At 47.2% G+C, this 112558-nt stretch carries 111 protein-coding genes (2 of these 111 only partly in view); 59 read left to right on the top strand and 52 right to left on the bottom strand.

Annotated features, from left to right (window positions below; genetic code table 11):
* The 4 genes from argF to MTBPR1_RS17385 all read left to right on the top strand — a co-directional run.
* Positions 1-634, top strand: the 3' portion of a protein-coding gene (gene argF / locus MTBPR1_RS17400; RefSeq protein ID WP_069190317.1) for an ornithine carbamoyltransferase. The gene continues 275 nt to the left of window position 1, outside the view; 634 of the gene's 909 nt are visible here — the last part of the coding sequence; the start codon falls outside the window, past its left edge; the stop codon is at positions 632-634.
* A 79-nt stretch (positions 635-713) separates the two neighbouring features.
* Positions 714-1637 (top strand): Hsp33 family molecular chaperone HslO, encoded by a 924-nt coding sequence (gene hslO / locus MTBPR1_RS17395; RefSeq protein WP_069190316.1) that lies wholly within the window; start codon positions 714-716, stop codon positions 1635-1637.
* Between the two features lie 56 nt (positions 1638-1693).
* The gene (locus MTBPR1_RS17390; protein ID WP_126465345.1) at positions 1694-2260 is read left to right on the top strand and encodes a hypothetical protein; all 567 of its coding nucleotides are present in this window, start codon (positions 1694-1696) and stop codon (positions 2258-2260) included.
* Between the two features lie 86 nt (positions 2261-2346).
* Complete coding sequence (locus MTBPR1_RS17385) at positions 2347-4620, top strand: ATP-binding protein (protein ID WP_069190314.1); 2274 nt, start codon at positions 2347-2349, stop codon at positions 4618-4620.
* Here the strand turns inward: MTBPR1_RS17385 and MTBPR1_RS17380 are convergent.
* Together MTBPR1_RS17380 and MTBPR1_RS17375 are read right to left on the bottom strand one after the other, a co-directional pair.
* Complete coding sequence (locus MTBPR1_RS17380; protein WP_069190313.1) at positions 4617-6071, bottom strand: TrkH family potassium uptake protein; 1455 nt, start codon at positions 6069-6071, stop codon at positions 4617-4619. The genes MTBPR1_RS17385 and MTBPR1_RS17380 overlap by 4 nt on opposite strands.
* 102 nt (positions 6072-6173) lie before the next feature.
* Positions 6174-6635 carry a hypothetical protein gene (locus MTBPR1_RS17375; protein WP_069190312.1) on the bottom strand — a complete coding sequence of 154 codons (462 nt, stop codon included), beginning with the start codon at positions 6633-6635 and terminating at the stop codon, positions 6174-6176.
* A 178-nt stretch (positions 6636-6813) separates the two neighbouring features.
* On the opposite strand from MTBPR1_RS17375, the gene MTBPR1_RS17370 reads away from it, so the two are divergent.
* Positions 6814-7815, top strand: a complete 1002-nt coding sequence (locus MTBPR1_RS17370; protein WP_069190311.1) for a YeiH family protein — start codon at positions 6814-6816, stop codon at positions 7813-7815.
* A 4-nt stretch (positions 7816-7819) separates the two neighbouring features.
* On the opposite strand, the gene MTBPR1_RS17365 is transcribed toward MTBPR1_RS17370, so the two are convergent.
* Entirely contained in the window at positions 7820-8329 is a 510-nt protein-coding gene (locus MTBPR1_RS17365) for an SH3 domain-containing protein (protein WP_069190334.1), read from the bottom strand.
* A gap of 156 nt (positions 8330-8485) precedes the next feature.
* Here MTBPR1_RS17365 and MTBPR1_RS17360 point away from each other — a divergent pair, with 156 nt between their 5' ends.
* Entirely contained in the window at positions 8486-9472 is a 987-nt protein-coding gene (locus tag MTBPR1_RS17360; protein WP_069190310.1) for a 2-hydroxyacid dehydrogenase, read from the top strand.
* 106 nt (positions 9473-9578) lie between these two features.
* Positions 9579-9938 (top strand): hypothetical protein, encoded by a 360-nt coding sequence (locus MTBPR1_RS17355; protein ID WP_069190309.1) that lies wholly within the window; start codon positions 9579-9581, stop codon positions 9936-9938.
* On the opposite strand, the gene MTBPR1_RS17350 is transcribed toward MTBPR1_RS17355, so the two are convergent.
* The gene (locus MTBPR1_RS17350; protein ID WP_069190308.1) at positions 9935-10495 is read right to left on the bottom strand and encodes a gamma-glutamylcyclotransferase; all 561 of its coding nucleotides are present in this window, start codon (positions 10493-10495) and stop codon (positions 9935-9937) included. The genes MTBPR1_RS17355 and MTBPR1_RS17350 overlap by 4 nt on opposite strands.
* Before the next feature lie 176 nt (positions 10496-10671).
* On the opposite strand from MTBPR1_RS17350, the gene MTBPR1_RS17345 reads away from it, so the two are divergent.
* Both MTBPR1_RS17345 and MTBPR1_RS17340 read left to right on the top strand, forming a co-directional pair.
* Positions 10672-12627: an acetoacetate--CoA ligase gene (locus MTBPR1_RS17345; RefSeq protein WP_069190307.1), complete on the top strand. Its 1956-nt coding sequence runs from the start codon at positions 10672-10674 to the stop codon at positions 12625-12627.
* A gap of 165 nt (positions 12628-12792) precedes the next feature.
* Positions 12793-13938 carry an HD-GYP domain-containing protein gene (locus MTBPR1_RS17340; RefSeq protein WP_069190306.1) on the top strand — a complete coding sequence of 382 codons (1146 nt, stop codon included), beginning with the start codon at positions 12793-12795 and terminating at the stop codon, positions 13936-13938.
* Positions 13939-13947: 9 nt separating this feature from the next.
* Here MTBPR1_RS17340 and MTBPR1_RS17335 read toward each other — a convergent pair whose 3' ends face one another.
* Both MTBPR1_RS17335 and MTBPR1_RS17330 read right to left on the bottom strand, forming a co-directional pair.
* A complete protein-coding gene (locus tag MTBPR1_RS17335) occupies positions 13948-14616 on the bottom strand; it encodes a Fe2+-dependent dioxygenase (RefSeq protein WP_069190305.1) in 669 nt (222 codons plus the stop codon).
* Positions 14617-14653: 37 nt separating this feature from the next.
* Positions 14654-15409, bottom strand: coding sequence for a substrate-binding periplasmic protein (locus MTBPR1_RS17330; RefSeq protein WP_069190304.1), 756 nt, complete (start codon positions 15407-15409; stop codon positions 14654-14656).
* A 175-nt stretch (positions 15410-15584) separates the two neighbouring features.
* Between MTBPR1_RS17330 and purC the strand changes: the two genes are divergently transcribed.
* From purC to MTBPR1_RS17305, 5 genes are all read left to right on the top strand, one after another.
* The gene (purC, locus tag MTBPR1_RS17325; protein WP_069190333.1) at positions 15585-16352 is read left to right on the top strand and encodes a phosphoribosylaminoimidazolesuccinocarboxamide synthase; all 768 of its coding nucleotides are present in this window, start codon (positions 15585-15587) and stop codon (positions 16350-16352) included.
* A 68-nt stretch (positions 16353-16420) separates the two neighbouring features.
* Entirely contained in the window at positions 16421-16660 is a 240-nt protein-coding gene (purS, locus tag MTBPR1_RS17320) for a phosphoribosylformylglycinamidine synthase subunit PurS (RefSeq protein WP_069190303.1), read from the top strand.
* Between the two features lie 78 nt (positions 16661-16738).
* Positions 16739-17428 (top strand): phosphoribosylformylglycinamidine synthase subunit PurQ, encoded by a 690-nt coding sequence (gene purQ / locus MTBPR1_RS17315; protein WP_069190302.1) that lies wholly within the window; start codon positions 16739-16741, stop codon positions 17426-17428.
* Complete coding sequence (gene purL, locus MTBPR1_RS17310; RefSeq protein WP_069190301.1) at positions 17425-19617, top strand: phosphoribosylformylglycinamidine synthase subunit PurL; 2193 nt, start codon at positions 17425-17427, stop codon at positions 19615-19617. The genes purQ and purL overlap by 4 nt, the downstream gene beginning before the upstream one ends.
* A 190-nt stretch (positions 19618-19807) precedes the next feature.
* Positions 19808-21238, top strand: a complete 1431-nt coding sequence (locus MTBPR1_RS17305) for a globin-coupled sensor protein (protein WP_069190300.1) — start codon at positions 19808-19810, stop codon at positions 21236-21238.
* Positions 21239-21260: 22 nt separating this feature from the next.
* On the opposite strand, the gene gor is transcribed toward MTBPR1_RS17305, so the two are convergent.
* The 3 genes from gor to MTBPR1_RS17290 form a co-directional block, all read right to left on the bottom strand.
* The gene (gene gor / locus MTBPR1_RS17300) at positions 21261-22622 is read right to left on the bottom strand and encodes a glutathione-disulfide reductase (RefSeq protein ID WP_069190299.1); all 1362 of its coding nucleotides are present in this window, start codon (positions 22620-22622) and stop codon (positions 21261-21263) included.
* Positions 22623-22683: 61 nt separating this feature from the next.
* Positions 22684-22950: a glutaredoxin domain-containing protein gene (locus MTBPR1_RS17295; protein WP_069190298.1), complete on the bottom strand. Its 267-nt coding sequence runs from the start codon at positions 22948-22950 to the stop codon at positions 22684-22686.
* Positions 22951-23040: 90 nt separating this feature from the next.
* A complete protein-coding gene (locus tag MTBPR1_RS17290) occupies positions 23041-23565 on the bottom strand; it encodes a peroxiredoxin (protein WP_069190297.1) in 525 nt (174 codons plus the stop codon).
* A gap of 458 nt (positions 23566-24023) precedes the next feature.
* Here MTBPR1_RS17290 and dgt point away from each other — a divergent pair, with 458 nt between their 5' ends.
* From dgt to MTBPR1_RS17275, 3 genes are read left to right on the top strand one after another with little or no spacing between them, the layout of a single operon-like run.
* Positions 24024-25397, top strand: a complete 1374-nt coding sequence (gene dgt / locus MTBPR1_RS17285; RefSeq protein WP_069190296.1) for a dGTP triphosphohydrolase — start codon at positions 24024-24026, stop codon at positions 25395-25397.
* A 19-nt stretch (positions 25398-25416) separates the two neighbouring features.
* Complete coding sequence (locus MTBPR1_RS17280; protein WP_126465343.1) at positions 25417-26160, top strand: substrate-binding periplasmic protein; 744 nt, start codon at positions 25417-25419, stop codon at positions 26158-26160.
* Positions 26160-26609 (top strand): c-type cytochrome, encoded by a 450-nt coding sequence (locus tag MTBPR1_RS17275; protein ID WP_069190294.1) that lies wholly within the window; start codon positions 26160-26162, stop codon positions 26607-26609. Before MTBPR1_RS17280 ends, MTBPR1_RS17275 begins: the two co-directional genes overlap by 1 nt.
* A 5-nt stretch (positions 26610-26614) precedes the next feature.
* Here the strand turns inward: MTBPR1_RS17275 and MTBPR1_RS17270 are convergent, their stop codons facing one another.
* Both MTBPR1_RS17270 and MTBPR1_RS17265 read right to left on the bottom strand, forming a co-directional pair.
* Entirely contained in the window at positions 26615-26890 is a 276-nt protein-coding gene (locus MTBPR1_RS17270; RefSeq protein WP_069190293.1) for a hypothetical protein, read from the bottom strand.
* A gap of 102 nt (positions 26891-26992) precedes the next feature.
* Positions 26993-27322: a hypothetical protein gene (locus tag MTBPR1_RS17265; protein ID WP_126465341.1), complete on the bottom strand. Its 330-nt coding sequence runs from the start codon at positions 27320-27322 to the stop codon at positions 26993-26995.
* A gap of 184 nt (positions 27323-27506) precedes the next feature.
* Here MTBPR1_RS17265 and MTBPR1_RS17260 point away from each other — a divergent pair, with 184 nt between their 5' ends.
* The gene (locus tag MTBPR1_RS17260; RefSeq protein ID WP_126465339.1) at positions 27507-28022 is read left to right on the top strand and encodes a bacteriohemerythrin; all 516 of its coding nucleotides are present in this window, start codon (positions 27507-27509) and stop codon (positions 28020-28022) included.
* Between the two features lie 10 nt (positions 28023-28032).
* Here the strand turns inward: MTBPR1_RS17260 and MTBPR1_RS17255 are convergent, their stop codons facing one another.
* On the bottom strand, positions 28033-28725 hold the full coding sequence (locus MTBPR1_RS17255; protein ID WP_069190290.1) for a type 2 periplasmic-binding domain-containing protein: 693 nt from the start codon (positions 28723-28725) through the stop codon (positions 28033-28035).
* A gap of 327 nt (positions 28726-29052) precedes the next feature.
* Here MTBPR1_RS17255 and MTBPR1_RS17250 point away from each other — a divergent pair, with 327 nt between their 5' ends.
* The gene (locus MTBPR1_RS17250; RefSeq protein ID WP_069190289.1) at positions 29053-29328 is read left to right on the top strand and encodes an HU family DNA-binding protein; all 276 of its coding nucleotides are present in this window, start codon (positions 29053-29055) and stop codon (positions 29326-29328) included.
* 55 nt (positions 29329-29383) lie between these two features.
* On the opposite strand, the gene MTBPR1_RS17245 is transcribed toward MTBPR1_RS17250, so the two are convergent.
* The 5 genes from MTBPR1_RS17245 to ercA all read right to left on the bottom strand — a co-directional run bounded on the left by MTBPR1_RS17245 (position 29384) and on the right by ercA (position 35832).
* On the bottom strand, positions 29384-29671 hold the full coding sequence (locus MTBPR1_RS17245) for a YciI family protein (RefSeq protein WP_069190288.1): 288 nt from the start codon (positions 29669-29671) through the stop codon (positions 29384-29386).
* 4 nt (positions 29672-29675) lie between these two features.
* Positions 29676-31499, bottom strand: coding sequence for a glutamine--fructose-6-phosphate transaminase (isomerizing) (gene glmS, locus MTBPR1_RS17240; RefSeq protein WP_069190287.1), 1824 nt, complete (start codon positions 31497-31499; stop codon positions 29676-29678).
* 12 nt (positions 31500-31511) lie between these two features.
* Positions 31512-32852 carry a bifunctional UDP-N-acetylglucosamine diphosphorylase/glucosamine-1-phosphate N-acetyltransferase GlmU gene (gene glmU, locus MTBPR1_RS17235; RefSeq protein WP_069190286.1) on the bottom strand — a complete coding sequence of 447 codons (1341 nt, stop codon included), beginning with the start codon at positions 32850-32852 and terminating at the stop codon, positions 31512-31514.
* Positions 32853-32960: 108 nt separating this feature from the next.
* The gene (locus tag MTBPR1_RS17230) at positions 32961-34688 is read right to left on the bottom strand and encodes a PAS domain-containing hybrid sensor histidine kinase/response regulator (protein WP_069190285.1); all 1728 of its coding nucleotides are present in this window, start codon (positions 34686-34688) and stop codon (positions 32961-32963) included.
* Positions 34672-35832, bottom strand: a complete 1161-nt coding sequence (ercA, locus tag MTBPR1_RS17225) for an alcohol dehydrogenase-like regulatory protein ErcA (protein ID WP_069190284.1) — start codon at positions 35830-35832, stop codon at positions 34672-34674. Before ercA ends, MTBPR1_RS17230 begins: the two co-directional genes overlap by 17 nt.
* A 101-nt stretch (positions 35833-35933) precedes the next feature.
* Here ercA and gph point away from each other — a divergent pair, with 101 nt between their 5' ends.
* On the top strand, positions 35934-36590 hold the full coding sequence (gph, locus tag MTBPR1_RS17220; RefSeq protein ID WP_069190283.1) for a phosphoglycolate phosphatase: 657 nt from the start codon (positions 35934-35936) through the stop codon (positions 36588-36590).
* Positions 36591-36593: 3 nt separating this feature from the next.
* Here the strand turns inward: gph and MTBPR1_RS17215 are convergent, their stop codons facing one another.
* A complete protein-coding gene (locus MTBPR1_RS17215) occupies positions 36594-38684 on the bottom strand; it encodes a YgiQ family radical SAM protein (RefSeq protein WP_069190282.1) in 2091 nt (696 codons plus the stop codon).
* 142 nt (positions 38685-38826) lie between these two features.
* Between MTBPR1_RS17215 and MTBPR1_RS17210 the strand changes: the two genes are divergently transcribed.
* On the top strand, positions 38827-40053 hold the full coding sequence (locus MTBPR1_RS17210) for an HD-GYP domain-containing protein (RefSeq protein WP_069190281.1): 1227 nt from the start codon (positions 38827-38829) through the stop codon (positions 40051-40053).
* On the opposite strand, the gene MTBPR1_RS17205 is transcribed toward MTBPR1_RS17210, so the two are convergent.
* The 4 genes from MTBPR1_RS17205 to queC all read right to left on the bottom strand — a co-directional run bounded on the left by MTBPR1_RS17205 (position 40054) and on the right by queC (position 43533).
* Positions 40054-41613, bottom strand: a complete 1560-nt coding sequence (locus MTBPR1_RS17205; protein WP_069190280.1) for a sensor histidine kinase — start codon at positions 41611-41613, stop codon at positions 40054-40056.
* A 139-nt stretch (positions 41614-41752) separates the two neighbouring features.
* Positions 41753-42466 carry a 7-carboxy-7-deazaguanine synthase QueE gene (gene queE, locus MTBPR1_RS17200; protein WP_083223187.1) on the bottom strand — a complete coding sequence of 238 codons (714 nt, stop codon included), beginning with the start codon at positions 42464-42466 and terminating at the stop codon, positions 41753-41755.
* Positions 42463-42819 carry a 6-pyruvoyl trahydropterin synthase family protein gene (locus tag MTBPR1_RS17195; RefSeq protein ID WP_069190278.1) on the bottom strand — a complete coding sequence of 119 codons (357 nt, stop codon included), beginning with the start codon at positions 42817-42819 and terminating at the stop codon, positions 42463-42465. Before MTBPR1_RS17195 ends, queE begins: the two co-directional genes overlap by 4 nt.
* A gap of 6 nt (positions 42820-42825) precedes the next feature.
* Complete coding sequence (queC, locus tag MTBPR1_RS17190) at positions 42826-43533, bottom strand: 7-cyano-7-deazaguanine synthase QueC (RefSeq protein WP_069190277.1); 708 nt, start codon at positions 43531-43533, stop codon at positions 42826-42828.
* 165 nt (positions 43534-43698) lie between these two features.
* On the opposite strand from queC, the gene MTBPR1_RS17185 reads away from it, so the two are divergent.
* Entirely contained in the window at positions 43699-44523 is an 825-nt protein-coding gene (locus tag MTBPR1_RS17185; protein ID WP_069190276.1) for a hypothetical protein, read from the top strand.
* 10 nt (positions 44524-44533) lie between these two features.
* On the opposite strand, the gene MTBPR1_RS17180 is transcribed toward MTBPR1_RS17185, so the two are convergent.
* Positions 44534-44917, bottom strand: a complete 384-nt coding sequence (locus MTBPR1_RS17180) for a hypothetical protein (protein ID WP_069190275.1) — start codon at positions 44915-44917, stop codon at positions 44534-44536.
* A 125-nt stretch (positions 44918-45042) separates the two neighbouring features.
* Between MTBPR1_RS17180 and MTBPR1_RS17175 the strand changes: the two genes are divergently transcribed.
* Complete coding sequence (locus MTBPR1_RS17175; RefSeq protein ID WP_069190274.1) at positions 45043-46629, top strand: peptide chain release factor 3; 1587 nt, start codon at positions 45043-45045, stop codon at positions 46627-46629.
* 112 nt (positions 46630-46741) lie between these two features.
* Positions 46742-48601 carry an ATP-binding protein gene (locus MTBPR1_RS17170; RefSeq protein WP_069190273.1) on the top strand — a complete coding sequence of 620 codons (1860 nt, stop codon included), beginning with the start codon at positions 46742-46744 and terminating at the stop codon, positions 48599-48601.
* A gap of 10 nt (positions 48602-48611) precedes the next feature.
* On the opposite strand, the gene MTBPR1_RS17165 is transcribed toward MTBPR1_RS17170, so the two are convergent.
* Positions 48612-50471, bottom strand: coding sequence for a caspase family protein (locus MTBPR1_RS17165; RefSeq protein WP_069190272.1), 1860 nt, complete (start codon positions 50469-50471; stop codon positions 48612-48614).
* Positions 50472-50511: 40 nt separating this feature from the next.
* Entirely contained in the window at positions 50512-50898 is a 387-nt protein-coding gene (locus MTBPR1_RS17160; RefSeq protein ID WP_069190271.1) for a glycine zipper 2TM domain-containing protein, read from the bottom strand.
* Positions 50899-51044: 146 nt separating this feature from the next.
* On the opposite strand from MTBPR1_RS17160, the gene MTBPR1_RS17155 reads away from it, so the two are divergent.
* From MTBPR1_RS17155 to MTBPR1_RS17075, 17 genes are all read left to right on the top strand, one after another.
* Positions 51045-51890 (top strand): hypothetical protein, encoded by an 846-nt coding sequence (locus tag MTBPR1_RS17155; protein WP_069190270.1) that lies wholly within the window; start codon positions 51045-51047, stop codon positions 51888-51890.
* A 15-nt stretch (positions 51891-51905) separates the two neighbouring features.
* Positions 51906-52349 carry a hypothetical protein gene (locus tag MTBPR1_RS17150; RefSeq protein WP_069190269.1) on the top strand — a complete coding sequence of 148 codons (444 nt, stop codon included), beginning with the start codon at positions 51906-51908 and terminating at the stop codon, positions 52347-52349.
* A complete protein-coding gene (locus tag MTBPR1_RS17145) occupies positions 52346-53065 on the top strand; it encodes a lytic transglycosylase domain-containing protein (RefSeq protein ID WP_069190268.1) in 720 nt (239 codons plus the stop codon). Before MTBPR1_RS17150 ends, MTBPR1_RS17145 begins: the two co-directional genes overlap by 4 nt.
* A 53-nt stretch (positions 53066-53118) precedes the next feature.
* A complete protein-coding gene (locus MTBPR1_RS17140) occupies positions 53119-54585 on the top strand; it encodes a hypothetical protein (protein WP_069190267.1) in 1467 nt (488 codons plus the stop codon).
* Complete coding sequence (locus MTBPR1_RS17135; RefSeq protein WP_069190266.1) at positions 54582-55103, top strand: hypothetical protein; 522 nt, start codon at positions 54582-54584, stop codon at positions 55101-55103. Before MTBPR1_RS17140 ends, MTBPR1_RS17135 begins: the two co-directional genes overlap by 4 nt.
* Positions 55100-56158 carry a DUF4384 domain-containing protein gene (locus MTBPR1_RS17130; RefSeq protein WP_069190265.1) on the top strand — a complete coding sequence of 353 codons (1059 nt, stop codon included), beginning with the start codon at positions 55100-55102 and terminating at the stop codon, positions 56156-56158. The genes MTBPR1_RS17135 and MTBPR1_RS17130 overlap by 4 nt, the downstream gene beginning before the upstream one ends.
* 82 nt (positions 56159-56240) lie before the next feature.
* Entirely contained in the window at positions 56241-56810 is a 570-nt protein-coding gene (locus MTBPR1_RS17125; protein WP_069190264.1) for a hypothetical protein, read from the top strand.
* Positions 56811-56825: 15 nt separating this feature from the next.
* On the top strand, positions 56826-57734 hold the full coding sequence (locus tag MTBPR1_RS17120; RefSeq protein ID WP_069190263.1) for a hypothetical protein: 909 nt from the start codon (positions 56826-56828) through the stop codon (positions 57732-57734).
* 17 nt (positions 57735-57751) lie between these two features.
* Positions 57752-58138, top strand: coding sequence for a hypothetical protein (locus MTBPR1_RS17115; RefSeq protein ID WP_069190262.1), 387 nt, complete (start codon positions 57752-57754; stop codon positions 58136-58138).
* 1 nt (position 58139) lies between these two features.
* Positions 58140-58637, top strand: a complete 498-nt coding sequence (locus MTBPR1_RS17110; RefSeq protein ID WP_126465336.1) for a hypothetical protein — start codon at positions 58140-58142, stop codon at positions 58635-58637.
* Positions 58634-59068, top strand: coding sequence for a hypothetical protein (locus MTBPR1_RS17105; RefSeq protein ID WP_069190261.1), 435 nt, complete (start codon positions 58634-58636; stop codon positions 59066-59068). Before MTBPR1_RS17110 ends, MTBPR1_RS17105 begins: the two co-directional genes overlap by 4 nt.
* 13 nt (positions 59069-59081) lie before the next feature.
* The gene (locus MTBPR1_RS17100; protein WP_069190260.1) at positions 59082-59972 is read left to right on the top strand and encodes a hypothetical protein; all 891 of its coding nucleotides are present in this window, start codon (positions 59082-59084) and stop codon (positions 59970-59972) included.
* Positions 59969-60616, top strand: a complete 648-nt coding sequence (locus MTBPR1_RS17095) for a hypothetical protein (protein WP_126465334.1) — start codon at positions 59969-59971, stop codon at positions 60614-60616. The genes MTBPR1_RS17100 and MTBPR1_RS17095 overlap by 4 nt, the downstream gene beginning before the upstream one ends.
* 133 nt (positions 60617-60749) lie before the next feature.
* The gene (locus tag MTBPR1_RS17090) at positions 60750-61706 is read left to right on the top strand and encodes an NADH-quinone oxidoreductase subunit B family protein (protein ID WP_069190258.1); all 957 of its coding nucleotides are present in this window, start codon (positions 60750-60752) and stop codon (positions 61704-61706) included.
* A 14-nt stretch (positions 61707-61720) separates the two neighbouring features.
* Positions 61721-63226 (top strand): nickel-dependent hydrogenase large subunit, encoded by a 1506-nt coding sequence (locus MTBPR1_RS17085; protein ID WP_069190257.1) that lies wholly within the window; start codon positions 61721-61723, stop codon positions 63224-63226.
* Positions 63226-63714 (top strand): hydrogenase maturation protease, encoded by a 489-nt coding sequence (locus MTBPR1_RS17080; RefSeq protein ID WP_069190256.1) that lies wholly within the window; start codon positions 63226-63228, stop codon positions 63712-63714. Before MTBPR1_RS17085 ends, MTBPR1_RS17080 begins: the two co-directional genes overlap by 1 nt.
* Positions 63711-66659 (top strand): PAS domain S-box protein, encoded by a 2949-nt coding sequence (locus MTBPR1_RS17075; protein WP_069190255.1) that lies wholly within the window; start codon positions 63711-63713, stop codon positions 66657-66659. The genes MTBPR1_RS17080 and MTBPR1_RS17075 overlap by 4 nt, the downstream gene beginning before the upstream one ends.
* Here the strand turns inward: MTBPR1_RS17075 and MTBPR1_RS17070 are convergent.
* Positions 66656-67870: a TIGR03862 family flavoprotein gene (locus MTBPR1_RS17070; protein ID WP_069190254.1), complete on the bottom strand. Its 1215-nt coding sequence runs from the start codon at positions 67868-67870 to the stop codon at positions 66656-66658. The two genes, MTBPR1_RS17075 and MTBPR1_RS17070, sit on opposite strands and share 4 nt — an antisense overlap.
* A 225-nt stretch (positions 67871-68095) precedes the next feature.
* Between MTBPR1_RS17070 and MTBPR1_RS17065 the strand changes: the two genes are divergently transcribed.
* Positions 68096-68803, top strand: coding sequence for a Crp/Fnr family transcriptional regulator (locus tag MTBPR1_RS17065; RefSeq protein WP_069190253.1), 708 nt, complete (start codon positions 68096-68098; stop codon positions 68801-68803).
* 9 nt (positions 68804-68812) lie between these two features.
* On the opposite strand, the gene MTBPR1_RS17060 is transcribed toward MTBPR1_RS17065, so the two are convergent.
* The 6 genes from MTBPR1_RS17060 to pgsA form a co-directional block, all read right to left on the bottom strand.
* Entirely contained in the window at positions 68813-69640 is an 828-nt protein-coding gene (locus MTBPR1_RS17060; protein ID WP_069190252.1) for an LOG family protein, read from the bottom strand.
* 80 nt (positions 69641-69720) lie between these two features.
* Positions 69721-70185: a molybdenum cofactor biosynthesis protein MoaE gene (locus MTBPR1_RS17055; protein ID WP_069190251.1), complete on the bottom strand. Its 465-nt coding sequence runs from the start codon at positions 70183-70185 to the stop codon at positions 69721-69723.
* Between the two features lie 4 nt (positions 70186-70189).
* The gene (moaD, locus tag MTBPR1_RS17050) at positions 70190-70441 is read right to left on the bottom strand and encodes a molybdopterin converting factor subunit 1 (RefSeq protein WP_069190250.1); all 252 of its coding nucleotides are present in this window, start codon (positions 70439-70441) and stop codon (positions 70190-70192) included.
* Entirely contained in the window at positions 70441-71700 is a 1260-nt protein-coding gene (moeA, locus tag MTBPR1_RS17045; RefSeq protein WP_069190249.1) for a molybdopterin molybdotransferase MoeA, read from the bottom strand. The genes moaD and moeA overlap by 1 nt, the downstream gene beginning before the upstream one ends.
* Positions 71701-71702: 2 nt before the next feature.
* Complete coding sequence (mobB, locus tag MTBPR1_RS17040) at positions 71703-72203, bottom strand: molybdopterin-guanine dinucleotide biosynthesis protein B (RefSeq protein WP_069190248.1); 501 nt, start codon at positions 72201-72203, stop codon at positions 71703-71705.
* Entirely contained in the window at positions 72204-72764 is a 561-nt protein-coding gene (pgsA, locus tag MTBPR1_RS17035) for a CDP-diacylglycerol--glycerol-3-phosphate 3-phosphatidyltransferase (protein ID WP_069190247.1), read from the bottom strand.
* Between the two features lie 199 nt (positions 72765-72963).
* Here pgsA and MTBPR1_RS17030 point away from each other — a divergent pair, with 199 nt between their 5' ends.
* Positions 72964-73716: a substrate-binding periplasmic protein gene (locus tag MTBPR1_RS17030; protein ID WP_083223185.1), complete on the top strand. Its 753-nt coding sequence runs from the start codon at positions 72964-72966 to the stop codon at positions 73714-73716.
* 6 nt (positions 73717-73722) lie between these two features.
* Here MTBPR1_RS17030 and uvrC read toward each other — a convergent pair whose 3' ends face one another.
* Positions 73723-75543 (bottom strand): excinuclease ABC subunit UvrC, encoded by a 1821-nt coding sequence (uvrC, locus tag MTBPR1_RS17025; RefSeq protein WP_240492946.1) that lies wholly within the window; start codon positions 75541-75543, stop codon positions 73723-73725.
* Positions 75544-75736: 193 nt separating this feature from the next.
* On the opposite strand from uvrC, the gene MTBPR1_RS17020 reads away from it, so the two are divergent.
* The 3 genes from MTBPR1_RS17020 to MTBPR1_RS17010 are packed head-to-tail and all read left to right on the top strand — an operon-like array spanning position 75737 to position 78890.
* Positions 75737-76822, top strand: coding sequence for a DUF2125 domain-containing protein (locus MTBPR1_RS17020; protein ID WP_083223184.1), 1086 nt, complete (start codon positions 75737-75739; stop codon positions 76820-76822).
* A gap of 4 nt (positions 76823-76826) precedes the next feature.
* On the top strand, positions 76827-78185 hold the full coding sequence (locus MTBPR1_RS17015; protein ID WP_069190243.1) for an aspartate aminotransferase family protein: 1359 nt from the start codon (positions 76827-76829) through the stop codon (positions 78183-78185).
* Positions 78186-78188: 3 nt separating this feature from the next.
* Entirely contained in the window at positions 78189-78890 is a 702-nt protein-coding gene (locus tag MTBPR1_RS17010; RefSeq protein WP_069190242.1) for an aspartate/glutamate racemase family protein, read from the top strand.
* On the opposite strand, the gene MTBPR1_RS17005 is transcribed toward MTBPR1_RS17010, so the two are convergent.
* Genes MTBPR1_RS17005 through MTBPR1_RS16990 form a run of 4 tightly spaced genes read right to left on the bottom strand, consistent with a single transcriptional unit; the run spans position 78887 to position 82407 of the window.
* Entirely contained in the window at positions 78887-79237 is a 351-nt protein-coding gene (locus tag MTBPR1_RS17005; RefSeq protein WP_069190241.1) for an Hpt domain-containing protein, read from the bottom strand. The two genes, MTBPR1_RS17010 and MTBPR1_RS17005, sit on opposite strands and share 4 nt — an antisense overlap.
* A 52-nt stretch (positions 79238-79289) precedes the next feature.
* Positions 79290-79727 carry a hypothetical protein gene (locus tag MTBPR1_RS17000; RefSeq protein WP_069190240.1) on the bottom strand — a complete coding sequence of 146 codons (438 nt, stop codon included), beginning with the start codon at positions 79725-79727 and terminating at the stop codon, positions 79290-79292.
* A complete protein-coding gene (locus tag MTBPR1_RS16995) occupies positions 79708-80109 on the bottom strand; it encodes a hypothetical protein (protein ID WP_069190239.1) in 402 nt (133 codons plus the stop codon). Before MTBPR1_RS16995 ends, MTBPR1_RS17000 begins: the two co-directional genes overlap by 20 nt.
* 12 nt (positions 80110-80121) lie before the next feature.
* Positions 80122-82407 carry a sensor histidine kinase gene (locus MTBPR1_RS16990; RefSeq protein ID WP_069190238.1) on the bottom strand — a complete coding sequence of 762 codons (2286 nt, stop codon included), beginning with the start codon at positions 82405-82407 and terminating at the stop codon, positions 80122-80124.
* A gap of 156 nt (positions 82408-82563) precedes the next feature.
* Between MTBPR1_RS16990 and MTBPR1_RS16985 the strand changes: the two genes are divergently transcribed.
* On the top strand, positions 82564-83700 hold the full coding sequence (locus MTBPR1_RS16985; RefSeq protein ID WP_083223183.1) for a GGDEF domain-containing protein: 1137 nt from the start codon (positions 82564-82566) through the stop codon (positions 83698-83700).
* A gap of 59 nt (positions 83701-83759) precedes the next feature.
* On the opposite strand, the gene ahcY is transcribed toward MTBPR1_RS16985, so the two are convergent.
* Entirely contained in the window at positions 83760-85166 is a 1407-nt protein-coding gene (gene ahcY, locus MTBPR1_RS16980) for an adenosylhomocysteinase (RefSeq protein ID WP_069190237.1), read from the bottom strand.
* A 219-nt stretch (positions 85167-85385) separates the two neighbouring features.
* Between ahcY and MTBPR1_RS18210 the strand changes: the two genes are divergently transcribed.
* The gene (locus MTBPR1_RS18210) at positions 85386-85559 is read left to right on the top strand and encodes a hypothetical protein (protein ID WP_165602698.1); all 174 of its coding nucleotides are present in this window, start codon (positions 85386-85388) and stop codon (positions 85557-85559) included.
* A 67-nt stretch (positions 85560-85626) separates the two neighbouring features.
* On the opposite strand, the gene MTBPR1_RS16975 is transcribed toward MTBPR1_RS18210, so the two are convergent.
* Complete coding sequence (locus MTBPR1_RS16975) at positions 85627-86406, bottom strand: alpha/beta fold hydrolase (RefSeq protein WP_069190236.1); 780 nt, start codon at positions 86404-86406, stop codon at positions 85627-85629.
* Between the two features lie 44 nt (positions 86407-86450).
* Between MTBPR1_RS16975 and MTBPR1_RS16970 the strand changes: the two genes are divergently transcribed.
* Together MTBPR1_RS16970 and MTBPR1_RS16965 are read left to right on the top strand one after the other, a co-directional pair.
* Positions 86451-87638 (top strand): glycosyltransferase family 4 protein, encoded by a 1188-nt coding sequence (locus tag MTBPR1_RS16970; protein ID WP_083223182.1) that lies wholly within the window; start codon positions 86451-86453, stop codon positions 87636-87638.
* The gene (locus MTBPR1_RS16965) at positions 87638-88570 is read left to right on the top strand and encodes a glycosyltransferase family 9 protein (protein ID WP_069190235.1); all 933 of its coding nucleotides are present in this window, start codon (positions 87638-87640) and stop codon (positions 88568-88570) included. The genes MTBPR1_RS16970 and MTBPR1_RS16965 overlap by 1 nt, the downstream gene beginning before the upstream one ends.
* Here the strand turns inward: MTBPR1_RS16965 and ptsP are convergent.
* The 7 genes from ptsP to MTBPR1_RS16930 are packed head-to-tail and all read right to left on the bottom strand — an operon-like array spanning position 88567 to position 94711.
* Positions 88567-90318, bottom strand: coding sequence for a phosphoenolpyruvate--protein phosphotransferase (gene ptsP / locus MTBPR1_RS16960; RefSeq protein ID WP_069190234.1), 1752 nt, complete (start codon positions 90316-90318; stop codon positions 88567-88569). The two genes, MTBPR1_RS16965 and ptsP, sit on opposite strands and share 4 nt — an antisense overlap.
* Before the next feature lie 9 nt (positions 90319-90327).
* Entirely contained in the window at positions 90328-90600 is a 273-nt protein-coding gene (locus MTBPR1_RS16955; protein WP_069190233.1) for an HPr family phosphocarrier protein, read from the bottom strand.
* 9 nt (positions 90601-90609) lie between these two features.
* Complete coding sequence (locus tag MTBPR1_RS16950) at positions 90610-91011, bottom strand: PTS sugar transporter subunit IIA (RefSeq protein ID WP_069190232.1); 402 nt, start codon at positions 91009-91011, stop codon at positions 90610-90612.
* 53 nt (positions 91012-91064) lie between these two features.
* Positions 91065-91919: an RNase adapter RapZ gene (rapZ, locus tag MTBPR1_RS16945; RefSeq protein ID WP_069190231.1), complete on the bottom strand. Its 855-nt coding sequence runs from the start codon at positions 91917-91919 to the stop codon at positions 91065-91067.
* On the bottom strand, positions 91919-92353 hold the full coding sequence (locus MTBPR1_RS16940) for an HPr kinase/phosphorylase (RefSeq protein ID WP_069190230.1): 435 nt from the start codon (positions 92351-92353) through the stop codon (positions 91919-91921). Before MTBPR1_RS16940 ends, rapZ begins: the two co-directional genes overlap by 1 nt.
* Positions 92350-93972 carry a stimulus-sensing domain-containing protein gene (locus MTBPR1_RS16935; RefSeq protein ID WP_069190229.1) on the bottom strand — a complete coding sequence of 541 codons (1623 nt, stop codon included), beginning with the start codon at positions 93970-93972 and terminating at the stop codon, positions 92350-92352. The genes MTBPR1_RS16940 and MTBPR1_RS16935 overlap by 4 nt, the downstream gene beginning before the upstream one ends.
* A 25-nt stretch (positions 93973-93997) precedes the next feature.
* The gene (locus MTBPR1_RS16930; RefSeq protein ID WP_069190228.1) at positions 93998-94711 is read right to left on the bottom strand and encodes a response regulator transcription factor; all 714 of its coding nucleotides are present in this window, start codon (positions 94709-94711) and stop codon (positions 93998-94000) included.
* Between the two features lie 98 nt (positions 94712-94809).
* On the opposite strand from MTBPR1_RS16930, the gene MTBPR1_RS16925 reads away from it, so the two are divergent.
* From MTBPR1_RS16925 to yaaA, 4 genes are all read left to right on the top strand, one after another.
* Entirely contained in the window at positions 94810-95502 is a 693-nt protein-coding gene (locus MTBPR1_RS16925; protein ID WP_069190227.1) for a HugZ family pyridoxamine 5'-phosphate oxidase, read from the top strand.
* A gap of 144 nt (positions 95503-95646) precedes the next feature.
* Entirely contained in the window at positions 95647-97254 is a 1608-nt protein-coding gene (gene pckA / locus MTBPR1_RS16920) for a phosphoenolpyruvate carboxykinase (ATP) (protein WP_069190226.1), read from the top strand.
* A 196-nt stretch (positions 97255-97450) separates the two neighbouring features.
* The gene (locus tag MTBPR1_RS16915; protein WP_069190225.1) at positions 97451-98452 is read left to right on the top strand and encodes a nuclear transport factor 2 family protein; all 1002 of its coding nucleotides are present in this window, start codon (positions 97451-97453) and stop codon (positions 98450-98452) included.
* Positions 98453-98533: 81 nt separating this feature from the next.
* Entirely contained in the window at positions 98534-99307 is a 774-nt protein-coding gene (yaaA, locus tag MTBPR1_RS16910; RefSeq protein ID WP_069190224.1) for a peroxide stress protein YaaA, read from the top strand.
* A gap of 1 nt (position 99308) precedes the next feature.
* Here the strand turns inward: yaaA and MTBPR1_RS16905 are convergent, their stop codons facing one another.
* Positions 99309-100220, bottom strand: a complete 912-nt coding sequence (locus MTBPR1_RS16905; protein WP_069190223.1) for a glutathione S-transferase family protein — start codon at positions 100218-100220, stop codon at positions 99309-99311.
* A gap of 110 nt (positions 100221-100330) precedes the next feature.
* Between MTBPR1_RS16905 and MTBPR1_RS16900 the strand changes: the two genes are divergently transcribed.
* Entirely contained in the window at positions 100331-101239 is a 909-nt protein-coding gene (locus MTBPR1_RS16900) for a LysR family transcriptional regulator (RefSeq protein WP_069190222.1), read from the top strand.
* On the opposite strand, the gene MTBPR1_RS16895 is transcribed toward MTBPR1_RS16900, so the two are convergent.
* Genes MTBPR1_RS16895 through MTBPR1_RS16880 form a run of 4 tightly spaced genes read right to left on the bottom strand, consistent with a single transcriptional unit; the run spans position 101236 to position 107790 of the window.
* Complete coding sequence (locus tag MTBPR1_RS16895) at positions 101236-103281, bottom strand: DUF7408 domain-containing protein (protein WP_069190221.1); 2046 nt, start codon at positions 103279-103281, stop codon at positions 101236-101238. The two genes, MTBPR1_RS16900 and MTBPR1_RS16895, sit on opposite strands and share 4 nt — an antisense overlap.
* Entirely contained in the window at positions 103278-105947 is a 2670-nt protein-coding gene (locus MTBPR1_RS16890) for a DUF4159 domain-containing protein (RefSeq protein ID WP_069190220.1), read from the bottom strand. Before MTBPR1_RS16890 ends, MTBPR1_RS16895 begins: the two co-directional genes overlap by 4 nt.
* Positions 105947-106840, bottom strand: coding sequence for a DUF58 domain-containing protein (locus MTBPR1_RS16885; protein ID WP_069190219.1), 894 nt, complete (start codon positions 106838-106840; stop codon positions 105947-105949). The genes MTBPR1_RS16890 and MTBPR1_RS16885 overlap by 1 nt, the downstream gene beginning before the upstream one ends.
* Positions 106841-106848: 8 nt before the next feature.
* The gene (locus MTBPR1_RS16880; RefSeq protein WP_083223192.1) at positions 106849-107790 is read right to left on the bottom strand and encodes an AAA family ATPase; all 942 of its coding nucleotides are present in this window, start codon (positions 107788-107790) and stop codon (positions 106849-106851) included.
* A 236-nt stretch (positions 107791-108026) separates the two neighbouring features.
* On the opposite strand from MTBPR1_RS16880, the gene MTBPR1_RS16875 reads away from it, so the two are divergent.
* The 4 genes from MTBPR1_RS16875 to MTBPR1_RS16860 are packed head-to-tail and all read left to right on the top strand — an operon-like array spanning position 108027 to position 110647.
* Entirely contained in the window at positions 108027-108569 is a 543-nt protein-coding gene (locus MTBPR1_RS16875; RefSeq protein WP_069190217.1) for a DUF1285 domain-containing protein, read from the top strand.
* Entirely contained in the window at positions 108521-109171 is a 651-nt protein-coding gene (locus MTBPR1_RS16870) for a CoA pyrophosphatase (protein ID WP_069190216.1), read from the top strand. Before MTBPR1_RS16875 ends, MTBPR1_RS16870 begins: the two co-directional genes overlap by 49 nt.
* Positions 109168-109455, top strand: coding sequence for a DUF6111 family protein (locus MTBPR1_RS16865; RefSeq protein ID WP_069190215.1), 288 nt, complete (start codon positions 109168-109170; stop codon positions 109453-109455). Before MTBPR1_RS16870 ends, MTBPR1_RS16865 begins: the two co-directional genes overlap by 4 nt.
* On the top strand, positions 109439-110647 hold the full coding sequence (locus tag MTBPR1_RS16860) for a CCA tRNA nucleotidyltransferase (RefSeq protein ID WP_069190214.1): 1209 nt from the start codon (positions 109439-109441) through the stop codon (positions 110645-110647). Before MTBPR1_RS16865 ends, MTBPR1_RS16860 begins: the two co-directional genes overlap by 17 nt.
* 39 nt (positions 110648-110686) lie before the next feature.
* Here MTBPR1_RS16860 and MTBPR1_RS16855 read toward each other — a convergent pair whose 3' ends face one another.
* Positions 110687-112558 carry the 3' portion of a nitrate- and nitrite sensing domain-containing protein gene (locus MTBPR1_RS16855; RefSeq protein WP_069190213.1) on the bottom strand. It continues 627 nt past the right edge of the window, so 1872 of the gene's 2499 nt are visible here — the last part of the coding sequence; its start codon lies beyond the right edge, outside the window — the gene reads right to left on this strand; it ends in the stop codon at positions 110687-110689.

Here is a 112558-nt window from a genome sequence, read left to right as displayed (position 1 = left end):
GGTTTTATCGCGCATGGTTGATGGTGTTATGTTGCGCACAGACTCTCACGACAAGCTTCTTGAGATGGCTGAATATTGCACGGTTCCGGTGATTAATGCGCTGACCGATGATAGCCACCCGTGCCAATTGATGGCTGACATCATGACCATTGAAGAACATCGTGGTCCTATTGGTGGCAAGGTCGTCACATGGGTAGGTGATGGTAACAATATGACCAATAGTTATATTGAAGCTGCCACGCGCTTTGGCTTTGAGTTGCGCCTATGTTGCCCAGAGGAATTGATGGTGGACCAGCGTTATCTGGATTGGGCGGCTAATGAAGGCGGGAATATTTCAGTTGTGAAAGACCCAAAACAAGCCGCAAGCGGGTCTGACGTAATTGTGACTGATACATGGGTGTCCATGGGTGATACGGATTATGATCGCCGTATTGAATTGCTCACACCTTATCAGGTGAATAGTGATTTGATGGGCCAAGCTGCAAGTGATGCTTTGTTCTTACATTGCCTGCCAGCACACCGCAATGAAGAGGTCACTGATGAAGTGATCGATGGGGCAAATTCAGTTGTTTGGGATGAAGCTGAAAACCGTCTTCATGCGCAAAAAGGCATTATGGTCTGGTCAATGCTCTAAGAGCTAACTATATAAAGGCCAAATTTCTATTTTTCATCGCCCTTATTATTTAAGAGGCGACCTATTTTGGTGATGATCGATGAGTACGCAATTGTTAGAAGATCGCATTCTTCCTTTTCAGGTGGATAAACTGGATATTCGTGGCCGTGTGGTGCGCCTTGGCCCTTCTGTGAATAAAATTCTGGATGCCCATGACTATCCAAAAGTCATTGCTGATATTCTATCTGAAGCCATGGGGCTCACTGTTGCGTTGGCATCCAGCCTTAAATATGACGGTATTTTCTCCCTTCAGGCGATTTCTGAAGGTGAAGGTGCTGGCCCGATCAAGGCGTTGGTGAGTGATATTACCTCAGATGGGGGCTTGCGTGGTTATGCCGGGTTTGACGCAGATAAACTTGCCGCCCTTGGCGATGATAGCGCGCCTACTGTTGAAAACCTCTTAGGCACTGGGCGCCTTGCCTTTACGGTTGATCAGGGCAAACATATGCAGCCTTATCAAGGTATTACGGCACTTGAGCCCGGCTCACTTAGTGAATGTGCCCATAGTTATTTCCAAAGTTCTGAACAGCTTGATAGCGCTTTTAAAATTGCCCATGGTGAAAGTGGTATCTGTGTGGTGATGATCCAGCGTCTTCCCGATGAAACTGGTGATGATGAAGAAGCCCAAGAAAGATGGAACCATGCATCCATTATGCTCAAAAGCTTGACTGAAGAAGAAATGCTGGATGCAAGCCTTGGCTTGGCTGACCTGCCGTATCGTCTTTATCATGAAGATGGCGTGCGTGTTTATGAGACCAATACCGTTCATCAGGAATGTCGTTGTTCAGAAGAACGTTTGGTCACAACGCTTAAAGGCATGCCAATGCCTGAGCTTAAAGATATGATTGAAGAAGGTGGCACGACCGTTACCTGCCATTTTTGTTCTACTGATTATGCTTTTTCAAAAGAGCGCTTAACTGAGCTGCGCGATGAAAAAGAAGCCGAAGAGGCAGTCAAACATTGACAAAAAGCTGGCAGGAACGTTCAATTCAAGAACTGTTTCTTTATAAGGGGAAAGCCATGAAAAACGGGTTGATTGTGTTTGTCTGTATCCTTGGCCTTTCTGGCTGTATGCAACATAAGGCGCCTTTACAGGTCTTGCCGGAGCTCACCTTTCAACATCTTGCCCCTATTGCGTTAAATGCCGCACAGGTTGAAATCGTTGATAAGACGCCCTCAACATTGAGTGGCAATTATGTCGACCATATGCTGCCGACTTCCCCAAAAGAAGCGGTGAAAAGATGGACGGCTGATCGTCTTGTTCCCTCTGCACAAAATGGGCGCGCGCGGGTGATTATTGAGGAAGCCTCAGTGGTTGAAGAGAAACTCGTAAAAAAAACGGGTCTCACAGGTATGTTCACGACGGATCAATCGGAAAAATATACCGCCAAAGTGAAGGTGAGAATTGAGCTTCTGGATGACATGTCAAATGTGACAGCCTTTGCCGGGGCCAAAGCCAGCCGTTTTGTAACCCTTGCAGAAGACTATTCCCTACATCAACGTGAGAAAGCTTGGCTTGAGCTGGTAGAAAAGCTTATGGCTGATTTTGATAAGGTGATTATTGCCCAAATGAATAAGCATTTTTAGCCCTTAGGTTATGTTCCTAGGTATCTTTCCTAATCAAAAAGATATATAACGCTAAGTAGACTTATCACTTTTGGGGTAGAGGGTAGATGGGCTTACGCGGGAAACGCATATTTCTGTTCATAACGCTCTGTATTTTTATTGCAGATGCCTGTTTTGTCTTGATTAATTATTATCAGGATAAGACAAGCCTTCAGCGTGAGCTTGAGCTGAAAAGCCACCAATATCAAACCGCTTTTGATGTGGCTATGACCATGACGACAAGAAACATGTTGCAGTTGGCAACCTATGTTGCAAATGATGTGAGTGTGCGTCGTGTTTTTGCCCAAGCGGCTAAAGTTCATGAGGATGAAGGCGGTGGCAAAGGTGGGCCACTTTCAGCACAATATCGCGCCAAGCTTTATAATGAAGTTGCCGGTAGTTGGCAAAAAATGAAAGAGCGCTTTTATGTGCGCCAGCTTCATTTTCACCTTCCCCCAAAAGATACCAGTTTTTTGCGCGTTCACCGCCTTTCAAAATGGGGCGATGACCTATCACCTCTTCGTCATATGATCATGGACGTGATGGACGATCATATCCCGCGTGAAGGCCTAGAATTGGGTCGTATTTATGCTGGAATTCGTGGCGCTGTCCCCGTTTTTGCGCCTACAGATGGTGAGTCTAATGGCGAGTTCATTGGTGCCCTTGAAGCCGGGACATCTTATTCAGAAATCATTGATCTACTCAAAAAACAGGTGGGTACAGACATTGCCATTTTGCTTAATGGGGAACGTGTGTCCAAAGTGAAATGGAAAAATGATTTAGGTGGGGAACATGCCGAGGATTGCGGCTGTTTTATTGAGGCAAGTTCAAGTGATGAGTTGGTTGAGTTCATACCAAAAATGGATATGGCTCAATATCGTGAAAATGAACCCTTTAAACTGAGAACTGATATTGTCCAATGGGGAGACAGCCGTTATGCCCTGACCAATTTTGGCATTCGTGATTATATCGGTGATAAAGAGAAATCACCCACCCCAGTTGGGCGTGTGGCCATGTGGTATAATGTGGATCACAAATATATGGAATTGGCCTCGAACACGCAGGTCAATATTATCTACGCGATCTTTGGCTTTATCATCATTGAGAGTTTGATTTATTACGGCCTTGGTTTTGCGACAGCTCAGCTTAAAGAAGAGGTTTCCAAACAGTCTGGCGAGATTAGCAAGCTGTTGGAGGAAGTGGTCGAACAAAAAGATAAGGCAGTAAATGCTAGTCAGGCAAAAAGTGAGTTTCTGGCAAATATGAGCCATGAGCTACGAACCCCCATGATGGGGATACGCGGTGTGCTTGATCTTTTAAAAACAGATCAGGACCTTTCGCAAAACTCTCAAAACCTATTGCATGACCTTGATAGTTCAGCCCAGAGCTTGATCCATATTGTTGATGAGATCCTTGATATTTCAAAGATTGAAGCAGGCAAGCTGGCGATTGAACGTGTCTCAAGCCAACCTGCTGGCTTGATTGACGAACTGGTTAAAGTCTTTGGGCCTGCTGCCAAGCAAAAGCGCTTAGAGTTAAAAACCAATGCGCACTTACATGAAGGTTATTGGTGCAAGCTGGACCCAACTCGCTTCAAACAGATCGTCACCAACCTGATTAATAATGCGCTTAAATTTACCCTTGATGGTTTTGTGAAAGTCACGATGGAGCGTGTTGAAGAAGACGGGATACAATATTTAATCGTTGAAGTGAGTGACAGCGGCATTGGCATGACGAAAGGTCAGGTCGATCATATTTTTGAGCGTTTTAAACAGGCCGATGGCTCAACCACCCGTAAATATGGCGGCACAGGCCTTGGGCTTGCCATTTCAAGTGAGCTCTCACACCTTCACGGCGGTGACCTTTCTGTGGAAAGCCAGAAAAATATTGGTTCAACCTTTACCTTGAAGCTGCCTGTTGAAGAGAGTGAGCCGCTTATTGAAGAGGCTGAAGAACAACAAGCTTTATCAGAACTTGATATTTTGTTGGCTGAAGATAATCTGATTAACCAGAAAGTCGTTCTTGCCATGCTCAATAAGCATGGGCATCGCGTTGTTGTGGCAAATGACGGGGAACAAGCCGTTGAACAGGCCCATAAGCAAAAGTTCGATGTGATTTTGATGGATATGCAGATGCCTAAAATGGATGGGCTGGAAGCGACAAAACATATCCGTCAAGGTGAGGGACCCAATCAGGGCAGTGTTATTCTGGCCTTTACAGCCGATGCCATTCGCGAACATCGCGAACGTTATTTTGCCTCAGGCGTGAATGATATCGTGACCAAGCCCATTAAAATTGAAGACCTTGAAGAAAAGGTCCGTCGCTTTATTCAAGGAACTTAACCACGCCAGAATGTCGGCATGAACAATACCAAAATGGTAAAGAGTTCCAAACGGCCCAGCAACATGCCTGAGGCCATGAGCCATTTTGCCCCATCAGGTAAAGTCTGGAAATTTCCGCTTGGGCCTGCGGTATCACCAAGGGCCGGGCCCACATTGGCAAGGGCGGTGGCCGCACTGGAAATAGCGGTAATATAATCAAGCCCCATCATGCCCAACGCCATGGCAAGCAGGGCAAAACACACCCCGAAAATAAAGAAGAACCCAAGAACCGAAAACATGACTTCATCGGGGATGGGACGGCGGTTGTAATAGGGAATAAACACGCCGTGGGGCTCTAACAAACGTTTGATCTGGGTTTCAGCTGCGGCATAAAGCACTTGAAAGCGAAAGATTTTAATGCCGCAAGTGGTGGAGCCGGAACAGCCACCAATGAACATGATAAAGAAGAAAATCGGCCAAGCAAAATGGCCCCAGAGCTGATAATCCATGGAGGCATAGCCCGTACCCGTGATGATGGACACCACATTAAAGGCACCAAAACGCAAGGATTGGATCGGGTCATAGCCTTCTTGTATCCATAAGAAAGCGGTGGCAAAGAAAATCAGTAAAAAGACAATGACAAGGAACCATTGCACTTGTGTATCAGCCATAATGGCCTGAAAATTCCCGCGCAACATACGCAGATAAAGCATAAAGGGCAGGGAGCCTACAATCATGCCCAAAGTGATGAGCAGGTCAATCGAACCACTGTTAAAATGACCGATTGAGCCATCAGAGGTGGAAAAACCACCAGTGGCAATGGTGGTCATGGCATGGTTGACCGCTTCAAACGGGGTCATGCCCGCAAGCCATAGGCCGATGGCCCAAATGGCGGTAAGCCCGACATAAATGGCTGAGATGCTTGCTGAGATTTGTGCGGCTTTGGGCAGGGCTTTATCAGATGTTTCAAAGGCTTCCACCTTAAAGAGCTGCATCCCCCCAACATGGAGCATGGGCATGATGGCAACCGCCATCACAATAATCCCGATCCCGCCAAGCCATTGTAATAAAGCCCGCCAAAGCAACAGGCCCGGTGGGGCATAATCCAGCCCGGTAATGACGGTGGAGCCTGTGGTGGTGATGCCGGACATGGCCTCAAAAAACGCATCCGTATAGGACATGTCGAGTTCTGAAAAGGCAAAGGGCAGGGCGGCAAAGATGGTCATGACCAACCAGCTAAAGGTCGCCATGATGAAGCCTTGGCGAATGGAAAAGAACATCTTTTCGCGGGTATGGCCTGCTAAAATAAGCGCACTCGCAATGAAAATCGTCACCCCGGAAGACAGCATAAAGACCTGCCAATCCGGATTGCCTTGTGCAAGATCAACAAACATGGGCAACAACATGCCCAAGGCCAAGGTCATCAGCAAAAGGCCAATGATAAAGTAAATAGGGCGAAGATCGATTTTCATTTCAGCACAAACGGAACCGTTATTTTGAGTCGCAAAGCGGATTCTTGGCTGAAAACTCTAAAAAAGTCCATAAAAAACAGATGCGTTTTGCTGAGTTGCGCCTTATTCAACGCGCAATTTATAATCCGGTGTCGGGTTTAGGGGGCAGGAATAGAGATATTCACCAGCTTTGAGCTCAACTTCAAAGTCTTTGGAGACTCCGGATGAAAGCCCACCACCTGAGACACTTAGCTTTGAAAGCTTATGAAGTGGATTTTTCCAGTTGTAATCTTGTTCGCGCAACCAAAATCCCAAGGTGTAAGGTACATTGTGGTTTTTAACGCGAAAGATATATTTCCCTGGTTTTAAGGTAATGGTCTTGGCTTTTGCCAATCGGTCTTTTTTTGTTTTGGCATTGATCTTTTCACAATCGGCTGATTGTTGAGACTTAAAACCATGATCAAGGCCATGTTCAGCTTCGACAAACTGGCAGGGGGTCTGGGTCAGTTCAATGACCTGAACTTCTTTTGCCTGAACGCTCAGGCTGGTGAGTAAAACGCCACCAAAAGCCAAAAGACGCAACATGCTATTCTCCTCTCATCTTTATAATGTAATGCCCTTAGTGTGCCTGATACACTTACTCACGACAAAACACGTCTGCGTGATCAAGAATTTTAAAAGTATTTGAAAGGCAGGGGTGTTATGTTGATTTTGTGACGTGGATTTATGTATATTAAATAAATCTAATTTTGAAGGTGCTTGCATGAATCTACTTCAGACATTTTATAAAGATAAATTTTCTGGCCTGCTCGCAGCGCTCATCGTTGCCATTGCGGCGGTGTTTTTATCTGAACATTATGGCGCACCGACCATGTTGTTTGCTTTATTATTGGGCGTGGCGCTCAATTTTCTGTCTGAACATGAAAAATGCAGCCAAGGGATTGATATGGCGGCAAAGCAGGTTTTGCGCTTTGGCGTGGCTTTGCTGGGCTTGCGTATTTCATTTGATGCGATCAGCCAGCTGGGGGGCGGGCCTGTCATTTTGGTGGTGGTCGGGGTCTTTGCCACCATGCTCCTTGGATTTATCCTGACGCGCACCATGAAGACCAACTGCGCTTTTGGCTGTTTAACCGGTGGGGCGGTTGCCATTTGCGGGGCTTCAGCTGCCATGGCGCTTTCTTCTGTTTTACCTGCTGGTGAAGATCGTGAGCGCGATACGATTTTTACTGTTATTACGGTCACAGCCTTTAGCACCATTGCCATGGTGGTTTATCCCATCATTGCCAGTTTCGTTGGGCTGGATGATCAACAAACAGGGATATTTTTAGGCGCAACCATCCATGATGTGGCCCAAGTTGTCGGGGCTGGCTATGGGGTGTCTGATCAGACAGGCGATGTGGCAACCATTGTTAAGCTCTTGCGAGTCGCCATGTTATTGCCCGTTGTGTTGGGGGTGATGATGATCGTGCGCTATGGCTTTAAAGATGATACTCAGAAAAATGCCAAACTGCCATTTCCATGGTTTGTACTTGGCTTTGTTGCCCTTGTGGGGCTGAACAGCACGGTGGAAATCCCAAGCCAAATCTCAAGTTCTTTGATTGATGTCTCGAGCTGGTGCATTGTCACAGCTGTGGCGGCCTTGGGGATGAAAACATCCTTTGGCGCCTTGGTTAAGGTCGGCTGGATGCCGGTGGCTGTGGTGTTGATTGAAACGGTGTTTTTGGCAGCCTTATGTCTGGCTGCCATCTTTATCTTTGAGTTATAAGGGACTATTCGAGGTTTTCACCGGAATAAACACCCCAGAATTCGGCCTTGCGCAACCAGCCTTGATAGCCTTCTGCATCAATTTTGCACCATGTCATTCCCGTTGGGCATTCTAGAAGTTTGGCAATGACGCCTTCTTCTAAGCGGGCTGAGGGGTTGGCATTTGTTTTAGGCTGTGCGCGAAGGGTGCGCAGGTTGCCCATAATGATGATACTGCGTTTACCAGAAAGCATACCTTGGTGAACCCACCCTTGTGTGCCTTGCCAATCGCGAATTTTGCGCCATGTATCATATTCGGCCACCACTTCAACAGGGAGGTGGCGTTTTTTATATACCCATTCCACCGGATAGCGCACACCAGGGCCTGCGCGTAAATTCACTTCACCAGAGCGAAGTGTGACAAAACGCGGTAAAGGCAGGCCGGAGCCGCTTCTGGCTTGTGCAACGGCAGAAGAGATACCCAAAACAATCAGGGAAATCAGTAAAATTGAGGAGATTAATCGCTTACTGGTCATGGCAAAATCTTCGGTTTGTAAAAAAAAAGTGAAAAACTGATAACTCCACTGTACCAATGAAATAGTTGAGATATTATAAACAGGCTTGAAAAATTTTCCTGTCACCCCTAAAAAACAGGGGTAATTACAAAAAAGTCCCACGGGGGAAGGAATACCATGGTCCAGAAAAAGCCAGTTGTCATCGTTACACGCAAACTACCTGATGCGGTCGAAACCCGCATGATGGAGCTGTTCGATGCCCGTCTCAACGTAGACGACACCCCAATGAGCAAAGCCGAATTGGTCGACGCGGTCAAAGAAGCTGATATTCTCGTTCCTACACTGACGGATCGAATCGATGCCGGTATCTTGGCGCAAGCTGGTCCGAATCTTCGTCTGATTGCTAACTTTGGTACAGGTGTGGATCATATTGATCTTAAATCTGCCCGCCAACGCGGTATCACAGTGACAAACACGCCAGGTGTTTTGACCGAAGATACAGCCGATATGACAATGGCACTGATTATGGCTGTGCCACGTCGCATCGTTGAAGGTGTGCAGCTCATTGATGGTGATGAATGGGAAGGTTGGTCTCCAACTTCCATGTTGGGTCACCGCATTAATGGCAAGCGCCTTGGTATTGTCGGTATGGGCCGCATCGGTCAGGCTGTTGCCCGTCGTGCACAAGCCTTTGGCATGTCTATCCATTATCACAACCAACACCGCGTTCACCCGGATATTGAAGGTGAGTTGCAAGCCACTTACTGGGAAAGCCTTGATCAGATGTTGGCGCGCATGGATGTTGTTTCTATCAACTGTCCACACACACCAGCAACCTATCACCTGCTTTCAGCGCGTCGCCTGAAACTCATTCAGCCACATGCCTATGTGATCAACACGGCACGTGGTGAGATTGTGGATGAGCCCGCCTTGATCCGCATGTTGGAAAAAGGTGATCTCGCAGGCGCTGGTTTGGACGTGTTTGAAAACGAACCTGCCATTAACCCAAAACTGCGCAAGATGAAGAATGTTGTTCTTTTGCCGCATATGGGTTCAGCAACCATTGAAGGTCGCCTTGATATGGGTGAAAAAGTCATCATCAATATGAAGACATTCATTGATGGTCATACGCCACCAGATCGTGTGATCGACGCTTTCTATTGATTGCTCACTCATAAAGAAAACAAGAAGCCCTCATGTGATGTATGGGGGCTTTTTGTATTTTTGCGCCAAATCCTTTCATAGACTTCTTTGAGAAGAGGAGAATCCTATGTCTGTGGTTTGTGTGGCAAAATATACTTCAGTTGAAGAGGCTTTGGTGGCGCGCTCTAAGCTTGAATTTTACGAGGTGCCAGCATGGTTTGTGGAAGAACATGCAGCGCGCTGTAAATGGGTATATCTGCAAGGTGCAAGCTATTGCCATATTGAGGTGCCTGCCAGCTTTGCTGAAGATGCGCGTTTTTTGCTTGCTGACACCAATGAGGAATTAGAAGCGGAAGATTATGGTGAGGCGTATGTTTCCAAGCGTTTTTGGCTGATGGCCCTGTGCGTGGCCTTATCAATCCAGTATTTCGGTATAATTTTCATCGCTGATCATCTCTGGCATTGGTGGAAGAAAGTCCGGCGTTAAATGCCTGCGCCCGCCTCAATAATACCGGTGAGATATTCGACTTTCTTTAAAAGCTCGTGAAGCTGTTGGTCTTGATAGCCATGGGCTTCAAGTTGGCGTACGCTATTAATCAGATAATCACGATTAAGCCCTGTGTTACCTTCAGCTTCCATAATCAGGCTGGCGGCCTTATCAAGACCAAGGTCCCCGGCATAAAGCGCATGGGATTGATCAGCCACAAAGGTATAGGCCTGAACTTCTGTTGAGCAATCTAGAGAAAGCGGCAAGGTTTCTGCACGATAGGCATAACCGCAAAGCTCACGTTCTGTCAGATAAGCAATGACCGCTTCTTTATCTTCATCAGCAATGCGAAAGGCCACCCCGCGACATTCGGCATCCTCATGAGGGTCAAGCCCAAGCACAAGGCCGGGCTTTTTGGGTGTGCCGCGATAATAATGGGAATAGATGCAAAAAGATCGAGAGAATCCACGCAATGTGGCAGGCTGAGCTTCTTCATATGAAAAGCCCGGTCGCCACATTAAAGACCCATATCCAAAAACCCAAAAGGCATCTTGCATAAATTCATTTCCTTCCTCAGTTGGTCATAAAGCTGAAATGGCTAAAAGGCAAGATGTGAAAAGTATGTTTCGTTTGAAACTAATTATGATATTTTACAGTTCTTAAAATTCTGAGGAACTTTTTTCTGCTAAGGTCGCCTCCAAATGAAATGAAGCAAGTAAAAGAGACAATAGCCATGAACGAGTGCCTGTGGACCCCAAGCCCTGAACGTATTGAAGCCTCAAATCTGCGTGCCTTTATGAAACATGTGAATGGGCAATATTCTTTGGATATTAAAGATTATGATGCCCTTCATGACTTTTCAGTTCATGAGCGTGAAAAATTCTGGGTCTCTTTAAAGGATTTTGCAGGTCTGAAGGCGCAAGACTGGGGCAAGCGCATTTTGGTTGATGGCGATAAAATGCCCGGCGCGCAGTTTTTCCCCGATGCGAAAATCAGTTTCGCTGAAAATCTGCTCAAGAAAAAGGATGAGTCTCAAGCCCTTATTTTTTGGGGGGAAGATAAAGTCAAACGGGCCGTTTCATGGAAAGAGCTCAACGATAAAGTCTCTGTTTTCGCCCAAGCTTTGCGTGCACAAGGCGTTAGTAAAGGGGATCGTGTCTGTGCCTTCATGCCCAATATGCCCGAAACCATTATTGCCATGTTGGCGGTCACCTCATTGGGCGCGGTCTGGTCCTCAACCTCACCGGATTTTGGGGTGAATGGTGTACTGGATCGTTTTGGTCAGATTGAACCGACTGTTCTGGTGGGGGTTGAAGGCTATCATTATAATGGCAAAGCCCATGACTGTTTGGGCAAGCTGGAAGAAATTGTTAAAGAACTTCCCACGTTGGAAACTTGCGTGATTGTACCTTACACGCGGGAAAACCCTGATCTTTCAAGCGTTGATAAAGCGGTATTGCTGGATGATTTTGTCGCAGGCTTTGAGTCCGGTGCGATTGAGTATGAATATGTGGAATTTAATCATCCGCTCTATATCATGTTTTCATCAGGCACGACGGGTAAACCAAAATGTATTGTCCATGGTACGGGCGGCACCTTGTTAAAGCAGGTGAGCGAACATATCCTTCATTGTGATAATGGCCCAACTTCGCGGGTGTTTTATTTCACCACCTGTGGCTGGATGATGTGGAACTGGCTGGTCGCAGGCTTGGCGGCGGGCTCAACCTTATTGCTTTATGATGGGTCACCTTTTTATCCAAGCGGAAACATTCTGTTTGATTTTGCCGATGCTGAAAAAATGACCATGTTTGGCACATCTGCCAAATATATTGATGCCTTGAATAAGGCGGACCTTAAGCCCCTTAATACCCATGATCTTTCAAGCGTTCAATCCATGACCTCAACAGGCTCCCCGCTGGTTGCGGAAAGTTTTGATTATGCTTATGAGGGCATTAAGAAAGATATCCATTTGGCCTCTATTTCCGGTGGGACAGATATTTTGGGCTGTTTTGTTCTAGGCAATCCTATAGCACCTGTTTATCGCGGTGAAATTCAATGTCGCGCCCTTGGGATGGCAGTTGAGACCTTTGATGATGACGGCCAACCCATTCGCGGGGATAAAGGCGAGCTTGTCTGCACGAAAGCTTTTCCATCCATGCCGGTGAAATTCTGGAATGACCCTGACAATGCGCGCTATAAATCGGCTTATTTTGAAAAATACGACAACATCTGGTGTCATGGTGATTTCGTCGCTATTGATGAAAAAACAGGGGGTATGGTGATCTATGGGCGCTCTGATGCCACGCTTAACCCCGGTGGGGTACGCATTGGAACAGCTGAGATTTATCGCCAAGTTGAAGCCTTGCCGCAAATTCAAGAAAGCATCGTGATCGGTCAGGATTGGGAAGATGACGTGCGTGTGGTGTTGTTTGTCGTCATGAAAGGCACCTTTGAACTTACTGATGAGTTGATCTCAACCATTAAATCCAAGATCAGGTCAGGCTGCACACCACGCCACGTGCCTGCAAAAGTGATTGCGGTGGCAGATATCCCCAGAACCAAATCAGGCAAAATTACTGAGCTGGCTGTGCGCGATATTGTGCATGGGCGTGAGGTGAAAAATAAGACAGCTTTGGCGAATCCTGAAGCACTGGAGCTATATAAAAATCTAGACCCGCTCGCCATATAGGCGAAAACTGCCCAAATACTTCAACTAAGCTCAGGTCATTACATCTAATTATCGTAATGTAGGAAAAAATGAGTCATTTACGCTTTTTCTCATTCAAATGAGTGGGGAAAAACGTATATAATTAGTCTAATAAGCACTCTCGGTTCATAAAATCAGAGCAATCAATTGGACAATGGCGCCTCCACAGAAGACGAATCTGCTGTTTCAAAGACAAACAAAACGGATATTTTCGTCGTTTCAAGCAATGACAAACACTTGCAAGAAGTGTGTCAGGCGCTGATCTCTTTTTACGTGGTGCATTCATTTAATGATGTGGGCCAGCTGAGTGAGGCTTTGGCGCAATATCATCCAACAGCGATCATTATTGATGATAAAATCGATCCCATTGGCGGTTTGCGCTTAATACAGGGCTTGCGCCAAACACAAGCCCTCAGCCTGATCCCAATTGTCTTTACCGCGCGCAAAGGCGCCCTTGATCAGGTGGAGGCTGCCAAGACCTTACCTTTGGTGAGAACCTTGATGAAGCCCTATCGCTTCAGCTCCCTCATTACGGCCATTTCAGATCAGGTAAATGCCCATATTGAAGCCCAATGGGAATTGATGGAGCCTGTGCAAAAAGCAGCCCTTGAAAATACATTACAATCCTTTAACTCGGTTGCAGACCTCATCGCTGAGGGAAAACCACTGCCTTATAATGAAATCCAAGACAGTTGTGATCCGCTGGTGGAGGCTGTGCAGGGCGGCTGTTATAAAGAGTTGCTTAAAGGGGTGCGCGGTCATGATAACTATTCCTATGTTCATTCCTTGCGGGTTGCGACTTTTTTAACCCTGTTTGGCGATCATTTAGGGATCAAGGATGATGATGCCAAAATCCTTGCCAGTGGCGGTGTGCTTCATGATGTGGGCAAAATGATGATCCCTCATCAGGTGTTGAATAAAGCGGGCAAGCTTAATGATAATGAATTGATTGTCATGCGCTCTCACGTCACAGAAACAATTGATTTTTTAGAATATACCGAAGAGCTGCCGCGCGGTGTAAAAGTCATTGCCGCTCAGCACCATGAAAAACTGGATGGCACAGGCTATCCCCACGGTCTTAAAGGTAAAGAGCTTAATGAGCTTGCCCGTATGGCAACCATCATTGATATCTTTAGCGCTTTGACAGACCGACGCTGTTATAAAGACCCGATGTCTCCCGTTCAGGCTATGGAGATTATGGAAAATATGGCTGATGGTCACCTTGATCGCCATTTCCTAACATCATTTAAAGAGCTGCTTTTAGATGCGGCCAGTGATGGCGACTTCCATTAAATATATGCTCTAAACATCGCTCCAGCGGCGCATTAAATTGGCATGGGCTTTGGTCATTAAATCAAATTCACGCGATTTTCCGTCTTTTTGGAAAAGAGAACGCCGTGCCGTATCCATATCAAAAAGGATTTCGCGTTGTTCAGCTGACCTGATGCGGCTTTGTACCCATGTACAAGCCACAATGCGCTCACCTTTTGTAACAGGCTCTACACGATGTAGCGTGGTGGACGGATACACAATGGCACTGCCAGCAGCCATGCGAAAACGTCGCTCTGCTGCGGGTTCTTCAATCACCAAATCGCCGCCTTCATAACTGTTGGGTGGTGAAAGAAAGACAGTCATGGAAATATCCGTGCGACTGGTGCGTTCATGAAACATCAAGGCATTATCAATATGAGTGCCATAACTGCCCTGATCTTTACATCGGCTGACCAAAAAGGGGCGAATGATATGCGGGTGGGTGGCAAAGTTGAATAATTCGTTTAGTTGAAGGGCGCGCGATAGAATTTGGTTTATTTCTTTTAACGGCTCACTTTGTGTCATCTGTTCATTGTTTTTGACTTCACGCGCGTGCCATCCCGCAGTGTTTTTACCATCTTCAAATTGAGCCGAGCCCACCAGCCCCATAATGGTTTTGACCTGATTATCAGACAGAAGATTGGGAAGGGGAATAATCATAACTTAGGTCATCCTTTAAAGTGCGCTGAGTGAAGCCTTATTGAATTAGTCCATGCTTTTTAAGCAATGTTTGGCTGGTGCCATCATTCTTTTTCTTTTTGAGTTGTTCTGCCACAACTTTAATGTAGGAGCTTTTATCTTTGTGCAGGAATGGATAAAGCCAATATTCATCAATATTGGGGGGGTGAATTTTTAAATCTTTAGAAAGCTCTGGATGTTTTTTTAAGGTATCAAGGGTCGCCGCCTTAAAAAGAATGGCTGAGTCTGCGCGTTTATGAGCCACTAACGTCAGGGCCTGTCTGACATTTGTGGCAGGGACACGATTGTTTTCGTTGATATGTTTGCGAATGTTTTTGGACCCTCTGATATAAGTAACAGGGCCAAGGTTTGCTTTTGCCCAGCTCGCTTGTTTTATTGGGCTGTCTTTATGAGTTAGTAGAATAACCTGAACTTTATAGATACCTTCATCAACACGAATGTAATTCTCTACGGGGTCATTTGAGATGTTTTTAAAATCAAAAATGCGCGAGGCATCTCCATCAAATTGACCGGAATTAACCAGGTGAATAACCCGTTTCCCCGGTAAAGGGCTCACCTCTGTGGTGATTTTCTTTTCTGCCAAGGCTTGTGTGAGGAGGTCTGAAATATAGTTGCTTAAAGGCGGTGTGGTATGTGTGGCAAAACGTAAACTCTCCGCCTGCACCTTTGTTGCTGAGAGAGTGAAAAATAACAACAAACAGAGGAGGGATAGGTGAGCATAAAATATGCGATTAAGCTGTTTTATAAAGGCCATGAAGTTTCTGAACTGATAAAAGCAATGAATGCAATATAGCATCCATTAAGGAGAAGACGGCTAAAAAAATACCTATCTTTGGTAAAATCCATCGCAAGTCCTCTTCTACCATTGCCCCCAAGGCGGAGTCCTGCTATAGGAGGGCCGACTTTTTCTAAATAGCAGGATGATTGCCATGGCACGTCGTCGCCAGATTTATGAAGGCAAGGCTAAGGTTCTTTTTGAAGGGCCGGAACCGGGGACCATCGTTCAGTATTTTAAAGATGATGCGACTGCGTTTAACGCAGAAAAAACAGGCACCATCACAGGTAAAGGCGTGTTAAACAACCGCATTACCGAATATGTATTTACCAAGCTTGCCGATTTGGGCATTCCAACACATTTCATTCGCCGCCTCAATATGCGCGAACAACTGTGTCGCCAATGCGAAATCGTTCCTCTTGAAGTGGTTGTGCGCAATATCGCAACGGGCTCATTAGTGAAACGACTCGGCATTGAAGACGGCACACGCCTGCCGCGCTCCATCGTTGAATATTATTATAAAGACGATGCACTGGGCGACCCGTTGGTGTCTGAAGAACATGTCACCGCATTTGGTTGGGCAAACCCGATGGAACTGGAAGAGATGACGGGCATGGCGCTGCGCATCAATGATTTCCTGTCCGGCCTATTTGCTGCCATTGGTATCCAGCTTGTTGATTTCAAACTTGAGTTCGGTCGTGTGTATGACCAAGACCAGATGCGTCTTGTTCTAGCTGACGAATTCAGCCCGGATAACTGCCGCCTGTGGGATGCAGAAACCGGTGAGAAAATGGATAAGGATCGTTTCCGCCAAGATCTTGGTGGCGTCGGTGAAGCTTATCAGGAAGTGGCACGTCGTTTGGGCATTGAGCCTGAAGGCGATGGCCCCGGTGACCATAAAGGCCCGGATACCGTACAATAATTTTGACTCCAAAAAGGCCCGTTCGTGGGCCTTTTTCGCGCTTTAAACTTTAGTGAAGGAAAAGCACAGTGAAAGCTAAAGTCCATGTGACCCTTAAAAACGGCGTTCTTGATCCTCAAGGCAAAGCTGTAGAACACGCTCTTGGTACCCTCGGTTTTGCCGGTGTCGGTGAAGTTCGTATCGGTAAATATATCGAATTGGAACTCAACGATGATGCAGAAAAATCCAAAGAGAATATCGAAAACATGTGTAAGAAATTGCTTGCAAACACAGTGATCGAAAACTTCGACGTGGAAATCGTTGAGTAAATAAGAGTTTGTGTTCCTGCAACTGCAGGAACCTAGGCCCCTGCTGTTGCAGGATTATAAGAGGGAAGAGGTCTTTCCATGAAAGCCGCTGTAATTGTTTTTCCGGGTTCAAACTGTGACCGCGATATGCTGGTCGGGATTGAACATTCCTTAGGCCGCGCGCCTGAGATGGTCTGGCATAAAGAAACTGAATTGCCAGATGTTGATTTTATTGCCGTACCAGGCGGGTTCTCTTATGGAGATGCCTTGCGTTGTGGTGCCATGTCTGCCCATTCACCGATCATGCGTGAAGTGGTGAAAAAGGCAAATCAGGGCGTGCGCGTTCTGGGTGTCTGTAACGGTTTCCAGATTTTGACAGAAGCAGGCCTGTTGCCGGGTGTGTTGATGCGTAACGCAAAATTGAAATTCATCTGTAAAGACGTTCATTTGAAAGTCGAAAATGCAGAGACTGAATTTACAAACAAATATAGCGCTGGTCAGGCCATCCGTATTCCGGTTGCGCACCATGATGGTAACTTCCATGCTGACAGTGATGTGCTTGCTGCGATTGAAGAGAACAATCAAGTGGCTTTTCGTTACTGCGATGAAGCAGGTAACGCAACGCCTGAGGCCAATATCAATGGGTCGCGCAATAACATTGCGGGTATTTTCAATGAAAAGAAAAACATCCTGGGCATGATGCCTCACCCTGAGCGTCTCTGCGAAGAGGCACTTGGCGGCACAGATGGCAAGCCGATGTTTGATGCACTTGTGGAGGCTTTATCATGAGTGAGATTACAATGGACGTCGTGAAAGAACACGGCCTTTCTGAAGACGAATGGAAGCTCTGCCTTGAGATCATGGGCCGTGAGCCAAACCTGAACGAACTGGGTATTTTCTCAGTCATGTGGTCTGAACACTGTTCGTATAAATCTTCCAAAAAATGGTTGAAAACCCTGCCAACAGAAGCCCCATGGGTGATCTGTGGTCCGGGTGAAAACGCAGGTATCATCGATATTGGTGATAACCAAGCGATTATCTTTAAAATGGAAAGCCATAACCACCCATCTTACATTGAACCCTACCAAGGTGCAGCCACAGGTGTTGGCGGTATCTTGCGCGATGTGTTCACCATGGGTGCGCGCCCGATCTGTAACCTGAACGCCCTGCGCTTTGGCGATATTGATCATGAAAAAACCCGCCACCTTGTTAGCGGTGTTGTTTCCGGTATTTCTGGGTATGGCAACTGCGTGGGTGTCCCAACGGTGGCGGGGGAATGTGAATTCCATAGCTCGTATAATGGCAACAACCTTGTAAATGCCATGGCTGTTGGCTTGGCTGATGCGGATAAAATTTTCTATTCTGCTGCAGCAGGCGTTGGCAACCCGGTTGTCTATTTTGGTTCTAAAACAGGTCGTGACGGTATCCACGGTGCGACCATGGCCTCAGCAGAATTTACCGAAGATTCTGAAGAAAAGCGTCCTACAGTTCAAGTAGGTGACCCGTTCACCGAGAAGCTTGTGATTGAAGCAACACTGGAGCTGATGAAAACAGGTTCTATCGTTGCTATTCAAGATATGGGGGCTGCGGGCCTGACGTCATCATCTTTTGAGATGGCCTCAAAAGGTGGCGTGGGTGTTGAGCTTGAGCTTGACCAAGTGCCTATGCGTGAAGAAGGCATGACACCTTATGAGTTGATGCTCTCTGAATCTCAAGAACGTATGCTTGTGATCCTCAAGCCCGGCATGGAAGATGTTGCCAAGGCTGTGATGGATAAATGGGACCTTGAATTTGCTGTTATTGGTAAGCTAACCGATACGGGCAATATGGTTTTGAAATGGGACGGTGAAGTGGTTGGCGATCTGCCGATTGACCCGCTCGCATTGGCCTCACCTGAATATGATCGTCCATGGGTGAAAACAGAACGCCCAGCTGAGCTTAAAGCGTCTGACGTTGAAAGCAATGTGGGCCGCATCGATGCGCTTAAAACATTGATCGCTCATCCAAACTTCGCTTCCAAGCGTTGGATTTGGGAACAGTATGACCATATGGTTATGGGGGATACGGTTGGTCGTCCCGGTGGAGATAGCGCCATTGTTCGTGTGCATAACACCAATAAAGGGATCGCGGTAACATCGGATTGTACGCCACGTTATTGCTATCAAGACCCGCATGAAGGCGGCAAGCAAATCGTTGCTGAAACCTATCGTAACATCACAGCTGTGGGTGCAAAACCAATGGCTGTGACCGATAACCTCAACTTCGGTAATCCAGAGCGTCCAGAAATTATGGGCCAGATTGTGGGCTGTATTGAAGGTATTGGTGAGGCGTGTCGTGCGCTGACTTACCCAATCGTTTCTGGTAACGTTTCTTTATATAACGAAACCAACGGCACAGGCATTTTGCCAACCCCAACATTGGGCGCGGTGGGCTTAATTGATGATATCGATCAAGCGGCCTCTGTTGCCTTTAAAGCTGAAGGTCAATCCATCATCGTGATTGGTGAAACAAAAGGCTGGCTTGGGGCGTCGCGCTACCTTGAAGTCTTATGTGGTCGCGAAGAAGGTGCGCCTCCTGCTGTTGATTTAGCAGCTGAACTTCGCAATGGTGATTTCGTTCGCGCGCAGATTTTGGGCGGTGTTAAGACCTGTCACGATATCTCTGATGGCGGTATCGCTGTGGCCGTTGCGGAAATGGCTATGGCGGGCAACATCGGTTGTGATGTTGAAATCCCAACAAATGTAGAACATGCCTATGCATGGCTCTTTGGTGAAGACCAAGGCCGCTACATCGTAACGGTTGATAGCGATCAGGCCGATGCTTTTGTTGTGAAAGCTGCTAAAACGGGCGTTACAGCCAACATCATCGGCACAACAGGCGGCACTGAGGTCATCCTTGGTGGTGAGTCTGTTGCAGTCGCCGAGCTAAAAGACCTCCACGAAAACTGGATGCCAGACTATATGGCAGCTGGTGAGTAAGCCTTTTAAAAAGCTTGCACGAAAAACGAAAAGGCCTCGCACTGCGCGGGGCCTTTTTTTGTGGGTTATGTACTTAAAATTGCATACAATTATATGGCTTTAGGGCTTTCTTTCTTTTTTCCTTTTTGCTAAATTCACATTTAGGAATAGTAATTAATCGCAATCAAAATGCGAAAAAAGGAAGAATAGAATGAGCCAGCCGTCTGTCTCTATAACTGAGCGCATGGAGTTTTTGCGTCTTGATCAAAGCTCGCGGGTAAGGTTACGCGAAGCTTGGAGCGTGATTTTACCGCAGTTAAATTTTGTGCTGGATGAGTTTTATAACCATCTGGTCTCTGTTCCTCTTTTAAAAGAGAAAATCGGCTCACCAGAACGCATTAGTGGGCTTAAAGGGGCGCAATCCAGCCATTGGGAAGCATTGTTTTCTGGTGAGTTTGATGAAAGCTATATGCAGCGGGTGCGCACCGTAGGGGAAACGCATTATCGCATTGGGTTGGAGCAGAACTGGTATATGGGCGGCTATTGCCTTGTGCTTAACCGTATCTGTGAGGTGATCGCCAAGGCCTATAAACGCAATGCCATTAAAGCCGCAGAGATCATCAATGTGGTGAATAAGGCGGTTTTTCTGGATATGGATTTGGCCCTGTCTGTCTATCACGACATGCACCAACAGGCCTCGCGTGATCGTCAAGCGCGTCGCAATGATGCTATTGAGATGTTTAATTGCGCCACAACACCGTTGCTCTCTTCCATGAAAGAGTCCGGTATTGATTTAATGTCCATGGCAAACACTATGTTTGTTAATGCCAATCAAACCAGTGAACATGCAGAACTGGTGGCGACCAAGGCCAGTGAAGCGAGCCAAAATGTGGACACGGTTGCGCAAAACGCAGAAGAGCTGGAAGTCTCTATTCATGAAATTGCTGAAAAAGTCATCCAATCTCAAGAGATTTCAGGCGAAGCCGTCACCCAAGTGGAAACCACAAACCAGTTGGTCTCAGGCTTAAGTGAAGCCTCAGATCAAATCGGTCAGGTGATCAATCTGATTAATGATATTGCAGGCCAAACAAACATGCTGGCCCTGAACGCCACAATTGAGGCCGCGCGTGCAGGCCAAGCCGGAAAAGGCTTTGCGGTGGTTGCAAGCGAGGTTAAGAAACTGGCAAATCAAACTGCACAGGCGACCGATCAAATTGCCAAGCAGGTTTCAAATATTCAAAATGCAACTCATCAGACAACAGGGGCCATGGAAACCATTGGCTCGGTCATTACACAAAGCAGTGATATTGCACAGATGATTGCAACGGCGGTGGAACAGCAAAATATTGCCATTAAAGAAATCACCCATAACGCCCATGAGGCCTCAGATGGCACACGGGCCATGTCTGAAACGATTGTGAAGGTGGAAGAGGCCGCTTCACAAACCAAATCAAATGCAGAAAATCTACAAGGCACATCCGATACCATGCAGAATATCTCAAAGGGCTTAACCATTGAGATTGAACATTTCTTTGATACTGTGCAAAAGCTAAAGGTTGATCCCCATGGCACACAGCCCAATATCATGAAAATTGATCTAGAAGAAGAAACAGCCCAAGAAGATGATCTTGAGCTGTTTTAATCGAGATTTATATAGTGTTTGATTACTCAGTATCCGGGCGTTTTTCACGCATGGTGACGAATTCTTCCGCCGCACTGGGGTGAATGCCGATAGTGGCGTCAAACTGGGCTTTGGTTGCGCCACATTTCATGGCGATGCCAATGCCTTGCATGATCTCTGCTGCATCCGGTCCCATCATATGGGCGCCGATTACTTTATCGCTTTCAGGCTCAACAATCAGCTTCATGAATGTGCGCTCATCACGCCCTGATAGGGTGTGTTTCATGGCTTTAAAACCGGATGTATAGACATCGATCTTGCCATAACGCTCGCGCGCTTGGGCTTCAGTCAGACCCACCACACCAAGGGGGGGCTGGGAGAAAACAGCAGAGGCAATATTGTCATAATCAACCGCCTTGTTATCTGCGCCAAAGAGATGTTCCACAAGGGCCATACCTTCAGCGAGCGCGACAGGGGTGAGGCAGACACGATCGGTCACATCGCCAATGGCGTAGATACTGTCAACGGAAGTCTTATAGTTGTCATCAACCTTGATCGCGCCTTTATCTGAAATCTCAACACCAGCTTGTTCAAGGCCAAGCCCGTTGATTTTAGGCTTGCGGCCTGTGGCATACATGATGGCATCTGTTTCAATGGTTTCGCCATCGCCTAAAACAATCTCATAATGATTGTCTTTTTTGGTGATACATTGGACTGTGGTGGAGCCCATGATATTGATGCCGCGTTTGGTCATTTCGCGCTCAAGCTCAGAGCGAAGGTCATCATCAAACCCGCGCAAGATACGATCAGCACGAATAATCTCAGTCACTTCTGATCCCATGCCTGCAAAAATACCGGCAAATTCCACCGCAATATAGCCCCCGCCTACAATCACGATGCGACGTGGTAGTTCTGGCAGGTCTAAAGCCTCATTTGAAGTAATGGCATGTTCAATGCCCGGTACATCGGGCAGTGTTGGCCAGCCGCCAACCGCGATGATGATTTTTTCTGCCGTGTAGCGTTTACCCGCGACTTCAACGGTATGTTCATCAATAAGGGTGCCGCGACCTTCTATGGTCTCCACACCATTGCTCGATAGGATATTGTTATAAATCCCGTTGAGGCGGGTGAGCTCACGGTTTTTGGTGTCAATGAGCTGGGGCCAGTCGATCTTTGAATTTACAGCACTCCAGCCAAAACCTTGGGAATCTTCAAAGGCAGAGGAATATTCAGATGCATAGACCAACAGCTTTTTAGGTACGCAGCCGCGCAAAACACATGTCCCGCCTACGCGGTCTTCTTCACAAACCGCAACGCGCTTGCCTTTTTGCGCTGCCATGCGCGAGGCGCGCACACCGCCGGAACCGGCACCAATGGTAAGAAGGTCGTAATCATACTGGGACATGGGGTGGCCTCTTTAATTTTAAAAATGATTTGCAATGAAGATAAGGCGATATGGGCAGGCGTCAAGCGCTTAAGGAGGATTGCGTCTTTTTCAGCTTGGTGAAAATTGCTTCTTTATGGGCATCCAAAACATCAAAGCCACCGATGAGATGATCATCAATAATGATTTGGGGAACTGTTTTTGCAGCTGTAATGCGTTCTTGCATGTCCTTGAATTTCGCAACAGTACTGACGTCATATTCAATATAAGGCACGTTATAGTCTTGAAACAAAGCTTTGGCCTTTTGGCAGAAGATGCAGCTTTCTTTTGTATAAATTTCTACAGCCATTTTTTTATCTCCGTCAATATAAGGAAAAAATAAGAGGAAGGGATTTTTGAAAGGGATGGAGGGCGTCCCTTCCTCTTTGGATGAAAAACCTTAGCGGTTCTTCAAGTAGTTCAACATTGTATCTGCATCAGATACTTCAAACGGGTCTGTTGGGCAGTTGTCAGAAAAACCGTCTTCAGAAAACAGCTGTTTAATTTCGCCATTTTCCACATACATGGAATAACGCCAGCTGCGCATGCCAAAACCAAGGTTGGACTTATCAACCAACATGCCCATTTTGCGGGTAAATTCTGCATTGCCATCAGGCAGCATGAAGACGTTCTCGCGACCCAGCTTTAGGCCCCACTGATACATAACGAATGCATCATTCACAGATAGGCAGATCACTTCATCAACGCCTTGGGCTTTAAGCTCACCGTATAGTGCTTCAAAGCGAGGCAGGTGTGTGGAGGAACAAGTTGGTGTGAATGCGCCGGGCAGGGCAAATACGACAACATTTTTACCGTCAAAGATTTCGCCTGACGTTAAGTCTTTCCATTCAAACGGGTTGTCGCCTTCAAGGGCATCGTTGCGAACGCGGGTTTTAAAAGTTACGTCAGGAACACGGTTTTGCATTTTAAATTCTCCAAGTGAGTTGTGTATGTGTCTTTGTCTGAAAGTGAAGATAGGAGGTTTAGTGAAATTAGTAAAATGAGTAATTTTTATTAATTTAATAGATTTTACCTATATATAAACTTTGTCATTCCTGCACGGCCTGTAACCCAGTAAACTAGGGTCAGGACCTATTAATTTATTGAGTTTGGCAGAGATGAATTTGAAGAAGGATTAGGCATAGTCCCCGCAGAAGTACTTGTACTTTAAGGGGGGTATAACGACAGCTTTCTTCAAATTCATCCTGTCCCTTCGGGATTTATTAAAAATGCCACAAATGCAGCGTCAAAGACTTTTGAAAGTACAAGTACTTCCTGCAAGCCATTTCCTTGCCTTGTGGTATTTTTAATAAACCAAACACATTAAATTAATAGGTCCTGACCCTAGGCCAAAGCCTGAGAGTGAAAATGGAGAGAAAAAGAATGATGAACTGGACCGACCTGTTGTGCACAGGACGCATCGGGGTAAAAGGTGAGGCAATGGTCGGGCGCGAAGAAAGCCCGTTTTTGCTGGACCTTGATCGCATTACATTTTCATCTTTCTTTCGCCGCTTACAAGATAAAACCCAAGTTCACCCCTTATCAGAAGGCGGGCGGGTACGTTCGCGCCTGACCCATAGTGTGGAAGTCGCCTCGGTTGGGCGCTCCCTTGGTTTTGGGGTGGGGCGCAAACTGATTGAAGCCGGGCGTGATATTCCTGAACATATTACCCCGCATGATTTTGGCTATATCGTGCAGGTGGCGTGCCTGTCCCATGATATTGGTAATCCGCCTTTTGGTCATGCTGGTGAATCTGCCATTGGGCAATGGTTTAAAGACCATGGCGATCAGGTGTTTGATGGGAGCATGACTGAGGCTGAGAAAGCTGATCTTTATAATTTTGAAGGCAACGCACAGGGCTTTCGCATTTTAAATAAGCTGGATTACTTTCGTGAAAGCGGGGGCTTTCGCATGTCTTATGCGACCCTTGGCGCCTTTACCAAATACCCCGGTGATGCCAGCCCAAAAGGACAGAAATATATAGAGGGCAAAAAGGCAGGGTTCTGTCAGGCGGAGAAAGACCTGTTTGAACAGATCGCCACCCGTTTGGGGCTGATTAAACGCGGGCAAGATACTTTATGGTGTCGCCATCCTTTGGCTTATCTTATGGAGGCGGCCGATGACATTTGTTATCGCGTGGCTGACCTTGAAGATGGGGTGACCATGGAATGTGTGTCTTTTGAAGCGGTAGAACATCATTTGGCCCCACTGGCCTGGTCCCATAAACATGGGGAGACCATTGCGGCGCGCCGGGAGGATTTGTTAAATGCAGCTTGGTATCAAGACATGTCGAAAAGTGAAAAGCTCGGCTTTTTGCGCTCCAAAGCCATTGGTAATTTAACCAAGGCAACAGTTGATGCCTTTATGGAAAATGAGGGTAAACTTCTCAGTGGTGAGCTTGATGAGGAGTTATTAGCGCTCACCCCATTTTCACAAGAAGCAGATGCTTGTAAAGTTTTTGCAGGCCAATCTATTTTTGGCACAACGCGCAAGCTTGAGATTGAAACGGCAAGCTTTGAAATTTTGGGCCAGTTGCTGAATTGTTTCAGCACTGCCCTGCTTGATTTTGAAAAAAATGAAGGTGATATTTCACGCACGACCCCACAAAATCAACGCCTTCTTAAGATGATGGATCTGCCTGTAACTTATGGTGTGGGGCGCTATGAACATTTGCTGCAAGTCACCGATTTTATATCTGGGCTTAGTGATCGTTCTGCTGTAAATCTTTATAAGGTTATAAAGGGTGTTTCACTTTGATGTGAAATTTAAGCTATTTATGAAAAAGATTTTCGCCTTACTTACGCTTCTTCTTTGTCTTTGTGCGCAAACCGCTTTTGCAAAGACCTATAAGGTTGCGTTGGCGAATATCCCCCCTTATGCCTTTAATGATGAAAATAACAATGCCAATGGCATTTTGGTTGATGTGACCCGTGATGCCTTTCAGCGCTTGGGCCATCAAGTGACGTTTAACTTTTATCCATGGGCGCGTTCCATCCAGAATGTAAAGACCGGACGTGTGGATGCGATTACGCCTTTTTTCCATTCTGATGAACGCGCTGAATATACCCATTTTGTGGGCAAGGGTGTTCTCACCATGGAGCTGCAGTTTTTCAAGTCGGTTACTGAAGATTTTAAGGTGTCCACATTAGAACAAGCCGCAGCTTACCGTATCGCAAAAGTCAGCAAAGCCTCTATGGGGGAGCGCTTTTCAGCCTATGAAAAAGCGGGTAAGTTGAAAGTGGATTATGTCCCCAATACCTTAACCGGTTTGAAAGTGATGTTAGCGGGGCGCACAGACCTCTTTGCGAGTGTACGCACCATTGCACTTTATGCAGCCAATAGTGCAGGCTTTGCAAAAGCGGTTGGCCCAGCGGGTAAACCGTTTGATCAACGCCAAGCCTATCTGGCTTTTTCGCGCAAGACTATGGATCAAGAGACGTGTGATCTGTTGGTTAATGAGATTGAACTTATGCGAAAAGCGGGGCGTATTGATGAGATCATTAAAAAGTACGTGAACTGATGAATAATAAAAGCCTGCTTTATATTGCCATTAGCCTTGCTGCCATCGCGGCGGTGGGCGTTTATGTGCAAAACAGCCAAGTTCTCCCCTTAATTGATGCAAAAAATGTTGAGATGGTTCAACAAGGCAAGCCGCTTTATTATATTCATTGTGCTTCTTGTCACGGCAAAAACCGTGAGGGGGAAGTTAAGGAATGGCGTGTGCGAAAAAATGATGGGACTTTCCCGGCCCCGCCTCATGATGAGACAGGCCATACATGGCATCATAATGATAAATATTTGTTTGATTACACGCGCCTTGGCGGCCAGAAAATGGTGCCGGATGATTATAAAAGCGCCATGCCGGGCTTTGGTGATAAAATGACTAATTCAGAAATAAGAGCCGTGCTTGCTTTTATCAAAAGCCGATGGCCTGAGGCTATTCAAACCCGCCAGCAGGAAATGAATTAGGCTGCCTAATGTGTGGGGCTTTTGGGGATCACGCCCAAGCCATTTAAATCGGCCATAACCTGTTTAAAGATATCGACGGCTTTATCCATATCCTTAAGCTTACCAGATGTTTCAATGCTGGTTAGGATAACGCTCTGGAAGTCCGTAACGCTGCTGGCCCCACTGGCGTGAAGCTGGCAGATCAGTTTGTGCAAACTCACCCCATAAAGCTGATCGTCTTCTTTATATGGCGATGTAATGAGTTTGCCACCAATTTCTAAATATTCTTGAGACTGATACATAATGGCCTGTTTATTCGATTCCCTATAACTTTTCTAAATATTCTATTGGGAGTGGAATAATTTGGCATCACTCATTTGAGTGATAATAAAGAATAAATAGCTTCAGGTATCGGTCGGCTTTTCAGCAGGCGCTTCTTTTTTAGGTAGGGGCAGGATATCGCCAAAGAAGTCATCCAGAAGCTTCTCTAGCTGCTCTGCTTTCTTGCGGATAAAAGGCTCACTGTTAGAAATACCAACCTTTCCTGCGCATTGGGCTTCAACGCCTGCGCATTGTGCAACACAAGCAGCAGGGCTGTTGTCTTCCTTTTGCTCAAAGCAGTTTTGAACACATTGATTGTGGTTTGAAACGCAGTTTCGCAGCGACTCATCAGCCTGTGCAGAGGGCGAGAAAAGCAGTAAAGCTAGTATAATAAAGAGGGGTTTCATCGTCATTCTCCTTAATGCTCCTTTTTAAAATACCCTAAAAAGGCAATAACGCCAAACAGTTGCTTATTTTGCATTTTTAATAAACGCCTAATGTTCCCATATGGGGATATTGGCTTTAAGTAAACTTCCTTATGTTCTCTTAAAAAGAGTATAGCTAAGCACAAGACCTAATTGAAAAGGGGGTGCTGGAATGAAAAAGATCATTTGGAATAGAGATCAATTCAGCATTGGCGATGATGCGCTTAATAGGCAAAATCAGAGAGTTGCCGACATCATAAATCTCTGTATGCATAACCCTGACTTACTGCTGAATGTAGAGTTTAGGGCGAGCCTCATTGCGGAATTGATGGAGTATTCTGAAGGCTATTTGGCCTATAAAGAAAATATTCTCAAAGACATTGGCTGTATCGGTTTAGAAAAACATGCGCTTTATCATTGGAAATATCTTGAAGAATTATCCCAATTGGTCACCTCTATTGAAAATGATGAGAAGCAGTTTTCAGTGGAATTTATGGAGTTCATCACCCAATGGTGGAACCGCCAGATTGTCCTTGAAGATAAAAAGTGCCGGGAGTGTTTTGAAACCGGTAAGAAGGTTCGAGATGATGAGGCATGTATGAGCACTCAAAACCAAGACGGTTTTAGCCACCATATCTCAGTTGAACATTCTATCTTTCAGTCTTTGATGGATAAAGTTAAGAAGTAAGCTTGGATTTTTAAAGTGGCTTTTTTGTGAGGCACTGTTTTAAAGCTGAATTGAATTTATCCAAAAAAGCGGTGTTTTTAGCTAAGAAAGCTTTTGAAAAATAAACACCTTGTGAGACTTCGCGTGCAATGTAGGTTGTGAATGTTTCAGCCGCTTTATTTTTTTTGACAAGTCGATCGTAGTTTATTTGGTTCTCAACAAGTACCTGTGAGTGGCCTGTGATTAAATGGTACATTGCGCCTTCCATGGTAGGCGCCTCGATGATGCGTCCTTTAATTTTCCCATCGTCCTGGTGGGACTTTAGCCATCTTAATTTTGCGGTCCCAATGTTCGCCGTAAAAGATTGCGACCAGAATTCATTTTGATCATTAGGGGTTGGTGTTTTATTTTTTTGAATAAAGAGCCAGTTATTGGACAGCACCCCGTGGGAGCGTACCGCATAGGCGTCTCTGGCTTTTGTTTGTGTTGCAACAAAAAAGCCATGGTATTTATTATATTGAGTGCCTTGCTGAGCCCTTTTCCACGGCACCATGATTATCTCATAGGGTTGTTCCATTTTCTTTAAGGAACATTCGATTTTTTCTTGGGCCAAATCTGAAATATGGGAAACAGGTTGTCGCGCAAGTTTGAGGGTCTGAGCCTGCGCATCACAAAAACCAATGGTAAATACCCCAACAAGAACTGCTAAAGTAAACTTATGCATAGCTTTTGCCTCCCCCTTATGAACTTTACATCTTATATTATGCATGATGAAAGAAGATGCCAAGTTTAATATTATGATGAAAATTATTTCCACAGTCGCACAGGATGCCACATCGGCATGGTTAAATATCCATTTGTAATGATATCTCAAGGTCCCAAAATACCAATTTTGCCTAAAAAAGGTGGATCAGGGGGCTTGTTTTCATAAAAACACACTAGATTTGTATTTCTAATGTTGATTTATTTGACTATTCATAGGAACGTGGTTGATCATTCATGCTGTTTTGTTTAAGAAGCGCGACCAATATATTGTTAAAGGATATCTAAGATGAAGAAAACCGATCTTGTGGCTGCTGTAGCAACTACTTCTGAGCTTACTAAAGCCGATGCTGCGGCTGCAACTGATGCTGTGTTTGATGCCATTTCTGGTGCACTTAAAGACGGTGATACTGTGCAACTGGTTGGATTTGGTTCATTCTCAATTTCTGAACGTGCTGCCCGTGAAGGTCGTAACCCACGCACTGGTGAGACAATCCAAATCGCAGCTGCCAAACAGCCTAAGTTCAAGGCTGGTAAAGGTCTTAAAGACGCTGTAAATGCGTAATTAATGGTGGGGACGCTTATCGTCCCCATTCCATTATTGTGTTCTGATTGAAAAATTATATGTTTGGAATTTCAATGGTTTTAATATCATAGTGTTGCCAGACATTATCTCGACCAAAGGGGTCGTTATATAGCCAATCCATTAAGGCATCTTGATCTTTAGCTTCGACAAAAAGCGTAGAGCCTGTCTTATTGCCATTTTCATCAACGATTGTGCCACCCAATAAAAAAGAGCCTTCCGCCTTTTTATTTTGCAGATAAACTAAATGTTCTGCCCATGCCGATTCGCGACGTTGTGGCGCAGCTTCATCGGTTCCATCAAGCGCTGTTATATGAAATTGCATTCGTTTATTCCACGGTCACCGATTTCGCAAGGTTTCGCGGCTGGTCTACGTCTGTACCTTTATGAACAGCCACATGATAGGCCAAGAGCTGTACAGGGATGGAATAGAGGATGGGGGCAACAAAAGGTTCTACATCGGGCATAGCAACGCTTGCCATGGAATGATCCGCCATTTTCTCACAGCCCTGTTTATCAGCCATAAAGATCACGCGACCACCACGGGCAACCACTTCTTGGGTGTTAGAGGCGGTTTTTTCAAAGTTGCTGTCGCTTGGGGCTAAAACGATAACGGGCACGCTTTCATCGATTAAGGCGATAGGGCCGTGTTTCATTTCGCCTGCGGCATAGCCCTCAGCATGGATGTAGGAAATTTCCTTAAGCTTGAGCGCACCTTCCATGGCAATGGGGAAGCTCGCACCGCGCCCCAGATAAAGCACATCACGGGCTTCTGCCACACTATGGGCGATGTCGCGCAAGGACTCATCATGGTTGAGAATTTCTGTAACGCGTGCAGGTACCTCAGCGATGGATTTACACAGGCGGGCCTCTAATGTGGGGTCAATCGCGCCTTTGGCTTTTGCCAAGGCAATGGAAAAACACGCCAAAACGGTAAGCTGTGTGGTGAAGGCTTTGGTTGAGGCAACGCCAATTTCAGGGCCAGCGTGAGTGTGTAATACCGCATGAGATTCCCGCTCCATGGAGCTTTCCGGCACATTCACGATGGACATAATATGCTGGTCTTGGGATTTGGCATAACGAAGGGCAGCAAGAGTGTCCGCAGTTTCACCTGATTGGGAAATAAACAGGGAAAGACCACCTTTTTCCATGGGGGCTTCGCGATAACGAAACTCTGAGGCTACATCAATTTCAACACCGATGCGGGCATATTGTTCAATCCAGTATTTGGCAACCAGCCCGGCATAAAAAGAGGTGCCGCAAGCTACAATGGTAATGCGGGGGATGGTTGCCAGATCAAACGGGAAATCCGGCATGGAAATGGTTTGTGCCGTGGGGTTAAAGAAACTTGCCAGTGTGTCACCAATGACTTGGGGCTGCTCAAAGATTTCCTTAAGCATATAATGGCGATGCTCGCCCTTACCAATGAGCGCACCAGACATGGCGGTTTCACGAATTTCACGGCTGACTTCTTGATCATCTTCATTATAAAAAGTCACCTGATCGCGCTTTAACACCACCCAATCACCTTCATCAAGATAGGCAATTTTTTTGGTCAGTGGCGCAAGGGCCATGGCGTCAGAACCAAGATACATTTCACCTTCGCCAAAGCCAACGGCTAGGGGGCTACCACGGCGTGCACCGATTAAAAGGTCATCTTCACCCGCAAAAATAATCCCAAGGGCAAAGGCACCATCAAGGCGTTTAAGCGTTGTCTTTACTGCCTCAATGGGGCTCACGCCCTCATTCAGGTAGCTTGTAATCAGAAGAGGGACAACTTCACTATCGGTTTCAGAATGGGGCGTGAAGCCTTTTTCAACCAGCTCTGCGCGCAGTTCCTGAAAATTCTCAATAATGCCGTTATGGACCACAGCCACGCGCTCAGTTGCATGGGGGTGGGCATTGGTTTCATTGGGAATGCCATGGGTGGCCCAGCGGGTATGACCGATGCCGATGGTGCCTGCTGTTGGGCGCTCGTTTAATGTGTTTTCAAGATTGATGATTTTACCTTCTGCGCGGCGTCGTTCAATTTTTCCATCAGGCAGGGTGGCAATTCCTGCTGAGTCATAGCCGCGATATTCAAGGCGCTTGAGCCCTTCCACCAATAAGGGGGCAGCTTCTTTTTTACCGATAAATCCGACAATTCCGCACATGGTTTATCTCTCTTATTTTTTCGCCTTGGCCGCAGCTTGGCGGCTTCTGAATTTTTCTGCCCATTTGGCAAAGCTCTTTTGTGGGGCGCGTGTTAGGCCCAGATCACCACTTTTTACATCTTTGGCAATGGTGCTGCCTGCGCCCACATTGGCCCCATCGCCAATGCGCACAGGCGCGACAAGGGCGGTGTTGGACCCGATAAAGGCTTCTGCACCGATATCCGTATGATATTTAAAATAGCCATCATAATTACAGGTGATTGTGCCAGCGCCAATATTGGCCCCGGGCCCCACACGGGCATCCCCAATGTAGCTCAGGTGATTAACCTTGGCACCTTCTTCTATTAGGGCCTTTTTAATCTCAACGAAATTGCCGACCTTGACACCGTCTTTTAAATCCGCACCCGGGCGCAGGCGCGCATATGGCCCCATCACTACACCACGGCCCACATTGCATTCTTCTAGATGGGAAAAGGCCTTAACGGTGACAAAATCATTTACTTTAACGCGTGGGCCAAAAAAGACATTGGGCTCAATCACCACATCTTTACCCAACTCAGTGTCATAACTAAAATAGGTTGTTGCGGGGTCCAGCAAGGTTGCGCCATTGACCATGGCCTTGTGGCGCAGCTGGTCTTGCACGATGGCTTCAGCGCGTGCCAGTTCCACACGGGAATTCACCCCTAAAAGCTCTTCTTCTTCACCTTCAACAACGCTGCAGCTCAAACCCTCTTGGCGCGCTAAGGCGACGATATCGGTCAGGTAATATTCACCTGCCGCGTTGTCATTGGTGATGGCATCAAGCAGGCCAAAAAGTTTTTGGCCGTTGACACACATGACACCAGAATTGCACAGGGTAATGGCGCGTTGTTCTTCAGTTGCATCTTTAAATTCAACAATGGCCTGAAGCGCGTTGGCCTCATCCACCACAAGGCGACCATAAGCTCCGGGGTGATCTGGGCGAAAACCAAGCACGACCACATCACTTTGGGCGCGCGCTTCAATCATGCGTGAGAACGTATCAGGCGAGATCAAAGGAGTATCGCCAAAGGCAATGATCACATTATCTTCATCACCCGCAACCACATCTTTGGCGGCTAAAACCGCATGGCCTGTACCTAAGCGATCGACTTGCACGGCTGTTTTATGGGGGGCAACGGCCTTTTCCAAGGCAGGCATGTCCGGCCCGATAACCGCAATGATCTCTTCAACGCCAGCCGTTTGCAAGTTGGCGATCACATGGTTGACCATGGGACGACCGGCAAGAGGGTGCATGACTTTGGGTTTTGTCGATTTCATGCGGGTGCCAAGGCCCGCGGCAAGTACAATGGCAGCTGATTTTGATGAAGTCATAGATCAATGAGACACATAAAAAGAATGACGCAAATATTTTGTAGTCTTTTTAAGCTGAAAACGGCCAAAGCGCAAATTTAAAGATGCGCCTAAAAGCCAAGAAAAACCTTATTTTTTATCAAATAGGGCGTTTGTGATCTTTTCCAGTGTTAAATTCAGGTCCAAAGGCTTGGTGAGATATTCATCAAAGCCCGCAGAAAGGCCACGCGCCACATCTTTTTCCATGGCGTTGGCACTCAGGGCAAAAACGGGGCAGTCTTGGGTTGGTTTTAAGCCTTCAAAGACTTTATATCCGCTAATGCCGGGCAGGTTGATATCAACTAAAATCAGGTCAAACTTTTGATTATTGGTGAGCTCCAAGCCAAGCTCACCCGTATGAGCGCTGAGCATTTCGACATGGGGGACCTGCTTGATCAATTCTTCAAGCACCAACAAATTGGCTGCATTGTCTTCCACATAAAGGATTTTTTTAGCGGGTGCCTGTTGAGGGGGTACGGGCTGACAAGGTGAGGATTGATGTTCTTCATATTCAGCCTGTGTGTTTTCCCCTTGGGCAAGGGGGATGAAAACACTAAAGCAGCTGCCTTTCCCCGGTGTGCTTTCAACTTCCATATAGCCTTTCATCATTTTAAGCAGGTTTTTGGTGATGGTCAGGCCGATGCCTGTGCCTTCAATCTCGCTATTTTCTTCATTTAAGCGGCTAAAAGGTTTGAAAAGTGACTTCATGCCTTCTGGTGAAATGCCTTTTCCGGTATCGCGCACATCAAAGCGCATGTAGCTCTCGAACGTATTGATCTCTAAAAAAACATGACCATTTTCGGTGTTATATTTGGCGGCATTGGACAGTAGATTAATCAGCACCTGTTTAAGGCGCATCTTATCAGCCGTAATGGTTTTGCGCCTCTCCATCACATGATGGGGCATATCAAAGCTGACATTATAGTTGGACATGATCGGGTTCACCAGATCAAGGCTATCATCAATGACTTCGCCCACCCTGAAGGTTTCAATATTCAGGCTGACTTTTCCGGCCTCGATTTTAGCCAGATCAAGAATGTCATTGATCAGTTCCAGCAGATGTTTACCGCTATTGATAATTTGTCCGATGTAATCCTTTTGCTTTGTATTTAGCGGTGGATCAGAGGGGAAATTGAAAAGCTGGGCAAAACCGAGAATACCGTTCAGCGGGGTTCTGAGTTCATGGCTCATGTTGGAGAGAAAATCGGACTTGGCCTGATTGGCGTTATCGGCTTCGATTTTAGCCTGTTCCAACTTTTTCTCAATTTGGCGGCGTTCTTCAATTTCTTTTTCCAGCACCATGGTGCGTTCATGAACGCGTTCTTCCAAATGATCACGGGCATCTTGTAAGGCTTTTTCAGCGAGTTTGCGCTCCGTAATATCGCGCCCTTCTAAAATGCCATAATGGTTATGCTCGACTTTTACCCATTTAAAATCAAAGAGGTAATAATGTTCAGTTTGATCAGTTGAAAGGCGATGACCTTCAAACAGCATGGAGCCTTCATCAAAACTTTCAATCTGTTTGAGGATCTCTTCCTCAATATGGAAACCGGAAAGGTCCAGTTTGATGAGGTCTTTTTCTGGAATGGAGAAAAGCTCTTTTGCTTTTTGGTTGGAATCCACAATGCGACGGTTTTGCGCATCAATGATCAAAAAGGCATTAGAGGCCAGATCAATGAGTTTTTGAAAACGCTCAAGCTCACTCACATGGGCGCGCAGTTGTGGGTAGTAGTTTTTGCGCGCAGAACGCTCGCCAAGGCCGACGATCTTGGCAAGTTCATCGGCTTGGGGCGTGGGTGGGTTAGAGCGCCTCTTCATATACGCACTCAATATCGCGGCGGTTCGGGGTTCTTGGGTTGGTGATCATACAGGGGTCAATCAAGGCATTATGGGCGAGATCAGGAATGTCAGAAATCTTCACCCCCTTGGCGGCGAGCTTGTCTTTTATACCAACCAGGCTTGAAAGATCTTCAATGGCTTGAAGGACGCGTTTGGTTTTTTTCTTCGTGGGCATACCTTGAAGATCAAGACCAAATTTATCACCGATAATATCTACCCGTTCAGGGACTTCGCTTGCGTTAAATTCCACCACATGGCGCAGCAAAATGGCGTTACATTCCCCATGGGGTAGGTCCAGCAAGCCACCAAGGCTATGGGCCATGGCGTGAACCGCGCCCAAGCTTGCATTGGAAAAGGCCAATCCTGCGTGCAGGCATCCCATGGTGACCTTGGAGCGCATATCCATGTCATTGGGGTTTTCCATCACTTTGGGCAGGGCCTCTAAAAGATAGTCCATACCTTGCAGCGCATGCATATCGGTCATGGAGGAATTGGCTTTTGAAAAATAGGCTTCAATGGCATGAACAAGGGAGTCCATGCCCGTACAAGCCGTAAGATGCGCATCCATGGTCAGGCTGGTTTCAGGATCAATTAGGGAAACATCGGGCACCACGGTTTTGCTGATGATGGCATATTTACGATATTCAGCCAGATTGGTAATGATGGAAAATTGTGAGACATCAGCCGCTGTGCCGCTGGTGGTGGGAATGCAGATCAAGGGTGGGCCGGGGATATCAACTTGATCGACTCCTTCAAATTTATCCACATGGGTCTGGTTGGTGACTGCAATGCCAATGCCTTTGGCGCAATCCATGGGGCTGCCCCCGCCAATGGCGATGACCACGTCACAGTCATGTTCAAGATAAACACGCGCGCCTTCCATGACTTCGGTATTGCGCGGATTTGGCGTGACTTTATCAAACACCACATGGTCGATGTTTTCTTTGGTGAGTTCTCCCACCACATCACCGACCCATCCCGCCTTGATCACGCCGGGGTCTGTCACCACAAGGGCTTTTGTGCCTGCAAAATTATGTACGTATCTGGCTGCGAGTTTTCTTGCGCCCACACCGACAATAAATTCGGGGGCGACAAATTTACGCAGTTCTTGGATGTTACCCATTCTTCCTGCTCCCTAGAAGATTACTATTCATTTTTCTTTTTATTTAAAATAGTGTACGCCACTTATCACGTTTTGTCGATGAGCTGAAAAGATAGGTAGATATGGCCTTTAAAGCGATAATTTTTGATTTGGATGGCACGCTGATTGATAGTGCACCAGACTTGCGAACAGCTTGTAATAAAGTACTGGCCCAACATGGGCGACGCGCCATTACGCTTGTTGAGACCATGAAGTTTGTTGGCAATGGCGCACCCAAATTGGTGGAACGTGCTTTTGCCGCCACCGGTGATGAAGTGAGCCTTGATGAAATACCTGCTTTGACAAAAGAGTTTCTTGGATTTTATGAAGGTCATGAGGCTGATGAAACCAAAGCCTATGACGGGGCGATGGAGTGTTTGAAGGCTTTAAAGGATAAGGGCTATCGCTTGGCCCTTTGCACCAATAAGCCTAAAGGCCCGACTGTGAATTTATTGCGCGATTTGGCAATGGCTGACTTTTTTGAAGTGGTGCTGGGCGGGGATGAGCTTGAGCGCAAAAAACCTGACCCGCAGATGATCCATCATGTTCTTGATCAGTTGAGCTTAAGCGTTGATGAAGCCATTATGGTGGGTGACAGCCCCAATGATATTGATGGGGCCAAAAATGCAGGTATGGCAAATATTGCGGTTTCTTTTGGTTATCGCAAAGTCCCTGTTGAAGAGATGGGCGCGGACCATGTGGTTGATCATCTCAAAGAGATCGTTGAGTTGATCGGCTAAGTCCTATCTTCTTTTGCGCTTTGGCTTGCGGGTGTCTTGTTTATCTTTAAAGTCGCGTCTGCCCTTACCGGAATGGGTGGTGAGGAATTCCTGTTTTTTATGTTTGCGCCCGGTGCGTGAACCTTCACCGCCTTTGCCGCCCGTGCCTTTGGGTTGCCAGCTTGGCACAAGGTGTTTTTTACCATTGCCGATGAGGTCAGCGCGGCCCATATTTTTTAAGGCTTCGCGCAGTAGGGGCCAGTTTTCTGCATCGTGATAACGCAAGAACGCTTTATGTAGGCGACGTTGTTTTAAGCCCTTGGCCGTGCTCACATGTTCAGACCCGCGACGGCGTACAGGCTTGATCGGGTCGCGCTCAGAATAATACATGGCGGTTGAGATCGACATGGGCGTTGGGGTAAAGGCCTGAACCTGATCGGCGCGATATTTATTGCGCTTAAGCCAAAGGGCAAGGTTCATCATATCTTCATCAGAACAGCCCGGATGGGCGGCAATGAAATAAGGAATAAGGTAATATTCTTTACCGGCTTTTTTCGCGGCTAAATCAAACATCTGTTTGAATTTATCGTATGAGCCAATGCCCGGTTTCATCATTTTTGAAAGCGGGCCATCCTCGGTATGTTCCGGTGCGATTTTAAGGTAGCCACCCACATGATGGGTGACGAGCTCTTTAATATAGGTTGGGCTTTTTACCGCTAAGTCATAGCGCAAGCCCGAGCCGATGGAGATTTTCTTAACACCGCGCACATCGCGCGCTTTGCGATAAAGTTCAATCAGGCTTTCATGGTTGGTATCAAGGTTCTTACAGATACCGGGATGCACACAGGATAAGCGCCGACATGTTTCTTGAATTTTATCATCCTTGCAGGCAAGGCGATACATATTGGCAGTTGGCCCACCAAGATCAGAAATTTGCCCTTTAAACCCATCCACCTTATCGCGCATTTCTTCGATTTCATGCAAGATGGATTCATGACTGCGGTTTTGAATGATGCGGCCTTCATGCTCGGTAATTGAGCAGAAAGAACAACCGCCAAAACAGCCCCGCATAATATTGATGGAAAATTTAATCATGTCCCAGGCAGGAATGCGCGCATCACCATATGTGGGGTGTGGGTTGCGCGCATAGGGGTGATCGAACACCCAATCCATTTCCTTAGTGGTCAAGGGAATGGGGGGTGGGGTGATCCAGACATCGCGTTTGCCATGGGCCTGAACCAGCGGGCGGGCATTACCGGGATTACTTTCAAGATGTAAAACGCGTGAAGCTTGGGCATAGACTTCTTTATCATCGCGCACGGTCTCATAAGATGGAATGCGCACAACGGTTTTTTCTTCCCCGCGTTGCTCACGCATGGGCGCTTCATCAATGGAGGACATGTCAACTTCTGTCCAGTCATCTAATGAAGCATCGCGCATTAAGGCACAGCCGCGCACATCAAAGAAGGTTTTTGGGTCTTGATCCTTGGCAATGCGATGGGCGACTTCCACAAGGGCGCGCTCGGCATTACCATAAAGCAGGATATCGGCCTTACTATCAAGCAAGATGGAACGGCGCACTTTATCAGACCAATAATCAAAATGGGCAATGCGGCGCAAAGAGGCTTCAATCCCGCCAATGACAATGGGCACACCTTTATAGGCTTCGCGACAACGTTGGGAATAAACCACAACGGCGCGATCAGGGCGCTTGCCACCTTCATCATTGGGGGTGTAGCTGTCGTTTGAGCGAATGCGACGATCCGCCGTATAACGGTTGACCATACTGTCCATATTGCCGGACGTGACACCAAAAAACAGATTGGGTTTGCCCAGTGCTTTAAACGGGTCAGCCGTTTGCCAATCGGGTTGGGCGATAATGCCAACGCGGAAACCTTGGGCTTCAAGCGTGCGCCCGATCACCGCCATGCCAAAGCTGGGATGATCCACATAGGCATCGCCTGTGACTAAAATAATGTCGCAACTGTCCCAACCAAGCTGGTCCATTTCTTCTTTGGACATGGGCAAAAAAGGCGCCACACCGAAACGGTGCGCCCAATATTTGCGATAGCTGGTTAGCTCAGATGTTTTGTTCTTATTTGGGGACTGTGGCATAATACATAATGGTCTATAATTTGATGTGTGTTCTACCCAGATTATGGAGAGAATACCAGATAAATCCGACCTGGCTTGTCGGTTTTCAAGCCCTGTTGGTAAAAAAATAATGAAACTACGTTTTTAAAAGCAGGCAAAAAAGATGCTAAAACTCAATAAACATAAAGCAATCTGTGCCTTAGCGAGTGCTCTGGATTATGTCGGTGTTGATGACCTTTTTCATGGTCACCGTGTGGGGGCTATGGCCTTACAGATGGCAAAACATATGGGATGGTCCGATAGGGACTGCCTTTTTGTTACTCACCTTGGATTGCTTCATGATTGCGGGGTGTCGTCTTCGCTAGAACATGGCAGCCTGACCAAAGAGATGGAATGGACAGGTGCACAAGAGCATTGTATCCGCGGTTATGAGTATCTTAATAACTGTTCCTTGTTAAAAGAATTTGCACTGCCTGTGCGCCACCATCATGACCGATGGGAATGTCTGACCAATTTAGATCTGCCGGACAAGATAAAACGTTTGGCTAATTTGATCTTTCTCTCAGACCGTATTGACGTGCTGGCCGCGCATGAGCGTGCCCAAGACCCTATGCATAGCCCGTTGATTTTGATTAAATCAGGTATTTTTGATCAAGTGAAAAAATCATCTGGTGATCTGTTTGATCCTGAGCTTGTTGATGTGTTTCTAGAGGTGGCACAGGCCGATGCTTTTTGGTTTAACTGTGGGCCTGAAGCAATTGAAAGTCTTTTGGATGGGTTGCAGCCCGAAAATGACCAACTTCATATTTCCGGTCAGAATGTGCATGATTTCTCCTTGTTAATCGGGCGTATCATTGATGCGAAAAGCCCTTTTACCCACGAACATTCCGTCAAGGTCGCCAAACTATCGCGCTATATGGCTGAGCTTTGTGGTTTTAGCGGTAACGTTCTAGATGATATTGAGGTTGCCGGGCTTCTTCATGATGCCGGTAAATTGCGTGTGCCTGATGAAATTCTGGAAAAAGCCGGACCGTTGGATGTGCAAGAACGCGCGGTTATTCGCCGTCATAGTTTTGACTCCGCACTGGTTTTACATAATGTGATCCCGGATAGCCGGATTACGCGCTGGGTTGCCATGCATCATGAGCGTTGGGATGGCTCGGGCTATCCTTATAGTTTGGATAAAACTCAGATTGAGCGCGAAGCCCATATTTTGGCGGTGTGTGATGTTTTTCAGGCCTTGGTGCAAAAGCGCCCTTATCGTGAAAGCTTAAGTGCGGATGTGGTGTTGGATATCATTTCCAAGCAAACGGAAGAAGGCGCGTTTGATCCAGAGCTTATTACTTTGCTGGAAACGCATCTGACCGAATTTTATGTGATGGCGAGCTGATTATTTGGGTGGTGTGCAGATTGGGAAATCAATAAAGAAAGTTGTGCCTTCACCGACAACACTTTCAAAACTAACTTCTCCGCCCATGGCCTTGGCAAGGCGCAAGACAAGGGGCAGGCCCACGCCTGTACCTTCAACCATTTCATCAATGCGCTGGCTGCGAAAAAACGGCTCAAAAACCTTTTCACGGTCTTCCTCGCTAATGCCGTAGCCTGTGTCTTGTACAAATAACTGGATGGTTTCCTCATCAGGATTACGACACCCAATGGTGACTTTACCGCCTTCACGATTATATTTAATGGCATTGTTAATCAGGTTGAGCAAAACCTGTTTTAAGCGGCGTCGGTCCACATGGACATAACAGTCTGAACCGGGGTTGCCGATGATCTCGATATTTTTCTCATTGGCCAGTGGGGTGCAGATGGCATAGCACTCTTTAAACACTTCAATGGGCTTAAATGTTTCAGGGGAAAGAGGGATTTTACCACTTTCCACATGGGCCATATCCAGCACGTCATTGACCAAACTTAAAAGCAGGTTACCCGCCTGAATAATTTGGCTAAGCCAGTTTTGTTCTTTTTCACTAATTGATTTATTGTGGTTTTGGTCCAGCAATTGGGCAAAGCCGAGGATGCCGTTAAGTGGTGTGCGCAATTCATGGCTCATACTGGAAAGAAAGGCTGTTTTGGCGTTACTGGCTTTTTCTGTATCGCTGAGGGCTTGTTTAAGCTCAGCGGTGCGTTGTTGCACGAGTTGGTCCATGTTTTCATTAAGTTCAAGCAGCTCATCATGGGCTGTTTTGAGCTCAAGTGATTTTTTAATGGTAAAGAGTGTGATGGCTACAAGGGTGAGAATGATGAAAAAGATTGCAAGGCCAAAACGCTCAAAAATCGACTGAATAATATGGGGGTGCCCGGCTATATTAAGGATAGCTGTCGTTGTATTGGAGTTTGACAGGATAGGGATTTGAACCCCATCCCCAGAAGGGGTGTTTAAACTTAGGCTTGGTAAGTCATAGTCTTTGGAAATATCATTCCAAAAACGCTCTGAGGCATGTTTTAGGACAACCAGAACATATTTTTCAGAAGCTTTGCGTGTTTTGTTTTGCGCCTCTTGAGAGGACTGATAGGTAAATGCACCCACCCCCAAGACATATAATTTTCCGTCAATATTAATCCAGTCTGAGATGACTTTATAGTCTTTAGGCGCTGTGTTGCGAAGCTGGTTTGCAAGCTTGAGGATATCGGGAATTGTACTGAGCTTAGAGGGCAATTCATGATCGCTATTAAAGCGCATGAATTTTTTATTTTGCGGGTCAAGAACGAGTGTTGTGATGAAATCATATGTTTCGATCATATAAGAGCCGATATTGTCATCGGCAAATTCCATATTTTTCTTTTCAATGATTTCTTCAACAGCTTCATTCCACAGGGTGTATTCCTGTACTGCAACACCCACGTGTTTGGGTTGTTGGTTTATGACGGCTTTTACAAAACGGCTGCGTTCTTGGTTAATCCGGTGGTCTTGAATATGGACAATATCAAGGACAAAATAGCTCATGATGACAAGAGCCGATATAGGGGCCAGAACAAGTGCGAATATGCGTTTTCTCACAAACCTCATAGTGCCCCTTCAGATCTATTTTTGAATAGTTGGACAATTATTGCATAACTAAGCATGAGGATAAATTGTATTTTCTTTACGCTGCGCGTTTATTGCCCCATGCCAAAACATGAAGCTGTGGCAAAACGCAAGCTTTTTGCCAACGGTCTTGGGCGACTTTTTCAGCCAGCCAGCGTAAACGCTCTAACACACCATCAATATCTGCGTCACTCTGATCATCAACCATATGGTTGCCTGCTTGTAAATAAAGCGGGAGCTGAGGGAAAAGCTTGGCAGCTAATTGGGCATATTTATAATCAGCTTCATCAAAAATGACGATTTTCAGGCTGATGTTTGTCTTTGAGCCCGCCGCCTCAACACAGTCCTTAAAAAGGGACCAGTCTGTCTCAATACCTGATGAAGGCGGCTTGGGGCTTAAGGTGAGGTTATCCAGTTTGGAAAACCAGTCCCGGGCAAGGCTGCCTTGGGTTTCCATGGAAAAATCATAACCTTTTTCTTGGCCAAGTTCGATCAACTCGCCCAAGGGCTGCATGGCGGGGTTTCCCCCTGATAATGTTACGCTCATGGGTGTGTTCTGGCTGAGCTGTTCAATTTCTGCCATCACGTCAGCAGCCATAACTTTGCGCCAATCATTGGCATGGGCTGTATCAACCGCATATAGGGTATCACACCAAGAGCAGCGATAATCACAGCCTGCGGTGCGCACAAAAACGGTTGGGCGACCAATTTGGGCACCTTCACCTTGAATGGTGGGGCCAAAGATTTCACAAATGTTGATGGGTTTGCTCATGGTCGATACTCCGCCCATGTTTTTGGTGTTTCACTGATGCGCACAGCGACCACTTCAGACCAACGCGCATGAGCCCAGTTATATAAATGCTGGGCCATGAGTTCTGCTGTGGTGTTATTTTCACCTAAAACGTCATTGAGGTGACGGTGATCAAGCTCATCATCAATATAGTTTTTAAGGTCTGAGAGTTCGCGATAATCACGCACAAATCCAACAGAATTTAGCGTGTCAGACTGCAAGACCACTTCGCAAATATAGTTGTGACCATGAAGACGCGAACAAGGGTGATCATCTGCCAGCCCATGAAGCTGGTGAGAGGCGGAAAAGTGGAACTGTTTGGAAATGGTAAACATGGCTCATTACACCTTTTCAGCCTGATGGTTTTCACGCGCTTTAATCCAGAAGTCAGGATCGGCATATTTGGTCGGGTCTGTTTCACCTGCCAGATGGAAGGCTTCACGGCGCTCAACGCAGGTGCCACATCGCCCGCAATGAATTTCACCGCCTTTATAACAAGACCATGTGTCTTCATAAGGCACGTTTAGTTTCATGCCTTGTGTGACAATCGCATCTTTAGGGATATGAACAAACGGGGCATAAAGCTCTACATCAGCATAGCCATCAAGTGCATGGGCCTGCATTTTATTGAAACTGTCGATGAAATCGGGGCGACAATCAGGATAGATAAAATGATCCCCGCCATGAACGGCTGTTGCCACGCAATCACAATTTTGCGCGGCTGCCGCACCAAAGGCGATGGTGAGCATAATGGCGTTGCGATTGGGAACGACCGTGCTTTTCATACTCTCTTCAGCGTAATGACCATCGGGCACATCCACGTCATCAGTGAGGGCTGAACCTGTGAGTAAAGCTCCAATGGCGGTGATGTCCACAATATCAAGAGGTACGCCTAAACGTTCTGCACAACGCGCAGCATAGGCGGTTTCTTTTTTATGGCGCTGACCATAATCAAAAGAAATAAGGCGTTTTAAGTCGTGCTCATGGGCCATTTTATAGGCCAGTGTGACGGAATCGAGCCCGCCTGAGCAAATCACAATGGATTTCATTTTGCGTTATCCTTGTTTTATCCGGGTAGGCTGCGACCGGGAGATTGATATTCAACCTTCAAAATCTAGTTGGGCACCTTATTTCATATATTAAAGAGAGCCACAAGTTTTTTTGCCAGACGGCACATCTCTATGTATAATTACGTAGTAAGGAGACTGCGCATAATGAATAATAAAGAACAACATTTTATTCGTCCGGATAAAGAAGTCTATGGCTCAACGGTTCAGGGCTTGATTGATCATTTTACTCAATACCTTCTGGAAAATCAGAAAGAGGGGTATTTGCCCGGTATTTCGCCAAAGGTTATTGAAACGCTGACACGCAATTTTGCTGAGGAAAAGTCCGCCCTTTTGGTGCAGCATTTTTCACAAAGCATTAATGCTCACTTAAAATGGAAAGAGAAAAACCTCTGTTCAAAGGTGCGCCAACGTCCCTTTGATCGATTGTTGGTCAAACGATTCTCTAAATGGTTTCCTGATACGGGGGAGCTTGTCTCAGGTGATATGGAGGTGTTTTCACGACGCATGTTGCCGGGTCTGTTTAAGTCTTTGGAGATGTTGGCAGGCAATGAATGTCAGCAAAAGGTGGAAAAAGACGTTCAGGGCTACTGGGATGCTATTTTAGAAATAAAGGAAAATGAGGCCCAGTGGGGCGACCTTTATCGTCATATTGAAGCCAATAAAGCCATTGATCGCTATTTTGCCCATATGGCGAAATCATTTGCTGATTTTAATGATCGTGTTGGGTGGTTGATGCGCTCGATCAATAACGGCTTGGGTCAATCAGAAAAATATGCCTTTGAAGGCGAAGGCGTGTGGGCTTGGACCTTAAGTGAGAAGGAAACTTTAAAGCTGTTGCGCACGCTTTATTCTCCCATCAGCATTCGGGTGCATGACGAGGCGAAAAGGGCAGAGTTTGAAGCCGAGATCGATGCATCAAGTATTCAGGCGACCTACGGGCTGTTAAACCACTTGGCTGCGACGAAATAAGAACAAAGGCTTACTTTTTCTTTTTCTTCTTCTCTTTGTGCTTTTTGTCCTTCTTCGGTTTCTTCTCTGTTGGGGCGGTGAAATCAATTTGCACATTATGCTCAGCAATGAGCCAGAGATTTAACAGGGTTTGGTTGGCTTTCGCCCAATCTGGCGCGCTTTCCCCAACGGCTTTTTCAACGGCTTGAATATAAGATTTTGAAGGCGCATTTTCATCAGTATTGGCACTTTTGGCAAGGGCTTTAAAGCTTTCTTTGGCCTCACCGGGCACCCATGTGGCTAACCATTCCTTACCTTCAGCGCGCTTTCGTTCCATATAGGTGGCTTGGGCGCTGGCATGACGGGCTCGTTTTAATTTTGGTGTTGCTTTAGGTGCGTTATTTGTATCAGTCATGATGCTCTTTCCTCCCACTATTTTTAAATAGAGTAACAAGTTACAGGATTAAGGTCAAAAAAAGGACTCGCCATTTTTCTCAATATGCCTATTGTCTGAAAAATTTTATTGGATTTAAGCACGTCATGACACTTGAAACAGAAATCTATAAGCGCAGAACTTTTGCGATTATTTCTCACCCTGATGCAGGTAAAACAACACTGACTGAGAAGTTGCTCCTCTTTGGGGGTGCTATTCAGTTGGCAGGGGCTGTAAAGGCAAAAGGTGATCGTCGTCGTGCGCGTTCTGACTGGATGAAGGTGGAACAGGAACGCGGGATTTCTGTTGCCTCATCAGTTATGACGTTTGATTATCTTGATAAAACCTTCAACCTGCTTGATACGCCGGGTCACGAAGATTTTTCTGAAGATACCTATCGCACGCTTACAGCGGTGGATTCTGCCGTCATGGTGCTGGATGCGGCAAAAGGTATTGAGAACCAGACCCGTAAATTGTTTGAGGTATGTCGCCTGCGTGATGTGCCGATTACGACCTTTGTGAACAAGCTTGACCGGGAAGGTCGCGATGCCTTTGAAATTTTGGATGAGGTGGAGCAGGAACTGGCACTTGACGTGGTGCCTGCCAGTTGGCCTATCGGCATGGGGCGTAACTTCCTTGGTTGTTATGACCTCTTTAACGACAAGCTCATCCTTGTTGATAAAGGCAAGAATGATACTTTGACAGAAGGCATTGAATGTCAGGGCCTTGATGACCCTAAGCTTGATGAGCTTTTACCTGAAGACGCGCTGGAAAAACTGCGCGAAGATGTTGAAATGGTGCGCGGGCTTTGCCCAGAGTTTGATCTGGAGAGTTATCTTGCGGGTCACTTGACGCCGGTTTATTTTGGCTCTGCCATTAACACATTTGGCGTGCGTGAATTGTTGGAAGGTTTGGCCACAGTTGCACCAAGTCCACGTGCACAACCGACCAAAGATCGCGAGATTGAGCCAACGGAGAAAAAAGTCACCGGTTTTGTCTTTAAAATTCAGGCCAATATGGACCCGAAACACCGCGACCGTATTGCCTTTATCCGCCTGTGTTCCGGTCATTTTAAACGCGGCATGAAAATGAAGCATGTGCGCACTAATAAAATGATCAATGTTCATAACCCAACTCTGTTTTTGGCCCAAGACCGTGAGCTTGCTGAAGAAGCAGTCGCTGGTGATATCATCGGTTTGCCAAACCATGGGAATTTGCGCATTGGTGATGCCTTGACTGAAGGTGAAGCCCTTCATTTCACGGGTATTCCAAGTTTTGCCCCTGAAATTTTGCAAAAAGCCCGCCCAGAAGACCCGATGAAAGCCAAACATTTGGGTAAAGCCCTGCAACAGATTGCTGAAGAGGGCGCTGCACGCGTCTTTAAGCCATTGATAGGGTCTGACTGGATTGTTGGTGTTGTTGGGGCCTTGCAGTTTGAAGTTCTGGCAGACCGGATTCGCACGGAATATAATATTCCGGTCATATTCGAAGCGACTTCGCTTTACACTGCGCGCTGGGTGACGTGCGATGATCATCTGAAACTGAAAAAGTTTCTGGATGAAAATCGCGGGGCAACAGGGGATGATCATGATCAGGAACCTGTTTTTCTGGCCCGAAATGCATGGCATTTGGACAAGGCACAGGAAGACTATCCAGAGCTGGAATTCCATAAGACAAAAGAGCAGGCGACATAAATCAATTACAAGAAGGCTTTATTCTCATAAAATTCCTCATAGAACCGTTGCGCAGTTAATCGAAAACGCGTAGCTTATTTGGAATTATAAAACGATGATAAGGTCTTCTTTTTTGTCTGCATTTTCTGGAAGAGGTAAGTCTATTGGGGGGAAGCTGCGCTTGGCGCTGATGCCTCCGTTTGTCTTGGCGGCTTTATTTATGGCTGGCCTGTTTGCTTTTTTGACCTATACAGACCTTGAAGCCGAGCTTGAAACCAAGCAAAAGACCTTGGCTGATATTTATGCCACAGCCCTGTCTGATGCGGTGTGGAACCTTGATCAATCCGGTGCAGAGGCCATTTTGGCAGCCCTCAGCCTTGATCCTGATGTTGCAGGCGCAGAAGTAAAAGAACAATTCTCCGGTGTTTTAGCAACTGTGGGCAGTGCCCTACCTAGTGATATGGAAAGCGCACTTCTTGTAAGGCGCTCTATTCGCTCTGATGCGGATGTGGGCGGTGAGAATATTGGTGAAGTGGTTATCCTTTTCCACAAAGAACGTCTTGAAGTTCTCCTGCAAGACTCTGTTATTCAGATTTCCGGCCTGCTTTTATTGTTAATGTTGGTGTTGAGTGTCAGTGTAACTGGCGCAATCCGTCGTTTTGTCTCTGATCCGCTTGAAACGCTGTTGCGTGGTATCCAACGCACAGAAGGTAAACACAGTCGCGACCCGATCAAATGGAAAACGGACGATGAATTCGGCATTGTGATTGATGCCTATAACCGCATGATCGAAAGATTGAGCGAAGAAGAACAAGCGCTTATTTTTGCAAAGAACACAGCGGAAAAAGCCAACAAGGCGAAATCCTCTTTCCTTGCCACCATGTCCCATGAATTGCGCACCCCCTTAAACGGGATTACAGGTATGGCACAATTGATGGAAGATACAGGGCTTGATGATCGCCAACGCAATTACCTTCACAGTCTGCGCAGCTCCGGTGAGCTTTTGCTCGCTCTGGTGAATGATATTCTCGATTTTTCCAAGATCGAAGCTGGCGCTTTAGAAATTGATCATCACGCCTTTTCGCTCCATCGTAGCGCTAAAATGGTGGAGCAATTGATCATTCCCCAAGCCAAAGGCAAAGGGATCACCATTAAGACGAATATTGATGTGGATAAGGACGAATTTTTCTGGGGGGATGGTGCGAAAATTTCACAAGTGCTGACCAACCTCGCCGGGAATGCGGTGAAATTTACCGATGAGGGTGAAGTTGTCATATCTGTTCAGGTTCTTGAAAAGAGTCTGGATGATGCGCTCATTCGCTTTGAAGTGAAAGATACTGGAATTGGCATTCCTGAAGAACAGATTACAAATTTGTTTAATGCCTTTACGCAAGTAGACACCTCTATTTCCCGTCGTTTTGGCGGCACAGGCCTTGGGCTTGCCATTTCATCAGGGTTGGTTGAAACCATGGGGGGGGATCGTATTTTTGTGGAAAGTACGGTGGGCGTTGGAACAGTCTTTTATTTTGAGCTGAGATTGCCAAAATCAGAAGCGCCAAAACATGTGTGCCAAGCCGTGCCACAAAATGAAGTAACGCGTGATCTTCACATTTTGATTGTGGAAGATAACAAGATCAACCGCACTGTTGCCAAGGGTTTACTTGAGAAAATGGGCCACCATGTCTCTATGGCAAATGATGGTCAAGAAGGTGTGGATGCGGTGGTTGAAAATGAATTCGATATGATCTTGATGGATATCCATATGCCACGCCTCAATGGACTTGAAGCGACAAAACAGATCCGCAGCATGGATGATAAAGAGAAAGCCAATATTCCAATTCTCGCGCTGACAGCGGATGTGATGCAAGATAGTATTGAGGAATATTCAAGCCACGGTATGCAGGGTTATGTGGCAAAACCCGTGCGCCGCGAAGCCTTGATGGATGCACTCGCGCCTTATACGATGAGCACAACATCTGGCGAATATATTTAGTCTTAAGGACCTATCTGCGCGGTGGTGGCAGTCTTTTAAAAGGCGGCGGTGGTGGACGCCTGAAATTAGGCTTGTCGTTGCGTGGTAGCTGATAATCCCTATTTCGCACCGTGTCATCCATGACAGCTTGTGGCGGGATGTTGCACAGAGACTGTATGCGTTTGGCTTTTGCAATGAAACGGCGCCGGTCATTCTTGTTTTTAAAAGCAAAAGGACCGTATTGATAAAGCGTTGTCTTATGGATGACTTGCCCTGAAATATCTTTGCGGCGTAAAACCCGTTTTCTTCGATCAAGATCATGCCAGAAAACAGACTGAATATGATGGTCGTGAACATTGACTGATTTGGCAAAATGGGCTTGGTGTTGAAGAGAAATTGACGCTTTAATCTGGCATCTGTCCACATCAATTCTAATCCAGTTATAGTTAAAACTGGTTTTTTCATCCCCTTCAGGGTGCTTTTCAATAAAGCTTTGGCGCGCAAGCAACGCCCCCATGGATTTCAACGTTGTTTTGATCTGTTGGCTTGAACCATCGGGATCACTCCAATCTGAAACCTTATCTTCTTTTTCTTTAACAAGCGGGCGCTCAAGAATATCGGCTTCTTTTTTAGGGGGGGCGGGCAAAATGTCTTTTGTGGACAGGCGGGTTTGTTGTTCAAGCTTTTCCAAACGGGCCTTTAATTCGCGAATGCTGCGGTTTTCATCTTCGGTTGCAATTTCTTTTTCTTCGCCTAACAGGTCTGCAAACACATAACCGATAATGCCCTCGCCGCGCTCAACCGCATACCAAGGCTGATCAATGATTTTGGCTGCCACATGGATGGGTTCGCCCTTGGGTAAAGTCATGACTTTTGGCGAGCGTACCGTTGGCAGGCGGCGCACATTGGCATTTTTAAGGGCGAACATATTTTGTTCAACCGGATAGAGTTTAAACGCGCTTGTCTCAATAACAGGCGGGTCTATAAACTCAGCCTCGTTATCATCGCGCATGGGCCTTTTTGGGAAAATACCGTTTACAGCGGCAACAAGGACGTGATCCTGTTTGCCAGAAACGGTTGGGATTTGATCACGGTTATAGGTACGTCGCGCCTTATAGCGCATGTCTTCTTTTAAGAAGGTGGAAATCTCATTAAGGCGGACTTTTCCATCCTTGTCTTTATCGGCTTCTCCATAAAGGGCACGCAGGAGATATTCGGTAAAAAGCCCGTGTTTGCTTTCTTCATCCCAACTAGCAAGCTGATCTTTTGAAGCCGCGGTAATAACGGTGAGGTTCTCGCTTTTTGGGCGCTCATTCTTTTGTTTTTTTGGTAAAACCGTCGCCCCTGAGGCACGTGTAATTAAAGCACCTGCATGGCTGTTACCGCTAAAACAGGCATCTAGAAAAACCGTGACGGATTTGGCATCGACCTTGGAGAGATTGTCATAAAGCGTATCAACCGGATAACCATTGATATCGGCGGTCTCAATCTCTGCATCAACTGGCAAAAGATAGCTTTGGTTATCATGTTGACCGGGTAGGCCGTGACCGGAATAAAACACATAAAGGTTTGAAACACCGGGTTTTACATATTGAAAGGCTTTGCCGCGATGATTGCCACGCCGCCCAAAGGCAGACTGCATTTTAGCTTGGGTCGCATCTTTTATAAAGATGATGTTTTCATCTCGAACCTTAAGGACATCACGCACAAAACGCTCCATCGCCTTTGCATCATTATGGGCAAAGGCGACCTCGGGGATATCTTGATCGGCATAAGTTTTATTGCCGATGATAATCGCAACGTCGTCGTTTTTAGGCTCCATACTTTGGGCGGGACCTGTAATGCCTGCCCAAAGAAGTGAACCCGTAAGGAGAAGATGCAGCGTTTTCATAATATTCCTGCCAGTTTAAGACTTCTCATATAATATAGTTTTAGTCATACCAATGGCAACGTTTACCATTCTTATTGCAGATTAAAACATCACCGTCGTACGAGGCGACGCGTTTCCAGTTTTTCTTTTTATATTTACGCTTGTTATATCTTGGTGTGTCTTTGCGTTGTTCCACGCGGTGGCGGGGACGTTCATATTGGGGCTCACTAGCAGCAACTTCACGACCAAACACGGCCCCGATGACAGTGCCAGCGGCTGTGGCAACAATGCGGCCTTTGCCTTTTCCCAAGGTGGACCCAAGCAGCCCGCCCCCAACAGCCCCGATAATGGTACCGATTGTTGCGTCATCAGCTTGGGCTTTTTGCGTGCTTGATCCGGCAATGATTAAACTTCCAGCAAGTAGCGCAGTCATTATTAAGCGTTTCATGGGTCTCATCCTTTTTTAACAATGTTGGTTTGGTTATGAAGGCGCTAGAGGGCGTTTTTATTTTTGAAAGATAAAAAAATAAAAATCATCTCTGGCCTCTCCATAACTGTGGCAGATGAAAAACATGGCCGAAAAGGTGAAGAACAATGTTTAAAAAAATGATGATTGCACTGGCAACACTCAGCTTATCAAGCGCGGCGATTGCCGCTGATGCCCCGCGTATCCTTTATATGGAAGTCGATCAAGGCCCCCAATTGATGGAGCGAGACCACCCGGCATTTACCCGCCTGTTTGATCATACGGGCAATTACCTGCATCACGAAAAAATCCGCCTGTTTGAAGAAGATCAACGCCATGAAGCCGGGCGTCGCTCAATTGATGAAGCCCTTGATATTGCGCAAGGGGCAAAAGGCAAAAGGCTGGATGCGGTTGTTTTGGTCTCCCTAAAACATATTCAGAAAAAAGACGGCCCCAAAGCCAAAGACCGCATGGTTGCCATTGCGAAAATATTTGATGCACGCACTTTAGATATTGTGGATAGCGTGCGCGTAAAAAGCCCGACGGCCTCCCTAAGAACACGCGGATGTCATAAAGAATGTCGCCAATTGGTCATGCGCCGTCATGTGCGCGAGGTTTTGCCGAGCTTTAAGCAGAAATTGGCAGAGCGCCTACAAGATTACCGCCCGGCAAAACGACATGTGAAAGGCAAAAGCCTGAAACAACTGACCCTGACCTTAAAAGGGTTTAAGCCACGCGAAATCCGCCATATTGAAGACCGTATCGTGCGCCTTTCAAGCACGCGTGATCTCAGCTCCTTAACCTCCAAACCCGCCAAGCCCGCCTTTTGGCTGGAGCGTCGCAAAGGCGCAGGCGATGTGCGCAAGGATTTAAACAAGGTTCTGGCTGATCTGGATTTACAAGCGCGCATCATTCAAACCCGATCTCAGGTCACCTTGGTAAAAATCCACCAAGACCTTGCATATCTGGATTAAAGAAAGGATAGGGTGATGAGTGATACGACACAAACAAATGCCATGGCGGAAATTGCCTTGGCACTAGCCATGGGGTTCTTTTCCATCATGGTGCTGACCATGGTTTCCATGGGTTCAGGTCTGGTTAGCCAAGAAAGTGTGGCAACTGCGATTAAGGAAGAACCAATTGCAATCGCCAAGGCCGCTGAGAAAACAGATGAGACAGCGCAAAAAGGCCAAAGTGCTGCAGTTCAGCAAGAAGATTTGGTGATCTTTTATAAAGGTCAGTTTTTAGACCATCTGCTCTCCCCGCTTAATCCTGCCCAAATAAAAGGGCGCGACAAAATTGTGTTGGCTGTCTCTCCTGATCTTGCCATGTCGCAAACCATGACGGTGCGACAGAAACTTTCCTCACCCGATATTACGGTTGTTGTGCTCAATGAAACATGGTTGCACGCCTTAAAGGAGGCTGAGTTATGAGACGTTTATTGACATTATTTTGGCTGATTGGCCTGTTTATGGCAGCAGCCTTTGTGGCAAATGTTGAGGCCGCAACACGCTTTGAAATTAAACAAATGGTGATTGAAGAGGCCGCCCAAAGTGAGGTACCCATCGCCTTGGCCTTAGCTGTTGCCAAGGTTGAATCAGACTTTAACGCAAAGGCGTTGAGCTCAGCAGGTGCGCGCGGGGTGATGCAGATTATGCCCAAAACCGCACATGAAGAATTTGGCGTGAAGGCGCAACGTTTATGGAATCCTGAAATCAACATCCGCTTGGGTGTGGAGTTTTTAGAACAGCTTCATGAACAATATGACGGGCGCTGGGAGCTGGCTCTTTCACACTATAATGGCGGGACAGTGAAGGGGAATAAGCCGCATAAATATACCCGCAAATATATCCATAAAGTACAAAAATGGCAGCGCGTCTATCAAGAACAGGCCAGCCTGTGGGAAGGTCGCCTTGAGGATGATGATCGCTTTGATGTGGCAGAGCTGCGTGAATGGCGCCCAAGAGGGGGGCGTTACAACCGTGAACCTTTAGATGATTTTGAAGAGGTATCTTATGAAGAAGACTGGAATGATACCCGCATTATCATTGTAGAGCGCAGACCCTCAAGCAGGTGGGAGCGCCCGCCGCCTCGCCCGTTTTATGGCCGCACGCATGATCGCCGCCGCCCAGTGCGCCATTTCCATTGATTAGATGAGACCATGACGATATTCTCTTTTTCAAATGAGAAAGAGGATATTGCGTGGATACGACTGGAAATATTCTGCTTAAGGCAGGCGGTAAAGATCAGGTCTTGGCTGATTTTGGGGCTTTATGTGAGGCAACGACCATGGAAGGTCTGCCCAAATATAACACCCGCCCAACCTTGGAAAATCTGGCAAAATTCATTACCTCCCAATCCGGTGGTCCCAATAAGGATATGGCCTTATTTGAGCTATGCCATCTGGTATATGGCGTGGGCGCGCTGAAAGGGGCTGATGCGTTGGTGGATTTCTTTCTTAGCCCACAAAAAGCAACCCCGTCGCAATATAAGATGTTCCTTAAAGGCGGCACTCATGCCTCAGTTGAGTATTGCGAAGAGCATATTCGCTTAAATTATGGGGATAAACATTTTGATATCCGCTTTGGGCGTATGCCGTTTTTGGTGAGTGTGTTTGAATTTCTCACCTCCATGGATGACTTTTCCTATTTTGCCCGTTTCAACACACTTTTTGACAATTTGGTTGAAAGCCCCTTAAGTGAAAAACTTATTCGGGACTGCACAAACGCGCTTGCTGCTGATTTGCGCAAATATCGCATTGCTAATCTTTCAACCGCGCAGGCCGATGGTAAATTTGTGCAGGTCTATAAGTTTTTAAGCGAACAAAGTGGGGATCATCAGATTATTTTAGAAGATGATGCGGTTTTGGACTTCTGGTGCCTCCATAACAAGGGGAAAGATTACAGAGGATATAGAACTGTGTTTGATCTCTTTAGTGATTTCGCCAAATCTTTTGAGGAAACCCAACGTCTTGAAGCATCCCATAACGCCACCCGTTTGGGGGTAAATATGGAAGAAGGCGAGATTGATATTGCCAATGAAGATGTGGAATGCGACGCACTGGCTGATTGGGTCATGCCGTTTAATACGTTTGATCAGGAGAGCTTTTCAGATGTGCGTTTCTTTAAAAAATCAAGTGAGCGCAATCCGGTGGAAAAACTCATGGCCTATGGGCCAGATGCCTTGCGCCTGCCCTTAGCGTTTTTGCGCTATGAAATTTTTGGGCAGGTTCAATCGGGCATCACCAATGACCTTCAGGTCGGTCGCCCCAAAGCATCTGTTGAGCAGCGTATTTCATGTGAGGGGCTTTTGAGTTATGAGGAACGTCTTTTGCAATGTGAAAGCATTTTGGAGCATGTGAAAAAACTACAAGCTTCCAGCCTGCATGTGCTGTCACAAAAAGACGATAACGTTATTGCTTTTCCACAAAATGCCAAAGATGAGGCCAAGGCCGCCTTTAGCAAGATGAACCGCAAAGGTTTTGATGAAGAGGCACTTGAGAATATGGATGTGTTTGAACAAGCCGCCCAAGCCTTGATCGTGATGGAACGCCAGCTCATTGCCTATATGGATCGCCTGAAAGCAAAAGACGCGCCCAAGCATTTTGAAGATGATAAGAAATCTTTTTCAACACAGTTTGAACACCTCTATCAGGAGGTCTTAACATGACGATTATCAAAGCGGAAAATTTAGAAACCGCAAAAGAAAAATTTGCTGAGCTACAGCAGTTTCGCGAACTTATGAACGATAGGACGACTGCGGCTATTGCCCCTTCGCGCCTTTATGCCTATGTGGCAGGTCGCAAAGATGACGAGCTCGCCCAAGCCTTAAAAACCCAACTGGGTTTGCGCCGGGCCTATCGTGATTTACTCAAGCGAATGTCGTATTTTCATATGCCCCAAGCCTTGGCTGCGAGCACGGATGATTACCCAACGCGCCATTGTGAGGGCTGCGTCATTCGCTTGCAGGCCTCGCGCGCGCAAAGTGATCAGCTTTATTTGATTATTGAGCTCAGTGATCAACGTGGCAATATGCCGCAAAGCCTTTCAGTTTTTGGCAGTGATGAAGCTTGCGAGACACTGGATTTGCCGCCAGCCAGAAATGGTGTTATCCAGACAATCATTGATAAAAACTCACCGCTTGCCCGCTTGTTGGGTGATCCTAAAACGGAGATATTCCTGCGTTGAAACGCATCGCCATTTTAATTGCGACAACGGGTGGCCCTGTTTTAGTGGATCGCATCACCCCAGAGCCCGCCCCACAATCCATGATCTGTTTGCAGCGTCAATCTGATGTGTTGCCAATCAGTGCAGATTATGATGATTTTGTGCGCCCGGGCAGTGGGGTGATCATGCGCGAATTTGGCCCTTATGAAGAAGGCGCTTTTCGCATGGATGTGAGCGCAGCCATTGGCACGGGATTAAGCTGGCAGCTTGGGGTATTTGGTGCCCATGCGGTGTTTAAGTCTGAAACATGTGAGCTTTCAAACCTTGAAAATGCCGATTTGATTGTCTGGTTATCCGGCACGGTGGATTATGACCTGAATGTGGGTGATGTGGATCATATGGCAGAAAAGGTTGAATCTTCAGCCCTTTTGCTGGCTGAGTTTATCGCCAAGGGGACACCGATCATTTTTGGGGCAGGGCTTGAAAATGCAAAATTTCTCGCCGAACATAAACCACCCAAAGGCATTGAGGTCTTTAGCTTAAAAACAACCCATGACCTGCTTCAAGCCATGGGGCTTGGGCAGAGACCACAAGATAAAAACAGTACGAGTTTTTGGCTGATGGCCGGGGTGGCACTGGCTTGTGTGGTGGGGCTGTTTATCTTCTCACAAAGCCAGAATGACGCACCTGAACTTCTCACGCCCGTTGAAAACGACCTTGAGATCACCCTGACTTCGGATTTAGGCAAAGAGCCGATTTATTATTATGGCGATGAGCTTAATCTGATTGTCTCAGTGAACCAGCAAGCGTGGGTGCATTGTTTTTATGAGCAGGTAAATGGCGATATCCTGAAAATTTATCCTAATGATCAGATGGATAAAATTGAGCCGTTAAGTGCAGATCGCATCCATGTGCTAAGCGGGGCTGAGGATAGCGAGTTTGTAATTAGGCTCGGCCCCCCTGCGGGTGAGGAAGAAGTCAGCTGTTTTGCAAGCTTGGATAAGGCTGATATGGGGCTTGAAGATATTTCAGATGACATGCCCCATGACACTCTTTTCATCACATTAAAACCTTAAAAACTTTTCCCCTCTTTAGAAAAAACACCTCTGGCCTCTCCATAAGGTTTGTAAAGCACCTTAACAAATGGAGAAAAAGAGGATGTCTGCTTTATCCAAATTAAACAAGAAACGGGCATTAAGTGGCCTTTCCTTATTATGTGCCACTGTGGCGCTCAATGCCTGTGTCACCCAGCCGCCCTCCTTTGGCGGCGGGATTGATTTTCGCGAGGCGCGCTATAACGAAATTTCCGCCATGCGTGAATATCGTGAGTGCCGCGACCATGCCCTAGAGCTGGACGGTGAAGCCCAAGCCAAGCATGACCCGGCAAAATATCTCGCCAGTGCGCGCATGATTGAAAAATGCGAAGCCAAGCTTGGCCCTGATGTGGCTGATATTGCACTTGATGAACGTATGCGCGCCTATGCACTCACGGTGCAAAACCACCTAAAAGGCGGAGACTTGGAAAGTGCGCGTGAAAACCTTGATAAATTTAGTGCGAACTTCCAAGGCCGAGACCTCTATTTTGCCGATGGGTCTTCCTTTGTGCAAACCATGGAAGTGCTGTTGGGCAAACGTGGCGCAGGTGCCATCGGGCGCTATTCAGATGCCAATGTGAATAATGAGCTCAAGGCAGAATTGCGCCGTGTTCGTTATTGGGAACGCAATTAGGAAAGGATGCCCGTTATGTCTGAACTCCCTTTACTCATTCATCGCCCCTCACCAAAGCGTCTGGCTTTAACTTTAGGTGCGGTCTTCATCGGCGGGGCTGTGTTGATCGGCTCAACCACAATGGCTTTAAGTGCGCCAAACTGGACGCCGCAAAGCTCAGAACGTCTGGTCAAATTGCCGCCAAGTTATTTGAAGAAATCCATCGATCATGATTTTGCCAATTCAGAATTAGGCAGTGCCATTTCTGAAAAAGAAGAAAATATCTCCCTTAAAGGCAGCACGCTGGGGGATTTGCAAAAAGCTATTGAAACTGCCGATGGTGATGTGCGTGGGGAATTGCGCCATCAGTTTTTAGCCGAAAAACGCAACTATCTTTCCATGATGAGTGAGCGCAATGACCTGCGTCGCAAGCACCTGCTGACCAAGCGCCGTTTGTTTGACGATATGTTGCAGCGCCTGTCCCAAGAAGAAGGCGCGATGAGCCCTGAAAAAGAAGAATTGCTTGAACTGCAAAATGCGGCTGCTGAGCGTTTTGACTCTTCACTGGTAAAGGTTGATCAGCGTTTGTTTGAAGCCCCAGAGCTGGAAGAAAGCAAATATTCAAAAGCCTATCAGCAAAATAAAACTGCCATTGAACAGTTGGTTGCACGCATTGATAACCACCAAATGACCCAGAGACCCATGTCTGATAATGGCGTTGTGCTGAGCCGTGAAGAACATGTGCGCCGCATGGTCGCCGATGTGCAGACCGATCTGGCAGTTCTAGATCAAGAAGAAACCATTCTTGGCTATATGGCAAAACTTGTCGCTCTTGATGCCATGAGCTTGGCTGAAGAAGGCCTGGATGAGGAACTGCTTGATAGCGATGTGGTTGGAAATACCTTGGCACCAGCCAAGAATGTGTCCTTTTTCTTAAATAACTGATTTTTAGGAGTAATCCCATGAAACCCAAGTTTTTAATCCTTGCAGGCGTTGCTCTTATGGCAATGGCAACCACACAAGCCCATGCTGGCACATTAGAAAATCTTGAGCGTGAGCGTTCCATGACCGTGAAAACGTTTTTAGATGCAAATATGAGCGTGGATGAGCGCCAAGCCAAACTGGATAGCCAACGCCGCCGCCTTGTGGATCTGGAACGCATCGTCATGCGCGATAAATCCTTGCGCGGTAAAAACACCAAGACCGTGCGCATTGCCTTTAAAAATTATGATGTCACTTTCCTTGGTCATGCCTCGGCTGAAAAAGGACATTCAATGGTGGATCATTGGTTGATGCAGTTTGGTGTTTCAACAGATGACCTTATGTCCACCCGTGTGGGGAGACGTTAACATGTCTTCCCTGCTTCATATGGCTGACAGTGGATCGCGCGCGTTAAGTTATTTGCTGGGTGCGCTCTCCATTGGTTTGGCTGGTGCTGTTTTTGCCACCTCCATGGCACCAACAGCCATTGCGCAATGGACGCTGGAAGTTTTTGGTGTTTCTTTTGTCGCGCTTTTTTCAGTGCTTGTTTTTATCTCTCTTTTTGCATGGGTGCGTATGGGACAGTTTGTTGCGCGCAAGGACTTCTGGTTAGAGGTGGGTTTGCATGGTGCAAACGGCGTGTCCACACTGGCTTTGACCTTTACCTTGCTGGGCATCAGTTTGGGTATTGGCACTTTGGCTGAACAGGAACTTACCCCTGAAACGGTGCAGCCCATCATTGGTGATCTGACCAAACATTTCTCACTGGCTTTTTTAACCACAGTTGTGGGGTTGCCCAGTGCAGCGATTTTGCGCGCGCTTTTATCAATCTCTCACCAACGTCTGGCTGAGGAGGAAAGATCATGAAATATCTCATTTTTAACGCGGCGGTTTTTCTCGCCCTTGGCTATTTAATCGCAGGCGGTGCGCCCAAAGATATCACTAAGCATGTGGAGCATTCCGTTGAGAAAGTCAAAGCTAAGGCACAGCGAATTGTTGAGCCAAAAGTCGAGCCTAAAAAACAAATCGCTGAAAAACCAAAAAAGGTGATTAAGCAGAAGAAAGTCGAAAAACCAACAGCCCCACCACCGATCCCCAAAGCCGTAGAAGTCGCCAAGGTCGAGGCCAAGAAAGTACCCTCAAGAAAAACTGAAACACAGCCAGTTGTTAAGCCGATTGAAGTTCAACAAGAGGTAAAAGCTGAAACAAAACTCAGCACGGCTAAAGAGCGCAGCAAAGCCTTGCGCCAGATGGTGGCCGATATGGAACGTATGTTTGCTGAAAAAATGACCCGTTAAGGAAACTTGAAAAATGCCTTCCCCTTTTGCCCATAAGCTTTCCATTGTTGCAGCCCTTGCTTTTGCAAGCTGGATCATCTGGCTATGGCTAAGCCCTGAAGCGCAGGTGCAAAAGCAGATCAAGAAACCAACCCTTAGCGAAATAAAACAGGTGGTGCAAGAACAAGCCCAAGCAGCAGCCCCCCAAGTTTTCATCCTTCCCGCCCCGCCAAAGTCCAAAGTGCAAGAGGTTAATAAAGCAGCGCCAAAACCTAAACCCGTGGAAAAGGCAGCTAAAAAACCGCAAGCCAAACCCAAGCCAGTGGTGAAAAAACAACCCAAACCTCAACCTGCACCCGCACCCAAAGAAACCGTTCAGGTGGTGAGCAAAACACAAGCTGTGGGTGGGCGGGCTTTATTGCGTGTGTTGGAACATGGCAAAGGCCCGTTGATTGAAATCGCATGGCCGCAAAATGCCCGTAAACGCGATGGGCTTTATAAACAGTTTCAGGCTTGTTTTGGCATGGAAAACGCCCTGATGGATCGCGCCGGAAACCTCTTTAGAATGGATGAGCCCCGCGGTGTGCGCTGGGAAATTAATATGGATCGCTATAGCGGTTTTCTGCGCCAAGCCTCAGGCCGCTTGCCTGTGAGTGAAGAGCGGATTTATCGCAATGTATCGCGCCATCATAAAAGCCTTGAGCGCCCCATTATCGTGCGTATCTTTCCCCGTCGTGTAGATGCCTCACTTCTTGGTGGGCTCAAGGCGGTGATTGGCGAGCGTTATATGCAGGCAAAATCCATTCAGGCACGTTATGAAATGACAGACCAGCAGATTGTCGTGCGCGATATTTACCTTGATGGTCAAAAGCACGCTGGGATAATCGCACTTTCGCCCTATAAACGGTGTTCATGGAGGGTATGATGAAACGCTCAATCTTTTCCTTAATGATATATAGCTGTCTGCTTTGTTCCTGTGTCACCCCGCAATATCGCGATGCTTCAACACATAAAGGGGAGGTTAAGGCACTGGATATTAATTATAAAGTTTCCGGCCTGTTTCACCGCGATCCTGTGGATTGTGTGAGTGTGATGAAAAGTAAGTCAGTGGGGGACCCTAAGCTTGGTCAAATGATCTCCATTGCCTTTGCGCGCCATCTTGGGGAAAAAGTCGATCGAGTAATTTTTCCGCGCAAAAGAGAGCGGATGGTGAAAAAACAGGGCTATGACCTCACCCATAAAGGGGATCGCCGCCGCTATTCTCTTTATAGCAAATGCCGTTTTTACGGGGTCGCGGAACTTTATGATTTAGGTGATGACTATGTGGGGTTTGCTGCGAAAAAACATGTGGGCGTGCGCCTTGATATTCGTCGCTTTGAAGATGATGAACCCCTCTGGCAGGCCGCTCATACGGTTTGGCGCGCTGATGGGGCCATGCCGCTCAGCCCCTTTAGTGTCATTGGGGGGATGACCAGTGCGACTCTCTTTAAAAATGATCGTGAAATTCTCCCGTCTCTGGTTGATGATGCCATGCGCAGAATGGTTAAAACATTGCCTTATTCCCTGTAGGGTTATTTATTTGCTCTAATCCGGCCTGATACCTTGCTCAAAGCTTGACCATGCCTTGTTTCCCAGTGCATCATGAGGGGTAAGAAGTAAAGACTGTCCGCAAAAAAAAGAGACTGTCAACGGGAGGCGTGACATGGGTGCACAAGAAAACCCATCTTTGATGTGGTTACAAGCAGGGTCATGTAGTGGGGATTCTATGTCTCTGCTTTGTGCTGAGGACCCTGATTTTGTCGAATTTATTGAGCGCAACAAAGTTGATTTGTTGTGGCATCCTTCCTTGTCGGTTGAACCCACCTCTCATCTGGCCCAACAGATTGACGATATCTGTAATGATGAAAAAGAACTTTCCATCCTTTGTGTGGAAGGCAGCATCATGATGGGGCCAAACGGGACCGGCATGTTTGATGCGTGGCGGGGCAAACCTAAAAAAGACATCATCCATGCTTTGGCGCAAAAAGCCACCCATGTGATCGCCATTGGGACGTGTGCTTCATATGGCGGGGTGCATGCCTCAAACCCCAACCCGACAGATTGTACAGGCCTGCAATATCATAAAGGTGCGATGGGCGGTTTGTTGCCTATGGATTGGCAAGCGCGTGGCGGCTATCCGGTGATTAATGTTTCAGGCTGTCCGGCCCACCCCCATACCATGGTGCAGGTCATTCAGGCTTTGTTGCGTGGAAATGAACTTGCGCTTAATGATGTAAACCAGCCAGAGCTTTATTTTAATGCCATGGTCCATCAGGGCTGTACACGCAATGAATATCATGAATATGACATTGAAGAGACCGAGTTTGGCCAAGAAGGCTGCCTGTTTTTCAATATGGGCTGTCAAGGTCCGGTCACGCACGCCACCTGTAATACGGAATTGTGGAATAAAACCAGCAGTAAAACCCGCGCTGGTGTGCCCTGCATTGGCTGTGTAGAACCCACATTCCCGCGCGATAAAGCCCTCTTTAAAACGGAAAAAATCGGGGACATTCCGGTGGAACTTCCCCTTGGGGTCAAACGTCCGCGCTATATGGCCTATAAGGGCCTTGCCAAGGCCGCTGCACCTGACAGGGTCGCAAGCCGTAAAATGAAACCATAAGCAGGAAGCCCTATATGTCGAGACGCATTGCCATAGATTTAAACCGTGTAGAAGGTGATCTGGAACTGGATGTGGAAATTCAGGACGGTCGCGTGGTGGATGCTTGGTGTAAAGGGGTTCTTTATCGCGGGTTTGAACAAATCCTCATTGGGCGTGATGCCTTAGACCCATTGGCGATCACACCGCGCATTTGCGGCATTTGCGGGACAGCCCATCTTTACACGGCCGTGTTGGCCTTGGAAAATGCTTTTAATATTTCCGTACCTGATAATGGTAAACGTATTCGCAATGTCTGTTTGCTGGCAGAAGAAATTTTATCTGATTGTCGCCAGACCTTTTTGATGTTCACCCCAGACCTATGTCATGAAAAATATGCAGGGGTTGAAGGTTTTGATCAGGTGGTTTCTGAGTTTAAGGAAATATCAGGTCAAGCTTATCGCGATGCGGTGAAACAAAGCAAAAAGATTGTCGAGATCGTTGCCATCTTTGGCGGGCAATGGCCGCATTCGTCCTATATGGTGCCCGGTGGGGTGACCACGCCAGTTAATACGCGCAATCTTCATGATGCGTTAAATGTGCTTGATGGCTATACAAACTGGTTTGAAAAACGCGTCATTGGTGATGATCTGGAAAACTGGATGGCGATGGATAAAGCTGCGGATTACCTGCAATGGTGTGAGGAAAATCCCGATAATATCGCCAGCCTCTTTACCCGCTTTGGACGCTTGCTTGGCTTACAGGATTATGCCCAAGGTTCGCAAAATCATTTAAGTTATGGCTACCTTCCTGATGGAGAAAACAACAGCTTGTTGCGCACAGGTGGTTATATTCGCCAAGGTGATGTGGATAATCAGCAAAGCTTTGATCATCTAAAAATCACTGAAGACCTATCCCATGCCTGGTTTAATGATGAGCTGGCGAAACCGCTTCATCCCTATGACGGGGTGACCCAGCCGAATTATTCAGAAGGCGGTAAGGCCTATAGTTGGGCCAAGGCTCCACGCTATGATGATCAGGTCGTGCAGACAGGGGCACTATCTTCTTTGTTAAATAGCGGTGATGGCTTGATGCGCGATTTTGCCAAGGCTGAGGGCAGCAATGCATGGCTGCGTCAATTTGCGCGCATTCGTCGTCAAGCGGGAAGCCTGTTGATGGTGCGCAAGCTGTTAAATGACCTTCTTGCACATGAGCATCAACCCTTTATTGAAAATCAGCCCCTTGGGCAGGATGGTGAGGGTTTTGGTACCATTGAGGCTGCGCGGGGTTGCCTTGGACATTGGGTGAAAATACGTGATGGCAAAATCGCTCATTATCAGGTGGTGACCCCAACGGCGTGGAATGCCTCACCCCGTGATGCACAGGAAAGACGTGGGCATTGGGAAGAAAGCCTGATCGGTGTGCCCATTGCCGATGAAAATGACCCGTTGGAAATTGGTCATGTTATTCGCTCACATGATCCCTGTTTGGTCTGTACCGTCCATGTGATGGGCAATGATAAAAGGTTGTGGTTTGGTAAGTGATGCATAAAAACGCGCACACTCATATCATTTGTTTTGGTAATCCCCTTCATGGGGATGACGGGTTTGGTACGGCTGTTTTTAAGGCGTTATCCCAACAGGATTTAGGGACTGATGTAAAGCTCATGGATGGGGGAACCTCCAGCTTATCAGCCCTTAATCTGTTTGAAGGTTGTGAGCAGGCCATTGTGGTTGATGCGCTAAAGGATGATACGGGCACTGTGGGGCTATCTTGGCACAGTGCTGAGCATTTTAAGGCACAAACACATGCGGGCGAGATTTCATCACACGGGCTTGGGGTGGGGGCCATTTTACAAGGCCTTGATATTCTGGCAGAAGACCAAAAAGTTGTTGAAGATATTAAGGTGCTGACCTGCACGGTTGCATCCCCAAAAACATTTAAGATGGAACTGAGCGCAGAAGTTGGCGCCAAGGTGGATGAAGCCGTTGGCCTTATTTTAGATCACGTCAGCCAAGGAGGGAGCTTATGATCCCTTCAACACGTGAAAATATGCCAATTAAAATCACCATTCATGATGAGGTGGATTTTCAAGGGGAGAAACGCTGGATCGGTCAGGTCCGCCTTGTGGGGGCAGATCAGTTAAGTGAGGTTATGATCTTAACCTTTAGCGGGCGCTATATTGCGGTTCCTCTTGCGTGCAAACATGCTGGAGCCTCCCTGATATATGCCCCAGTTGAGGGCAATACATTGGTGTGCCCGCGCCATGGTCATGCCTATGAGCTGGTGGGGCAGAATTCCATTGCCTATGATGTGCTCAGTGATAATGAGAATTTCTTTCTTATCACATCTGCGCAGGCCGTTTCCCCAGATGTACAGGCCCTAAAAGATCGTATCCATATCCTTGAGATGGAGCTTGAAGCCAAGAGCGCAGCGAACACAGCGTTGGAAGAACAAGTGGTTTCAGGTATGGAAGACATGGATCGCATGTTTTCTGAAATGATGTCGCGAAAGACGGAATGGAAAGAAAAATCACAACGCCTGACTAAGTTGAACGAACTTGTAAACCGGGTCACCAATACCATTAGTGAAGTGATCATCATTGCAGGGCCTGATGGTCATATCCAACGGGTGAACAAGACGGCCCTGTCTGTATATGGCTGTGAAGAAGATGAGTTTTTAGGTCGCAGCGTTGATGATTTATTAGCCAATAAAGACCTTGAAAGATTTGCAGAAGATTATAAGGGACAGCTTAATCTAAACAAGCCGCTTCTCTATCAACTTTGTTTTGCTGTGAGTTCTTTTGAGGCCGAGGTCTCTTTGCGTTTTGAGATTACATCAAATGGTAATGCGGCGATTGCGCATCCTTATTTGCTCCGCGCCACGCGGCTTTATGACAGTCAGGGTAAAGAAGAAGGGGCGATCTTTGTTTGTAGTGATATTTCTAAAATTAAAGAACGGGAATATCGCCTGCGTCAAAAAGAAAATGAAAAATCACTTCATCTTTTAGAAGCCACGTTAAACCAGATTAACCACGGGATTGCCGTGTTTGATGAGACGGGTGAGTTATTAGTTTCCAATCAGGCCTTTGTTATGATTACAGGCTGTGATCAACATTGGGCTGCACCGGGCACGTCCTATGAAAAATTCCATCAATTGGAAATGGAAAGCCTCAGCCTATGTACATTAAGCCCTGATCAGCGCGATTTAAATAGTTTACGGCAAAAAGCATGCTCATGGGAAAGTTATTACCACGATGGACGTGTGGTGGATAATGATACGAACCTGATGGAAGACGGTGGTTTTGTCTGGGTGTCTCAAGATGTTACCAGCCTGCGTGAAGATGCCGAAACCATGCGCCGCCTATCTTATGCGCTTGAGCAATCTCCCGCTGAGGTGATCATCACCAATACGGACGGGGTGATTGAATATGTAAATGCGAAATTTACAGAGAATACTGGCTTTAGTCGCGAACAAGCCATTGGTCATAAAACCAGCATGGTGCGCTCAGGCCATATGCCACACCAATATTATGAAAACCTGTGGGAGACCTTAAAGCAAGGCAAGGATTGGTCAGGTGAGGTTTTAAATAAACGAAAAGACGGCAGCCTCTTTTGGCAGCTTCTTTCCATCGCCCCTATGTATGAGCCCGATGGCAGTGTGCAGCGTTATCTTGCCATTAAAGAAAATATTGATGAGCGCAAAAAGGCAGAAGAAGAACTCTCTCGCCATCGTGATCATTTACAGGAACTGGTGGATGAACGATCACGCGAATTGATTAAAGCGCGCGATGAGGCCGAACAGGCCAACAGGGCGAAATCGGAATTTCTGTCGTCCATGAGCCATGAGCTGCGCACACCGCTAAATGGGATTCTTGGTTTTGCTCAATTGATGGAAATGAGCCGCAAAGACAAGCTTAGCGAAACCCAACGTGAATATACCCAGCATATTTTTAAAGCAGGTCAGCATCTTTTAGGGCTGATCAACGAAATCCTTGATTTGGCAAAAATTGAAGCTGGCAAAATGCAGCTTAATATCATGGAAGTTGATCTTGTTGCAGCCGTGAGTGATTCCATTGATTTGGTGCAAAATATGGCGGATGACCGCTCTGTTACTTTGCATAACCAGATTGATGAGGATGTGATTAGCGTATATGGCGATCCGGTTCGCTTAAAACAGGTTGTGGTTAATATTCTCTCCAACGCTATTAAATATAACCGTGATGAAGGTGACGTTTTCTTATGTGTTGAGCAGGAAGAAGATGCCCTTGTCCTTTCAATTTCCGATAGTGGCTATGGTATTGCAAAAGACAAGATGAAAGATTTATTCACACCCTTTAACCGTTTGGGTGTGGAGGGCCAAAATATTGAAGGCAGTGGTATTGGCCTGACCATCACGCGCAAATTGGTCACAATGATGGGTGGGGACATTCAGGTTGAAAGTGAAGAAGGGAAAGGCTCAACTTTCAGCCTGTATTTGCCCACAACCAAACCAGATTTTATTGAAAATGAGGATAGTCAGCTACAAAGCGACTTTATCGTTGGGTTTAATAACGAGATCATTGAAGAGGAAGATGGTGCGGGACCAAGTCATACAAGTGGCAAGACGATCCTTTATGCAGAAGACAACCCGTCAAACCAGTTCTTGATTGAACGGGCAATATCAAATTTGGCGGGTGTTGAACTTGTCATGGTGAATGATGCGAAATCTGCTGTTACTTATGCCAAGCGTCACACGCCCGATCTTATTTTAATGGATATCAACCTGCCCGGTATGAACGGGTTTGAGGCCATGAATATCTTGCGAAATGATGTAAAAACCCAAGCGATCCCGGTGATTGCCCTAAGTGCAAAAGCTCTACCGGAAGATATTGAACATGGTCTGAAATCAGGTTTTCGTGCCTATGTGACCAAGCCGGTTAATATTCCTGATCTGTTGGGCACCATTAACCGGACCTTTGAAAAGAAAATTATTTAGGGCCTTGAGCCTAGCCACTTGGCAGCACCATTGCCTGCGCGTTTACCCGAGGCAAAACAGGCCGTGAGCAGATAGCCCCCCGTTGGCGCATCCCAATCCAGCATTTCACCACAGATAAATAGGCCGGGGTGATTTTTTACCATCAGGTTTTCATCAAGCTGATCAAAGGCGACACCGCCTGCGCAACTAATCGCTTCTTCAATGGGGCGCGGGGCGGTTAAATCAAGTGGCAGGTTTTTAATGCCAATGGCGAGTTTTTCCATGTCAGAAAAACGGTCTTTATCCAGACATTCACGCAGCAAGGCCGCTTTAACACCGCTTAGCCCCGTTGCCCGTTTAATATGGGTGGAAATGGATTTTGACCCGCGTGGTTTTTGCAAGGCGGTGCGCAATTGTTCAAGGGAACGATCCGGTGTGAGGTCAATATGAAGGGCGGCCTTAACCTGTTGTTCAATTTCTAATCTTAAGGCACGGCTATGGGTGTAAATAGCACTGCCTTCAACACCTGTTTTGGAAATAACAAAATCGCCTTTTTTATAGCCAAGCTCCGTTTTAAGGGCGATGGATTTAACAGGGTGGCCTGCAAATTTCTCAATAAAGAACGTACTCCACTCCACAAGAAAACCGCAGTTACTTGGCTTAAACTCATTTAGTGATATTTCGCGCTCTCTAAGGGCAGTTTGCCAGTTTCCATCTGAACCAAGCTTGGGCCAACTGACCCCGCCAAGCCCAAGGAGGGTTGCATCGGCGCTAAAGCTGGTTTGCCCATTGGGTGTTTCAAAGATCAGCTCGCCCTTGTCCCATCCCATCCAGCGATGGCGCATATGGGTTTGAAGGCCCTTAATTTTAAGGGATTTAATCCAGCTGCGCAGCAGCGGGGCGGCCTTGAAATCGGTTGGGAATATACGCCCTGAACTGCCGATAAAAGTTTCAATGCCCAAATCTTTCGCCCAATTGCGAATATCTTCAGGGCTAAATTCACGAATGGCTTGTTCCAGAACGGGCGCCCCATCGCTATAGCGTTTTAAAAACTCTTCTAACTCTTCACTATGGGTCAGGTTCATCCCGCTTTTACCGGCCATGAGAAACTTGCGCCCCAATGAGGGCATCGCATCAAAAAGATGAACCTCATGGCCTTTGCCGACAAGTTGCTCAGCTGCCATCAATCCGGCAGGGCCGCCGCCAATAAGTGCAATTTTTTTCATGCTCATTTTAAACAGCCCTAAAAAACGAAAGAGAGGATGGCTCGGGGTGGACCATCCTCTCTATAGGGTCTTATTCAAACGATGTCTAGGGGAAGACCGTTTGAAAGGGAGGCTTCTCATAGAGGGCACTAGAGAAGTTACTTATTATATAACCATAGGATTGATAGTTTATCTGTGAGCTGCTTCACAAACCTGCTATTTTGTTTTTAATATTCAATAAAGGTGCTTGGAATGGTTATTCGCGACAAGAAAGAACTACTGGCAAATAGTGAGCTCCTCAGCGGGCTTGATGGCGATATGCTGGATCGTTTGTTGTCCATGACCGTGACGCGCAAGCTGGCAAAAAACGAGACGTTATTTGTAAAAGGTGATCCCGGGGATAGTCTTTTTGGGGTGCAGGAAGGCAAGATTAAAATTGTCACCACCTCGCCAAACGGCAAAGAGGTCACGCTCAATATCATTGAGGAAGGCCAGTTTTTTGGTGAGATTGCCCTGCTGGATGGTATGGACCGCACAGCCGATGCGGTTGCCATGGAAAAAAGTGAGCTATTGGTTATTCAACGGCGTGATTTTATCCCGTTTTTGGAAAAACATCCCAAGCTTTGTATTCAGGTCATGCAGCTTCTGTGTCACCGTGTGCGCATCACTTCTGAAATGGTGGAAGATGCCGCCTTCTTACCCCTTGATGGACGCTTGGCAAAACGCTTGCTTAATCTGGCAGAACTTTATGGGGAAGAGGGTGAGAATGGCGGGGTTCTGATCGGACTGAACCTGCCCCAACAAGAGCTCGCCCGCATGATGGGGACGAGCCGTGAAAGCGTGAATAAGCAGTTGCAAATCTGGCGTGGTGCAGGTTGGATAGAGCTTGCACGCGGCAAAGTCACCCTTATGGATGAAGATGCATTGCGTGATGTTTTGGAAGCCGCAGAGTTTGATTAGAGGCTGTTTTTAAGGTGCCTTTGAATCACTTCTCGCCATTTCCTCAAGGGCATGTTCTTCAAGGAAACTGGTGAGATAATCATAGGCCTCATCCACCGTGTCGCAATAGGTGAAAAGCTCCATATCTTCTGGGCTGATGGTGCCATATTTCACCAAAGCATCCAGATTAACCACATCATCCCAGAATTCTTTACCATAAAGGACGATAGGCAGGCGCTTGCTGACTTTATCTGTCTGGATTAGCGTGAGAGCTTCAAACAGTTCATCCATTGTGCCAAACCCACCGGGGAAGGCGACCATGGCTTTGGCTAGATACATGAACCAGAATTTACGCATGAAGAAATAGCGAAATTCAAAAGAAAGCTGACGTGTAATATAAGGGTTTTGATGTTGTTCAAACGGCAGGGTGATATTAAACCCCATGTTGAGCCCCTTGGCTTCAGAAGCCCCGCGATTTCCCGCTTCCATAATGCCCGGGCCGCCCCCTGTACAAAGCACAAAGCGTTTTTTAACCCCTTCTAACCCCTTGGACCATTCTGTTAAGCGGCGTCCCAACTCGCGCGAATCTTCATAATAGCGCGACATATGAAGGTCCATTTCCGCGCGTTTAACATCACCGTTATTTTTGCGTGCTTCAGCCAATTGTTCTTCAGCAACATCGCGTGGCAATGTGCGGGCAGAACCAAAAAAGATAATGGTATCTTCAACGTTTTGCGCCTCAAAACGGGCATCCGGTTCGATATATTCTGACAGGATGCGCAAGGCACGGCCTTCACGGCCTTCAATGAAGTGAGTGTTGAGATAGGCTTGAACAGGAGGGTAGGGGGAGTCGACCATGGGAAACCTCAATTCTTGTTATCATTATTATAATATATTGGAATTGTTGGAGGAATTGGCAAGAATTTAAATATGCCAGCCTATTTTTCCCACTTGGAAGCGGCTTCATCATCGGCTTCGCGGGCATCAACCCAACTGCCATCGCCTTGTTCATCTTCTTCCAACTTCCAAAAAGGAGCTTTGGTTTTTAGAAAATCCATGAGGAATTCAGCTGATTCAAAGGCTGCTTTTCGATGGGCAGAGGCGGTCACGACCAATACGATATTTTCACCGGGCTCCATGCGGCCATAACGGTGAATAATCAGCACCTCTTCAAGGGGCCAGCGATCGCGTGCAATGGCTTCAATTTCTTCCAGCTTCTTTTGCGTCATGCCCGGATAATGTTCCAGTGTCATGGCTGATACGCGGGTTTCGTCTTCTTTGGTATGTTGAAAATCACGCACCAAACCAACGAAAGAACAAATGCCGCCAATAGACGGATTGCCTTTGGAAAGGGCATTAATCTCTGCGCCCACATCAAAGTTTTCAGCCTGTACACGGATCATGGGTTCAGCCTCCGGTCACAGGGGGGAAGATGGCGAATTCATCTTCATTTTTCACCATATCGACTTCTTGGGCATAATCCTGATTAACCGCCACACGAATGACTTTTTCCGCACTTAAGGCTTCAGCATAATTTTCCCCGCGTGCACGCAAAAGATCGAGGACCTCAGCAACAGTATGGGCGCCTTTTGGCAGTTCAATTTCTTCTTCAGCGCAACCGATTTTGGTGCGCAACCATGCAAAATAGAGAACTTTCATTACTGGCTTACCTCGCTATAAGGGATGAAATCGACCAAATCACCGACTTTAATCTGATGGGCGTGATCAGGTATTTCTACCAGACCGTCTGTTTGAACCATGGAAGTGAGAACGCCTGATCCGGTTGTGTGAAACAGCTCAACCACGGGCCCGTTTGGGGTGTCTTTTAAAAAAGCACGCTGCCATTCATAGCGCCCGCCTTTATGGTTCATCTCAAAATTAGCCGGGATTTTATAGCTGCGCGTGGAAATATCACTGCGACCAGAAAAACCAGAAATCATGGGCCGGGCAATCATCATGAAGGTCACCAAAGTTGCTACCGGATTGCCGGGCAGGCCGATAAACGGGGTCTCGCCCACTTCGCCAAGGGCAATGGGGCGACCCGGCTTAATGGCAATGCGCCAGAAATTGATTTGGCCTAACTGGGCAACAGCTGATTTGACATGGTCTTCTTCACCAAGGGAAACCCCACCAGAGGTAAATAGAACATCATGGGTGTCAGCGGCCTCTTTTAAACCATTGGTGATGACGCCCAGATCATCGGGCAAAATGCCAAGGTCTGTGACTTCACAGCCCACAGATTCCAACAGGGACATAACGCTATAACGGTTGATGTCATAAACGCAGCCTTCCCCTAAGGGCTCACCCGCATCGGTGATTTCATCGCCTGTTGAAAAGACAGCAATTTTTAAAGGCGCATAGACTTCAATCTCAGTTTTACCAACGGAGGCACAAACACCAATGTCAGCCGCGCGTAGTTTGCGCCCTTTTTTAAGGATCACATCACCGATTTTAATGTCTTCCCCCAGTTTGCGAAAATTAGCACCTTTTTTGGGTGCCGCACCTGGGGCAAACGTGACATGGCCCTCAGCCTCAGTGGCATTTTCCTGCATGATGACCGTATCACTGCCTTCAGGAATAGGAGCACCTGTAAAAATGCGCAAAGCCTCACCGGATTGGGCTCTGCGCCCTAAAGGGTGACCTGCGGCAATACGGGCGCTAACAGGCAGAATGGTTTCACCATCGGTTTTTAAATCCTGAAACTTAACCGCATAGCCATCCATGGCAGAGTTGTTATGCGGGGGGACATTTTGCTGGGCGGTGATGTCAGAGGCTAGAATTTTACCCACACATTGGCGCAAGGGCAGAGTGGTGGTTTTAGCCATCGGTTTGATTTTTTCTGCCAGACATTGGCGTGCCTCATCTAAGGGCATCATCGCACCGGGGGTGGCAAAACAGCTTTCAAAAACGGTATTCATGTTTATTTCCGAAGTTGCAAATGATCGATAATAAAAGCCGCAATTGCCTCTGCGTCATTGAGGTCGATCAAGCCTCGACCATCCGTTTCAAATTTCTCATCACTGGCAATGGCGAGAATGGTTTGATCCTCAGGCCATAAAGCCGGACGACCATAGGACGGGCGGTGAACCTCGATCTTGGGATGGTCATGATATTTAAACCCTTCCACCAAGAGCAGATCGACTTTAGTCATATGGGGCAAAAACTCTTCAATCTCGGGCTCTTTTTCATCGCGCAATTCATGCAGTAAAGCCCAGCGTTTACTGGAGGCAAGCAAGACCTCTTGCGCCCCTGCTTCGCGTTGGCGATAGGAGTCTTTTCCCGGTTTATCCATATCAAATTGATGATGGGTATGTTTGATGGTGGAAACCGAAATACCATGTTTGGCAATGGCGGGGATCAGGTCTTCCAACAAGGTGGTTTTGCCACTGCCACTTTTACCGACAATACCAAAAACTTTCATTTATTCGACCATATGCTTAAGGCCGGTGCGCAGATAATCATATCCGGTGACGAGGGTCAAAAGGGCGGCCAGCCACAAACCGACATAGCCAACCGTGACGGTCTCAGCAACCCAAAGATAAGGCCCGGCATTGCCCACAATTAAGAAACCAAGGGCCAACATCTGAATGGTTGTTTTCCATTTCGCCAATAATGTCACAGGCACGCTGACTTTTGTTTGGGCAAGAAATTCACGCAAGCCAGAGACCAGCAGTTCGCGCACCAAAATAACACCTGCTGCCACGACATGAATGCCTTCAATCGGGCCAAAGCCGATGAGCATGATAATAAGCGTTGCAATGAGCAGTTTATCAGCAATTGGGTCCATAAATTGACCAAGGGCAGATTGCAAATCCATCTTGCGCGCCAGCCAACCGTCAAAGAAATCGGTGATACAAGCGTAGACATATAAAGAAAAGGCCATCCAGTTGCCCGCAGGTTCACCCACCATATAAAGGCCGATCAGGATCGGGATGATCATGATACGTGAGGCAGTTAATATGTTGGGCAGGTTCCAGAGCATGGTCTCTACATCTTCTCTTTAATGAATTGTGGAGGGCATATTAGGTCGGAAAATAAAATTAGGCTATAGGCTTGTTCTCTTTAAGGCACAAAAATGTTCATTTTGATCATCAATTTTTAACTGTTTAGACAGTATTTATGTTATATCACGTCTGTGTTTTGTAAATACGCATGTATGTTGTGCTTTGTCTTCAGGGAAAATGATGAACCGTTTGAGTGTCTTAACTGTTTTATTTTTAGGATTTATTCTAAGTAATGCAAATGCACAGGCCAGCACAGAAACGCAATCGCCTGTGGTTGCGGTTCCCATTATCACCCAATTGGTGAAAAAGGATGAAGCGCAGAATAAATGGACAGGTCCGTTAATTGATCTCCTTGGTGAAGTTGAAAAAAAAGCCGGGACTGATCTTAACTTGCGCCTTGTGCCTTTTAAACGTGCGATTGCCATGACCAAAGAAGGCGAGGCTGATTTTGGCGTTTTTATGGAAAGCCCGAAACGCAACAAAATGGCCATGCCGATTATGAAACTGGGTGAGGCTCTTTTTGTAATTGTGAGCTTGAAAGACAGCGCCATTACGGATTTAAACCAGCTCGAACATAAAGTCGTTGGACGCATCCGTGGGGGAACAGACGTTAAAAGCCTTAAGGCGCTTTCCAATATGAAATACCATTTTTTTAACAATCACGAAGATGGCGTGCGATTGTTAAAGGCTGGGCGCATTGATGCGTTGTTAACAGCTGATTTCAGGGTTTTGGATGCCATTGAAAATTTTGGTCTGTCCTTTAAAGAGATTGCACGGCCCCTGTCTGTGGAACCACGTGAATTATGGCTTTATTGGTCGTGGGAGTCCAAACAACCCTTCGAGCTTGTGCGCAATATCAAAAACTTGCCCGCTCTAACCTTTCGTGGGATGGATACGGGCACCTTATATGACAGCTATAAACAACCATAAAATATCTTATTCGTGAAAATGGTCATAGAGGGTCTTGGCAATGGATTTGCTGATGCCATCGACTTGTTCAAGATCGCTTAAGCCCGCTTGTGCCACAGCCTTGGCAGACCCAAAATGATGCAAAAGCGCTTTTTTACGCTTTGCCCCAATACCATCGATATCATCTAAAATCGATTGTTTAACTGACTTGCCGCGTTTGGCGCGATGGGTGCCAATGGCAAAGCGGTGGGCTTCATCGCGCAGGCGTTGGATGAAATGATTGACGGGTTCTGTATGACCAAGCTGGAAAGGTTCAAGCCCGGGGATGATGATTTTATCATAGCCCGCGTTGCGATCTGGCCCTTTTGAAATACCTGCCAGTGTTACATCATCAATACCAAGTTCTTCAAAAACAGACACCGCAATATTAAGCTGGCCTTTACCGCCATCAATAATCACAAGGTCAGGCCATTGGCCTTTTTCTTTATCCGGGTCTTCCTTGATGGCGCGCGAAAACCGTCGGGTGAGGACTTCACGCATCATAGCGTAATCATCATCACCTTGGGCTTCTTTGATGTTGAATTTACGATAGGCATTTTTAATAAACCCATCTGGGCCTGCCGCAATCATAGCGCCAACTGAATTTGTCCCTTGGGTATGGGAGTTATCATAAACTTCAATGCGCTCAGGCATGGCGTCCATCTGCATAACGCGTTGGACCTCAAGCAGGAGCTTTCTCTGGGATGCACTTTGCGCCATGCGTCTGCCCAAGGCCTCGCGCGCATTATTCATGGCATGTGAAATGAGCTTGGTTTTATCCCCGCGTTTTGGCGATTGGATGGTGACTTTACGCTCAGCACGCACGCAGAGGGCTTCTTCTAAAATCGTTTGGCCCGGCAGGTCATGGCTGACCAATATTTGTTTGGGCGGGTGCTTATCGGCATAAAACTGTCCCATGAAAGCTTCGATAATTTCAGGCAGTTCGTCTTTAGAACCATGGCTTGGATAATAAGCCCGATTACCAAAATTAGCCCCTGCGCGAAAAAAGAAAACCTGAATGCAGGTTTGTCCACCATCTTGATAGCCGGCCACCACATCGGCTTCTTCAAGGCCGGGGATGTTGATGTCTTGGCGCTGTTGAATGCGCGACATGGCTGAGATGCGATCGCGATAAATAGCGGCTTCTTCAAATTCCAAATTCTCACTGGCACGGGCCATGTGCTCAGCCAGTTCTTCTTGTAAGGCTTTGCTGTCGCCGCGCAAGAAACGCTCAGCCTCCCCAACCAGCTTGCCATACGCTTTTTGAGAGATGCGATCCACACAAGGCGCTGAGCAGCGTTTGATCTGATATTGCAGGCAGGGCCGTGTGCGTGCACCAAAGACACTATCTGAACAAGGGCGCAGCAAAAAAGCACGCTGAAGGGTATTGAGCGTTTCATTTACCGCCCAAGCTGAAGCAAAGGGGCCAAAATAGGTGCCTTTGCGGTTTTTCGCCCCGCGATGTTTCAGCACTTGGGGGAAATCATGATCCCCTGTTACCAAGATCATGGGAAAAGATTTATCATCGCGCAGTAAAATATTATAGCGTGGCTTTAACTTTTTGATCAGGTTGGATTCAAGTAACAGCGCTTCGGCTTCTGTGTGGGTGGTGATGAATTCCATGGCGTGGGTTTCTGAAACCATGCGCTGGATACGAATGGTCAGGCGTTGTGGTGTGGTATAATTTGCCACGCGTTTTTTAAGGGATTTGGCTTTACCCACATAAAGCACATCGCCTTTTTCATTAAACATGCGATAGACACCAGGGCCTGAAGCCAGTGTTTTAAGGTAGCCCTTAATCACTTCCATACCCCGGCTTAAAGAGCCTTTAACGGGCGTGCTTGGGACTTCTAGTCCGCTTTTTTCTTCATGTCTGCGCTCATTCATAACTCAACAGATGGAACATTGTGGGCAATTCGTCAACCAATGTGATTGTCCTTAATGTATTTTGTCGGTTATAACTTTTACAACCATTGCTCAAATTTCATGAAATCCCCTGTTTATGGCCCGTGTCCCCCACCCAATTAAGTCCCACGCTGCATTAACTTATAAAGAACCGCTCTCGGTTCGCATGGGGCGTTTATTTATGCTTTTGGGCAGCATTATATTGGTGCTGGGTCTGCTTTATACGGTGGCGTGGTTGATGACTTCCATGGCGTTGAAATCCGGTGTGAAAGACTGGATGAAAGCGCGAAAAGCACAAGGCTATATCGCGAGCTATGAAGATAAGAAAGTCGAGATGGGCGGCTTTCCCTTTAGTGTGAGAGCAACCTTAAACGTTGTGAAATTCGCCCCACCTAAAAATGCGCAAAAAAAACGCGATTGGTTTTGGTCTGCCAAGACAGTAGATTTTGAAATCATCCCCTTGCCTTGGACGTTGGGCACGGTCCATGTGGATTTAGGCGCTGAACAGACTTTACGCTTAGGACGTCAAGTCCTAGAAGGCCGCGCTGAAAGCCTTAAACTTTCCCAGGACTGGTTGTCTGATGGTATTCCTGAAAGCTTGGGGCTATCCATTAAAAACTGGCAGCTGCAATCAAGTGGGGCCTTGTTAAATGTTGCGAGCCTTGAAATGGAGGGGGCGCGCAAAGAAGATGGTGCCTATGGGCTTGACCTTCAGGCTGAGAGAATGGACTTGCCGCTTGGAATTACGGGAATGGGTCGACGGGTTTCTGAAGTGACCCTTCATGCCAAATTAACCGAAAACTTTGGCGCAACGGGGATGGGTAAAGAAGATCTGATCTTGTGGCGCGATGCAGGCGGGACGCTGGAACTTGAACGCATACAGGTCAATTACCTGCCGTTGATTTTACAGGGCAATGGGACGGTTGCCTTGGATGCGGATTTGCAGCCAGTCGGGGCCTTTACTGCACGTATTCAGGGCTTTTTTGAAACGGTCAGTCGCTTGCGCCGTGGTGGAATTATTCGCGGGCCAGATGCCAGTATGGCAAAGGTGGTGTTGGGCATGTTGTCAAAACAGCCTAAAAATGGCGGTCCAGCCAGTATCAGCCTGCCCTTGACCTTACAAGAACGTGCCTTATTTGCAGGGCCTGTGCGTTTAATTGAGATGCCGAGAATTGAGTGGTGAGAAGATGACAGATAAACCAAATTCCATTTCTGCAAAAGATACGACTTATCACTTGCATCCTTATACCAACCTGAAAGCTCATGAAGAGCAAGGGCCATTGGTGATTACGCGTGGTGAGGGCGTGCGGGTCTTTGGCGAAGATGGCAAAGAATATATTGAAGGTTTATCCGGCTTATGGTGTGCCTCACTGGGGTTTAATGAGCCCCGCCTTGTAAAGGCTGCGCAAAAGCAAATGGAAACCTTGCCATTTTATCATAGCTTTACGGGCAAGGTGCCCGATGTAACGGCAGAGCTGGCGGAAAAACTGGTTGACGTAACACCAGATGGCCTTGATCGGGCATTATTTTGTAATTCAGGATCAGAGGCTAATGATACGGCGATCAAGCTGGTGTGGTATTATAATAATGCGCGCGGCAAACCTGAGAAAAAGAAAATCATTTCGCGAGAAAAAGCCTATCATGGGGTGACCATTGCTGCAGGTTCCATGACCGGATTGGCCTATGCACAAAATGGTTTTGATCTGCCCGCCAGTGAGCGTATTTTACAGACCAGTTGCCCGCATTATTATCGCTATGGCCTTGATGGTGAAAGTGAAGAGGCTTTTGCCACGCGCATGGCAAGCGAGCTGGAAGAACTCATCTTGGCAGAAGGCCCTGAGACCGTTGGGGCCATGTTTGCAGAACCGATCCAAGGGGCAGGCGGGGTGATTTTACCGCCCATGGGTTATTTTGAGAAAATTCAGGCGGTTTTGAAAAAATATGATGTGTTGCTTATTGCCGATGAAGTGATTTGTGGTTTTGGCCGCACGGGCAAGATGTTTGGCTCACAAACTTATAACATCAAGCCCGACATGATGACGCTTGCTAAGCAAATGTCTTCTGGTTATTTGCCAATCTCAGCCTTGATGGTGTCGGATGGGCTGTATCAAGTGGTGAAAGAACGTAGCAATGAGCTTGGAGTATTTGGTCATGGGCTGACCTATGGCGGTCATCCGGTGCCTTGTGCAGTGGCGCTTGAGGTGCTGAAGATTTATGAGGAGCGCGATATTGTTGCGCAGGTCAATGCCATAAGCCCTTATTTTCAAGATCGTTTAGCGACATATGCGGACCATCCGCTTGTGGGCGAAGTTCGTGGCACAGGCTTAATTGGCGCGATTGAGTTAAGTGCGGATAAAGCGAGCAAAACTCCGTTTGACCCAAGCCTTGGCATGGGGGCAGGTTTGGTGAAAAAATGTGAAAACCATGGCTTGATTTTGCGCGCCATGCCCGGTGATTGCGTGGCCTTTTGCCCACCTTTGATTAGCGAGCAGACTGATCTGGACGCCTTATTTAGCCGATTTGATGCAGCCTTAGCGGAGATGTAGATTATGAAAACCATCGGTATGCTCGGCGGGATGAGCTGGGAATCAACAACAAGTTATTATCAGGCGCTCAATCGGGGGGTGAAGTCAGCCCTTGGCGGGCTCCATTGTGCTAAAATCGCCATGGTCAGTGTGGATTTTGCTGAGATTGAGAAGCTTCAACATGAGGATAACTGGGATGAAACGGCTGTGATCCTAAGTGAGGCGGCAAAATCTGTTGAGGCGGCTGGTGCTGATTTTTTACTGATTTGCACCAACACCATGCATAAGGTGGCAGATCAGATTGAAGAAGCCATTGATATTCCCATTCTTCATATTGCGGATGCAACGGCTGAGGCCTTAAAGGAAAAAGAGATCAAGCGTGTGGGGCTGCTTGGCACCAAATTCACGATGGAGCAGGCGTTCTATAAAGGGCGGATTTCAAAAAATCATGGGATTGATGTAGTTGTCCCCGTTGAGGCCCAGCAGGAATGGGTGCATGAGATTATCTATAATGAGCTCTGCCAAGGTATCATCAAGGAAGATTCGCGCGACCTTTTCCTTGCCATCATTGATGACCTTCATGAAGAAGGCTGTGAGGCCGTGATCTTGGGCTGTACAGAAATAGCTCTGTTGGTGTCACAAGAAGACACAGAAGTTGCGCTTTTTGATACGGCGCAAATCCATTGTGATATGGCAGTGAAGTTGGCTTTAGGGGCCGGCTCTTAAACTTTATCAGCAATCCAGATGTTTGCTGCAGCAAGGCCATCTTCCAAAAGCTTTGTCAGTTCAGGAACGATAGGGGCAACTTCAGGGCCTTCGCCTGTTACAAGCTTGCGCTCAATAATGGCAGCTTGTTCAGAAAGCAGAGTTAAGCCAAGGGTACCTGTAGATGATTTCAGCGTATGAGCTTCTTTGCGCAGCTCATCCATATCATTGGCTGCAAGAAGGTTCTGCATGTTGGCAACACGTCCACCTGCATCATCAGCCAAATCAACAAGCAGGGTTGCAACTAATTCTGCACCGACCTGTTCTACAAGCTCGTTTAAAGTCTCTTCACAAAGCATATCGCTCATTATATCCCTGCCTAGTTTCTTATATTTGGCTCATAATGAACCAAATAGTTTCTTAATGCAATGTTGGTTTGTCTTCTTCGTTTTGCACACCGGGAATACGATCAAGCACAGGCATTTTAATTTCAATGAAATCCGTGCTGATTTTATCTGGTTCAATATCATCCAGATGCAGGATAATTGCACGCCCAACCTGCAAAGAAGCTGCAACCGCCCATTCTAATTGCTTAATGGCTTTTTCATCACCATGGGCCTGAGCCTCAGGCAAAATGCGGTGTTGAAGAAATTGTGCCACCCCGGCAAAAGCACGCGATGTGGCTTGGGCTCGACTAGCCAGCAGGGTAAAACGTGACCCATTATCAAGCTGGTCTGCGGCTTGGTTAAGCTCTGCCATCATGGCATTGACATTCACATCGCTTTTATCGGTTTTAGCCGCAACAAAGCGCAAGAAACCAGCATAAAATTTATAATCGTTAGAAATCTTCGTCGTCATCGAAATCGTCTTCGTCTTCTAGTTCAGAACCGGGCAGCACATTGGGCAGGTCCAGCCAGTGCCAATGGCGGTACACTTTATCGCAGGCTTCATCGAGTTGGTCCAGTATGTTTTCATCTTCATTGGCGATGATATAGCTGTCACCATCTTGGTTTTCCACCGCACAGGCCATTAGGCTTTCCATGCCCATGGGACCTTTTTCAAGCTGGATTAAGGTGAAAACTTCTTCATCTTCGCTATAACCGCTGCCTTCGATATTGACGATGATGATATAAGGCCCGACCTCAAACTGGTCTTGAACATCCTCGCCTTCGCGCTCAATAATAATATCGCGCATGGCGGCAAGTCGTGCAGCAATGGCCTGCATTTTATCGTTTTCCATAATTCTTAATTCCTATATGGGAAGGCGACAGGTAATAACCGTTCCTTTATCAGGAACGGAGTCCAGTGTCACGCTACCATCGTGTAATTCGATAAATCGTTTCACCAAAGTTAAGCCCAATCCTGCCCCGCCTTTGCCCGTACCATGGGTCTCACCGCGTTCAAAATTGCCAAAAATTCGATCTTGATCTGCCTGTGGAATGCCCTTGCCCGTATCAGAAACACTAAAGATGATTTGGTAAGGGTCGCGCTTGGCGCTTAGGGTAACCGTTCCGCCATGAGGGGTATAACGAATGGCATTGGTGAGCAGATTGAACATCACCTGTTTTAAGCGTTTTTCATCTGCCGTCATCCAGCCGATATCTTGGGGGCAATCATATTCAAGGCTGAGGCGGCGGCGCTTGGCACTTTCTTTAACAAGGCCAAGAACAGATACAAGCATGGTCTGGATATCAAGTGTATCAAGCTCAAGCGAGATTTGTCCGGCCTCAATATTGGCAAGATCAAGGATATCTGCCACAAGCGAGCTAAGTTGTTCTGCACTGGTGTGGATGCCCTTGGCATATTCCATCTGGCGCTTGTTCAGCGGGCCGAAATATTCTTCACAGAGCAGGTCGGCAAAACCCACAAGTGTGGTCAGGGGGGTGCGAATTTCATAAGATACATTGGCGATGAATTCAGATTTAAGGCGGTCCGCTTCATGTTGGGCATCTGATCTTTCGCGCAATGCCTGTTCGACAACAGCACTGTCAGTCACATCCAGATAAGACAGGAGCGATCCGCCATCGGGCAAGGGGACAGAGGCATATTCAAGGATGGAGCCATCACTGCGCACAAGGCGCTGGTTGTTGGGCTCGCGCATCATGATGCGGGCAACCAGTTGTTCACGAAAGCTCGTCCAGTTTTCCACCCCTTCGTAAAAATCACGACAGCGTTCCAGCACATCGGTGATATGGGGCTTGGTGGCGAGGAATTCCTCAGGCAGGTGCCAGATTTGGGCAAAGGCAGGGTTGGAGAGACGGACCTTGCCATTGGGGCCAAACACGACGACCCCTTCAAACAAGTTATCCAGTGTTTCGCGTTGCACAGCAGATAGCGCCTTGTTTGAACTTTCAAGGGCAATGGTGTCGGTGACATCTTCAAAGGTCATCACCAGACCACTGACCGGATGGGGGCTGGTGATGGTGCGAATGGTGGAATTATCCGGTAAATGCAGGCTGTCTTCTTCCGGGTGTTGCAGCTCGACAAACTTGGCGACCTGTTCTTGGCGGAAAGCTTTGAAATTGGCGTATTCCGGTAGTTTTCGTGTTTCGCGCAGGCGATCAAGGATTTCCCCATAGGAGGGGCGCCCATCAAGCCAGTCTTTATCAAGGTCCCAGAGTTGGGCGTATGCTGTATTGTAAAAGCCAAGGCGGGTATCACCGTTAAAAATGGCAATGGCGGTGACAAGATTTTCAAGGGCTGCGCGCAACAGGCTTTCACCGCGCTGGGCATTTTCCACCATATTTTCAGCCGAAGTCATATCCTCAGCAATGCCGATGAAGCCTTCACCACCGGGTAAGGGGATTTCAGCAATTTCAAACAGGCGGGCATTTTGACCAACGGGCAGGCTTAAACGTTCGCGCACTTCACGGCCTGCTTCCATGGCGCGTTGGGCGATATGTTGGGTATGGTCACTATCGGGGGCAGCGGGGTTATGATAGATAATATGACCACTGGCATCGCGCATCCAGATGGGCAGTGGCAGGCTTTCCAGCACAGAGACAAGCTTGTCGCGCTCACTCGTCATGGCCTGAAGGGAGCGCGCCATAGGGCCATTTGCAACGATAGCCCCATTGGCAAGGCGCATGAAAAGAAGGTCCACAAGCGGCTCGCCCTCTTCGCTTAATACCCGTTGACCCACAGCCTGGACCACACGGTCATCCCCGCCTTGAAGGGGCAGGATGATGTCAAAGCTCATACCTTCATTGTGAAGGGAGGAAACAGCGGCATCAAGGGTGCGCGCGGCCTCATCATCAAAACATTCTAAAATATCGCCATAGCGCGATTGGGTGCCTTTGGGCAAATCTAATAAAACCGCCATGCGCGCAGAACAGTTTTCAATGCCATTGACCACATTCCAGCGATAAAGCCCATCAGGGATACCCACGAGCACTTCTTGGAGCTGAAGGGTCTGTTGGCCAAGTGTTTCACGTTCTTCTAACAGGGATTTATTTTTGCGCCATAACAAGAAGAGAGCAGGCACACCAAGGGCGGCAAGTGCAACCATGCCTAATATGAGCGCGCCCAGTGAATCCATAAATAAAAAAGCCTTGTTTGAAAAACTGGTCTGATTCTACGCAGTTTAAGGGAAAGAAACAACCATTGCGTCAGTGTAATGATAAAATAACCTATTGAAAATAGGTGAAAAACATATCAACTTAGAGTCTGTCTTTGCGCAAAGGAGATAATCCATATGGAAGATTTTTCAAGTCATTCTGGTCAATTAACGGGCATGACCCTTGCTGAACAGTTGAAAATCACAGAGCGTGACATTGAACAGCGCAAGGAACTCATCGGTTTTTATAAAGATGATGAGAAGGCACTTGTGGAATGTAAAAGCCATATTCAAGAGAATTTAGAACAGATTGTTGATGAGTTTTATAACTATCAACGTAGCGTGCGTGAAATTCAGGTCTTGATTGGCGATGCGGAGACTTTTCGACGGCTTCATGGCTCAATGAAACGCTATGTTTCAGAGTTGTTTGAAGGTTATTACGACAGTACTTATGTCAATCGGCGTTTGCGCATCGGTAAGGTCCATAACAGCATTGGTGTGTCGCCAAAACTTTATATTTCGTCACTCTCTCGTCTTGAAGCAATCCTTTATCGCTATGTCACAGATGCTTGTGAGGGGGATCTTACCAAGGCCTTTCGCCGTTCAGCTGCCATGCGAAAATTATTGATGCTGGATATTCAGCTTGTGTTTGATACCTATATCAATTCCATGATGTCTGAAGTGCTGGTGGCTAAAGATGAGCTTGAAAATTATGCCGGGACGTTGGAGCAAACTGTGGCTGAACGTACCCGCCAACTTGAAGAGATGTCGCGCTCAGATGGTTTGACCAAACTACAAAATCAACGGTCTTTTTATGAACGTTTGCGCCATGAAATTGCGGTTGCAGAGCGTAATGAAACAAGCTTAAGTCTTGTGTATTTTGATTTGAATAAATTTAAAGATTTAAATGATAAAAAAGGCCACCGCGAAGGTGATGCCTTATTGGCCCGTGTGGGCCACGCCATGTTGGAAACTGCACGTACTTCTGATATCTGTTGTCGCTATGGCGGGGATGAGTTTGCGGTGATTATGCCGGGGACAGATTGGACGGCTTCTGAAAAATTCTGTGACAGGTTACAGGCCTGTTTTGATAAGGGCGAGACCCACGGGGTGACGTTCAGCATGGGGGTTTCTGAAACCGGGCCGGATAAATTTTCATCCATGGATGAGTTGGTGACACAAGGCGATGAAGCCATGTATCGGGCAAAAGCGGCTTCGCGTATTGATGGGTCACATCAGATGCGCCATTATTTAAAACCCAAGAGCAAAAAATAAAAAAGCCCCGTCTCAAGAAAAACTCAAGGCGGGGCTTTTTAGTGCGTGAGCAAGATCGCTTAGTAGCGGTATGCATCTGGCTTGAACGGACCGTTCACAGGAACGCCGATGTAATCAGCTTGTGCTTGTGACAATTTAGTCAGTTTCACGCCGAGCTTTTCAAGGTGTAGAGCTGCAACTTTTTCGTCCAAGTGCTTAGGCAATACGTAAACTTCGTTTTTGTATTTGCCATCCGCATTGTTTTGGTAAAGTTCGATTTGGGCCAGAACTTGGTTGGTGAAAGAGGCAGACATCACGAATGAGGGGTGACCTGTTGCACAACCGAGGTTAACAAGGCGACCTTCAGCCAGCATGATGATCTTGTTGCCGTTTGGCATTTCGATTTGATCAACTTGTGGCTTGATGTTTGTCCATGTGAATTCTTTTGTCGCAGCGATCTGGATTTCGTTATCGAAGTGACCGATGTTACAAACGATGGCACCGTCTTTCATGGCAACCATATGTTCTTTGCGGATGATGTCGAAGTTACCTGTTGTTGTAACGTAGATGTCACCTTCAGGAAGGGCATCTTCAACTGTGACAACCTCAAAACCTTCCATGGCGGCTTGCAGCGCACAGATTGGATCAATTTCGGTGACAAGAACACGACAGCCAGAAGCGCGAAGAGATTCAGCAGAACCTTTACCCACATCGCCGTAACCACAAACAACAGCTACTTTACCCGCCATCATGATGTCAGTTGCACGGCGGATGCCATCAACAAGAGACTCACGACAACCGTATTTGTTGTCAAACTTAGATTTTGTAACAGAATCGTTTACGTTAATGGCTGGGAAGAGCAAAGTTTCTTTGCGTGCCATTTCGATGAGGCGGTGAACACCTGTTGTTGTTTCTTCTGTCACACCCATCAGTGCCGCGCCCGCTTTTGTGTACCATTGTGGGTCGATGGCGATGTGTTTTTTGATGGCTGCGAACAAGATTGTTTCTTCTTCAGAACCCGGGTTATCCAAAACAGAGATGTCTTTTTCAGCATCTTGACCAAGGTGGATCAGTACAGTGGCATCGCCACCATCATCCAAGATCATGTTTGGTGTTGTACCGTCATGCCAAGCAAACAGGCGGTGTGTGAAGTCCCAATATTCTTCCAGAGTTTCGCCTTTATGGGCAAATACAGGAATGTTAGCTGCTGCAATAGCGGCTGCCGCGTGGTCTTGTGTCGAGAAGATGTTACAAGAAACCCAACGAACTTCTGCGCCCAGCTCAACCAATGTTTCAATCAAACAAGCTGTTTGGATTGTCATGTGAAGAGAACCTGCAATCTTTGCGCCTTTAAGGGGCTGTGATGCGCCAAATTCTTCACGAAGGGACATAAGGCCCGGCATTTCAGCCTCTGCAAGTGTCAATTCTTTGCGGCCCCAATCGGCAAGGCTGATATCGGCAACCTGATAATCTGTAAATTCACCCATGGTGAGTATCTCCACATATAGACCGCCACAACAGGACGGTTGGTCATAAAAATGCGACCTACCCAGCAGGGGTAAGTTAGCAAGAAACGGTTTTGTGGTAATATAAAGAAATCTTTATATGTTTATCAAGAAGTATTTTCTTTATTTTTCTGGCATGGAGTCTGCTTAATAAATTGGTAATACCAATGTCATAAAATACTCACAGAAGGAGAGGCCGCTATGACACATTACATGCAACGGACCTATAGAAATAGAGACTATCAAGCTGATTTTGCCCAACGTCTTGTAAAAGCAGTCGGTTTTGATGATGCCATTCGTGAATGTTACGAGAACCAATGGCTTGGTACATTAATCCATATCCAGCACTTGCAACGTGCCTATTACACCAGCTAGGCAAAAATTGCCGAGTATGAGGTGGGCAAATTTTGCCTAGTGGCAGGATCAGTGCTTAAAAAGATATTTATTCAACCTGTTGAAGCAGGGCTTCCAAGGTGCGGGTGAGGCGATCTAGGTCGTGATCTTCACTTAAACGGTGGTCGCCTTTTTTGACAAACTGGATTTCAACGTCATTAGATGTGATCATCTCTTGAATGCGCAAGGCTGTTTTCCAAGGTACATCGGGGTCTTCCATCCCGTGGATCAAGCGCACGGGCATATCCAGCTCAATAGTGCGGCGGAGCAAAAGGTTCTCACGCCCATCATCCAGCATGGCTTTGGAAATGACATAGGGCTCATCACCATAATCACTGGGGATTTCCACATAACCTTGTTCATTGATAATGGCATGCTGCTCAGGGCTGAGGTCATTCATCATCAGGTCTTCGGTGAAATCTGGTGCTGCGGCGATGCCTAAAAGGCCAGCAATGCGATCTGGGCGTTTTAGTGCTGATAAAAGCATGTTCCACCCGCCCATGCTGGAGCCAATAAGGATTTGCGGGCCTTGAGTGAGCTGGTCCAGCACATCAACCGTGTCATCAGACCAACGTGTTAAATGACCATCTTTAAATAAACCGTCTGATTTTCCATGACCTTGGCAGTCAAAGCGCAAAAAAGCATTGCCGCGTTTCTTGCAATAGTCTTCAACATGCAAGGCCTTGCCACCGTCCATATCCGACATAAGTCCATGAAGAAAAATTACACCGGGGCCTTTTCCGGGGGTATAGTGATACGCAATTCGTTCACCATTTTCTTGTGTTAAGAAGGAGGGTGCGCTATTTCCTGTAGGAAGTTCGGTCGTCATAACTTATAACACTCAATAAGAAACATAATTTAAGAACAATAAGCATGATAGATAACACCAATTCAGATACGGGGCAAACCCCACAAAATTCTAGCCGCCTTGCAACAGTCATGCAGGTTTTACCTGCCATGGTAACGGGCGGGGTGGAACGTGGCACAGTGGAAATGGCTGAAGCCATCGTTAAAGCAGGGGGACGTGCCATTGTGGTCTCTGCTGGTGGGCCCATGGTGCATGAGCTGACCCGTGTGGGCGCTGAACATGTTGAAATGAACGTTGAATCAAAAAACTTCTTTATCATTCGCAAAAACGCCACGCGTCTTGAAAAAATGATCAAGCAGGAAAGTGTTGATCTGGTTCATGCGCGCTCTCGCGCACCAGCATGGAGTGCTTATTGGGCATCTAAAAGAACACATACACCTTTCATCACCACCTTCCATGGCACCTATAGCCATCAAAACCCAATGAAGCGTTGGTATAATTCGGTGATGACCAAGGGTGAGCGCGTTATTGCGATTTCCAGCTTTATTGCAGGCCATATGCGCAAGATTTACGGGGTACGCCGCGAGATTATCCGCGTTATTCACCGTGGTGTTGACCTGTTTCGTTTTGACCCTGAAAAAGTCACAGCGGAGCGTTTGGTGAAACTTTCCACCCAATGGAATATCCCTGATGGGGTACCTGTTGTGGCCTTGCCCGGCAGATTGACCCGTTGGAAAGGCCAATTGGTCTTTATTGATGCCATTGCCAAACTGGAACGCAAAGATATCTGCTGTTTGTTGATCGGGTCCGATCAGGGGCGCAGTGAATATCGCAAAGAATTGGTTAAACGCATTAAGCACCATAATCTGGAAGGCGTCATCACCATCGTTGATGAATGCACAGATATGCCCACAGCTTATATGTTGTCTGATATTGTTGTTTCTGCCTCAACCGATCCTGAAGCCTTTGGCCGTGTGGTCTGTGAAGCCCAAGCCATGGGGCGCCCCGTTGTGGCGACCGATCATGGCGGTGCGCGCGAAACTGTAATTGAGGATCATACCGGCTGGCTTTGTAAGCCCGGTGATTCAGAAACCATGTCACAGGCCATTGCAAAAGGCCTGAACCTGTCTGAAGAAAAACGCGAAAAAATGGCGGGCCAAGCCATGAAACATATTCGCGAGGGCTTTTCTAAGGATGCCATGTGTTCTAAAACCCTTGAAGTTTATAACGAAGTGCTGAGCCTAGAGAACTAATGTCGCAGTCTAATGAGGCGAAAGAACGCATTCTGGTCATTAAATTGAGTGCGCTGGGGGATTTTATTCAGGCTTTAGGCCCGATGAAAGCTATTCGCGATCACCATCCAGAAGCCCATATCACCTTATTAACCACCAAGCCCTATATGGCCTTGGGTAAAGAATGCGGCTATTTCGATGCGGTTTGGTCGGACACGCGGCCCAAGGCATGGCAAGTACGTCGCACCCTTAAACTGCGCCAACAGCTTAAAAGCGGGAATTTTGATCGGGTTTATGATTTGCAAACCTCTGATCGCTCTTCCAGTTATTTCAAGCTCATGGGGGCCAAGGTAAAATGGTCGGGCATTGCGCGGGGGTGTTCGCATCCCCATGCCAATATCCAGCGTGATTTCATGCATACCATTGATCGCCAAGCCGAACAGCTTGAAATGGCGGGCATCTATGAAACGCCCATGCCAGACCTATCATGGGCTAAGGGCGATCTTTCGCGCTTTGATCTAGATACCCATATTGCCTTGCTCGTTCCCGGTGGGGCACCGCATCGCCCTGATAAACGTTGGCCTGCAAAAAAATATGCAGAGCTTGCCCATGCATTGCTGGAACGCAACATCCAGCCTGTCATGTTAGGGACTGCCAAAGAAGGCGACGTCTTGGATGAAATCCTTGATCTTTGCCCTGATGTAATTGATCTCTCCAGTCAGACAGATTTCTTGGAATTGGCCGCACTGGCGCGCTATGCCTATGTGGCGATTGGCAATGATACAGGGCCAATGCATCTTATCTCGCTGGCAGGCTGTAAATCCATCGTGCTTTATTCCAAAGCCTCAGACCCGAAACTTTGTGGTCAACGCGGACCTAACGTGAGTATCTTGCGTGAAGACTGCCTGAATGATGTCACTGTGCAAAGTGTCATTGAAGCGGTTGAGGCTTAAGCGCGACCCCGATCACTAAAATCATCCAGCAACATGGCAATGCGCCCGCTGTCGGTTTGCTCCATGATGATATTTGCGCGTTGGGTTGCTGCGCCACATTCCATTTCCAACAAGCGTTCTTTGACTTTTGGAATGTTGGATGCACTCATGGAAAGATCACGAATGCCTAATCCCAATAATAAGGGGCTATAGCGTGGATTAGCTGCAATTTCCCCACATAGGCTGATGGGGATATTATTGCGCAAAGCAGCTTGGGTCGTAAATTGGATGAGGCGCAAGACAGCGGGGTGAAGCGGGTCATAAAGATGGGCGACCTGCTCATCGGCGCGATCGGTTGCCAGTGTATACATGGTGAGATCGTTTGACCCAATGGCAAAAAACTCACAGACCTGAGCTAGGGCATCTGCTGCAAGGGCTGCACCGGGGATCTCAATCATGGCGCCAAGGGGCGGGAGATATTGGGCAATCTCATGGCCTTCTGTGCGCAGCTCAGCAGCGACTTTATGTAAAATGCGTCGTGCTTGGCGCACATCATTAACCGACGTCACCATAGGTAAGAGAATTTGGATAGGCCCGTGCAGGCTTGCGCGCAACATGGCGCGATATTGGGTTTCTAAAATATCGGGTCGGTTAAGCGAGAGACGTACCCCGCGCATGCCCAAAGGATTGCAGATGGAATTACCAAAATCATCAATGAGGGATTTGGCTGTTTTATCCCCGCCAATATCCAGGGTGCGCACGGTTAGCGGCTTGCCATCAAGCTTTTCAAGCAAAGTCTTAAAGACGTCATATTGATCATCTTCGCTCGGCAAGGTCTCGCGGTTCATATACATAAACTCACTGCGCAAAAGGCCAACCCCTTCCGCCCCGTTTTCAAGAACGTTATCAATCTCAACAGGCAATTCGATATTGGCTTTTAAGGTGATGCTGACCCCGTCACTTGTGATGGCAGGGCGTTCTTTTAAAACGCTTAGACGGGTGGCACGATCAAGGTTTTCTTGTGCACGTTTGAGGTAAAAATGTTTGGTTTTTTCTGTCGGGTTAACAACAACGCGCCCGGCATCCCCATCAATAATGACATGATCACCGGTATTGATTGCGCCAATAATCCCCGTTGCGCCCAAAACAGCCGGCAGGTTTAAAGCACGCCCCATAATGGCGGTGTGGCTTTCTGGTCCCCCTAAAACAGTGGCAAAGCCCGAGACTCTTTTGGGGTCCATCAAGGCGGTGTCAGCAGGGGTTAGCTCTTCTGCAATGATGATGGAGTTTTCATCAATATCATGAAAGGGCTTTTGCGGTTCTTCACACAGGTTGCGAATAACGCGCGCAGCGACTTGGTGGACATCGCTTTCGCGCGATGCAATATAGGCATCATCAAGGGCCTTAAACCCTTCGCTGATTTCATCAAGCACATGTTGCACAGCAGCTTCGGCATTGATGCTGTGATCTTTGATATGAATTTCAATGCCGCGCACAAGGCGTGAGCCTTTTAACATATGAAGATGGGCGTCTAGCAAAAAGCCAAGCTCTTCTGAAGCCGCATCGGGCAGTGTCTTGGCTTTTTGGCGCAGCTTTACAAGCTGGTCTCTGGATTTCTCCAACGCCTTTTCAAGGCGGGCGAGCTCACCTTCAATATGTTGTGGGGGAATGCAATATTCAGTGATTTCGCACAAGCCACTTTCGCGGATATGGGCAATGCCAAATCCGATGCCGCTTGAAACACCAAGACCTTCAAAGATTTGTTCCATGAGAAGACCCTAGTCTTCGCCGAATTTATCGTTCACCAATTGGGCAATCGCGCTTAAGGCTTGTTCTTCTTTAGGGCCTTGTGTGGTGACTTCAATGGATGTGCCGATACTGGCCGCCAACATGAGCAAGCCCATGATTGAATTGCCACACACTTCCTGGCCGCCTTTTGTCACTTTAATATTGGTGCAGTCATATTCAGCTGCTGTTTTAACAAATTTAGCGGCTGCGCGGGCATGGAGGCCGCGTTGGTTTTTAATTTCTAATGTTTGGGAAAGGCTCATTGGTCTATCTTAGTCTTGGCCCAGCAGGCTGGAGGCGATGTTAATATATTTACGTCCGGCATCTTGGCCTTGGCCTGCGGTCTCTGCCAAATCTTCGTTTTTGCGCACACTGGCAAGTTTCACCAACATGGGAAGGTTTACACCTGCAATGACTTCAACATTGGCTTTATCCATGGTGGAAATGGCAAGGTTTGAAGGTGTGCCGCCAAACATATCGGTCAAAAGGATCACCCCTTGCCCCGTATCACAGTTTGACACCTGCTCTAAAATATCAGCGCGGCGTTGTTCCATATCGTCATCAGGACCAATACAGACGGAGGATACATTTTCCTGTGGACCGACCACATGTTCTAAAGCGGCAATCAATTCGTCGGCGAGACGACCATGTGTTACCAACACCATTCCGATCATTCGATCACTTCCCTTTTTAACGGCTTACGTTATTTCAAGCTGGCTATCTTGATTTAGTGAGAGCTTTTCGTCAACTCACGATGTTGCAATTGCGCATTTTCACCAGTTTCATTTAACCAGTTACAGAGTTTTCGCGCAATATAAACTGAACGATGCTGCCCACCTGTGCAGCCAATGGCAATGGTAAGGTAGCTTTTGCCTTCTGCACTATAGCGCGGCAATAGCGGGGCGATCAGATTTTCAAGATTTTCCATAAAGCCTTTAAAACCTTCATCTTTTTCAATATAGTCCCCGACGGCATCATCTTGCCCGTTTAGGGGGCGAAGGTTTGTGTCATAATAAGGGTTGCGCAAAAAACGCACATCAAAAACCAGATCAGCCTCGCGCGGGATACCTTTCTTAAAGGAAAAGGACGTGACGAAAATGCTCAGGCTTTTTTGATCATTTAGGGCGAAATTGCCCTGCAAAATGCGCTTGCAGTCCTTAATCGCCATATTTGTTGTATCAATAACAAGATTAGAGCGTTCTAAAAGCGGGCTTAGAATTTGACGCTCATGGCGAATGCCATCTGATACCGGGCGCTCATCAGCAAGGGGATGGCGATGGCGGGTTTCCACATAGCGCCGTTCAATAATCTCATCATCACAATCCATAAAGACAAGCGAGAGATCGAGATTATTTGTTTCTTTAAGCTGGTCGAGTTCTTCTAACAAGGGCTCAACACCAAAGCCGCGGGTGCGGATATCTACCCCAATGGCGAGCGGGGCAGGCTTGCCCACCAGTTGGGTGATAAGTGAAAGCGGCACGCCATCAATGGTCTCATAGCCCATATCTTCCAGAATTTTCAAACTGGTGGTGATGCCTGCACCAGACAGGCCCGTTACAATGAGAATTTTCTGTGAAGACATTATTTAATCCGTTCAATATGTCCAAGGGCGATGGCTAGGGCTAGGGAGACTTTGGGGGCTGCACTGGTTTCAAAAGGGTTTAGGCGCATTAAGGGCAGGGTGATGCCTTCCAACTCAATGGTTTGATCTTTGGGAAAACGTTCAAGCTCTTCTGCTGAAACCAGATCAAGCACCATTTTGATGGGGGTGGCGCCTAAATTTTGCAGTTTGATAATGCCAAGATGGCGCACTTCAAACAGCCCTTCAATATTAGCTGGGGCATAGGCAATCAGCTCTGTGCCTTTTTTCATCAGCTCGACACGGTCATCACTGATTAATTGGGCACCTTGTTCAATCAGGCGAAGGGCAAGGTCGGATTTTCCCGCACCGCTTGGACCGCGAAGTAAAATACCTTGCTCATCAACGGCGATGGCTGTTGCATGGATCTGGCTCATGATTTTGCTAAATTCACGATAAATCGTGCCCCTGTAATTTTGCCTTGGTTATCGGTTTTATTTTCTGCCGTGATGGTGCCGCCATGGGCTTCGACAATCTGCTTGGAAATGGCAAGACCTAGGCCGGAATGATTGCCAAATTCATCTGTTTCTGGACGTTCCGTATAAAAACGTTTGAAGATTTTTTCTTCATTCCCCGGTGGAATGCCCGGGCCTTCATCTTCAATCAGGATATTGAGGCTGTTTTTATGGGAGGCTAACGTGAGGGTAATGGTGCCATCTTTTGGTGAAAAGGTCAGTGCATTGCCAATAAGATTGCGAAAGACCTGAACGAGACGTCCTTCCATCCCTAAAATATGATAATTCCCTTGGCCTTGTGCATTCAGCACAAGCTTGGGCGTGGTGTTGGCTTGATCGGCTTCTTTGGGAGCTTGGTGAATATCAACCAAAGTATTGAGCATGGCGCAAAGATCAATATCTTCAGTTTTTGCCCGCGACATTTCCGCATCTACGCGCGAAGCCTCAGAAATATCGGTGATGAGACGATCAAGGCGTGAAACATCATGTTGGATAATATCCATCAGGCGTTTTTGTGCTTTTGGATTATCCACGCGGGCAGCCGTTTCCACAGCACTGCGCAAAGACGTCAGTGGGTTTTTTAGCTCGTGCGACACATCAGCGGCAAAACTTTCAATGGCGTCCATTCGGTGCCATAGAGCTTGGGTCATTTCGCGCAAGGCTTGTGAAAGATCGCCAATTTCATCATTGCGCTTGGTCAGATCAGGGATTTCATCGCGTTGGTTCATGCCTGTGCGCAAGGTATGGGCCGCTTTTGAAAGCTTGCGCAAAGGCCGCGCGATGGTGCCGGCAAAATACAGCGATAAGAAGATCGTCACCCCAAAGGAAATCAGAAAGACCTTAAAAATATGCAGGCGCACATCAAAAAGCGCGCCTTCGATATCTTCTGATCCTTTTGATAAGAGCAAGGCCCCAAGGATATGGTTATCACGCGTAACCGGTACGGCGACCGAGATCATAATACCGCCATCAACGGTTTCGCGGATCATGCCGCCATATTCGCCATTAAGCGCCATAGCGGCTTCGGGGAAATGGCTGGCGGTCTGGATGGGAGGCTCAATATAAAGCGGTAGGTCTTGTTCGCCAAAAAGCACTTTGGAGCTGAACTCTTGAGCAAGGCGCAGACCTTTTTCAATGGTGCTTTCATTTTGATGGATGGGGTTTTCAGCCGAGCGCCGGATAAGCTCGCCACTATCGGCCATTAAGGAACTATCAAGGGCAAACAGGCGTGCACGTGTGCCTTTTTGCACCAAGCGCCCCACCATTTGTCGTGCGACACTAAAGACCAGTGTTTTATTTTTATCCACCTGTTTGATTGAGGCACCTTCACCAAGGGCAGCAGCAAACATTTCGCCTTGAATTTCAAGACCGGAAACTTCAGACAGGATGAGACCGCGGCGATATTCCCCAAGATAAAGGATACCGATGACCAAAATCCCCAAGGCCAGCATGTTGACAGCCAAAATACGCAAGGTAATGGGCGAGAACATTCTGGTGGAGCGGCTAAAGCGCGGGGGCTGTGGGGAAAATGAAGGCTGCATTTATTGTCTCGTCATTCTGGGGGAGTTAGGATTCCACAGTTTCACGATAACGATAACCCACACCATAAAGGGTCTCGATCTGGTTGAACTCCTTATCCACCAGTTTGAACTTTTTGCGCACCCGTTTGATGTGGCTATCAATGGTGCGATCATCCACATAAATATGCTCACCATAGGCCGCATCAATTAATTGATCGCGGCTTTTGACATGACCGGGGTGGCGCGCAAGGGATTCAACAATGAGAAATTCCGTCACGGTCAAATTCACATGTTCTTTTTTCCAGGCACATAAATGACGTCCCGCATCCAGCAAAAGGGGGCCTCGTTGCATAACATCATCACTATTGCGACTGCCTTCTGATTGTTGGCGAATGGCATCTTGGCGGCGAATGAGCACGCGGATGCGTTCTAACAGCAAGCGTTGTGAAAAGGGTTTGCGAATAAAATCATCAGCCCCCATGCGCAGGCCGAGCAATTCGTCAATCTCATCATCTTTTGAGGTGAGGAAAATGACCGGAACTTGGCTATCCTTGCGCAATTGACCGAGCATTTCCATCCCGTCCATGCGCGGCATTTTGATATCCAGCACAACAAGGTCAGGCGGATTATTCATAATGCCATTTAACCCTTCTTCACCATCGCGATAGGTGCGCACGCTATACCCTTCGGCTTCTAAAAGGATGGAAACGGAGGTGATGATATTGCGGTCATCATCGACAAGGGCAATGGTATGGGCCACGGTTTGAATTCTCTATGTTATAAAATCAACAATTTGCATGACTATATGGTCCGAAAGGATATAGGGTCAATCAAAACTAAAATAAAGGGACGCCCTCGATGGATATAGGATTTGAAGCACGCAAAATTGCACGGGCATGTCGCAGTGGCAGTATGGCGACATTGGATCGTGAAACAGGCCTGCCTTATGTGTCGTTTTGCGCTTGTGCATTTGACTATCAAGGTCAGCCGATTTTTCTCTTTTCAGATTTGGCAGATCACACACAAAATATTTTAAAAAAGCCTTCTGTTTCATTTTTATGTGAGCAAGCATCCCAGCTTTCAAATCCACAAGCAGGCCCGCGCGTCTCGCTGGTGGGGGAAATGGGAAAAATTGAGGAGGAAGAGGTGTGCTCAATTTTTATGCAACTTCACCCTTCGGCTAAAATGTATGCAAATTTTGGCGACTTTAATTTCTATCGGCTAAAGGTTGAAAAAGCCCATTATGTCGGCGGTTTTGGCAAGGCTGTTTGGCTTGATGATGGGCAATATCTGGGCGACTCGGCGGCTTCCTTGTTCTTTTCAAAAAATCAGTTAGAGCTAATTAAGCAGCTGAATACTGAATTACCGGAGTTTGCACGAACTTGCGCAACAAAATTACTCAAGCAACGGGGGAAGAACTGGCAAGTGCTGCGCCTTGATGGGGATGGGATAGACTTGAAGCTGGCCTCGCGAGTTATACGTTACCCCTTTGAAAATAATGTAAAAAATATGAATGAGGCGATGGATTTACTGCATAATATCTGCAGTTGAACTTATTGTTGCAAAAAAAACGAAATAAAAATGCAATGAGCCTGTTGTCTCTGGGCGGTCAAACTGTTATTTTCCGCCCCACTTTTAGGCAGGAGTGCTTACCTTTCTCTCTGACGCACTCTAACAATGACACCGGAGTTATAAATGAGCCCGACTCAAAACATCGACCTTTCGAAATATGGTATCGATAATGTTCAAGAGATTGTCTACAACCCTTCTTACGATTTGCTGTTCGAAGAAGAAACTAAAGATAGCCTAGAGGGCTATGAAAAAGGCATCGTCACCGAGCTTGGTGCGGTTTCCGTAGACACGGGTATTTTTACCGGTCGTTCACCTAAAGACAAATATATCGTTAAAGACGACACCACTAAAGATACGATCTGGTGGTCTGATCAGGGCAAAAACGACAACAAGGCAATCTCAGGCGAAGTTTGGGGTGAGCTTAAGGAGTTGGTGACAAGCCAGCTTTCTGCAAAGCGCCTGTTTGTTGTTGATACATACTGCGGTGCCAATGAAGACACCCGCCTGAAAGTCCGTTTCATCACAGAGGTTGCATGGCAAGCTCACTTCGTAACAAACATGTTCATTCGCCCAAGCGCTGAAGAACTTGAAACTTACGAGCCTGACTTCGTGGTTATGAACGGTGCAAAGACAACCAACCCGAACTGGGAAAAACAGGGTCTGAACTCTGAAAACTTTGTGGCCTTTAACCTTACTGAAAAAATGCAATTGATCGGCGGTACATGGTACGGCGGCGAAATGAAAAAAGGTATGTTCTCTATGATGAACTACCTGTTGCCGCTGCAAGGTATCGCATCTATGCACTGTTCTGCCAACGTGGGTAAAGAAGGTGACGTTGCTGTTTTCTTCGGTCTTTCTGGCACAGGTAAAACAACATTGTCAGCTGATCCTAAGCGTGAGCTAATCGGTGATGACGAGCATGGTTGGGATGACAACGGCGTCTTTAACTTTGAAGGCGGTTGTTATGCTAAAACAATCAATTTGTCTAAAGAAGCTGAGCCAGACATCTACAATGCTATTCGTCGTGATGCTTTGTTAGAAAACGTTTCTGTGACTGACGATGGTAAAATCGATTTTGATGATGGTTCTAAAACAGAAAACACACGTGTTTCTTACCCGATCTATCACATCGATAATATCGTTAAGCCCGTTTCAAAAGCAGGCCACGCTAAAAAGGTTATCTTCTTAACGGCTGATGCGTTTGGTGTGTTGCCTCCGGTTTCTAAACTAACACCTGAGCAAACTCAATATTATTTCCTGTCTGGTTTCACAGCGAAATTGGCAGGTACTGAGCGCGGTATTACAGAGCCAACACCAACATTCTCTTCTTGTTTTGGTGCGGCCTTCTTGTCGCTTCACCCAACAACTTACTCTAAAGTTCTTGTTGAGCGTATGAACGCTTCTGGTGCTGAAGCTTACCTTGTGAACACAGGGTGGAACGGCACAGGCAAACGTATCTCTATTAAAGATACACGCGCGATCATCGACGGCATTTTGGACGGCTCTATTGAAGATGCAGAATTTAAAGCTCTGCCATTCTTTAACTTGGCGGTTCCACAATCTCTGCCGGGTTGTGATACAGGTATCCTTAACCCACAAGACACATATGCAGATGTGGCTGAGTGGGAAGGTAAAGCTAAGAAACTTGCTTCTATGTTCGTGGATAACTTCGGTCGTTTCACGGATAATGAAGAAGGTAAAAATCTGGTTGCTGCAGGTCCTGCACTTTAAGCCAACCAAAATTTTTCAAGAAAAGGCTCTGCATTTGGCAGGGCCTTTTTTTTGTTTACGCTTCTTTAAGGCGCGCAGGTTATCTTTTAGGGTACGGGGTGTGCCTTAGTCTACATGGATATATACGAACGCCCGATTGAAACTTTGTGAGTCATTGCTCATATTTATGTAGGGGAACTTTGTCCGTGAGGGCGGTATGTTAAATCGTGTAAAAACTGTTGAAGTCACAAAGGCTTATGCTGATGCGTTCAATGATGGTGATGTTGCTGCCATTGGCGAAATGCTGGATGATGAGAATGTGATTTTCAGCCGTCAGGAACAGAGCTCGATTGTGGGTAAGGAAAATGTCCTGCGCCGTATTCGTAACCTGTTTTGGCGCGCCAATGAACAAAATGTTTCCATGACGGTGGTGAACGCCATTGCGGACCTTGGTAAAACCAAAGCGCGTCCCTGTCTGATTTGTCTCAGAAATGGGGTACCCGTTGCACTTTGTGTTTTATCCTGCAAGGTAAATGGTAAAATCAATGCCATTGCCATTTTGCTCGCAGGTGGCGTGGTTGCCAGTGCGCGCGCAACAGAACCCATTGCCTCCTTAGAAAATGAAAAAGACGAAGATAATTCTGAAAACAGAAAGCAGCTGCTTGATATCACAAAGGTTTATATTGAGAAATTTAACCGTCGTGATCTGGTGAGCCTTGGTTTTCTCTTTGATGAATATGAAACGGTCTTTCACCGTTCTGACCAACAAGCAATTGTCGGGCGAAATAACATAATCACCCGAATTAAAGATTTATATCGCCGTGTTGATAAGCACGCCCAAAGCCTCCATGTGGTCAATGCCATTATTGATGTGGATGGTAAATCAGCTTGGCCCTGTACATTAGGGGTTTTAGATGGCACGCCTGTTTCTGTTGGCCTGTTGAAATTGCGCTTAGACGGGATCATTCGCAAGATTGATATCAGTCTGGATAGCGATATGGTCGCAAAAGCGCGCCCAACTGAGCCGATCCCAGAACCTAAGCCGAAGCCAATTACACTTGAGCAAGTGCTTGAGCGTGAAGAATGGCTGCATAACCGGATGAAAAAGATCAAAAAGGCCATGAAAAAGCAGGGGAACCTGCCCCATTTGATGACCAAGAAAATGCGTGTTGAACAGCAGCTTCAAAAAGTTGAATATCTCAAGAAAAAATTGGGTTAAGCACAGATAAATCATCTTGATTAATCTCTATCTTCGACTAACTTTAGAGCTATTCTGAATTAATGAAGATAGGTATTTGTGATGTTCTGCGTGGTTTCTCCTGCAAAAAAGCTCGATTTTGATACACCTGTTGGGGAACTGGACCATACACAGCCCTTTTTTGCTGAAGATATTGAGGAGTTGGCAGGGACCTGCAAGACGCTTACACGCTCAGACCTCTCACAGCTGATGAAAATCAGTGACGCTTTGTCTGATTTGAATTATGCCCGTTTTCAAGGCTTCTCAACGCCTTTTACTGAAGAAAATGCCAAACAGGCCGCCCTTGCTTTTAGTGGGGATACTTATGTGGGGCTTGATGCCAAGAGCTTGTCAAAAGACGATTTTGACTTCGCACAAGAACATTTCGGTATTCTTTCCGGCCTGTATGGTTTGTTACGCCCACTTGATCTGATGCAACCTTACCGCCTTGAAATGGGCACGCGCCTGCAAAACCCGCGCGGGGGCTCTTTATATGATTTCTGGGGAAGCTTGATTGCCAAGCGTTTAAATGAGCTGATGAAAGATCATGAGGATAAGGTCTTGATCAATTGTGCTTCAAATGAATATTTCAAAGCCGTTCAGAAAAAATCATTTGAAGGCACGGTGATCACCCCTGTCTTTAAAGAAATTAAATCCGGTGTTGCTAAAACCATTGGGCTGATGGCTAAGCGCGCACGTGGGTCAATGGCGCGTTATATCATTCAAAACCGCCTTGATACACCTGAAGCCATTAAAGAGTTTAGTGAAGGTGGCTATAGCTATCGTGAAGACCTTTCAAAAGGTAATGACTGGGTCTTCACCGCTGAGCGTGAGTGATCTATCCCCTGTTATGCGGGCTTAAAAAATCAAGTTCAGGGCCAAGGGGGACCACGCCTGTCGGGTTGATGGTGGTATGGCTGGCATAATAATGGGTTTTGATATGCACCATATCAACCGTTTGGGCAATGCCATCCATTTGATAAAGCTCACGCAAATATCCCCATAGGTTTGGGTAATCGACAATGCGTTTCAGGTTACATTTAAAATGGCCGACATAAACCGCATCAAAACGCACCAAGGTGGTGAATAAGCGCCAATCGGCCTCGGTGATTTGCTCACCAATCAGGTAACGGTTTTGACCAAGGCGTTCTTCAAGTTGATCAAGGGCGTTGAAAAGTTCAGTAAAGGCTTCTTCATAAGCGTTTTGCGTTGTGGCAAAACCGCATTTATACACCCCGTTATTAATGGTGGGATAAATGAACTCGTTTATCTCATCGATTTTTTGGCGCAAGTCTTCGGGATAATAATCCACCGCGCCAAGGCCAAATTCACGATTAAGCATACGGATGATGTCAGCAGACTCGTTGCTCACAATGGTGTCTTGCTGCTTATCCCATAAAATGGGCACAGTGACCCGGCCAGTATAGTCTTTTTGTGCCTTGGTATAGATAGTATGTAAAGGCGCTCCATCAGGAAGTATCCAGCCTTCTTCCCCCATTAAGGGATCAACCACCACCACATCAATGGCGTCTTCAAGGCCTTTTAGGGTGCGAAAGATCAAGGTGCGATGAGCCCAAGGACAGGCAAGGGAGACATAGAGGCGGTATCGTCCAGCCTCTGCCTTAAAACCGCTTGAACCATCCGCACTTAAGTAATGGCGAAAGGCACTTTCTTGGCGTTTGAATTTCCCATCCGTGCTTTTGGTATCATACCATTGATCATGCCAGACCCCGTCAATAAGTAATCCCATGGTTGCCTTCTGTGTTTTATAGGTTGAAACTTTTGATGTTGTATGATGGACTGTTTTTCATATAGTGATAATGCGCTTATTTGGAATTTAATTGTTTCTTCAGGTGAACGATGAATAATCTTACAGGGATGATGGTTTTTGCCCAAGTCATCCAATCAGGCAGCTTTTCAAAGGCAGCAGATGACCTTGGCATGTCTAAATCATCGGTGAGCAAGAAAGTCTCATATCTTGAAGACCGCCTTGGTGTACGCCTGTTAAACCGCACCACACGTAAACTGAGCCTGACTGAAGTCGGTCAGGTTTTTTATGAGCGTTGTGAGCGGATCATGAGTGAGGCTCAAGAGGCCGAGCTTGCCATCACCCGCCTGCAAGATGAACCAAGAGGCCAGCTTAAAATCAGCGCCCCTGTGAGTTTTGGCGTGAAGCATTTAGGCAAGCCTCTCACCGCCTTTGCCACCCAATATAGTGATCTTTCCATTGATATTCAGCTCAATGACCGTTTTGTTGATATTGTGGATGAAGGCTTTGATCTGGCTATTCGCATTGGGCATTTATCCGATTCCTCTCTCATTGCGAAAAAGATCGGTTCAAGTCGCCTTGTGGCCTGTGCCTCACCTGAATATTGGGAAGAAAACGGCAAGCCAACGCATCCCAAAGACCTGCTTGATCATAATTGCCTGCTCTATACGCTTGCGCGTTCTGCCATAAGTTGGCCCTATAAGGAAAATGGCAAGGATTATAGCGTTAAACTTGATGGCACCTTTAAGGCCAATAACGGCAATGTCATTAGCGATATGGCAATTGCAGGTGCGGGTGTTTGCGTTTCGCCTGCCTTTATCGTGGGTAGTGCCATAACCGATGGTCGGCTGATTTGTGCGCTCGAAGAATATGAAAAAGAACCGGTTAATATCTATGCGGTCTATCCCCATAACCGTCACCTTTCTGCCAAGGTGAGATTGTTTGTTGATTTTCTCAAGAACTGGTTTTCAAAATGCCCTTCTTGGGAACATATTGACTAACGGCTCTCGCGCCACCAGCCCAAACATAATAGGCCACAGACCAGCAAGAAAATGGCCCAAGGTGGCAAAAGGGATGATTTCTTCACCCCGATGATGGCCTCAGCCTTATTGCGTGGCAGGCCAAACCAGCCACGCCCGCCCACATTGCTTTTTCCTGCAACACGTTTTAGTAAAGGCAGCCCATCAGCTAACCAATGGCTGGTGCCACCCACATGGGTGATGAATTCTTTTAAAGGTTGATCACTGGCACGTGGGTCGAGGAACTCTTTTGGGTTGATGCTGCCTTTGGTCAGGACAGCGCTATAGTGATCATCATTTACGCGGTAGATACCCGTGGCTTTGGCTTGAATACGGCTTGAAGATAGCCCTTTGCCTTTGGCCTTTAAGGTTATTTCTTCGCGGCTTTCATCCGGGCGGGTGAGGGTGATGGGGCCTTTGATGGGGGTGAGGGATTGGCGGGTAATTTCAAGCTCTGTTTCACTGACTTGGGTGAGGCTTAAACGTTCTTCTTCAAGGTCAGGTTCTTTCATCAACCAATGCACAAGGTTGCGCACCAGCTCACTATGGGGCCCCCCGCCATCAAAGCCGCGCGCCCAAAGCCAGATATGATCACTGAGCAACATGGCAAGACGGCCTTTTTCAACCCGTTCCACAATCAAGACTGGTTGTTTATCTTCACTTTCAAGGATGGTCTGGCCTTGAAACTCATGGGTCTGGATTAAGCGCATCCATCTCCCCCAGTCTTTTTCAGATGTGTTTAATCTGGTGGTGATGGGGTGGCGTTTTCCGGTTTGTGATTTTTTTAGGCGAAAGGGACGGTCATCTTGAATGGAACCGCTTGGTTTGAGGGGCAATAGTTCTTTCAGGCGTGTTTTAGACAGGCTGCGCGGGCCGGAAAAATCCGGTCCGGCAGAGACTAATAAAGCGCCGCCATCGCGTACATAATCGGTGATATTGTCAAAATAGCCTTCGCTTAGAACATTATGTTTGTAATAACGATCAAATATAATCAGATCAAAATCATCGAGTTTTTCTTCAAACAGTTCACGCACGGGAAAGGCAATGAGCGACAGCTCATTAAGCGGTGTGAAATCCTCTTTATCTGAGGGGCGCAAAATAGTGAAATGGACTAGATCAACTGCGGGGTCTGAGCGCAGGATATTGCGCCATGTGCGTTGGCCCTGATGGGGCAGGCCTGACACCAGCAACACCCTTAAGCGATCGCGCACCCCATTGATGGAAAGGGCCGCGCGATTGTTGGATAGGCTGATTTCACCTTTAAGCGGTTCAGTTTCAAGGATGAGCACAGATTGCCCCGCATGATCCATGATAAAGGTGGCTTCTTGAATGCCGTCTTTCCCGCTTGGGGTAAAGGTCTGTTTGCTACCATCGGGTTTAATGAGAAAGAGAGGGGCTTTATCATTGGGTTTGGCATTATCCAGCACGCGGACTTGTAAGTTAAGGGGCTTACCCACCAGCCCATAGCGCGGGGCATTAATCACTTCAATACGGCGGTCTTGATCCTGTTTTTGCCCGGTGATTAACAGATGAAAAGGACCGGGGATATTTTCATAGTCTTTCACATCATGGATTTGCCCATCACTTATCAAAACCGTTCCGGCATAACGTTGGGGATCAATGCCCGAGATGGTCTGGCGCAAAAGGGAAAGGGCGCGGGTGCCAAGCTTATCTTCTTTCCCATCTGTCGTGATGGTGATGAAACGCAATTCAAGGTCTTGATAGAGCGTGCCTTCTTTTTCAAGGTAAGCGCGTGCCATGTCACTTTGTTGTTGGCGTTTTTCAAGCTGTTGGCTGGGTGATTGGTCCACCAGCACAAGGGCAATATCTTTTAAGGCGCGGGTATCATTTTGCATGATTTGCGGATTAAACAGGCTGGCAAGCACTAAAAATGCAGCGATCAAGCGAAACCAAACCGCGCGCGAAGATTGCATGATGGACCATAGGCCAAAGCCTAAAATCATAAGACCAAGGGCGAGCAGAAGGGGCAGTGGCAGGAGGGGATCAAGGGCGATATTGCTCATAGGCCCAACCTTTGCAAAATCGCCGGCATATGGACCTGATCCCCTTTATAATTGCCGCTTAGGATATACATCACCAGATTAACGCCAAAACGAAAGGCTTGTTCGCGCTGAATTTCCCCCGCGGGCACAACGGCAAAGACGGGGCGCAGGTTCTCATCGCGTGCCCAGGCTTGCGCCCATGAATTACTGCCGATCAAGACAGAGGAGACCCGATCATTTTTGGTATCTTCATCGCTTTCAACCCATATGTCTTGATGGTCAAAGCGACCGGGAAAACGCCGCATAAGATAAAAAGACCGGGTGAGAACATGGGTGTCCTTCACCAATTCCAAGGGGGCGATCTCAAGTTTTTCAGTAAGCTGTTTCAATATTTGGGGGCGGGCTTGGCCCATGGTGTCAAACAGAATGAACCCACCTGTTTTTAAAAACTGATTGAGCTTTTGTGCGGCGTGATCACTTAAGCTCGTCTGGTTTTCTTCAATGGCCCAATAGATCATGGGAAAAAGCGATGGGTCATCTTTTTCAGGATCAAAGGCGACACTGGGGGCAAGCTCAACCGCTGTTCGCCGTCGCAAAACCGCCGCCAGACCATCCAAGCCTTGCTGAAGTGTTTTATTTGAGCCAGCTTTAGGGCTCACCATATAGGCAAGCCGCATCTGATTGGCACTGGCAAGGGCCTTTTCCCAGTTAGGCTCTGCACTATGAACAGGTAAGCTCACAAGGAAGCAAATAACGGCGAGGCTTGCGCGTTGGGCGGCTTGTAACCATGTGTTTGCCAACAGCCAGTCAATTAAGACAAGGACTAATGCACATAACAAAAACCATAGTGCAAGGTCTTGCTGTTCAGCCTCACGAAAGCCTTTTTCACTGACACCCAACGGCAGTTCTTTTAAAGGAGAAAGTTGCCTGATTAGCGGGCCAAGGTTAAAGGCATGAAGGGAAGAAACTGAGCCATAAAGACCGGGGGGATGGCTTTCATCAGCGCTGATCGTTTTAGCTTTATTAAGGCTGAGGGTCGCGCTTTGGCGCTCAGGGGCAACCAGATTACCAAGGTGATTAAACAGGCGATAAGGCACGAGCTCTTGGGCTGTGCCATTTGCTCCATATCCAGATGATAGTGTAATGATGCGTTTCATCATCAGTTCAAATACACCAGAGAGCGGCAGGTTTGACCAGCTTGGAATGGCGTTAATATGAAACAGTACACTCCAGCCTTTATCAATTTGCTGGGCAGTAATAAGCGGTGTGCCGTCTTTTAAATGGGCCCATGTTTTTTGGGCAAGGTTGCTTTCGGGCCTTGCAAGAACCTGCTTTTTAATCGCCACATCATCAGGGGTCTTGATATGGGCAAAGGGGCTGTGTTCAGGAAATTCAGCCAGATTTGATTTCTCCCCCCAACTAAGTGCACCGCCAAAAGTGCGCTGGGCGGGCATGAGTTGGACCGGCAAAAGCGGGTCATATGTAGCCATGTCTTGTGAGGTCATGCGTTTGGTGGCAAATCGGACAAGAATGCCGCCTTGTGCCATCCAGCTTTGCAGGGCCTTTTGCTGGCGCGCGCTAAAGGCTGTATAGACCACATCAAAAATCACAGCGGTTTTTCTTTTAATCAGGTCTTCAAGGCCGCTTTCGCGAATAGAAGTATGGGGCTTGAGGCTTTTTCGCACGTAATAGGCAGGTTCCAGCAGGGCCTTGTCTTTTTCATGGCTGCTTAAAATACCAACGGGGCGATCGCGCCATTTTTCATCCACTAAAAATTGGCTGGCGGGATTGATATAACCACTGAGACGAATAAGGAAGGCACGGCTTTTAAGCTCACTGGGTATGTTGATCTGGGCTGTTGTGCTTTCCTGATCTTTAGGAATGTTGATGTTTTGCTGAAATAAAATACTGCCCGTTTCATCAACGATATTGATGTTGGCCTTTTGAGCAGTAGTAAGAGGGGCGCTTAATAAGGTGAGGTCAAAACCTTGTTCATTGCGTTTAACATCTTGAATGATGATCGGTGTGGCCTGCACGCCTTCATGGATATAATCCACATCACCCAAGCCATGAAGCGAGCTTAGAAAATCGTCATCTTCACCTTCTTTAAGCCCGTTTGAAATCCAGCTTATTTTGGGTGTTTGGTCAAGCCCTGCAATGATTTTTTCTATATGCTCAAGGGTGCGTTTACGGTTTCCAGCCCAAGGACGTGCGCGCAAGGTTTCTACCTGCTCAAGTGCTTTTTCAACTAAAAGCAGGGAAGAGGGCTTTGTTTGGGTGTTGGTTATAAGCGCAAGCCCATGCTGGTTTTCTTGAGACTGTCGTATATGTTTGATCAATTCGGATTTGCGCACAGCCCAACGGTCCATCACTGACCAGTCATTATCAACAATGATGATATGGGGACGATTGAGGTTATTGATTTGTTCCACACGGTTCAGGCTTGGCCCGGACATGGCAAGGATCAAGCACAGGGCAATCAGACCACGCAACAGGAAAATCCACCATGGTGTTTGGGTGGCTAATGTCTGTTTGGTGGAAAGTTCCTGTAAAATGCGAACAGCGGGGAATTTAATCACCGTTGGTTTGGGCGGGGTGACCTTAAGCAATTGCCATAAAAGGGGCAGCAGCAAAAGTGCCGTTAAGGCCCAAGGTGTTGCAAAAGAAAGACTGCCCAGACTTAACACTATTTCACCCCTTGGGTAATGGAGAGAAACAGGGCAAGTAAAGCTGTCTCAGCAGGCTGGTTTGTTGTATGGCGATGAAAGCCCCAGCCAAGGGAATGGGTCAGCTCGCTTAAAGCTGCACGGCGCGCAGATAAGCGTTCGCGGTATTCTTCACGCACGGCGGCCACATTGCCAAAATAGATGCTGCCTTCTTCTTCCAAGCCTTTAAAATTCACCCGTCCTTCAAAGGGCAGGCTTTCTTCAGCAGGGTCCAGCACTTGTAAAAGATGCCCGCGCACATGGCGGCGGCTATACAGTTTAAGAGCTTCTTCAATCTCATCCATGGGGGAGAGAAAATCACCGATCAGCACGAGTTCTGCATGGCGCGGCAGATGGGCATGAGAGGGCAGGCTTTGCAGTTTTTCAACGCTTTCGCTTTGATGGGTTTTCTTTTTTTCCATCACATTGGCAAGACGATGAAGGGCTGCGCGCCCTCTGCCCGGTGGCGCATCATAGCCAAGCAGGGCGATTTGTTCACCGCCACGCACCAAAAGGGAGGCAAGCGCAAGAGTGAGAATTTCAGCACGGCGCAATTTATCGGGGCGCGCTGCATCACCGCTATATTTCATGGAGGCGGAAGGATCACACCATAGCCAAACCGTTTGGGCGGCCTCCCATTCATATTCGCGCACAAAGTGATGTTCGGTTTTGGCTGATTGGCGCCAATCAATGGCGCGGGTTGGCTCGCCGACTTGATAGGGGCGAAATTGCCAGAAACTATCACCTTGGCCTTTTTTGCGCCGACCATGCACCCCTTGGGCAACCGTATTTGCCACCCGTTCGGCCTCCACCAATAAGGGCGGTAGGCTGGAGGCAGCTTCTTCGGCTTGGTGAATGACAGGGGTGTTAGCCATATTTGTCCTTAATGATTGGCAATTTTCTCAATGAGCTCATCAATGATTTTGCTCAATGAAATGCCTTCTGCGCGCGCAGCAAAATTAAGGGCCATGCGGTGGCGCAAAATCGGGGCGGCAAGGGCGATGACATCATCAATGGATGGGCTCAGCCTGCGGTGTAAAACGCAGCGCGCACGCACACCTGACATCAGGGCTTGGCTGGCGCGCGGGCCGGGTCCCCATGCCACATGTTGTTTGACGGTTTTAAGATCAGAGGTTTCCGGCCTGCCTTGGCGAACAAGGGTGAGGATAGCCTCAAGCACGCTTTCCCCAACGGGAATTTCACGCACCAGTTCTTGGGCTTCAAGCAATTGCTGGGCGGTGATGATGCGATTGGGCGTTTTGGTCTCACTTCCCGTGGTGGAAAGCAGGATTTCACGCTCTGCATCGCGCTCAGGGTATTGCACGCTGATTTCCATGAAGAAGCGATCAAGCTGGGCTTCGGGCAACGGATAAGTGCCTTCTTGTTCCAGCGGGTTTTGGGTGGCGAGCACATGGAAGGGTTGGGGCAGGTCGTGATAATGACCAGCCACAGAAACACGTTTTTCCTGCATGGCTTGAAGCAAAGCTGATTGGGTGCGCGGGCTGGCGCGGTTGATCTCATCAGCCATTAACAGTTGGCAGAAGGTCGGGCCTTCAACAAAACGAAAATGGCGTTTGCCCGTTTCATCTTCATCAAGAATTTCAGAACCGATAATATCGCTGGGCATTAAATCCGGTGTAAATTGCACGCGGCGTTCATCAAGGCCAAGCACGGTGCCCAAGGTTTCCACAAGGCGGGTTTTACCAAGACCGGGCAGCCCGATGAGAAGCACGTGGCCGCCTGATAAGATGGTAACAAGGGTTTCTTCGATTACACGGTCCTGACCAAAGATAATACCGTTTACCTCTTTATGGATGTGTTCCATTTGCTTGCTTAAGGCTTCTAGTGCCTGAACTGCCTTTGGATTGTCTTTCACAACAATTATCCTTGTTTTGCCACAACGGAGCCCTTATCTGAAGGTTATGGTTGCATCAAAGCAAATGCAATCAAAACCGGATCGTATGACAAGGATATGATTGAAATGACATAAAGCCAAACATTTATGTTTGATCTCGTATCAAAATATTTTAAATAAAGCGAACCGGGGGGAGGGATGCTGAAATGACGATAACGCTTGCGCAAGACAATATGCAACTCGCAGGGCCAATGTGCGGTGACATTGATATCCGCATTGCCAAAGACGGCACATGGTTTCACGAAGGCGGCCCGATTGGGCGAAAAGAACTGGTCTGCCTGTTTGCCAGTGTGCTTAAACGTGATGAATATGGCGAGTATTGGTTACAAACCCCTGTGGAAAAAGCCCGCATCCAAGTTGAAGATGCGCCTTTTATTGCGGTGGAACTGTTTGCCTGTGAATGTGGCTGTGAACAAAAGCTGTCTTTAAGGACCAATGTTGATGAAGTTATACCTATAGGGCTGGACAATCCCATCAGGGTGGAACATGATCCCCATACGGGAGAGCCTGCACCTTATGTGACATTACGCTCAGGTGAGGGGCTATTTCCCATCGAAGCCAAGATTAACCGCACTGTTTTTTACGAACTGGTTAATCGGGGTGTGGAAAAAAACATAGATGATGAAGTGTATTTCGGCGTATGGAGCAACAACGAATTCTTTCCTCTGGGACAACTGGACGAGGATTAAGCGCAGAAAGCTTGTGTGAGATTTTAGCAAATTATCATCCAAGCCCCAGTGATATACGCGGCGATCATGACCTTAATGGTTTTCGTCCCAAACCGGATAATCGCGCGGCAGCTGTTCTTGTTCCCATCGTTAAGCACAAAGAGGGCTTAACAGTTCTTTTTACCAAACGCACCGATCATCTTAAAAATCACCCCGGTCAAATCAGCTTTCCCGGCGGCCATACTGAGGAAGAAGATGAAAGTGCAGAACATGCAGCCCTTCGTGAAACCGAAGAAGAAGTTGGCCTGCCCCATGAGTATATTAAGGTCATTGGTCGGCTAAATGATTATGTCACACGCACGGGCTTTCGCGTCACTCCCATCATTGGCTTGGTTGAAGCGCCTTATCCCACAGAGCCGGACCCCCATGAAGTGGCTGAAGTCTTTGAAGTGCCGCTGTCTTTTTTACTGGATCGATCCAATCATGAAAAATGTTCACGTATTTTTATGGGACAAAAACGTTATTTCTGGGCCATGCCCTATGAGGATTATTATATCTGGGGGGCAACGGCGGGTATGTTGAAAAACTTATGTGATGTATTGGATGGCGAGGTGTCCCCATGATTAAAATTCTGCTGCAATATATCTTTCCCTTGGCTTTTCCAACGGCGCTTTACCTGTTATGGGCGCTGTATCATAAGAAAACCAAATCTGAAGAACATCATATTGACCTGACTAAGGGGCCGTGGTTGAAGCTTTTGGCAGCGGGGCTGGCCCTTGTTGCGGTTGGGCTTGTCACGTTCAACCAGTATGATGGGGAAAAGCCCGGTGGGGTTTATCAGCCACCTGTCTATAAAGATGGTAAAATTGTTCCGGGCCATGTGATCCATAATGAAGAAAATAACTGATCAGGACTGGTTTAAAAATCCAGCCTGTCAAAAAATACTAAGCGTGCTGGCCCAAAAGGGCACTGAGGCACGCTTTATTGGTGGATGTGTGCGCGATGCCTTATTGGGTAAGGCTGTGCATGATATCGATATTGCCACGCCTGAACTGCCTAAAACGGTCATGAAGCTTTTTCAGGCAGAAGGCATTAAAGTCATCCCAACAGGCATTGACCATGGCACGGTGACGGTGATTTATGAAGGTCAACAGTTTGAAATCACCACCTTGCGCGCTGATATCTCAACAGATGGGCGGCGCGCGGTGGTGTCTTTCAGCACCGACTGGTTAGAAGATGCCAAGCGGCGTGATTTTACCTTTAATGCGCTTAGCCTTGATCGTCATGGCGAACTGTATGATCCTTTTAACGGCCTTAAAGATTTAAAAGAGGGCCGTGTCCTTTTTATCGGACAGGCTGAACAACGCATTGCAGAAGACTATCTGCGCTTGTTGCGTTTTTTCAGATTTTCAGCCCATTATGGCAAAGGGGCTGCTGAGCCTGCCGGATTACAAGCCTGTGCGAAACTGGCTGAGGGGCTCAAGCAGTTATCGGGTGAGCGCATTGCCCAAGAGATTTTGCGCCTTTTAGAAGCTCCGCAGGCGCCAAAATGGGTGCGCTTGATGGTGAAGCAGGGCGTGCTGGAAAAGATCATTCCCCATGTGGCAGATCTGCATTTTCTAGAAATGATGTGCGCCTTTGAAGAGCGCCCAGACCCGTTGCGCCGTTTAGCTATTATCGTGCGTGCTGATCAAGGTGATGTGGAGCAATTGGCAAAAACCTTGCGTTTGTCTAAAGCTCAAGCCAAACGTTTGCGCCTTGCGAGGTGTCCTGAGCTACAGCTTAATCCGCAAAAAGGGGAGAACCATCTGCGTGAGATGCTTTATCGCTATGGGGTGCAGGCTGTTGAGGACCAATTGTTTATCTATTGGGCAGAAAAAGGCTTTAGCGGTTTAGGCCCGCGCGAACAGGCCTGCCTTGATGTGATCACCACATGGAAGGTTGAACCTCAAGCCTTTCCGCTTAAAGGCCAAGACCTGATTGATCGGGGCTTAAAAGCGGGGCCAGAGTTAGGCCAGCGTCTTAAAGAAATTGAAGACTGGTGGTGTGAGCAGGGCTGTAGAGCGCAAAAAGAAGCCTGTCTGGAACGTTTGGCATAAATCCCCAGACAGGCATGATCTTTTTGTTAGGTCCTGCCCCTAAGCCGAGGTCATGTCTTTTAAGTAATTATTGATCGTATTTTGAAGCTCATCTGCATTATCTGCCACTTGTTTGGCGGAAGTGAAAACTTCATTAGACATGCGACCTGTTTCTTCATTGGCTTGGGCCACACCTTCAATATTGTTGGAAACATCACGTGTACCGGTTGCCGCCTCATTTACATTGGTGCTGATTTCCTGTGTGGCGCTGCCTTGTTGATCAACCGCAGCACTCACGCTTGTGGTGACCTCAGCCATTTCATCAATGGTGCGGCTTACCCCTGCAATGGCATCAACTGCGCGCTGGGTGTCAGACTGAATGGTATTGATCTGGGCGGTGATATCTTCTGTTGCCTTGGCGGTCTGGTTGGCAAGGTTTTTCACTTCGCTTGCTACAACCGCAAAGCCTTTACCTGCTTCACCTGCGCGCGCGGCCTCAATAGTTGCGTTTAGGGCTAAAAGGTTGGTCTGTTCGGCAATGTCCGTAATCATCTGTACCACCTGACCAATTTTATTAGCCCCATCAGCCAAACCAAGGATGGTTTGCTGGGCATCTTCTGCGGATGTTGTGGCAGACGTCGCAATGGTTGAAGAATGTTCCACCTGTCGTGAAATTTCCTGAATGGAGCTGGAAAGCTCTTCTGCTGCAGCAGCGACCGTTTCCACATTGGAGGTGGCTTGTGTGGCGGCAGAGGCCACCATGGAAGATTGGCTGCGCGATGTTTCTGTTGCACCGGACATGGCCTCGGCGTGATGTTCCAACTCACCTGCAGCGCCCGCCATTTTTGAAATGGCGTTAGCAACAACATCTTTGAAGGTTTGTGTAATATTCAAGCGCCGCACACTAGTGCGCTCACGTACACTTTGTTCAATACCTTGTTTGGCCTGTTCCATATTTTGGCGAATGATGGTCTCTTTAAAGCTTTGGATGGCGCGGGCCATTTCACCAAGTTCATCAGATTTATGGCGCCCGGCAATCATGGTTTCGGTATGACCCTGTTCTAGTCTTTCAATAGAATGACGAAGAGAGCGCAACGGTTTCACAACGCTGTTGATGAGGATGATGGCAAAGGCAATGATCAAACCAGAGATAATGATCGTGATGGTGAGCAAGCTCATGAAAGCGGTCTGGGCAGAAAGGCGAACCTTTTTAGCCGTATCCTTCAAGGTCTTGGCCATATAGTTTTCAGTTTTCTTTAGCAGGTTGATCTTTTTGGTGATGGTATCAAACCACTGTGGACCCGTAATGCCTTTAAGGTCTTTGGTTGTGGGGCTGGCAATGGCGATTTTGCGCATTTCATCAACATCGCTGATGGCTTTGCCCGAAATGGTTTCAGCCATATAGGCCAATGTCTTAGGCGTGGCAAAAGACTTGGCAACATTCATATAAGTGTCCTGAATGGCGATTAGGCTGACAAAGTCTTTTAATAGGGCAGGTGAGAAAATATTGGTGCCATAACCAGCTGAGCCTTTAGCCCGTTCAATGCCTGCGCGCTCTTTACTTTGTAAGAAGTTTACAAAGGTTGAGATACGGTTAGACATGCCAAGGTCGTTTGAAATTTTAGACATGGCCGCAATGGAATTGAGCAGGGAAGAGTTCAGGGCTGAATAATAGCCGACTTCTTGGGCCACTGTAATTTCTTGAGCTGAGACTTTCTTGCGCATTTCAGGCAGCTTGTTCAACAGCTCTTTAATAGCTGCAATCTCAGCCTTAAGCCCTAAAGTCTCGCCAAGTTTTAGGGCGTCGGGAACAGGTTGATTTTTCTCATCTGTATTTTTGCGCTGGGCAATGACTTTATCGCCAAATAGCATTCCTTTTGAAGCAAGGAAACCAGCCGAAGCCCCGCGTTCTTTTTGCAATTCATGCACCAG

The organism is Candidatus Terasakiella magnetica, assembly GCF_900093605.1.
GTDB lineage: Bacteria > Pseudomonadota > Alphaproteobacteria > Rhodospirillales > Terasakiellaceae > Terasakiella > Terasakiella magnetica.
This window is presented reverse-complemented; position numbering and strand designations above follow the sequence as displayed.

Excerpts from the sequence above, each read along its gene's own strand:
- hslO (WP_069190316.1), top strand. The coding sequence starts at position 714 with ATGAGTACGCAATTGTTAGAAGATCGCATTCTTCCTTTTCAGGTGGAT.
- MTBPR1_RS17390 (WP_126465345.1), top strand. The coding sequence starts at position 1,694 with ATGAAAAACGGGTTGATTGTGTTTGTCTGTATCCTTGGCCTTTCTGGC.
- MTBPR1_RS17385 (WP_069190314.1), top strand. The coding sequence starts at position 2,347 with ATGGGCTTACGCGGGAAACGCATATTTCTGTTCATAACGCTCTGTATT.
- MTBPR1_RS17380 (WP_069190313.1), bottom strand. The coding sequence starts at position 6,071 with ATGAAAATCGATCTTCGCCCTATTTACTTTATCATTGGCCTTTTGCTG.
- MTBPR1_RS17375 (WP_069190312.1), bottom strand. The coding sequence starts at position 6,635 with ATGTTGCGTCTTTTGGCTTTTGGTGGCGTTTTACTCACCAGCCTGAGC.
- MTBPR1_RS17370 (WP_069190311.1), top strand. The coding sequence starts at position 6,814 with ATGAATCTACTTCAGACATTTTATAAAGATAAATTTTCTGGCCTGCTC.
- MTBPR1_RS17365 (WP_069190334.1), bottom strand. The coding sequence starts at position 8,329 with ATGACCAGTAAGCGATTAATCTCCTCAATTTTACTGATTTCCCTGATT.
- MTBPR1_RS17360 (WP_069190310.1), top strand. The coding sequence starts at position 8,486 with ATGGTCCAGAAAAAGCCAGTTGTCATCGTTACACGCAAACTACCTGAT.
- MTBPR1_RS17355 (WP_069190309.1), top strand. The coding sequence starts at position 9,579 with ATGTCTGTGGTTTGTGTGGCAAAATATACTTCAGTTGAAGAGGCTTTG.
- MTBPR1_RS17350 (WP_069190308.1), bottom strand. The coding sequence starts at position 10,495 with ATGCAAGATGCCTTTTGGGTTTTTGGATATGGGTCTTTAATGTGGCGA.
- MTBPR1_RS17345 (WP_069190307.1), top strand. The coding sequence starts at position 10,672 with ATGAACGAGTGCCTGTGGACCCCAAGCCCTGAACGTATTGAAGCCTCA.
- MTBPR1_RS17335 (WP_069190305.1), bottom strand. The coding sequence starts at position 14,616 with ATGATTATTCCCCTTCCCAATCTTCTGTCTGATAATCAGGTCAAAACC.
- MTBPR1_RS17330 (WP_069190304.1), bottom strand. The coding sequence starts at position 15,409 with ATGGCCTTTATAAAACAGCTTAATCGCATATTTTATGCTCACCTATCC.
- purC (WP_069190333.1), top strand. The coding sequence starts at position 15,585 with ATGGCACGTCGTCGCCAGATTTATGAAGGCAAGGCTAAGGTTCTTTTT.
- purQ (WP_069190302.1), top strand. The coding sequence starts at position 16,739 with ATGAAAGCCGCTGTAATTGTTTTTCCGGGTTCAAACTGTGACCGCGAT.
- purL (WP_069190301.1), top strand. The coding sequence starts at position 17,425 with ATGAGTGAGATTACAATGGACGTCGTGAAAGAACACGGCCTTTCTGAA.
- MTBPR1_RS17305 (WP_069190300.1), top strand. The coding sequence starts at position 19,808 with ATGAGCCAGCCGTCTGTCTCTATAACTGAGCGCATGGAGTTTTTGCGT.
- gor (WP_069190299.1), bottom strand. The coding sequence starts at position 22,622 with ATGTCCCAGTATGATTACGACCTTCTTACCATTGGTGCCGGTTCCGGC.
- MTBPR1_RS17295 (WP_069190298.1), bottom strand. The coding sequence starts at position 22,950 with ATGGCTGTAGAAATTTATACAAAAGAAAGCTGCATCTTCTGCCAAAAG.
- MTBPR1_RS17290 (WP_069190297.1), bottom strand. The coding sequence starts at position 23,565 with ATGCAAAACCGTGTTCCTGACGTAACTTTTAAAACCCGCGTTCGCAAC.
- dgt (WP_069190296.1), top strand. The coding sequence starts at position 24,024 with ATGATGAACTGGACCGACCTGTTGTGCACAGGACGCATCGGGGTAAAA.
- MTBPR1_RS17280 (WP_126465343.1), top strand. The coding sequence starts at position 25,417 with ATGAAAAAGATTTTCGCCTTACTTACGCTTCTTCTTTGTCTTTGTGCG.
- MTBPR1_RS17275 (WP_069190294.1), top strand. The coding sequence starts at position 26,160 with ATGAATAATAAAAGCCTGCTTTATATTGCCATTAGCCTTGCTGCCATC.
- MTBPR1_RS17270 (WP_069190293.1), bottom strand. The coding sequence starts at position 26,890 with ATGTATCAGTCTCAAGAATATTTAGAAATTGGTGGCAAACTCATTACA.
- MTBPR1_RS17265 (WP_126465341.1), bottom strand. The coding sequence starts at position 27,322 with ATGACGATGAAACCCCTCTTTATTATACTAGCTTTACTGCTTTTCTCG.
- MTBPR1_RS17260 (WP_126465339.1), top strand. The coding sequence starts at position 27,507 with ATGAAAAAGATCATTTGGAATAGAGATCAATTCAGCATTGGCGATGAT.
- MTBPR1_RS17255 (WP_069190290.1), bottom strand. The coding sequence starts at position 28,725 with ATGCATAAGTTTACTTTAGCAGTTCTTGTTGGGGTATTTACCATTGGT.
- MTBPR1_RS17250 (WP_069190289.1), top strand. The coding sequence starts at position 29,053 with ATGAAGAAAACCGATCTTGTGGCTGCTGTAGCAACTACTTCTGAGCTT.
- MTBPR1_RS17245 (WP_069190288.1), bottom strand. The coding sequence starts at position 29,671 with ATGCAATTTCATATAACAGCGCTTGATGGAACCGATGAAGCTGCGCCA.
- glmS (WP_069190287.1), bottom strand. The coding sequence starts at position 31,499 with ATGTGCGGAATTGTCGGATTTATCGGTAAAAAAGAAGCTGCCCCCTTA.
- glmU (WP_069190286.1), bottom strand. The coding sequence starts at position 32,852 with ATGACTTCATCAAAATCAGCTGCCATTGTACTTGCCGCGGGCCTTGGC.
- MTBPR1_RS17230 (WP_069190285.1), bottom strand. The coding sequence starts at position 34,688 with ATGAAGAGGCGCTCTAACCCACCCACGCCCCAAGCCGATGAACTTGCC.
- ercA (WP_069190284.1), bottom strand. The coding sequence starts at position 35,832 with ATGGGTAACATCCAAGAACTGCGTAAATTTGTCGCCCCCGAATTTATT.
- gph (WP_069190283.1), top strand. The coding sequence starts at position 35,934 with ATGGCCTTTAAAGCGATAATTTTTGATTTGGATGGCACGCTGATTGAT.
- MTBPR1_RS17215 (WP_069190282.1), bottom strand. The coding sequence starts at position 38,684 with ATGCCACAGTCCCCAAATAAGAACAAAACATCTGAGCTAACCAGCTAT.
- MTBPR1_RS17210 (WP_069190281.1), top strand. The coding sequence starts at position 38,827 with ATGCTAAAACTCAATAAACATAAAGCAATCTGTGCCTTAGCGAGTGCT.
- MTBPR1_RS17205 (WP_069190280.1), bottom strand. The coding sequence starts at position 41,613 with ATGAGCTATTTTGTCCTTGATATTGTCCATATTCAAGACCACCGGATT.
- queE (WP_083223187.1), bottom strand. The coding sequence starts at position 42,466 with ATGAGCAAACCCATCAACATTTGTGAAATCTTTGGCCCCACCATTCAA.
- MTBPR1_RS17195 (WP_069190278.1), bottom strand. The coding sequence starts at position 42,819 with ATGTTTACCATTTCCAAACAGTTCCACTTTTCCGCCTCTCACCAGCTT.
- queC (WP_069190277.1), bottom strand. The coding sequence starts at position 43,533 with ATGAAATCCATTGTGATTTGCTCAGGCGGGCTCGATTCCGTCACACTG.
- MTBPR1_RS17185 (WP_069190276.1), top strand. The coding sequence starts at position 43,699 with ATGAATAATAAAGAACAACATTTTATTCGTCCGGATAAAGAAGTCTAT.
- MTBPR1_RS17180 (WP_069190275.1), bottom strand. The coding sequence starts at position 44,917 with ATGACTGATACAAATAACGCACCTAAAGCAACACCAAAATTAAAACGA.
- MTBPR1_RS17175 (WP_069190274.1), top strand. The coding sequence starts at position 45,043 with ATGACACTTGAAACAGAAATCTATAAGCGCAGAACTTTTGCGATTATT.
- MTBPR1_RS17165 (WP_069190272.1), bottom strand. The coding sequence starts at position 50,471 with ATGAAAACGCTGCATCTTCTCCTTACGGGTTCACTTCTTTGGGCAGGC.
- MTBPR1_RS17160 (WP_069190271.1), bottom strand. The coding sequence starts at position 50,898 with ATGAAACGCTTAATAATGACTGCGCTACTTGCTGGAAGTTTAATCATT.
- MTBPR1_RS17155 (WP_069190270.1), top strand. The coding sequence starts at position 51,045 with ATGTTTAAAAAAATGATGATTGCACTGGCAACACTCAGCTTATCAAGC.
- MTBPR1_RS17150 (WP_069190269.1), top strand. The coding sequence starts at position 51,906 with ATGAGTGATACGACACAAACAAATGCCATGGCGGAAATTGCCTTGGCA.
- MTBPR1_RS17145 (WP_069190268.1), top strand. The coding sequence starts at position 52,346 with ATGAGACGTTTATTGACATTATTTTGGCTGATTGGCCTGTTTATGGCA.
- MTBPR1_RS17135 (WP_069190266.1), top strand. The coding sequence starts at position 54,582 with ATGACGATTATCAAAGCGGAAAATTTAGAAACCGCAAAAGAAAAATTT.
- MTBPR1_RS17125 (WP_069190264.1), top strand. The coding sequence starts at position 56,241 with ATGTCTGCTTTATCCAAATTAAACAAGAAACGGGCATTAAGTGGCCTT.
- MTBPR1_RS17120 (WP_069190263.1), top strand. The coding sequence starts at position 56,826 with ATGTCTGAACTCCCTTTACTCATTCATCGCCCCTCACCAAAGCGTCTG.
- MTBPR1_RS17115 (WP_069190262.1), top strand. The coding sequence starts at position 57,752 with ATGAAACCCAAGTTTTTAATCCTTGCAGGCGTTGCTCTTATGGCAATG.
- MTBPR1_RS17110 (WP_126465336.1), top strand. The coding sequence starts at position 58,140 with ATGTCTTCCCTGCTTCATATGGCTGACAGTGGATCGCGCGCGTTAAGT.
- MTBPR1_RS17105 (WP_069190261.1), top strand. The coding sequence starts at position 58,634 with ATGAAATATCTCATTTTTAACGCGGCGGTTTTTCTCGCCCTTGGCTAT.
- MTBPR1_RS17100 (WP_069190260.1), top strand. The coding sequence starts at position 59,082 with ATGCCTTCCCCTTTTGCCCATAAGCTTTCCATTGTTGCAGCCCTTGCT.
- MTBPR1_RS17095 (WP_126465334.1), top strand. The coding sequence starts at position 59,969 with ATGATGAAACGCTCAATCTTTTCCTTAATGATATATAGCTGTCTGCTT.
- MTBPR1_RS17090 (WP_069190258.1), top strand. The coding sequence starts at position 60,750 with ATGGGTGCACAAGAAAACCCATCTTTGATGTGGTTACAAGCAGGGTCA.
- MTBPR1_RS17085 (WP_069190257.1), top strand. The coding sequence starts at position 61,721 with ATGTCGAGACGCATTGCCATAGATTTAAACCGTGTAGAAGGTGATCTG.
- MTBPR1_RS17080 (WP_069190256.1), top strand. The coding sequence starts at position 63,226 with ATGCATAAAAACGCGCACACTCATATCATTTGTTTTGGTAATCCCCTT.
- MTBPR1_RS17075 (WP_069190255.1), top strand. The coding sequence starts at position 63,711 with ATGATCCCTTCAACACGTGAAAATATGCCAATTAAAATCACCATTCAT.
- MTBPR1_RS17070 (WP_069190254.1), bottom strand. The coding sequence starts at position 67,870 with ATGAGCATGAAAAAAATTGCACTTATTGGCGGCGGCCCTGCCGGATTG.
- MTBPR1_RS17065 (WP_069190253.1), top strand. The coding sequence starts at position 68,096 with ATGGTTATTCGCGACAAGAAAGAACTACTGGCAAATAGTGAGCTCCTC.
- MTBPR1_RS17060 (WP_069190252.1), bottom strand. The coding sequence starts at position 69,640 with ATGGTCGACTCCCCCTACCCTCCTGTTCAAGCCTATCTCAACACTCAC.
- MTBPR1_RS17055 (WP_069190251.1), bottom strand. The coding sequence starts at position 70,185 with ATGATCCGTGTACAGGCTGAAAACTTTGATGTGGGCGCAGAGATTAAT.
- moaD (WP_069190250.1), bottom strand. The coding sequence starts at position 70,441 with ATGAAAGTTCTCTATTTTGCATGGTTGCGCACCAAAATCGGTTGCGCT.
- moeA (WP_069190249.1), bottom strand. The coding sequence starts at position 71,700 with ATGAATACCGTTTTTGAAAGCTGTTTTGCCACCCCCGGTGCGATGATG.
- mobB (WP_069190248.1), bottom strand. The coding sequence starts at position 72,203 with ATGAAAGTTTTTGGTATTGTCGGTAAAAGTGGCAGTGGCAAAACCACC.
- pgsA (WP_069190247.1), bottom strand. The coding sequence starts at position 72,764 with ATGCTCTGGAACCTGCCCAACATATTAACTGCCTCACGTATCATGATC.
- MTBPR1_RS17030 (WP_083223185.1), top strand. The coding sequence starts at position 72,964 with ATGATGAACCGTTTGAGTGTCTTAACTGTTTTATTTTTAGGATTTATT.
- uvrC (WP_240492946.1), bottom strand. The coding sequence starts at position 75,543 with ATGGAAGTGATTAAGGGCTACCTTAAAACACTGGCTTCAGGCCCTGGT.
- MTBPR1_RS17020 (WP_083223184.1), top strand. The coding sequence starts at position 75,737 with ATGGCCCGTGTCCCCCACCCAATTAAGTCCCACGCTGCATTAACTTAT.
- MTBPR1_RS17015 (WP_069190243.1), top strand. The coding sequence starts at position 76,827 with ATGACAGATAAACCAAATTCCATTTCTGCAAAAGATACGACTTATCAC.
- MTBPR1_RS17010 (WP_069190242.1), top strand. The coding sequence starts at position 78,189 with ATGAAAACCATCGGTATGCTCGGCGGGATGAGCTGGGAATCAACAACA.
- MTBPR1_RS17005 (WP_069190241.1), bottom strand. The coding sequence starts at position 79,237 with ATGAGCGATATGCTTTGTGAAGAGACTTTAAACGAGCTTGTAGAACAG.
- MTBPR1_RS17000 (WP_069190240.1), bottom strand. The coding sequence starts at position 79,727 with ATGACGACGAAGATTTCTAACGATTATAAATTTTATGCTGGTTTCTTG.
- MTBPR1_RS16995 (WP_069190239.1), bottom strand. The coding sequence starts at position 80,109 with ATGGAAAACGATAAAATGCAGGCCATTGCTGCACGACTTGCCGCCATG.
- MTBPR1_RS16990 (WP_069190238.1), bottom strand. The coding sequence starts at position 82,407 with ATGGATTCACTGGGCGCGCTCATATTAGGCATGGTTGCACTTGCCGCC.
- MTBPR1_RS16985 (WP_083223183.1), top strand. The coding sequence starts at position 82,564 with ATGGAAGATTTTTCAAGTCATTCTGGTCAATTAACGGGCATGACCCTT.
- ahcY (WP_069190237.1), bottom strand. The coding sequence starts at position 85,166 with ATGGGTGAATTTACAGATTATCAGGTTGCCGATATCAGCCTTGCCGAT.
- MTBPR1_RS18210 (WP_165602698.1), top strand. The coding sequence starts at position 85,386 with ATGACACATTACATGCAACGGACCTATAGAAATAGAGACTATCAAGCT.
- MTBPR1_RS16975 (WP_069190236.1), bottom strand. The coding sequence starts at position 86,406 with ATGACGACCGAACTTCCTACAGGAAATAGCGCACCCTCCTTCTTAACA.
- MTBPR1_RS16970 (WP_083223182.1), top strand. The coding sequence starts at position 86,451 with ATGATAGATAACACCAATTCAGATACGGGGCAAACCCCACAAAATTCT.
- MTBPR1_RS16965 (WP_069190235.1), top strand. The coding sequence starts at position 87,638 with ATGTCGCAGTCTAATGAGGCGAAAGAACGCATTCTGGTCATTAAATTG.
- ptsP (WP_069190234.1), bottom strand. The coding sequence starts at position 90,318 with ATGGAACAAATCTTTGAAGGTCTTGGTGTTTCAAGCGGCATCGGATTT.
- MTBPR1_RS16955 (WP_069190233.1), bottom strand. The coding sequence starts at position 90,600 with ATGAGCCTTTCCCAAACATTAGAAATTAAAAACCAACGCGGCCTCCAT.
- MTBPR1_RS16950 (WP_069190232.1), bottom strand. The coding sequence starts at position 91,011 with ATGATCGGAATGGTGTTGGTAACACATGGTCGTCTCGCCGACGAATTG.
- rapZ (WP_069190231.1), bottom strand. The coding sequence starts at position 91,919 with ATGTCTTCACAGAAAATTCTCATTGTAACGGGCCTGTCTGGTGCAGGC.
- MTBPR1_RS16940 (WP_069190230.1), bottom strand. The coding sequence starts at position 92,353 with ATGAGCCAGATCCATGCAACAGCCATCGCCGTTGATGAGCAAGGTATT.
- MTBPR1_RS16935 (WP_069190229.1), bottom strand. The coding sequence starts at position 93,972 with ATGCAGCCTTCATTTTCCCCACAGCCCCCGCGCTTTAGCCGCTCCACC.
- MTBPR1_RS16925 (WP_069190227.1), top strand. The coding sequence starts at position 94,810 with ATGGATATAGGATTTGAAGCACGCAAAATTGCACGGGCATGTCGCAGT.
- pckA (WP_069190226.1), top strand. The coding sequence starts at position 95,647 with ATGAGCCCGACTCAAAACATCGACCTTTCGAAATATGGTATCGATAAT.
- MTBPR1_RS16915 (WP_069190225.1), top strand. The coding sequence starts at position 97,451 with ATGTTAAATCGTGTAAAAACTGTTGAAGTCACAAAGGCTTATGCTGAT.
- yaaA (WP_069190224.1), top strand. The coding sequence starts at position 98,534 with ATGTTCTGCGTGGTTTCTCCTGCAAAAAAGCTCGATTTTGATACACCT.
- MTBPR1_RS16905 (WP_069190223.1), bottom strand. The coding sequence starts at position 100,220 with ATGGGATTACTTATTGACGGGGTCTGGCATGATCAATGGTATGATACC.
- MTBPR1_RS16900 (WP_069190222.1), top strand. The coding sequence starts at position 100,331 with ATGAATAATCTTACAGGGATGATGGTTTTTGCCCAAGTCATCCAATCA.
- MTBPR1_RS16895 (WP_069190221.1), bottom strand. The coding sequence starts at position 103,281 with ATGAGCAATATCGCCCTTGATCCCCTCCTGCCACTGCCCCTTCTGCTC.
- MTBPR1_RS16885 (WP_069190219.1), bottom strand. The coding sequence starts at position 106,840 with ATGGCTAACACCCCTGTCATTCACCAAGCCGAAGAAGCTGCCTCCAGC.
- MTBPR1_RS16880 (WP_083223192.1), bottom strand. The coding sequence starts at position 107,790 with ATGGAACACATCCATAAAGAGGTAAACGGTATTATCTTTGGTCAGGAC.
- MTBPR1_RS16875 (WP_069190217.1), top strand. The coding sequence starts at position 108,027 with ATGACGATAACGCTTGCGCAAGACAATATGCAACTCGCAGGGCCAATG.
- MTBPR1_RS16870 (WP_069190216.1), top strand. The coding sequence starts at position 108,521 with ATGGAGCAACAACGAATTCTTTCCTCTGGGACAACTGGACGAGGATTA.
- MTBPR1_RS16865 (WP_069190215.1), top strand. The coding sequence starts at position 109,168 with ATGATTAAAATTCTGCTGCAATATATCTTTCCCTTGGCTTTTCCAACG.
- MTBPR1_RS16860 (WP_069190214.1), top strand. The coding sequence starts at position 109,439 with ATGAAGAAAATAACTGATCAGGACTGGTTTAAAAATCCAGCCTGTCAA.